The 113,516-nt window shown below is 72.5% G+C and carries 104 protein-coding genes and 1 riboswitch (1 of these 105 running past the window's edge); of the genes, 42 read left to right on the forward strand and 62 right to left on the reverse strand.

Features of this window, described 5'->3' with window-relative positions; all coding sequences use genetic code 11:
* The 3 genes from ABZ930_RS13885 to ptsP form a co-directional block, all read left to right on the forward strand.
* Positions 1-228: hypothetical protein (locus ABZ930_RS13885; protein WP_361546490.1), on the forward strand; the 228-nt coding region annotated here is incomplete at its 5' end.
* A 278-nt stretch (positions 229-506) separates the two neighbouring features.
* Positions 507-956: a PTS glucose transporter subunit IIA gene (locus ABZ930_RS13890; protein WP_111665561.1), complete on the forward strand. Its 450-nt coding sequence runs from the start codon at positions 507-509 to the stop codon at positions 954-956.
* 75 nt (positions 957-1,031) lie between these two features.
* A complete protein-coding gene (gene ptsP, locus ABZ930_RS13895) occupies positions 1,032-2,702 on the forward strand; it encodes a phosphoenolpyruvate--protein phosphotransferase (RefSeq protein ID WP_361546493.1) in 1,671 nt (556 codons plus the stop codon).
* Positions 2,703-2,783: 81 nt separating this feature from the next.
* Here ptsP and ABZ930_RS13900 read toward each other — a convergent pair whose 3' ends face one another.
* Positions 2,784-3,686: a hypothetical protein gene (locus tag ABZ930_RS13900; protein WP_361546496.1), complete on the reverse strand. Its 903-nt coding sequence runs from the start codon at positions 3,684-3,686 to the stop codon at positions 2,784-2,786.
* 79 nt (positions 3,687-3,765) lie between these two features.
* Positions 3,766-5,739, reverse strand: a complete 1,974-nt coding sequence (locus ABZ930_RS13905) for an acetoacetate--CoA ligase (protein ID WP_361546499.1) — start codon at positions 5,737-5,739, stop codon at positions 3,766-3,768.
* A 214-nt stretch (positions 5,740-5,953) separates the two neighbouring features.
* Between ABZ930_RS13905 and ABZ930_RS13910 the strand changes: the two genes are divergently transcribed.
* On the forward strand, positions 5,954-8,323 hold the full coding sequence (locus ABZ930_RS13910; RefSeq protein WP_361546502.1) for a glycoside hydrolase family 31 protein: 2,370 nt from the start codon (positions 5,954-5,956) through the stop codon (positions 8,321-8,323).
* A gap of 8 nt (positions 8,324-8,331) precedes the next feature.
* On the opposite strand, the gene ABZ930_RS13915 is transcribed toward ABZ930_RS13910, so the two are convergent.
* Positions 8,332-8,868, reverse strand: a complete 537-nt coding sequence (locus tag ABZ930_RS13915; RefSeq protein ID WP_361546505.1) for an NUDIX domain-containing protein — start codon at positions 8,866-8,868, stop codon at positions 8,332-8,334.
* A 71-nt stretch (positions 8,869-8,939) separates the two neighbouring features.
* On the opposite strand from ABZ930_RS13915, the gene ABZ930_RS13920 reads away from it, so the two are divergent.
* The 6 genes from ABZ930_RS13920 (at position 8,940) to glpK (ending at position 15,945) form a co-directional block, all read left to right on the forward strand.
* Positions 8,940-9,749: a M15 family metallopeptidase gene (locus ABZ930_RS13920; protein ID WP_361546508.1), complete on the forward strand. Its 810-nt coding sequence runs from the start codon at positions 8,940-8,942 to the stop codon at positions 9,747-9,749.
* 90 nt (positions 9,750-9,839) lie between these two features.
* Positions 9,840-10,298, forward strand: a complete 459-nt coding sequence (locus ABZ930_RS13925) for an OB-fold domain-containing protein (protein ID WP_361546511.1) — start codon at positions 9,840-9,842, stop codon at positions 10,296-10,298.
* On the forward strand, positions 10,295-11,485 hold the full coding sequence (locus tag ABZ930_RS13930) for a lipid-transfer protein (RefSeq protein WP_361546514.1): 1,191 nt from the start codon (positions 10,295-10,297) through the stop codon (positions 11,483-11,485). Before ABZ930_RS13925 ends, ABZ930_RS13930 begins: the two co-directional genes overlap by 4 nt.
* 108 nt (positions 11,486-11,593) lie before the next feature.
* A complete protein-coding gene (locus tag ABZ930_RS13935; protein ID WP_361546517.1) occupies positions 11,594-13,228 on the forward strand; it encodes a GGDEF domain-containing protein in 1,635 nt (544 codons plus the stop codon).
* A gap of 370 nt (positions 13,229-13,598) precedes the next feature.
* The gene (locus ABZ930_RS13940; protein WP_361546520.1) at positions 13,599-14,339 is read left to right on the forward strand and encodes an MIP/aquaporin family protein; all 741 of its coding nucleotides are present in this window, start codon (positions 13,599-13,601) and stop codon (positions 14,337-14,339) included.
* 88 nt (positions 14,340-14,427) lie between these two features.
* Positions 14,428-15,945: a glycerol kinase GlpK gene (gene glpK, locus ABZ930_RS13945; protein WP_361546523.1), complete on the forward strand. Its 1,518-nt coding sequence runs from the start codon at positions 14,428-14,430 to the stop codon at positions 15,943-15,945.
* Between the two features lie 99 nt (positions 15,946-16,044).
* Here the strand turns inward: glpK and ABZ930_RS13950 are convergent, their stop codons facing one another.
* From ABZ930_RS13950 to ABZ930_RS13965, 4 genes are read right to left on the reverse strand one after another with little or no spacing between them, the layout of a single operon-like run.
* The gene (locus tag ABZ930_RS13950; RefSeq protein WP_361546526.1) at positions 16,045-16,650 is read right to left on the reverse strand and encodes an ATP/GTP-binding protein; all 606 of its coding nucleotides are present in this window, start codon (positions 16,648-16,650) and stop codon (positions 16,045-16,047) included.
* 36 nt (positions 16,651-16,686) lie between these two features.
* On the reverse strand, positions 16,687-17,091 hold the full coding sequence (locus ABZ930_RS13955; RefSeq protein ID WP_361546529.1) for a DUF742 domain-containing protein: 405 nt from the start codon (positions 17,089-17,091) through the stop codon (positions 16,687-16,689).
* Positions 17,092-17,100: 9 nt separating this feature from the next.
* The gene (locus ABZ930_RS13960; RefSeq protein ID WP_351460199.1) at positions 17,101-17,538 is read right to left on the reverse strand and encodes a roadblock/LC7 domain-containing protein; all 438 of its coding nucleotides are present in this window, start codon (positions 17,536-17,538) and stop codon (positions 17,101-17,103) included.
* A complete protein-coding gene (locus tag ABZ930_RS13965; protein WP_361546533.1) occupies positions 17,535-20,384 on the reverse strand; it encodes a nitrate- and nitrite sensing domain-containing protein in 2,850 nt (949 codons plus the stop codon). The genes ABZ930_RS13960 and ABZ930_RS13965 overlap by 4 nt, the downstream gene beginning before the upstream one ends.
* 359 nt (positions 20,385-20,743) lie before the next feature.
* On the opposite strand from ABZ930_RS13965, the gene ABZ930_RS13970 reads away from it, so the two are divergent.
* Entirely contained in the window at positions 20,744-21,271 is a 528-nt protein-coding gene (locus ABZ930_RS13970; protein ID WP_361546536.1) for a hypothetical protein, read from the forward strand.
* A gap of 19 nt (positions 21,272-21,290) precedes the next feature.
* Here ABZ930_RS13970 and ABZ930_RS13975 read toward each other — a convergent pair whose 3' ends face one another.
* The 4 genes from ABZ930_RS13975 to ABZ930_RS13990 form a co-directional block, all read right to left on the reverse strand.
* Positions 21,291-25,907, reverse strand: a complete 4,617-nt coding sequence (locus ABZ930_RS13975) for a hypothetical protein (protein ID WP_361546539.1) — start codon at positions 25,905-25,907, stop codon at positions 21,291-21,293.
* Positions 25,908-25,959: 52 nt separating this feature from the next.
* On the reverse strand, positions 25,960-26,853 hold the full coding sequence (locus ABZ930_RS13980) for a hypothetical protein (protein ID WP_361546542.1): 894 nt from the start codon (positions 26,851-26,853) through the stop codon (positions 25,960-25,962).
* Positions 26,854-26,917: 64 nt separating this feature from the next.
* Positions 26,918-28,444: a hypothetical protein gene (locus tag ABZ930_RS13985; protein WP_361546545.1), complete on the reverse strand. Its 1,527-nt coding sequence runs from the start codon at positions 28,442-28,444 to the stop codon at positions 26,918-26,920.
* 69 nt (positions 28,445-28,513) lie between these two features.
* A complete protein-coding gene (locus ABZ930_RS13990) occupies positions 28,514-29,206 on the reverse strand; it encodes a GntR family transcriptional regulator (protein ID WP_361546836.1) in 693 nt (230 codons plus the stop codon).
* A 175-nt stretch (positions 29,207-29,381) separates the two neighbouring features.
* Here ABZ930_RS13990 and ABZ930_RS13995 point away from each other — a divergent pair, with 175 nt between their 5' ends.
* The 4 genes from ABZ930_RS13995 to ABZ930_RS14010 all read left to right on the forward strand — a co-directional run bounded on the left by ABZ930_RS13995 (position 29,382) and on the right by ABZ930_RS14010 (position 32,966).
* Positions 29,382-30,677, forward strand: a complete 1,296-nt coding sequence (locus tag ABZ930_RS13995) for an MFS transporter (protein WP_361546548.1) — start codon at positions 29,382-29,384, stop codon at positions 30,675-30,677.
* Positions 30,674-31,492: a putative hydro-lyase gene (locus ABZ930_RS14000; protein ID WP_361546551.1), complete on the forward strand. Its 819-nt coding sequence runs from the start codon at positions 30,674-30,676 to the stop codon at positions 31,490-31,492. The genes ABZ930_RS13995 and ABZ930_RS14000 overlap by 4 nt, the downstream gene beginning before the upstream one ends.
* A 68-nt stretch (positions 31,493-31,560) precedes the next feature.
* Entirely contained in the window at positions 31,561-31,998 is a 438-nt protein-coding gene (locus ABZ930_RS14005; RefSeq protein ID WP_361546554.1) for a MerR family transcriptional regulator, read from the forward strand.
* Positions 31,995-32,966, forward strand: a complete 972-nt coding sequence (locus ABZ930_RS14010) for an NAD-dependent epimerase/dehydratase family protein (protein ID WP_361546557.1) — start codon at positions 31,995-31,997, stop codon at positions 32,964-32,966. The genes ABZ930_RS14005 and ABZ930_RS14010 overlap by 4 nt, the downstream gene beginning before the upstream one ends.
* Here ABZ930_RS14010 and ABZ930_RS14015 read toward each other — a convergent pair.
* The 5 genes from ABZ930_RS14015 to ABZ930_RS14035 form a co-directional block, all read right to left on the reverse strand.
* Complete coding sequence (locus ABZ930_RS14015; RefSeq protein ID WP_361546560.1) at positions 32,934-33,827, reverse strand: SGNH/GDSL hydrolase family protein; 894 nt, start codon at positions 33,825-33,827, stop codon at positions 32,934-32,936. The genes ABZ930_RS14010 and ABZ930_RS14015 overlap by 33 nt on opposite strands.
* Positions 33,824-34,981 carry a glycosyltransferase gene (locus ABZ930_RS14020; protein WP_361546563.1) on the reverse strand — a complete coding sequence of 386 codons (1,158 nt, stop codon included), beginning with the start codon at positions 34,979-34,981 and terminating at the stop codon, positions 33,824-33,826. Before ABZ930_RS14020 ends, ABZ930_RS14015 begins: the two co-directional genes overlap by 4 nt.
* Positions 34,978-36,102 carry a glycosyltransferase family 1 protein gene (locus ABZ930_RS14025; RefSeq protein ID WP_361546566.1) on the reverse strand — a complete coding sequence of 375 codons (1,125 nt, stop codon included), beginning with the start codon at positions 36,100-36,102 and terminating at the stop codon, positions 34,978-34,980. Before ABZ930_RS14025 ends, ABZ930_RS14020 begins: the two co-directional genes overlap by 4 nt.
* 151 nt (positions 36,103-36,253) lie before the next feature.
* Positions 36,254-37,666, reverse strand: coding sequence for a HEAT repeat domain-containing protein (locus ABZ930_RS14030; RefSeq protein ID WP_361546569.1), 1,413 nt, complete (start codon positions 37,664-37,666; stop codon positions 36,254-36,256).
* Positions 37,667-37,945: 279 nt separating this feature from the next.
* On the reverse strand, positions 37,946-38,338 hold the full coding sequence (locus tag ABZ930_RS14035; protein ID WP_361546572.1) for an ankyrin repeat domain-containing protein: 393 nt from the start codon (positions 38,336-38,338) through the stop codon (positions 37,946-37,948).
* A 280-nt stretch (positions 38,339-38,618) separates the two neighbouring features.
* On the opposite strand from ABZ930_RS14035, the gene ABZ930_RS14040 reads away from it, so the two are divergent.
* Both ABZ930_RS14040 and ABZ930_RS14045 read left to right on the forward strand, forming a co-directional pair.
* The gene (locus tag ABZ930_RS14040) at positions 38,619-38,813 is read left to right on the forward strand and encodes a hypothetical protein (protein ID WP_018534760.1); all 195 of its coding nucleotides are present in this window, start codon (positions 38,619-38,621) and stop codon (positions 38,811-38,813) included.
* Between the two features lie 112 nt (positions 38,814-38,925).
* Positions 38,926-40,443 carry a hypothetical protein gene (locus tag ABZ930_RS14045; protein WP_361546575.1) on the forward strand — a complete coding sequence of 506 codons (1,518 nt, stop codon included), beginning with the start codon at positions 38,926-38,928 and terminating at the stop codon, positions 40,441-40,443.
* Positions 40,444-40,450: 7 nt separating this feature from the next.
* On the opposite strand, the gene ABZ930_RS14050 is transcribed toward ABZ930_RS14045, so the two are convergent.
* Complete coding sequence (locus ABZ930_RS14050) at positions 40,451-41,950, reverse strand: PLP-dependent aminotransferase family protein (protein WP_361546578.1); 1,500 nt, start codon at positions 41,948-41,950, stop codon at positions 40,451-40,453.
* Between the two features lie 99 nt (positions 41,951-42,049).
* On the opposite strand from ABZ930_RS14050, the gene ABZ930_RS14055 reads away from it, so the two are divergent.
* From ABZ930_RS14055 to ABZ930_RS14070, 4 genes are all read left to right on the forward strand, one after another.
* Positions 42,050-42,733 carry a hypothetical protein gene (locus ABZ930_RS14055; protein WP_361546581.1) on the forward strand — a complete coding sequence of 228 codons (684 nt, stop codon included), beginning with the start codon at positions 42,050-42,052 and terminating at the stop codon, positions 42,731-42,733.
* The gene (locus ABZ930_RS14060) at positions 42,730-43,497 is read left to right on the forward strand and encodes a glycerophosphodiester phosphodiesterase (RefSeq protein ID WP_361546584.1); all 768 of its coding nucleotides are present in this window, start codon (positions 42,730-42,732) and stop codon (positions 43,495-43,497) included. Before ABZ930_RS14055 ends, ABZ930_RS14060 begins: the two co-directional genes overlap by 4 nt.
* Positions 43,498-43,556: 59 nt before the next feature.
* Positions 43,557-44,918, forward strand: coding sequence for an MFS transporter (locus tag ABZ930_RS14065; protein WP_361546587.1), 1,362 nt, complete (start codon positions 43,557-43,559; stop codon positions 44,916-44,918).
* Between the two features lie 267 nt (positions 44,919-45,185).
* Entirely contained in the window at positions 45,186-45,560 is a 375-nt protein-coding gene (locus ABZ930_RS14070; RefSeq protein WP_003977404.1) for an RNA polymerase-binding protein RbpA, read from the forward strand.
* Between the two features lie 94 nt (positions 45,561-45,654).
* Here the strand turns inward: ABZ930_RS14070 and fxsA are convergent, their stop codons facing one another.
* From fxsA to ABZ930_RS14090, 4 genes are all read right to left on the reverse strand, one after another.
* On the reverse strand, positions 45,655-46,236 hold the full coding sequence (gene fxsA / locus ABZ930_RS14075; RefSeq protein WP_361546590.1) for an FxsA family membrane protein: 582 nt from the start codon (positions 46,234-46,236) through the stop codon (positions 45,655-45,657).
* Between the two features lie 71 nt (positions 46,237-46,307).
* Positions 46,308-47,081 (reverse strand): polyprenol monophosphomannose synthase, encoded by a 774-nt coding sequence (locus ABZ930_RS14080; RefSeq protein WP_361546593.1) that lies wholly within the window; start codon positions 47,079-47,081, stop codon positions 46,308-46,310.
* 500 nt (positions 47,082-47,581) lie between these two features.
* Positions 47,582-49,195, reverse strand: a complete 1,614-nt coding sequence (locus ABZ930_RS14085; RefSeq protein ID WP_361546596.1) for an amidohydrolase — start codon at positions 49,193-49,195, stop codon at positions 47,582-47,584.
* Positions 49,196-49,357: 162 nt separating this feature from the next.
* On the reverse strand, positions 49,358-49,801 hold the full coding sequence (locus ABZ930_RS14090; RefSeq protein WP_361546599.1) for an Lrp/AsnC family transcriptional regulator: 444 nt from the start codon (positions 49,799-49,801) through the stop codon (positions 49,358-49,360).
* A 223-nt stretch (positions 49,802-50,024) separates the two neighbouring features.
* On the opposite strand from ABZ930_RS14090, the gene ABZ930_RS14095 reads away from it, so the two are divergent.
* Complete coding sequence (locus ABZ930_RS14095; RefSeq protein WP_361546602.1) at positions 50,025-50,474, forward strand: hypothetical protein; 450 nt, start codon at positions 50,025-50,027, stop codon at positions 50,472-50,474.
* Between the two features lies 1 nt (position 50,475).
* Here ABZ930_RS14095 and ABZ930_RS14100 read toward each other — a convergent pair whose 3' ends face one another.
* The 3 genes from ABZ930_RS14100 to ABZ930_RS14110 form a co-directional block, all read right to left on the reverse strand.
* Entirely contained in the window at positions 50,476-51,579 is a 1,104-nt protein-coding gene (locus tag ABZ930_RS14100; protein WP_361546605.1) for a phosphotransferase family protein, read from the reverse strand.
* 28 nt (positions 51,580-51,607) lie between these two features.
* Complete coding sequence (locus ABZ930_RS14105) at positions 51,608-52,744, reverse strand: hypothetical protein (protein ID WP_361546608.1); 1,137 nt, start codon at positions 52,742-52,744, stop codon at positions 51,608-51,610.
* 552 nt (positions 52,745-53,296) lie between these two features.
* Positions 53,297-54,460: an acyl-CoA dehydrogenase family protein gene (locus ABZ930_RS14110; protein ID WP_361546611.1), complete on the reverse strand. Its 1,164-nt coding sequence runs from the start codon at positions 54,458-54,460 to the stop codon at positions 53,297-53,299.
* Between the two features lie 335 nt (positions 54,461-54,795).
* Between ABZ930_RS14110 and ABZ930_RS14115 the strand changes: the two genes are divergently transcribed.
* Positions 54,796-56,037, forward strand: coding sequence for a glycoside hydrolase family 18 protein (locus ABZ930_RS14115; RefSeq protein ID WP_361546614.1), 1,242 nt, complete (start codon positions 54,796-54,798; stop codon positions 56,035-56,037).
* Here the strand turns inward: ABZ930_RS14115 and ABZ930_RS14120 are convergent.
* The 3 genes from ABZ930_RS14120 to ABZ930_RS14130 form a co-directional block, all read right to left on the reverse strand.
* The gene (locus tag ABZ930_RS14120) at positions 56,034-56,720 is read right to left on the reverse strand and encodes a TetR/AcrR family transcriptional regulator (RefSeq protein ID WP_361546617.1); all 687 of its coding nucleotides are present in this window, start codon (positions 56,718-56,720) and stop codon (positions 56,034-56,036) included. The two genes, ABZ930_RS14115 and ABZ930_RS14120, sit on opposite strands and share 4 nt — an antisense overlap.
* A 95-nt stretch (positions 56,721-56,815) precedes the next feature.
* Positions 56,816-56,968 (reverse strand): SCO1431 family membrane protein, encoded by a 153-nt coding sequence (locus tag ABZ930_RS14125; protein WP_361546620.1) that lies wholly within the window; start codon positions 56,966-56,968, stop codon positions 56,816-56,818.
* A gap of 159 nt (positions 56,969-57,127) precedes the next feature.
* The gene (locus ABZ930_RS14130; protein WP_361546623.1) at positions 57,128-58,504 is read right to left on the reverse strand and encodes a peptidase C39 family protein; all 1,377 of its coding nucleotides are present in this window, start codon (positions 58,502-58,504) and stop codon (positions 57,128-57,130) included.
* 210 nt (positions 58,505-58,714) lie between these two features.
* Between ABZ930_RS14130 and ABZ930_RS14135 the strand changes: the two genes are divergently transcribed.
* Both ABZ930_RS14135 and ABZ930_RS14140 read left to right on the forward strand, forming a co-directional pair.
* Positions 58,715-59,356 carry a hypothetical protein gene (locus tag ABZ930_RS14135; RefSeq protein ID WP_361546626.1) on the forward strand — a complete coding sequence of 214 codons (642 nt, stop codon included), beginning with the start codon at positions 58,715-58,717 and terminating at the stop codon, positions 59,354-59,356.
* Between the two features lie 424 nt (positions 59,357-59,780).
* Entirely contained in the window at positions 59,781-61,649 is a 1,869-nt protein-coding gene (locus tag ABZ930_RS14140) for an AAA family ATPase (RefSeq protein ID WP_361546628.1), read from the forward strand.
* Positions 61,650-61,694: 45 nt separating this feature from the next.
* Here ABZ930_RS14140 and ABZ930_RS14145 read toward each other — a convergent pair whose 3' ends face one another.
* The 10 genes from ABZ930_RS14145 to ABZ930_RS14190 all read right to left on the reverse strand — a co-directional run bounded on the left by ABZ930_RS14145 (position 61,695) and on the right by ABZ930_RS14190 (position 70,808).
* Positions 61,695-62,771: a hemolysin family protein gene (locus ABZ930_RS14145; RefSeq protein WP_361546631.1), complete on the reverse strand. Its 1,077-nt coding sequence runs from the start codon at positions 62,769-62,771 to the stop codon at positions 61,695-61,697.
* Complete coding sequence (locus ABZ930_RS14150; RefSeq protein WP_361546634.1) at positions 62,768-64,108, reverse strand: hemolysin family protein; 1,341 nt, start codon at positions 64,106-64,108, stop codon at positions 62,768-62,770. Before ABZ930_RS14150 ends, ABZ930_RS14145 begins: the two co-directional genes overlap by 4 nt.
* A gap of 321 nt (positions 64,109-64,429) precedes the next feature.
* Positions 64,430-64,876, reverse strand: a complete 447-nt coding sequence (locus ABZ930_RS14155; RefSeq protein WP_361546637.1) for a PH domain-containing protein — start codon at positions 64,874-64,876, stop codon at positions 64,430-64,432.
* A 16-nt stretch (positions 64,877-64,892) separates the two neighbouring features.
* Positions 64,893-65,741: an ATP phosphoribosyltransferase gene (gene hisG, locus ABZ930_RS14160; protein ID WP_361546640.1), complete on the reverse strand. Its 849-nt coding sequence runs from the start codon at positions 65,739-65,741 to the stop codon at positions 64,893-64,895.
* Positions 65,742-65,797: 56 nt separating this feature from the next.
* A complete protein-coding gene (locus ABZ930_RS14165) occupies positions 65,798-66,070 on the reverse strand; it encodes a phosphoribosyl-ATP diphosphatase (RefSeq protein WP_361546643.1) in 273 nt (90 codons plus the stop codon).
* A gap of 34 nt (positions 66,071-66,104) precedes the next feature.
* A complete protein-coding gene (gene ribH, locus ABZ930_RS14170) occupies positions 66,105-66,590 on the reverse strand; it encodes a 6,7-dimethyl-8-ribityllumazine synthase (RefSeq protein WP_361546646.1) in 486 nt (161 codons plus the stop codon).
* Positions 66,591-66,630: 40 nt separating this feature from the next.
* The gene (locus tag ABZ930_RS14175) at positions 66,631-67,920 is read right to left on the reverse strand and encodes a bifunctional 3,4-dihydroxy-2-butanone-4-phosphate synthase/GTP cyclohydrolase II (RefSeq protein WP_361546649.1); all 1,290 of its coding nucleotides are present in this window, start codon (positions 67,918-67,920) and stop codon (positions 66,631-66,633) included.
* Positions 67,917-68,558 (reverse strand): nicotinamide mononucleotide transporter family protein, encoded by a 642-nt coding sequence (locus ABZ930_RS14180; protein WP_361546652.1) that lies wholly within the window; start codon positions 68,556-68,558, stop codon positions 67,917-67,919. The genes ABZ930_RS14175 and ABZ930_RS14180 overlap by 4 nt, the downstream gene beginning before the upstream one ends.
* Entirely contained in the window at positions 68,555-69,169 is a 615-nt protein-coding gene (locus ABZ930_RS14185; protein WP_361546655.1) for a riboflavin synthase, read from the reverse strand. The genes ABZ930_RS14180 and ABZ930_RS14185 overlap by 4 nt, the downstream gene beginning before the upstream one ends.
* A 162-nt stretch (positions 69,170-69,331) precedes the next feature.
* Positions 69,332-69,462: riboswitch (FMN riboswitch) on the reverse strand.
* Positions 69,463-69,644: 182 nt separating this feature from the next.
* Positions 69,645-70,808: an ROK family transcriptional regulator gene (locus tag ABZ930_RS14190; RefSeq protein ID WP_361546658.1), complete on the reverse strand. Its 1,164-nt coding sequence runs from the start codon at positions 70,806-70,808 to the stop codon at positions 69,645-69,647.
* Positions 70,809-70,924: 116 nt separating this feature from the next.
* Here ABZ930_RS14190 and ABZ930_RS14195 point away from each other — a divergent pair, with 116 nt between their 5' ends.
* Complete coding sequence (locus ABZ930_RS14195) at positions 70,925-72,145, forward strand: MFS transporter (protein WP_361546661.1); 1,221 nt, start codon at positions 70,925-70,927, stop codon at positions 72,143-72,145.
* Here ABZ930_RS14195 and ABZ930_RS14200 read toward each other — a convergent pair.
* Positions 72,108-72,572, reverse strand: a complete 465-nt coding sequence (locus ABZ930_RS14200; protein WP_361546664.1) for a thioesterase family protein — start codon at positions 72,570-72,572, stop codon at positions 72,108-72,110. The genes ABZ930_RS14195 and ABZ930_RS14200 overlap by 38 nt on opposite strands.
* Before the next feature lie 202 nt (positions 72,573-72,774).
* On the opposite strand from ABZ930_RS14200, the gene ABZ930_RS14205 reads away from it, so the two are divergent.
* From ABZ930_RS14205 to ABZ930_RS14220, 4 genes are all read left to right on the forward strand, one after another.
* Positions 72,775-74,163: a solute carrier family 23 protein gene (locus tag ABZ930_RS14205; protein WP_361546667.1), complete on the forward strand. Its 1,389-nt coding sequence runs from the start codon at positions 72,775-72,777 to the stop codon at positions 74,161-74,163.
* Between the two features lie 91 nt (positions 74,164-74,254).
* A complete protein-coding gene (locus tag ABZ930_RS14210; protein WP_361546670.1) occupies positions 74,255-74,977 on the forward strand; it encodes a DUF5995 family protein in 723 nt (240 codons plus the stop codon).
* A 97-nt stretch (positions 74,978-75,074) separates the two neighbouring features.
* On the forward strand, positions 75,075-76,004 hold the full coding sequence (locus ABZ930_RS14215; protein ID WP_361546673.1) for an LLM class F420-dependent oxidoreductase: 930 nt from the start codon (positions 75,075-75,077) through the stop codon (positions 76,002-76,004).
* 218 nt (positions 76,005-76,222) lie between these two features.
* Positions 76,223-76,891, forward strand: a complete 669-nt coding sequence (locus tag ABZ930_RS14220; protein ID WP_361546676.1) for a DUF4232 domain-containing protein — start codon at positions 76,223-76,225, stop codon at positions 76,889-76,891.
* Between the two features lie 30 nt (positions 76,892-76,921).
* Here the strand turns inward: ABZ930_RS14220 and ABZ930_RS14225 are convergent, their stop codons facing one another.
* From ABZ930_RS14225 to ABZ930_RS14245, 5 genes are all read right to left on the reverse strand, one after another.
* Positions 76,922-78,649, reverse strand: coding sequence for a RecQ family ATP-dependent DNA helicase (locus ABZ930_RS14225; protein WP_361546839.1), 1,728 nt, complete (start codon positions 78,647-78,649; stop codon positions 76,922-76,924).
* Positions 78,650-78,699: 50 nt separating this feature from the next.
* Positions 78,700-78,855 carry a hypothetical protein gene (locus ABZ930_RS14230; RefSeq protein ID WP_229378088.1) on the reverse strand — a complete coding sequence of 52 codons (156 nt, stop codon included), beginning with the start codon at positions 78,853-78,855 and terminating at the stop codon, positions 78,700-78,702.
* Between the two features lie 265 nt (positions 78,856-79,120).
* Positions 79,121-80,815 (reverse strand): NAD(P)/FAD-dependent oxidoreductase, encoded by a 1,695-nt coding sequence (locus tag ABZ930_RS14235; RefSeq protein ID WP_361546679.1) that lies wholly within the window; start codon positions 80,813-80,815, stop codon positions 79,121-79,123.
* A gap of 236 nt (positions 80,816-81,051) precedes the next feature.
* The gene (locus ABZ930_RS14240; protein WP_111665623.1) at positions 81,052-81,504 is read right to left on the reverse strand and encodes an Lrp/AsnC family transcriptional regulator; all 453 of its coding nucleotides are present in this window, start codon (positions 81,502-81,504) and stop codon (positions 81,052-81,054) included.
* Positions 81,505-81,514: 10 nt separating this feature from the next.
* The gene (locus tag ABZ930_RS14245; protein WP_361546682.1) at positions 81,515-82,990 is read right to left on the reverse strand and encodes an amino acid permease; all 1,476 of its coding nucleotides are present in this window, start codon (positions 82,988-82,990) and stop codon (positions 81,515-81,517) included.
* A 428-nt stretch (positions 82,991-83,418) separates the two neighbouring features.
* On the opposite strand from ABZ930_RS14245, the gene ABZ930_RS14250 reads away from it, so the two are divergent.
* The 7 genes from ABZ930_RS14250 to ABZ930_RS14280 are packed head-to-tail and all read left to right on the forward strand — an operon-like array spanning position 83,419 to position 88,137.
* Positions 83,419-84,303 carry an STAS domain-containing protein gene (locus ABZ930_RS14250; protein ID WP_361546684.1) on the forward strand — a complete coding sequence of 295 codons (885 nt, stop codon included), beginning with the start codon at positions 83,419-83,421 and terminating at the stop codon, positions 84,301-84,303.
* Positions 84,300-84,701, forward strand: a complete 402-nt coding sequence (locus ABZ930_RS14255; protein WP_361546687.1) for an STAS domain-containing protein — start codon at positions 84,300-84,302, stop codon at positions 84,699-84,701. The genes ABZ930_RS14250 and ABZ930_RS14255 overlap by 4 nt, the downstream gene beginning before the upstream one ends.
* Entirely contained in the window at positions 84,685-85,143 is a 459-nt protein-coding gene (locus ABZ930_RS14260) for an ATP-binding protein (RefSeq protein WP_361546690.1), read from the forward strand. Before ABZ930_RS14255 ends, ABZ930_RS14260 begins: the two co-directional genes overlap by 17 nt.
* Positions 85,140-86,156, forward strand: a complete 1,017-nt coding sequence (locus ABZ930_RS14265) for a SpoIIE family protein phosphatase (RefSeq protein ID WP_361546693.1) — start codon at positions 85,140-85,142, stop codon at positions 86,154-86,156. Before ABZ930_RS14260 ends, ABZ930_RS14265 begins: the two co-directional genes overlap by 4 nt.
* Positions 86,153-87,370, forward strand: coding sequence for a PP2C family protein-serine/threonine phosphatase (locus tag ABZ930_RS14270; RefSeq protein WP_361546696.1), 1,218 nt, complete (start codon positions 86,153-86,155; stop codon positions 87,368-87,370). The genes ABZ930_RS14265 and ABZ930_RS14270 overlap by 4 nt, the downstream gene beginning before the upstream one ends.
* A complete protein-coding gene (locus ABZ930_RS14275; protein ID WP_361546699.1) occupies positions 87,367-87,759 on the forward strand; it encodes an STAS domain-containing protein in 393 nt (130 codons plus the stop codon). The genes ABZ930_RS14270 and ABZ930_RS14275 overlap by 4 nt, the downstream gene beginning before the upstream one ends.
* Before the next feature lie 21 nt (positions 87,760-87,780).
* Positions 87,781-88,137, forward strand: a complete 357-nt coding sequence (locus ABZ930_RS14280; protein ID WP_361546702.1) for an ATP-binding protein — start codon at positions 87,781-87,783, stop codon at positions 88,135-88,137.
* 24 nt (positions 88,138-88,161) lie between these two features.
* Here ABZ930_RS14280 and ABZ930_RS14285 read toward each other — a convergent pair whose 3' ends face one another.
* The 4 genes from ABZ930_RS14285 to ABZ930_RS14300 form a co-directional block, all read right to left on the reverse strand.
* Positions 88,162-89,604, reverse strand: a complete 1,443-nt coding sequence (locus ABZ930_RS14285) for a GuaB1 family IMP dehydrogenase-related protein (protein ID WP_361546705.1) — start codon at positions 89,602-89,604, stop codon at positions 88,162-88,164.
* Positions 89,605-89,755: 151 nt separating this feature from the next.
* On the reverse strand, positions 89,756-91,162 hold the full coding sequence (locus ABZ930_RS14290) for a DUF1116 domain-containing protein (RefSeq protein WP_361546708.1): 1,407 nt from the start codon (positions 91,160-91,162) through the stop codon (positions 89,756-89,758).
* Positions 91,159-92,703: a transcriptional regulator gene (locus tag ABZ930_RS14295; RefSeq protein ID WP_361546711.1), complete on the reverse strand. Its 1,545-nt coding sequence runs from the start codon at positions 92,701-92,703 to the stop codon at positions 91,159-91,161. Before ABZ930_RS14295 ends, ABZ930_RS14290 begins: the two co-directional genes overlap by 4 nt.
* 100 nt (positions 92,704-92,803) lie before the next feature.
* On the reverse strand, positions 92,804-94,375 hold the full coding sequence (locus ABZ930_RS14300; protein ID WP_361546714.1) for a PucR family transcriptional regulator ligand-binding domain-containing protein: 1,572 nt from the start codon (positions 94,373-94,375) through the stop codon (positions 92,804-92,806).
* Positions 94,376-94,544: 169 nt separating this feature from the next.
* Between ABZ930_RS14300 and arcC the strand changes: the two genes are divergently transcribed.
* The 4 genes from arcC (at position 94,545) to ABZ930_RS14320 (ending at position 98,473) form a co-directional block, all read left to right on the forward strand.
* On the forward strand, positions 94,545-95,570 hold the full coding sequence (gene arcC, locus ABZ930_RS14305) for a carbamate kinase (RefSeq protein ID WP_361546717.1): 1,026 nt from the start codon (positions 94,545-94,547) through the stop codon (positions 95,568-95,570).
* On the forward strand, positions 95,567-96,631 hold the full coding sequence (locus ABZ930_RS14310) for an acetamidase/formamidase family protein (protein ID WP_361546720.1): 1,065 nt from the start codon (positions 95,567-95,569) through the stop codon (positions 96,629-96,631). Before arcC ends, ABZ930_RS14310 begins: the two co-directional genes overlap by 4 nt.
* On the forward strand, positions 96,628-97,878 hold the full coding sequence (locus ABZ930_RS14315) for an amidohydrolase family protein (RefSeq protein ID WP_361546722.1): 1,251 nt from the start codon (positions 96,628-96,630) through the stop codon (positions 97,876-97,878). The genes ABZ930_RS14310 and ABZ930_RS14315 overlap by 4 nt, the downstream gene beginning before the upstream one ends.
* A 64-nt stretch (positions 97,879-97,942) precedes the next feature.
* Positions 97,943-98,473 carry a DUF1097 domain-containing protein gene (locus tag ABZ930_RS14320; RefSeq protein WP_361546724.1) on the forward strand — a complete coding sequence of 177 codons (531 nt, stop codon included), beginning with the start codon at positions 97,943-97,945 and terminating at the stop codon, positions 98,471-98,473.
* Here ABZ930_RS14320 and ABZ930_RS14325 read toward each other — a convergent pair.
* The 6 genes from ABZ930_RS14325 to fmt all read right to left on the reverse strand — a co-directional run bounded on the left by ABZ930_RS14325 (position 98,470) and on the right by fmt (position 103,708).
* Entirely contained in the window at positions 98,470-98,781 is a 312-nt protein-coding gene (locus ABZ930_RS14325; RefSeq protein ID WP_361546727.1) for a barstar family protein, read from the reverse strand. The two genes, ABZ930_RS14320 and ABZ930_RS14325, sit on opposite strands and share 4 nt — an antisense overlap.
* Entirely contained in the window at positions 98,778-99,101 is a 324-nt protein-coding gene (locus ABZ930_RS14330; RefSeq protein WP_361546842.1) for a ribonuclease domain-containing protein, read from the reverse strand. The genes ABZ930_RS14325 and ABZ930_RS14330 overlap by 4 nt, the downstream gene beginning before the upstream one ends.
* Before the next feature lie 102 nt (positions 99,102-99,203).
* Positions 99,204-100,187: a sugar-binding domain-containing protein gene (locus ABZ930_RS14335; RefSeq protein WP_361546845.1), complete on the reverse strand. Its 984-nt coding sequence runs from the start codon at positions 100,185-100,187 to the stop codon at positions 99,204-99,206.
* 206 nt (positions 100,188-100,393) lie between these two features.
* Positions 100,394-101,071 (reverse strand): ribulose-phosphate 3-epimerase, encoded by a 678-nt coding sequence (gene rpe, locus ABZ930_RS14340; protein ID WP_361546730.1) that lies wholly within the window; start codon positions 101,069-101,071, stop codon positions 100,394-100,396.
* 136 nt (positions 101,072-101,207) lie between these two features.
* Positions 101,208-102,674: a transcription antitermination factor NusB gene (locus tag ABZ930_RS14345; protein WP_361546733.1), complete on the reverse strand. Its 1,467-nt coding sequence runs from the start codon at positions 102,672-102,674 to the stop codon at positions 101,208-101,210.
* A 104-nt stretch (positions 102,675-102,778) separates the two neighbouring features.
* A complete protein-coding gene (gene fmt, locus ABZ930_RS14350; protein ID WP_361546736.1) occupies positions 102,779-103,708 on the reverse strand; it encodes a methionyl-tRNA formyltransferase in 930 nt (309 codons plus the stop codon).
* Between the two features lie 276 nt (positions 103,709-103,984).
* On the opposite strand from fmt, the gene ABZ930_RS14355 reads away from it, so the two are divergent.
* Entirely contained in the window at positions 103,985-104,533 is a 549-nt protein-coding gene (locus ABZ930_RS14355; protein WP_361546739.1) for a hypothetical protein, read from the forward strand.
* A gap of 102 nt (positions 104,534-104,635) precedes the next feature.
* On the opposite strand, the gene ABZ930_RS14360 is transcribed toward ABZ930_RS14355, so the two are convergent.
* The 9 genes from ABZ930_RS14360 to carB all read right to left on the reverse strand — a co-directional run.
* Positions 104,636-106,786, reverse strand: coding sequence for a primosomal protein N' (locus tag ABZ930_RS14360; protein ID WP_361546742.1), 2,151 nt, complete (start codon positions 106,784-106,786; stop codon positions 104,636-104,638).
* 102 nt (positions 106,787-106,888) lie between these two features.
* A complete protein-coding gene (gene metK, locus ABZ930_RS14365) occupies positions 106,889-108,097 on the reverse strand; it encodes a methionine adenosyltransferase (RefSeq protein WP_361546745.1) in 1,209 nt (402 codons plus the stop codon).
* A 252-nt stretch (positions 108,098-108,349) separates the two neighbouring features.
* Entirely contained in the window at positions 108,350-109,600 is a 1,251-nt protein-coding gene (gene coaBC / locus ABZ930_RS14370) for a bifunctional phosphopantothenoylcysteine decarboxylase/phosphopantothenate--cysteine ligase CoaBC (RefSeq protein ID WP_361546748.1), read from the reverse strand.
* A 68-nt stretch (positions 109,601-109,668) separates the two neighbouring features.
* Positions 109,669-109,941 carry a DNA-directed RNA polymerase subunit omega gene (gene rpoZ / locus ABZ930_RS14375; protein ID WP_005319902.1) on the reverse strand — a complete coding sequence of 91 codons (273 nt, stop codon included), beginning with the start codon at positions 109,939-109,941 and terminating at the stop codon, positions 109,669-109,671.
* Between the two features lie 53 nt (positions 109,942-109,994).
* Positions 109,995-110,552: a guanylate kinase gene (gene gmk / locus ABZ930_RS14380; RefSeq protein ID WP_111665643.1), complete on the reverse strand. Its 558-nt coding sequence runs from the start codon at positions 110,550-110,552 to the stop codon at positions 109,995-109,997.
* A 62-nt stretch (positions 110,553-110,614) separates the two neighbouring features.
* Positions 110,615-110,938 (reverse strand): integration host factor, encoded by a 324-nt coding sequence (locus tag ABZ930_RS14385; RefSeq protein WP_026246651.1) that lies wholly within the window; start codon positions 110,936-110,938, stop codon positions 110,615-110,617.
* A 275-nt stretch (positions 110,939-111,213) separates the two neighbouring features.
* Positions 111,214-112,062, reverse strand: coding sequence for an orotidine-5'-phosphate decarboxylase (gene pyrF, locus ABZ930_RS14390; protein WP_361546752.1), 849 nt, complete (start codon positions 112,060-112,062; stop codon positions 111,214-111,216).
* Positions 112,059-113,168 (reverse strand): quinone-dependent dihydroorotate dehydrogenase, encoded by a 1,110-nt coding sequence (locus ABZ930_RS14395; RefSeq protein WP_361546755.1) that lies wholly within the window; start codon positions 113,166-113,168, stop codon positions 112,059-112,061. The genes pyrF and ABZ930_RS14395 overlap by 4 nt, the downstream gene beginning before the upstream one ends.
* An 80-nt stretch (positions 113,169-113,248) precedes the next feature.
* Positions 113,249-113,516, reverse strand: the 3' end of a protein-coding gene (gene carB / locus ABZ930_RS14400) for a carbamoyl-phosphate synthase large subunit (protein ID WP_361546758.1). Its footprint extends 3,041 nt past the window's final position; 268 of the gene's 3,309 nt are visible here — the last part of the coding sequence; its start codon lies off the right edge, out of view; its stop codon occupies positions 113,249-113,251.

Here is a 113,516-nt window from a genome sequence, read left to right on the forward strand (position 1 = left end):
GGCGTTGATTTTTGGCACGCTGTTGAGTTCTCAAGGAACGGACGCTTCCTTTGTACTCACCCTCTCGGGCTTTCCTCCGGGCGCTTCCCTTCGGTCTTGCGTTTCCGACTCTATCAGACCGTTTTACTGGCTGATTTCCTCGGGGTCTTGCTTCGCTTTCCAGGATTACGCTTTCGCGCTTTCCTTTCCGGCGGCCGTAACTCTAGCAGTCTTTATTCGCCCTACTGACCACACCCATGCACGCACAGGTCTAGACCACATGTAGGGTTCGACTCTTAGAGGCCGCAGGAGTCGAGTACTCGTTGGCACCTCGTGCTCCCGGGCGGAGGTACGACAGTACATGGGGCCCCGCGCGCGGAGCAAATCGTTTGCGGGGTGCTCTACATCAGCCAACCGGTACCTCTCGTGCGGAACCGGGACTTTTTATGACTTACGCTTCGAAACGGTACGTCGTCCAGGACAGGCAGTGACGACGACCATCAATCTCCACCCCTGGGAGGCTTGCCATGACCGATGTGACGTCCCCGCTTGCCGGACGCGCCATTGGGCTCTCCGCCGTTCCTGACCCGGTCTTCTCCGGTGCGATGGTCGGGCCCGGCACCGCCATCGACCCTGTGCGCGAGCCCTCCGAGGCCGTCGCTCCCGTCAACGGCATCGTCGTTTCCCTGCACCCGCACGCCTTCGTCGTCGTGGACGAAGAGGGACACGGTGTGCTGACGCACCTGGGCATCGACACCGTGCAGCTCAACGGCGAGGGCTTCGAGCTGCTCGTCAACAAGGGGGACACCGTGACGCGCGGCCAGGCCGTGGTGCGGTGGGACCCCGCCGCCGTCGAGGCCGCCGGCAAGTCGCCGGTCTGCCCCGTCGTCGCGCTCGAAGCCACCGCCGAGTCGCTCTCCGACGTCGTCGAGTCCGGCGACCTCACGGCGGGCGCGGCACTGTTCGGCTGGAAGTAACAGTGCGCCGTCACTGACGGCCCGCAGGACAACCATCGCGGCGGCACGGCCGCCGCACTATCGGAGACGGGTGAGATGGAGACAACGCTGCGAGGCGTCGGCGTGAGCCACGGTGTGGCGATCGGCGAGGTTCGGCACATGGGGACGGCGGTGCTCGAGCCGCCGGCCAAGCAGATTGCGGCGGAGGACGCGGAGCGCGAGCAGGGGCGCGCCCGTCAGGCCGTCGAAGCTGTCGCGGCCGACCTGATTGCGCGCGGCAATCTGGCCGGCGGCGAGGCACAGGCGGTGCTCGAGGCTCAGGCCATGATCGCTCAGGACCCCGAGCTGATCGCCGACGTCGACCGCCGTATCGCAGTCGGCAGCACGGCGGAGCGCGGGATCTACGACGCCTTCTCGCACTATCGCGAGCTGCTGGCCGGTGCCGGTGAGTACATGGCCGGACGCGTGGCCGACCTCGACGACGTGCGGAACCGCATCGTCGCGCGGCTGCTCGGTGTTCCGATGCCGGGTGTGCCGGACAGCGACGAGCCGTACGTCCTGATCGCCCGCGACCTGGCGCCCGCGGACACCGCGCTGCTGGACCCCGCGCTCGTGCTCGGCTTCGTCACGGAGGAGGGCGGGCCGACCAGCCACAGCGCGATCCTGGCGCGTGCTCTCGGAGTGCCCGCCGTCGTGGCGCTGCCCGGTGCCGGGGAGCTCGCCGAGGGCACGGTCGTCGCCGTGGACGGCAGCACGGGCGAGATCTTCGTCGATCCGAGCGCCGAGAAGCGGGCCTCTCTCGAGGCCGCGGCCGCCGAGCGCAGGGCCGCGCTGGCCGCTTCGACCGGTCCGGGTGCCACTTCGGACGGGCACAAGGTGCCGCTGCTCGCCAACATCGGCGGCCCGGCTGACGTGCCGGCGGCCGTCGAGGCGGGCGCCGAGGGCGTCGGTCTCTTCCGTACGGAGTTCCTGTTCCTCGACGACAGCGCGCACGCTCCGTCCGAGGAGAAGCAGGTCGAGGCGTACCGCCAGGTGCTCGAGGCGTTCCCCGAGGGACGTGTCGTCGTACGGGTGCTGGACGCCGGTGCCGACAAGCCGCTCGACTTCCTGACGCCCGCCGACGAGCCCAACCCGGCGCTGGGCGTGCGCGGGCTGCGGTCGCTGCTCGACCACCCTGAGGTGCTGCGCACGCAGCTCACCGCGCTGGCGAAGGCGTCGGAGGGGCTGCCCGTCTACCTCGAGGTCATGGCGCCGATGGTGGCCGACCGTGCCGACGCCAAGGCGTTCGCCGACGCCTGCCGCGAGGCCGGGCTGCAGGCCAAATTCGGCGCGATGGTGGAGATCCCGTCCGCCGCGCTGCGGGCCCGGTCCGTGCTGCAGGAGGTCGAGTTCCTGTCGCTGGGCACCAACGACCTCGCGCAGTACACGTTCGCCGCCGACCGGCAGGTCGGTGCCGTGTCGCGTCTGCAGGACCCGTGGCAGCCCGCGCTGCTCGACCTGGTCGCGCTCTCCGCCGAGGCCGCCAAGGCCGAGGGCAAGAGCTGCGGTGTCTGTGGTGAGGCCGCGTCCGACCCGCTGCTGGCCTGTGTGCTGACGGGTCTTGGTGTCACCTCCCTGTCCATGGGTGCCGCGTCGATTCCCTACGTGCGCGCGACGCTCGGCAAGTACACGCTGGCGCAGTGCGAGCGTGCGGCGGCCGCGGCGCGTGCCGCCGACTCCGCCGAAGAGGCCCGCACGGCGGTTCAGGCGGTGCTCTCCGGCGAGTAGGCCGGTGGGCAGGCGTCGGTCTGCCGTTTACCGAAGGGCGCTCCACTTCTGGTGGGGCGCCCTTCGTGCTGTCCCCTCGGATCAGTGCAGGTGCCTGCCCTCCGCGTCGGTGGTGGTCACCTCCGGCGCGGTGCAGTAGTCGACGTCGGGCTCGGGGGCCAGCACGTCTCCGGAGTAGGCGTCGATGCAGTAGGCGTCGAAGACCTGTGCCGCCGTGAGTCCGCGCAGGCTCTCCTCCTTCACCTGCCAGCCGTACACCTGGTCCCTCTCCCCCGACCTGTTGGTGCGCAGGACGAGGGCGCAGGCGCTGCCGGTGGCGAGGGCCAGGGCGAGCACGGTGGTCAGCTCCATCGTCGCGGTCTCTTCGAGCCGGACGGTGTCGGGTGCGGCGGCGTCCACGTGGAGCACCGCCTGGAGGGGATCGCGGCCGGTGGAGGCGCTGCACACCAGGTGGTGGATGCCCTCGCCGATCGTGTCGAGCACGCGGGCGACGAGATAGGAGGCCCGGGCGAAGGCGATGCGGCCGATGTCCTGGTGGCAGATCGCGCAGGGGCCCAGGCGGGCGAGGACGGACGAGGCGTAGGTCCACGTCGCCTGGCGGACCGCCGCCTCGACGAGGTCGGGGACGAGATCGGCCAGTGGCTGGCCCTCGTACGGAAGGGCCGGGCCGATGGAGGCGAGTTCCGCGGTGAAGCGGCCGCGGCTCGTGGCGGTGTCCGGTTCGAGGCCGGCTTCCGCGCAGAATTCCGCGTACTCGTCGGGGTCGAAGAGCGTGACGCTGGTGTGGCTGCCCGAGGCGGCCAGGGATTTGAGGAGTCCTTCCACCTGCCGTAGATAGGTCCGGTGGTCCTCGAAGGTGAAGCTGCGGTAGCGCCGCATCGCCGTGAAGTCCTGCTCGTCCGCCAACAGGCCGAGGGTGCCGGCCACCTCGCGGCGCAGGATCTGCCGCGAGGTGGTGGTCCGGCCGTGCTGTGTGTGCGTCATGGTTCCCCCTGAGCGTGCTCGATCAATGCTCACTCAGAGTAATCAGAGCCACTGACAACGGCTCGGGGTCCGGCGCGGGTCAGGCGCGTTTGCGGGCGATGTCCTCGTAGAACGTGAGCAGGTCGAGGTTGTCGATGGAGCCGGGGTTCACCGCCTTTTCCAGGGGGGTGCCCTGGAGGAGGCGCTTGACCGGGACCTCGATGCGCTTGCCGGTGAGGGTGTGGGGAACGCCGGGGGCTTCGATGATCTCGTCGGGGACGTGGCGGGGGGAGAGCTGTTCGCGGATGGCCTGCTTGATGCGGGCGCGGAGGTCGTCGTCGAGGGCCGCGCCGGGCGCGAGGTGCACGAAGAGCGGCATCCAGTAGCCGCCGTCGGGCTGTTCCAGGCCGATGACGAGGGACTCGCGGATCTCGGGGAGCCGCTCCACGACCTCGTAGATGTCGGCCGATCCCATCCGGACGCCCTGGCGGTTGAGGGTGGAGTCGGAGCGGCCGTGGATGACGACGGAGCCGCGCGAGGTGAGGGTGATCCAGTCGCCGTGCCGCCAGACGCCGGGGTAGGTGTCGAAGTAGCTGTCGTGGTAGCGGCTGCCGTCGGGGTCGTTCCAGAAGCGGATCGGCATGGACGGCATGGGGTTGGTGACGACGAGTTCGCCGACCTCGTCGACGAGCGGGTTGCCCTGGGGGTCCCATGCCTGGAGGTCCGTGCCGAGGGCGGGGGCCTGGAGTTCGCCGATGTGGACGGGGCGGGTGGCGACGGCTCCGGCGAAGCAGGAGCAGACGTCGGTGCCGCCGCTCACCGAGGCGATCCAGAGGTCGTCGCGGACCTCGTCGTGGAGCCAGCGGAAGCCGTCCGGCGGGAGGGGCGAGCCGGTGGTGGCCACGCAGGTGACGCGGGACAGGTCGTGGTCGCGCGAGGGGTGGACGCCGGCTTTGCGGCAGGCCATGACGTAGGCGGCGGAGGTGCCGAAGAGGGTCGCGCCGGTGCGTTCCGCGATGGCCCACTGTGCGCCGGTCTCCGGGTAGCCGGGGCTGCCGTCGTAGGTGACGATCGTGGTGCCGGTGAGCAGCCCGGAGACGAGGAAGTTCCACATCATCCAGCCCGTGGACGTGTACCAGAAGAACCGGTCGTCGGGGCCCAGGTCGCAGTGAAGCCCGAGCTGCTTGAGGTGCTCGACGAGGATGCCGCCCTGCGACTGGACGATGGCCTTCGGCAGGCCGGTCGTGCCCGAGGAGTAGAGCACCCACAGAGGGTGGTCGAACGGCACCGCTTCGAAGACGGGTGCCACGTCGGCGGAGGTGAGGGCGGCCCATTCGAGGGCGTCTTCGGGGGCCTCGGTGCCGAGCAGGGGGATGTGCACCACGGCGCGCAGCGAGGGCAGTGCCGAGCGGAGTTCGGCGACGGTGTCGCGTCGGTCGTGCTCCTTGCCGCCGTAGCGGTAGCCGTCGACGGTGAACAGGACGACCGGTTCGACCTGTTGGAACCGGTCCAGGACGCTGCGGGCTCCGAAGTCGGGCGCGCAGGAGGTCCAGACGGCGCCGACGGCGGCGGTGGCGAGCAGGGCGACGACCGCTTCGGGGATGTTGGGCAGGTAGCCGCTGACGCGGTCGCCGGGGCGGACGCCGAGGGTGCGCAGTTCCGCAGCGAGCGAGCCCACCTGGCGGCGCAGCTCCGTCCAGGTGACGGGGCGGGGTTCCTGTGTCTCGTCGACGTGGAGGATGGCGGGGGTGTCCGCGCGCGCGGGGTCCTCCGCCGCGCGCAGTGCGTGTTCGGCGTAGTTGAGGGTGGCGCCGGGGAACCACTCGGCGCCCGGCATGGAGCGGTTGCCCAGCACGCGCGCGTAGGGGTGGGTGAAGCGCACGTCGAACCAGTCGGTGACGGCTTTCCAGAACGTGTCGAGTTCGGCCACCGACCAGCGGTGCAGTGCTTCGTAGCCGCCGTCGGCGGGTGCTCCGTAGTGGTCGGCCGCCCAGGCCTGGAAGCGGGTGATCTGCGCGTCGGCGATCTGTTCCCGATCGGGCTGCCAGAGCGGCGAGGGGTTCGCAGTGTCCATGGGGCGGCTCCCGGAAGTACGCGGCGTGAGCGTCCTTGGCGCGCACGGGCTGGGGTGTGCGCGTGACGCGGCTGACAGGGACGATGCCACGTGATCGACTGTGGCACCAGGGCGGCCCCCACATAGTCCGTGTCGCGAGGATGTGTCTGCACCACTGGTGAACGGCAGTTGAACGCGGCACGCGCGCGTGGAAGTCAGTGGCAGGGTGAGCAGCATGAACGGTCGTGACCTGGTGCGCTCGGTGAAGGTGGTTTCTCAGGTGGGTGCCGCCCAGGGGCTGCGGGCTGTGCGCGCGTCGTGGCGGCATCGCAGAGCGGACTCGGCGGGGCTGCCGCAGCAGGGTCCCGCGCGGGCGCGGGTTCCGGGGTGTGTGGTCGGGGTGGATCCGGCGCCGGGTGGTGGCCGGGTGCGTTTCGCCCGCTCCGTGCTGCGGATCCTGGTCACGGCGAACGGGGCCGCCTTCTGGGGGTGGGACGGGGCCGATCCCGAACCGTCGTACGCCCTGGCGGGGGTGTGTCCGGAGCCGGACTCCCGGGTGGCGCTGGAGCCGGACAAGGACGGCGGGTGGCGGGTGGTCGCCGAGCGGGCGACGGTGACGGTGTCCCGGCACGGCGCCGTCGAACTGTGCACGCCGGGTGGGGTGCTGCTGCGCCGCGATCTGCCGCCGCGCTGGTGGGAGCCGGAGGGTGGTGGCGAGGCGCGCTGGGCGCAGCGGTCGGAAGTGGCCGCGGACGCGCGGTTCTTCGGTCTGGGAGGGCGTCCTTCGGGGCCGCGGCTGCGTGCGGGGACGTACCGGATGTGGAACACCGCTCGGCACGGTGGGTTCGGTCCTGGGGACGATCCGCTGTCGATCACCATGCCGGTGCAGATGGTGGTCGCCGACGCGGGGACGCACCTGGTGTTCCACGACACGACGTGGGACGGCACGGTGGCCCTTCGCGAGGGGCGTGAGGGCGACGGATCGGGGCACGATCGCGCCGGTTCCTGCGAACTGCGGATGCGGGGCGGTCCGCTGCGGTGCTGGGCCCTGGTGGGCACGCCGGCGCGGGTGGTCCAGGGGTGGGCGCAGCTGACCGGTGGCGCGGTGGTGCCGCCGTCCTGGGCGCTGGGTCATCAGCATGCCGTCCGGGGCTTCGGTGACGCGTCCGGCATCGAGCGGGAGGTGCGCCGTGTGGTGGCGGGCTACCGGGAGCGTGGGCTGCCGTTGGACGCGGTGCATCTGGACATCGCTCAGCACAGGGCCCGGCGGGGTCCGGGCCTTCCTGACGATCCGCCCGGTTCCGTGCGCCGTCTGGCGGACGCGTTGCACGGCGACGGGGTGCGTCTGGTGTCCGTCGTCGAACCCGGGGTCGGTCCGGAGCGCGGCGACGCGGTCTACGACGGCGGACGCGCGATCGACGCCTTCGTGCGCGACACCGCGGGCAGAGCGGTGCGGGGTGTCGCTCCGGGCGGTGAATCGGTGTACCCCGATTTCACCGCGGAGCGGGTGCGGAAGTGGTGGGGCGGCCTGTACGAGGCGCGTCTGGCTCAGGGTTCCTCGGGGTTCTTGCACGACGTGAGCGAGCCCCTGTCGTTCGCCGCGTTCGGGGACCGTTCGCTGCCGCTGTCGGCCCGGCACGATCTCGACGGCCGTGGGGCCGACCATCGGGAGGTGCACAACGTGTACGGGTTGTGCATGGCGCGGGCGGGCTACGAGGGGCTGCGCGAGTTGCAGCCCCAGGAGCGGCCGTTCGTGTGCTCGCGGTCGGGCTGGGCCGGGATGCAGCGCTACGGGGGGAGCTGGTCCGGTGCGGTCACGACGGGCTGGCCCGGGCTGCGGGCGTCGCTCTCGCTGGTCGTGGGGCTCGGTCTGTGCGGGGTGCCGTACGCGGGCGCGGATGTGGGCGGGTCCGAGGCGGAGCCGTCGCCCGAGCTGTTCCTGCGCTGGTTCCAGCTGGGCGCCTACTTGCCGCTGTTCCGGACGCATTCGGCGCTGCGCGCGGGTCGCCGTGAACCGTGGCGGTTCGGCGACGAGGTGCTCGGGCACGCGCGCGTGGCGCTGGATGAGCGGCGGCGTCTGCTGCCCTACTTCATGACGCTCGCTCACTTCGCCCGTCGTACCGGTGCTCCGTACGTCCGTCCCGTGTGGTGGGCGGCGCCCGAGGACCGGGCGCTGCGCGACTGCGAGGACGCCTTCTTGGTGGGTGATTCCTTGCTCGTCGCTCCGGTGTGGGAGGCCGGCGTCAGGCGCAGGGACGTCCTGCTGCCGCGGGGGCGGTGGTACGACACGGTGACCGGTGAGGTGTTCGACGGTCCGGGGCGGGTGACGGTGAGTGCTCCGCTGTCGCGGATTCCCGTCCTCGCGCGCGCGGGCGGCGTGGTTCCGGTGCGGGCCGACGACGGGGGCGTCGCCCTGGACGTCTGGGCTCCGGCTCCGGGGGGCACGGGTGGTGGTTACGTCGCCGTGGGCGCCGGGGACGGCTGGGAAGAGCCGGGGATCGAACGCTACCGGGTGCACCGCGACGGCGACCGGGTCGTCGTCGAGACCGTCGGCGAGGGCGGTGTGTCACAGCCCCCGCACCGGGTGCGGGTACGGGGGTTGTGACGCTCGGGCTACATGTAGCGGCCTTCGAACCAGGCCCGGACCGCCACCGTGTGCAGCGGGAAGGCGAGTTCGGCCGGGCGGCGCAGCAGGTGCCATCCGTCGGTCTCGTCCGTGGGGGCGCTCGCCGGCAGTTGCGCGGCGGGGCGTTCCGGCAGCAGGCCGAAGAGGAGGAGGTGGCCGTCCGGGGCGCTCATGGCGTCCACGAGGCGTACGTCGCGGGTCGCCGTGTCGATGCCCGTCTCTTCCCTCAGTTCCCGGACGACGGCGTGGCGCCAGTCCTCCCGGTCGTCGATGAAGCCGCCGGGAAGCGCGATCTCGCCGCGCGCGGGCGCGATGGTGCGGGTGATCACGACGAGGGCGGTGCCCGTCGTGTCGTACACGGGCTGCAGGGCGATCGCCACGGGCAGCGGGTTGCGATAGGCGACGGAGGCACAGGCGGGGCAGGTGCGCGGCCAGCCGCGTACGTCGGTCCCGTAGGCGGCCCCGCAGCTGGAACAGTGCGAATCCGGGACGGGGTTGACCGTGGAGTGGGTTGATGCGGACACGGCGCGGACTGTATCCGATCACCGGAGTGCGGTCTTCCCCCGCGGGTCCGCCGCCTGATAGACGCAGGGCCATGACTCGAACTGCCGCCGCTCTGCGGAAACTCGCTGTCCTCACGGCTGCCGCGCTGCTCGGTACCGCCGCCGCTCCGTCGGTCGCCCGTGCGACCCCCGATCCCAAGGCTCCCCGGGCGTTCGTGGCGCTCGCCGACGTCGATCCCACGATCGTCCAGGAGATCCGCTACTTCACCGCGCACAACTTCGTGGGCGAGCCGGTCGACGGCTACAGGAAGCCGATGTGCATCCTGACGAGACCGGCCGCCGAGGCGCTCCACAAGGCGCAGACCGGGCTGTTGAAGCGCGGGTACTCCCTGAAGGTCTACGACTGTTACCGGCCGCAGCGGGCGGTCGATCACTTCGTGCGGTGGGCGAAGGATCTCGACGACCAGAAGATGAAGGCGGAGTTCTATCCGCGGGTGGACAAGACGCGGCTGTTCGCGGACGGTTACATCGCCGAGAAGTCCGGTCACAGCCGTGGCTCCACCGTCGATCTGACGGTCGTGAAGCTGCCGGTGCGACCCACGCGCCCGTACCTGCCGGGTGAGCCGCTCAAGGCCTGTTACGGGCCGCAGAAGGAGCGCTTCCCCGACAACTCCGTGGACATGGGCACGGGGTTCGACTGCTTCGACACGCTGGCCCACACGGATGATCCGCGCATTCAGGGCGTCCAGCGAACCCATCGGGACCTGCTGCGCGACGCGCTCTCGGGTCAGGGGTTCGTCAACCTGCCGGAGGAGTGGTGGCACTTCACCTACAAGCCCGAGCTGTTCCCGGACACGTACTTCGACTTCCCCGTCGCCAGGAGGTCGCTGGCCGGGCGCTGAGCCGCACGTGGTTCCGCGGGACCCCTGACGGCGGGCGGTTGCCCGTGGCACACTTCTGACGTTCCGTCAGATTCGGTGTCGGGAGGATTCGTGACGCGTACGCGCACACCGGTCGTGGCCGGTTGGTTCACCGGCGAGGGTGAGGACTTCCGCCTGTTGGGGACGCGCTGTTCGGGATGCGCGTCCGTGTACTTCCCGCGCCAGGACGCGGCCTGCCGCAATCCCGGGTGCGCGGGCGGCGACCTGGTCGAGGTGCCACTGTCCCGGCGTGGGCGGATCTGGTCGTACACCGACGCGCGCTACCGGCCGCCGGAACCGTACGTCTCCGACCGGGAACTTCCCTGGGAGCCCTACACGTTGATCGCTGTGGAACTGGACGCAGAGCGATTGGTGGTGCTCGGGCAGGGGGTTCCCGGGGTGTCCGTGGCCGATCTGGAGATCGGCATGGAGGTGGAGGTCGTACCGGGGCTGCTCGACGAGGACGGGGACGAGGCGAGCGGTACCGCCTGGACGACATGGCACTGGCGGCCGACGGGGGTGACGGCATGACGGGGGACGTGGCGGTGCTCGGCGCGGGCATGCACCCCTGGGGCAAGTGGGGGCGCAGCTTCGTCGAGTACGGGACGGCCGCGGCGCGGGCGGCGCTCGCCGACGCGGGCATCGGCTGGCGCGACGTGCAGTCGGTGGTCGGCGCCGACACCGTGCGCGGCGGATATCCCGGATATGTGGCGGGGGCGACGTTCGCCAAGGCGCTGGGCTGGCAGGGAGCCCGCGTGACCAGCGTGTACGCGGCGTGCGCGTCGGGGGCCCAGGCCATCGCCACCGCGCGGGCGCAGATTCTCGCGGGGCTCGCGGACGTCGTGCTCGTCGTCGGCGCCGATGCCGCGCCCAAGGGCTTCTTCCGGCCTGCCGGGGGTGATCGGCCGGACGATCCCGACTGGTTGCGGTTCCGGGTGCTCGGCGCCACCAATCCGACGTACTTCGGCCTGTACGCGCGCCGGCGGATGGCCGTGCACGGGGACACCCTGGAGGACTTCGCCCAGGTCAAGGTGAAGAACGCGGCCTGCGGGGCGCTCAATCCGCATGCCCGCTACCGCACGGCCGTGTCGGCCGACGAGGTGGCCGCCTCCGCCGTCGTCGCCGATCCGCTGCGGCTCCTGGACATCTGCGCCACGTCGGACGGCGGCGCGTCGCTGGTGCTGTCCAGCATGGAGTTCGCGCGACGCCACGGAACCCCCGATCCCGTACGGATCCGGGCGGTGTCGACGGTGACACCGACCTATCCGAACACGGTGCTCGACCTGCCGGACATCGCCACAGACTCGGCCGCGGGAGTCGAGCCGGACGGCCCCTCCTTCCGCTCCTCCATAGCCCGCGCCGCCTATGAGGAGGCCGGCGTCGGGCCCGAGGAGCTGTCGCTCGCCGAGGTCTACGACCTGTCCACCGCACTGGAGTTGCAGTGGTACGAGGACCTGGGGCTGTGCGCCGAGGGAGCGGCGGCCAAGCTGCTGCGCGAGGGCGCGACGGCACCCGGAGGCCGCATACCCGTGAACGTCAGCGGCGGGCTCGCGTCCTTCGGGGAGGCGGTACCCGCCCAGGCCATCGCCCAGGTGTGCGAGCTGACCTGGCAGTTGCGGGGCACGGCGGGGGCGCGGCAGGTGGCCGGGGCCCGGGTGGGGATCACGGCCAACCAGGGGCTCTTCGGACACGGTTCATCGGTCGTCGCGGTGCGCTGACCGAAGGCTTGATCAGCGGGTTCGCACGCTCTGTGATCGCCCGGGAATGCTGCGTGAACAGCGTGTGAACTGGGCCTGGAGGTGCGCCGGGGGCACCATCATGCTCCCGTGCGCTCCTGGACGGACAGTCTTCGCTTCGCCTTCCAGCCCGTGGTCAATCTGACCACGGGGACCGTGGCAGCGCTGGAGATACTGGCCCGTCCCGAGCACGGTGACGTACTGGCCCGGGCCCGGCGCGAGCCCGAACTCGACGGGCGGCTCGCGGCGTTGGCGGTCGGCGACGCCGCGCGCAGGGAGACGCTGCTGCCCCTGCATGTGAACGTGTTCGCGGGCACGCTCGCCGACCTCGGTGGGCTCTGGGCGCTGCGGGACGCGGTGCGGGCGGCGGGACGGCTGCCGTGGGAGGTCACCGTCGACGTGGGGCCGCCGTTCACGCACGTACCGCACCGGGCGCTGCTCGAGGGGGTCGCGGCGCTGCGGGACGAGGGGTTCCGGATCTGTGCGGACGGGGTCGGCGACGGTGATCTGCCGCTGCGGCTGCTCGACGATCTGGCGCCCGATCTGGTCAAGCTGGACGCCTCCCTGCTGGCGCGCGCGGCGTCGGTGCGGGCGATGCGGACCCTGTGCGAGGAGTCGGGGGCACTGCTCGCGGTCGAGGGGGTGGAGTCGGAGTCGCAGTGCGTCGCGGCCCGGGACGCCGGGGCGCAGCTCGCTCAGGGCGATCTGTTCGCCCCGCCGTCCCGGCTGCCGACGTCGGACGTCTACCTGCCCCGACTGCCGGCCGCAGGAGGGGAGTTCAGGCCTTCCGGGCCGTCGGTGCGGGAGTTCGTTCGGCCCGCCGCGCTGCTGCCGCAGGGGGCCTCGGCGGAGCGGGTGCGCAAGCTGCTGACGGGGGCGCCGGAGGTGTCGGGCGTGCTGCTCGTGGACGCGTCCGGGGTGCCGGTGCGGTCGGTGCAGCGGGACCGGTTCCTGCTGTCGCTGTCCGCGCGGTACGGGCACGCGCTCTACGCGGACCGGCCGGCGGCGCGGCTCGGTGATCCGCCGCGCACCGTGGGCGTCGCGGCGACCGCCTGGGAGGTGCTGGACGTCGTCGCGGACGGCGAGCGCAGCCGCACCGCCGACGATGTCGCCGTGGTCGACGACAAGGGGCGGTGCGTCGGCGTCGTACGCCTCGCCGACCTCGTACGGGCCCTCGCGGAGAGCCGGGTGGAGGAGGCGGCCGGTCTCAATCCGCTGACCCGGCTGCCCGGTTCGGACGCGGTCACCGGCGAGGTCGACCGCTGGCTCGCGCAGGGCCGGGGCTTCGCCCTGACCTGGCTGGACATCGACGGGTTCAAACAGGTCAACGACGGAGCGGGGTTCGCCGCGGGGGACGAACTGATCCGCGCGGTGGGGCGGGCACTGGCGCGTACGGAGTCGGAGGAGTTGCGCGTCGGTCACATCGGGGGTGACGACTTCCTGGTCCTGGCCGCACCGGAGCGGCTGGATCCACTCGCCGCCGCGATGCTCGACGCCCCTTGGACGGCGGGCGGCCGCGCGGTCACGCTGTCGCTGGCGACGCTGGTGTGCCCGCCGGGCAGCGTGCCCGACCACCGTGGGGCGGCGGCTTCGCTGGCTCCGCTCAAGCGGGCCGCGAAGGCGCTGCCCGGGGCGAGTTGGGTGTGCGGGCAGGCGGGCCGTGCGGGATACGTGGTGCGGCGCGGGACGGCGGCGGACGGGACCGCCGTCGTGCCGGCGCCCTGAAGGGTGTGGCGCACGAAGGCTTCGCGCACGTCACGGCCGTGCCGCCGAACACCGTTCACCAGAGGGCGCTCCGGGGTGTGTCCGGCCCCGGCCAACCGGTGCGGTCGGCGACCTTGACGCTCCAGTACGGCCGGTGAACACTTCCGGGTGTCAGTCGGCATCGCCGCATGACGGCCCACCTCTGATCGTGGCAGGTCAGGGCCGCTCCCCCACGCGCGGTTCCGGCTGTGCGGGCACGCTCGTCACGGACGCCGGGCAGGGCACGGGATCTCCCCCCGCCTCGGCGGAAGTAGCCAGAACCAGCCAGGGGAAACGCCCCCTGCGCGGAGGACCGGGGCGCTCCGCCCCGGGCGAGGGGCTAGGAGCCGCTATGCACAGCAACGGAGACATCTTCGTCGGTGAGGTCATCGGCACCGCCATTCTGATCCTGTTCGGCGCGGGCGTCTGCGCCGCCGTCACCCTGAAACACTCCAAGGCGAGAGCCTCGGGCTGGATCGTCATCGCGTTCGGCTGGGGGTTCGGCGTGCTGGCCGGCGCGTACACGGCCGCGCCCCTGTCGGGCGGTCATCTCAATCCCGCCGTCACCCTCGGCATCGCCATCGACACCGGGGACTGGGACCAGGTCTGGGTCTATCTGTGCGGCCAGATGGTCGGCGCGATGCTGGGCGCCGCCCTCGCGTACCTGGTGTATCTCGCGCAGTTCAACGCCAATGTGGGTTCCGCCGCCGACGACGACGGTCCCCTGCCCACGCTCGGCATCTTCTCGACGATTCCCGAGATCCGGAATCCGGTGGCGAACCTGCTCACCGAGGTCATCGCGACGATCGCGCTCGTGCTGCCCATCCTGGCGTTCGGGCTCACCAAGGGCCTGGGCGAGTCGGGTACGACGGCGCTGATCGTGGCGCTGCTGGTCGTCGGCATCGGCCTGTCGCTGGGCGGGCCGACGGGCTACGCCATCAACCCCGCACGCGACCTGGGCCCGCGCATCGTGCACCAGTTGCTGCCCATCCCCAACAAGGGCACCTCCGACTGGGGTTACGCGCTCGTCCCGGTCGTCGGGCCGCTGATCGGCGGCGCGCTGGCGGGGGTCATCTACAACGCAGCGTTCTGAAGCGCGGTCCGCGGAACCGTGCCGGACCGGTTCCGCGGCGTTCCGACACCCGATCCACGTACGACCGTCTTCTCACGAAGGGGTAGCCATGCCCGAGACTTCCGTGAAGTACGTAGCCGCGATCGATCAGGGCACCACGTCGAGCCGTTGCATCATCTTCAACCAGGACGGCGAGATCGTCGCCGTCGACCAGCGCGAACACCGTCAGATCTTCCCGAAGCCCGGCTGGGTGGAGCACGACGCCACGGAGATCTGGTCCAAGGTCCAGGCGGTCGTGGCCGGTGCGATCGCCAAGGCGGGTCTGCGCCCCGACCAGCTCAGCGCCCTCGGCATCACCAACCAGCGCGAGACCACGGTGCTCTGGGACCGCTCGACCGGTAAGCCGGTGCACAACGCCATCGTGTGGCAGGACACCCGGACCTCGGCGCTCTGCACCGAACTGGGCGGCTCCGACGGGCAGGACCGGTTCCGCGAGCAGACCGGTCTGCCGCTCGCGAGCTACTTCTCCGGGCCCAAGGCGGCCTGGCTGCTGGACAACGTGCCGGGGCTGCGGGCGCGCGCCGAACGCGGTGAGATCGCCTTCGGGACCATCGACTCGTGGCTGATCTGGAACCTGACCGGCGGCACCGACGGCGGTGTGCACGTCACGGACGTGACCAATGCCGGGCGCACCATGCTGATGAATCTGGAGACCCTTCAGTGGGACGCCTCGATCCTCTCCGCGATGCGGGTGCCCGAGGCGGTCCTGCCGGAGATCCGCTCGTCGGCCGAGGTGTACGGCACCGCGGTCGGGCAGCTGTCCGGGGTGCCCGTCGCGTCGGCGCTCGGTGACCAGCAGGCCGCCGTGTTCGGGCAGGCCTGCTACGACACCGGCACGGCGAAGAACACGTACGGGACGGGCAGCTTCCTGCTGCTCAACACCGGTAACCGGCCGGTTCCTTCGAAGAACGGCCTGCTCACCACCATGGGGTACAAGATCGGCTCCGAGGCGCCGGTGTACTGCCTCGAAGGGTCGATCGCGATCACCGGGGCGCTCGTCCAGTGGTTCCGCGACCAGCTCGGCATCATCAAGACCGCCGACGAGATCGAGACGCTGGCCGCGAGCGTGGACGACAACGGCGGGGCGTACATCGTGCCCGCGTTCTCCGGGCTGTTCGCGCCGTACTGGCGCTCCGACGCGCGCGGTGTGGTCACGGGGCTGACCAGGTACGTCACCAAGGCGCATCTCGCGCGGGCCGTCCTGGAGGCGACGAGCTGGCAGACCCGTGAGGTCGTCGACGCCATGTACCAGGACTCGGGGGTGCGGATCACGACCCTGAAGGTCGACGGTGGCATGACGAAGAACAATCTGCTGATGCAGCACCAGGCGGACGTGCTCGACGTGCCGGTGATCCGGCCCAAGGTGTCGGAGACGACGTGCCTGGGCGCCGCCTACGCGGCCGGGCTCGCCACGGGAGTCTGGAACGACCTGGACGAGCTGAAGGCGCACTGGCGGCGCGACGTCGAGTGGACGCCGTCGATGGACGCGGGGACCAGGGACCGTGAGTACCACAACTGGCACAAGGCGGTGGAGAAGAGCCTCGGCTGGCACGAGGACGGCGTGTAGCCCCGGCCCGTCAGGGACACGGAGGGCCGGACGGGAAGCCCCGGTACGCGCGCGTAGAGGCGAAAAACGCTCTACGCGCGCGTGGCCGCGCAGAGCGCCTCAGGTGACGGCCGGCTCGCGGCGCTGCGCGGACACGGCCGCGGCGTGCTCGACGACCCCGATGAGCACGTTCTTCACGGATTCCTTTTCGCGCGCGTCGCACAGCACCACGGGGACCGCGGGGTCGAGGTCCAGGGCCTCGCGCACCGTGTCGGCCGGGTAACGGGCCGCGCCCTCGAAGCAGTTGACGCCGACGACGAACGGGATGTCACGCCGCTCGAAGTAGTCGATGGCCGCGAAGCAGTCCTCGAGCCGCCGGGTGTCGGCGAGGACGACGGCGCCCAGCGCTCCGGTCGCGAGCTCGTCCCACAGGAACCAGAAGCGGTCCTGGCCCGGTGTGCCGAAGAGGTACAGGACCAGGTTCTCGCGGACGGTGATCCTGCCGAAGTCCATGGCCACGGTGGTGGTGTGCTTGCCCTCGACGCCCTGGGTGTCGTCGACCGGGCGGCCCGCTTCGCTGAGCAGCTCCTCCGTGCGCAGGGGCCGGATCTCGCTGACCGCGCCGACGAGGGTGGTCTTGCCCACGCCGAATCCGCCGGCCACCAGGATCTTGAGCGTGACGGGCTCGACGGGGGCCCTGCCGCGCTCGGAACGCCCGAAGATCATGGGTTGTCTCTCCTGACTCGCTGGTCGTTCTGTCGTTCAGAGGGCTCTCAGGCCGTCGATCACATCGCGCAGAATGCTCTCGTCGGGCAGTTCCGCCGGCGGGACCGGGCGGGTCACGTGGACCAGCTCGTCGTCGACGAGATCACCTATCAGGACGCGGACGACCCCGACGGGCAGGTCGAGTTCCGCGGCGAGCTCCGCCACCGACTGCGGGCCGTCACGGCACAGTTCGACGATGTCGACGTGTTCCGGTGACAGCGTCTGGTCGGCGACCGGGTCGCCGCCGCGGTGCTGCGCGACGACGACCGCGATCAGGTCGAGACGGTGTTGGCCCGCACTGGTGGTGCGGCCTCGTGTCATGGCGTACGGACGCACGACGGGCCCGGCGTCGTCGTCGAACCAGTGGTGCGTCCCTTGCGTCCCCTGACCGTCTGCGCTCATGCCAGCCCACTACCCTCCGGCGGGTGGATCCGTGCGCGGTGCCGTCGCCAGATGTGCGCCGACCCGCTTGACGAGCAAGGTCATCTCGTAGGCCACGAGGCCGACATCGGAGTCCGCGTCCGACAGGACGGCGAGACAGCTGCCGTCGCCCGCCGCGGTGACGAACAGGAAGGCGTCGTCGAGTTCGACCACCGTCTGCCGGACGCCGCCCGCGTCGAAGTGCCGGCCCACGCCCTTGGCGAGGCTGTGGAAGCCGGAGGCGACGGCGGCGAGGTGCTCGCTGTCCTCTCGGGTGAGGTCCTGGGAGACCCCGGTCGGCAGTCCGTCCCCGGACAGCACGAGCGCCTTGCGGATGCTGGCCACACGTTCCACCAGATCGTCCAGAAGCCAGTTCAGCTCACCCGAACCCCCCGGGGTGGTGTGCGCGCTGGCCTTCGGTGCGGTCATCGACCGTCCCCCTCAGATGTCGTTCCCTGTGCTGTGCCGTCGGCGCTCTCGTCGCTCGTGGCGCGCTCGTCGCTCTCGGCGTTGCGGTCGGTCGTGGCGGTCGCCTCGGTCGTGGCGGCTCCGTCGGCTCCGTCGGCCTCGGAGTTCTCCTCGCGGCCGCGTCGCCAGCCGCTCTGCAGCGAGGCCATGCGGCTGCGCACCTCGTCGGCGTCCCGCTCGGCGGGCTCCGCGGAGGTCGTCTCGTCCGGGCCCGCGGTCCGGTCGCCGCGCAGGTCGGGGCCTGCCTTCAGCTGCGGGGCCAGGCTCGCCTGCCGTACGCGGCGGGGCAGGCCGCCCGGGCCGGCGGAGGTGTCCGGCCGTCCGGTGCCGGCGGGCTGGGGCGGTACCGGGGTGGCGGCGGTTTCGGTGGCGCGGGCGCGGCGCCTGGGCAGGTCGGCCGGCGGCGAGGGCGCGACGGTGTTCCGCAGCCGGTTCTCGCCGTCGCGGTCGTGCCGCTCCCCGGCTGCCGCGCCCGTACGGTCGTTCTCCCCCGGCCGGGTGTGCGTGACGGGCCTGCCGTGCGAGCTGACCAGCTTGGGGGTGCGCCGGCGGGGCAGCGGCACGAGACCGCCCGGGGCCTTGTCGTGGTCGCCGTCGCTGTCCCGGCGGGGGCCGAAGACGCCGTCGCGGTCGGCCTCCTCGGCCTGCTGGTGCTGTTCGCCGGGGATGCCGGCCACGGGGCGGCGGGGGCGGAAGAGGGCGCCGCGCTCGCTGTCGTCGTCGCCCAGGGCCCCGGGGAACGGGGTCATGTCGGAGGTGGCCAGGGGCGCTTCCAGCTCCACCGGTCCGTCGAGCAGCGACGACGGCAGACCCGGCAGGCCTTCGGAGGCGGGGAGGCTGCGGCCGCGCAGGCCGTCCGGTGTGCGGCGCACCGCCTCGGGCCGGTCCAGGCGGAACCCGGCGCCCTCGGTGTCCGTCGCGTCCGTGAGCAGGGAGTCCGGGATGAAGACGACCGCGGTCGTGCCGCCGTAGGGCGAGGGCTGGAGCGAGACGCGTACGTTCTGCCGCTGGGCGAGCCGGCTGACCACGAACAGGCCGAGCCGGTCGGTGTCGGAGAGTTCGAACTCGGGGGTCTCGGCGAGCCGCAGGTTGGCGTCGAGCAGCGCGTCGGCGGCCATGCCGAGGCCGCGGTCGTGGATCTCCAGGGTGAAGCCGTTGGCCACGCTCTCGCCGAGCACCTGCACGGCGGTGTGCGGGGGCGAGAACACCGTGGCGTTCTCCAGGAGTTCGGCCACGAGGTGGGTGAGGTCGGCGACGGCGGGCCCGGTCACCGCGATCCGCGGCAGCCTGCGCACCTCGATCCGCTCGTAGTCCTCCACCTCGGCGACGGCGGCGCGCACGATGTCCATCAGCTGGACGGGCTTGCGCCACTGCCGGGACGGGGCGGCGCCGGAGAGGATCACCAGTCCCTCCGCGTGCCGGCGCATACGGGTCGTGAGGTGGTCGAGGCGGAACAGATCGGCGAGTTCGTCGGTGTCCTCGGTTCTGCGCTCCATGGCGTCGAGGAGGGTCAACTGCTTGTGGAGCAGGACCTGGCTGCGGCGGGCGAGATTGACGAAGACCTCGGAGACGCCGCGGCGCAGTTCGGCCTGTTTCACGGCCGCTTCGACGGCGGACCGTTGCAGGGTGTTGAGGGCCTGGCCGACCTGACCGATCTCGTCCTTGTCGTACGAGAGGCGGGGCGCCTCGGTCTCCACGTCGACCGTCTCCCCCGCCGCGAGCCGGCGCATCACGCTCGGCAGCCGCACGCCGGACGCCTCGTGCGCCTCCAGGCGCAGCCGTCGCAGGTCGCGGACGAGGCCGCGGCCGATGCGGAGCGACAGGAAGAGGGAGAAGAGCAGCGCGAGCAGGCCGAGTACGCCGGCGATCCCGGCCCGGACGAAGACCTGGACGGCGACGGGCCGGGCCCGGTCCTCGTAGTGCTCGGCGGCGTGGGTGTTGCGGGTCTCCAGGCCGTGCAGCACGTGGCCCGACGCCTTGTCCCAGCTCTCGGCGGTGACGCCCTTCGGTGTTCCGGGCCTGCCGTTCACGACGGCTTCCTCGGCGTTGCGCAGCGGGGCGGTGTCGGCGCTTTTCCAGTACCGCTGGAAGCGCGAGCGTTCGTCATCGGAGAGGAGGGCGAGGTTGGTCTCGTAGAGGAGGGTGCGCTGGGCCATGAGGTCGGAGACCTGGCGCAGTTCCTCCTGGGTGAGGCGGCGGGCGACGAGCCCGGAGCCGATCAACGCGTCCTCCCGCGCGAGCAGTTCGCGTGCCTGGACCACGCCGACGACGGCCCGTCCCTCGCGCTCCACCTGGGCGTCGTCGAAGGAGACGATGCCGAGCAGGAAGTCGTGCGTCGGTTCGATGAGGCGGTTGTAGAAGGTGAGGGCCTGGCCGCGGGTGACGGTTCCCTCGTCGACGTTGCGGCGCAGGGACGCGATGCCGTCGAAGCCCTCGACGGCCGCGTCCAGTGTGGCGCGCGCGCCACCGTCCATCTCGTCGCGGAGGTCGGCGTCGCGGGCCTTCTCCTTGATGCTGCCCATGGCCTCGTCGGAGGCGCCGCGCTTGGCCCGCAGGGCGGACTGGGCGTCGGAGGCGCGGGGGTCGGCGAGGTAGACGAGCGTCTGGCGGCGCTCTTCCTGGAGAAGGCGGCCGGTCTCGGCCAGCGGGTAGCCGATGCCGTCGACGACCCTGCCCGCCGAGAACATCTGCAGGGCGGCGCGTCCCGTGATGACGGAGGCGAAGGCCCAGATGGCTGTCAGGGACAGCAGCGGCACCATCAGCAGCGCCACGATCTTCCGGCGGATGGACTTCCCGCGAAAGCGCATGGCCTCCCCCAGATCGGCCCCCTGCGGTCGGTCAGGGGCACACATGTGCGTCAACGAGCGGCGCGAGCCTACTACTGACACAGGAACAACTCGAAGGCCTGTCCGGATGCTTTCCGACACGTCTTCGGTGTTGTCGTCCTGAGTTGTCCGGTCATTGGGTGAGATTGCGGCACGAGATTCAATCAATCTTCGGCGATCATCATCAGCCACGCTTCACGCAGAGTTGGCCGGAATGATGCGCTTGTCGTCCGAACTCGGCCGACACGCCGAGATGGTGGTGCGGCCGACGATCTTTCGGTTCTGGATCGGGAATCTTCGGACCGCGCCGTTCGTCGTACATCACAGGGCGGTACGGGGGCATGCGCAGAGAGCCGGACACGCGGCACCGACGGCGTAAAGGTGATCAAACCGGGCAGTCAATGTGCAGGCCGATGCGGGGGCATCGGGCCCGGAGCCCGGGAGCGGCGGGGAGTGATGCAGTGATGAGTACGGCAGGGCAGCGCGAACTGTGGGTCGAGGAGCCGGCGAAGCGGCGCCGGATGCCCGATCCCGTGCGGACGGCGGCGGTGCGAGCGGTGCTCATCGCCTCCCTCACCCTGATCCAGGCGATGGTCGCGACGCTGTGCACACTGGCGGACTCCTGGCTCGCCTTCCCCATGGTGCTCAGCAGTGTGGCCAGCACGGTGGTGGCGACCTGGGGCGTCCTGGACGTCTGGGTGACGCGCCAGGTGTGGAACCAGCGCCACGGCGTCATCTCGGTGCCGGCCAGCACGGCCCGGCGGCTGCGCAGAGAGCGCCGCCACGCACGCAGGGCGGCACGCACCGGCGGCCGCGGCGCGGAGAACATACGGGCTCGGGGCGGGGCCGGGCAGTTGACGCACACCTGACGCCCGCCCCCGCGCGCCGTCAGCCCGAATGAGGCTGCGGCTGCATGTCCGGGCGCTTGAACATCCGGGTGGCCGTGATCTTGCCGTGCACCGTCTCCCCCTCCGGATCCTCCTGCGGCAGGCCCGGGCGCAGATGCTCCTCCACGCTGATGTACTTCAGACCCGCCCTGAGGTCCGCGTCGTTGCGCAGCCGGATCACGAGGGGGAACTCGGCGAGCGCCGTCGTGTCGAACAGGCCGGTGGTGTAGAGGAGTTGGACGCCCAGCGCGTCCGAGACGGCGCGCTGGAGCTCCAGGAGGTACGTGGCGTTGGCGCGGCCGATGGGGTTGTCGAGGAACAGCGTGCCCGCGTGGCGGTGCTTGTCGCGGCCCCGGTCGTTCGAGCGGAGCGCGGCCATCGTGCAGTACAGGGCGATGGCGGCGGTGAGCAGTTGTCCGCCGGAGAACACGTCGCCCATCTGTCCGACGGGGACGCGCTCGGCGCGCAGCACGGCGTCCGGCTTGAGGATCTCGACAGCCACGCCCTTCGGCTGGAGTGCGGCGCTGACTCCGCGCAGCAGCAGGGACATGCCATCGCGGCGCAGGTCGGAATTCTTCTTGACGGCGGCGCGGGTCGCCTCGTCGATGACCTCGCCGAGGCGCTCGGTGAGCGTGGCCTGGTCGGGCTCCTCGAAGCGGATCCTCAGGAACTCCTGGCCGGACCACTCGCCGAGCCCTTCCGGCAGCCGGGACAGCCGCTGGGCCGAGCGCAGGGTGGCGAGCGACGACTCGACCAGTCCGCGCAGGCGGTCGACGATCGAGTCGCGGTTCCGCTCCAGCTGCGCCAGCTCGTCGGTCAGGACCCGCAGCCGGGGGGCGAAGGCGTCCGCCCACTTCTGCGCGTGCTCCGGCAGCGCGGCGGCCGGCAGCTCCCGGATCTGCTGACGGGCGGGGGTGCGCACGGCCTCGTACCGTGTCGCGTTCGCATGCCGTACGAGGATGTCGCTCGCCTCGCGGACCGCGGCCTCGGCGGCGGACAGGTCGGCGGCGCAGCCGCGCAGGGAGCGCCGGGTCTCGCCGGCGGCGGTGCGGGCCTCCTCCAGGCTGCCCGGGTACGGCTCGGGCTCCTCCTGCTCGTCGGTGTCGGCGGTGTGGTCGCGCAGCAGGTCGCGCAGGAGCGCGGCCGTCTCGTCGAAACCGCCGGCCCCGTCCTCGGCGGCGCGGTGCGCGTCGAGCAGTTCGGTGTGGGCGGCGCGGGCGGTCGCCAGCGCGTCGGTGCGCACGGCCAGTTCGGTCGTGGCGGTGCGCAGCAGCGACTGGGCCTGCTCGGTGTCGGCCGGGACCTGCTCGTCGGGCAGCTCGGTGTGGGCGGTGCCGTCCTCGGGCGCGTGCCGCTCGGCCTCACCGCGCAGCCGGCCCAGCTGCTCGCTGGCGGTGGAGGCGCGGGTCTCCAGGAGCTGGACGTGCTCGTCGGCGCGGGCCGCGGCGGCCTGCCGGGAGGGCCCGTCGGAGCCCTCGGGTGATTCGAGGAGGGCGGCGGCGCGGGTGCGCACCTTGTTGCTGAGCCGGTTCAGCTCGGCGAGCGCGGCGCTCTCGTCGCTCTCGGCGCGCGCCTGCTCCGCCCGCAGATCCGCGCCGACGCCGACCTTCTCGTACACCTGGGACGCGGCCCGGTACGCCTCGCGGAGGGCGGGCAGCGACGCCTTGGGGGCTTCGCCCTCGGGTACGTCGTCGGGGGCGCCGGCGATCTCGGCGCGCTCGGCGCGCAGCGTGCGGGCGGTGCGGTGGGCGTCGTCGGCGGAGCGCTGGGCGGCGCGCCGGTCCTCGTCCGCGGCGCGGGCGCCTTCCAGGCAGGTCTGGGCGCGGGCCTCGAACTCGACCGCTTCGTCGGCGAGTTCGCGGACCTTGGCCTGCCAGGCGGCGCGCTCGCGCAGCCGGTAGGCGAGTCCGGCGAGCGCGTCGGCGGCGCGGCGGGCCTTCTGGGCGGCTTCCTGTCGCTCGTCGCGGACCCGGGTGGCCTCGGCGGCGACCTCGTCGGCCTCGGCGCGCGCGGTGCGGGCCTCGGCGAGCTCGGCCTCGGCCTCCTCGGCGAACGCCCGGGCTTCCCGTGCGACGTCGGCCAGCTCGGTGAGGTAGCCGGCCGGGCAGCCGGAGCGCCAGGAGCCGAGCCGGGCGGCCAGCTCGCGGTCCTTGGCGAGGCGGGCGGCGAGGGCGCGGATGTCCTCGTCGCGGCGGGCGGCGCGCTCGCGCAGCGCCTGCCGCTCCTCGTCGGCGGCGTGCTCGTCGTGCATGGCCGGGTTCGGCGGGACGAGGAAGACGTTCTCGTCGGAGGCGTTCTCCGCCGGGGTCGGGGCGAGGAGGGCGGCGGCGGTACCGACGGCGACGGCGGACCGCGGCAGCAGCGCGGCGCCCGCGAGCGCCTCCCTGGCCCGGAGGTGGGAGTTGGGGTCGGTGATGATGACGCCGTCGACCAGCTCGGGCCGGGCGGCGAGGACGCGCGCGTGGTCGGCCGGGTCGACGGACTGGGCGAGGTAGCGCCAGCCGGGCAGGGCCGGGATGCCGTGCTCGCCGAGGAACTCGACGGTGGCGAGGACGTCCGGGCCCGGCGGCAGCAGGCCGCCGTCGCCGAGGGCGCCCAGGATGCGGGAGTCGTCGGCCGCGGCGGTGCGCAGGTCGAACAGCTGCCGCTCCGCGGAGGCCACGGAGTCGTCGAGGAGGGTCTTGAGGTCGTCGGCGGCGCGGTCGAGGTCCGCGGCGGTCAGGGCCGCGTCGGCGGATCCGGTGGCTCCGGTTACCCCGGTCGTCCCCGACGGCCCGTTCACCCCGAGCAGTTCGGCCAGGCGCTCCTCCGCGGCGAGGGACGCGGCGGCGCGGTCCTCGGCGCGGTGGGCGGTCTCGGCGGCGCTCGCGGCGTCGGCGGCGCGGGCCGCGGTCAGTTCGGCGCGGGCCTCGGCGGAGGCGGTCTCGCGGGCGTGCTCGGCGGCGCGGCGGGCGGCCTCGCGGGCGGTGTCCCACGCGGCGACGGTGGTCTTCTCCGCGTCGGCCGCGGCGAGCGCGGCGCGGGCGGGGTCGGCGTCGGGCGCGCTGTCGTCGAGCCAGCCGGCCCGGACGGCCTCGGCGGTCTCCTGCTCGACCTCGCTGAGCCGCTGTCGCAGGTGGCCGAGCTCGCTGCGGGCGCGCTGGGCGTCGGTGGCGGCGGCGGTCGCGTCGCGGTGCGCGGTCTCGCCCGCCTCCTGGAGGACGGCGGAGCGCTCCTCCTCCTCGTTCGCGTGGCTCTCGGCCCGCTCGGCGGCGCTGTGCAGGGCGCGGACGAGGTCGTAGGCGGCCTTGGCGCGGGCGGCGAGCGCGGGGGCCGCGTCCCGCTCGGCCTCGCGGATGGCGACGGCGACGCGCGCGGAGCGGTCGGACGCGGCGCGATGGCGCAGGACGGCCTCGGCGGCCTGCCAGGCGGAGTGCAGCGTGCGGGCGTCGGCCAGCTCGCGCTTCTGCGCGGCGGCGGCCTTCTCGGCTCCGGCGAGCGCCAGCGAGGCGTGCCGGTAGGCGAGTTCGGCGGCGATCAGAGCGCTGCGCTCGCGCGCGGACTCGGCCTCGGTGACGGTGTGCGCGGCGGCGGTGACCTGCTGGGCGAGGTCACCGGCGCGGCCGCGCTCGACGGCGGCGCGGGCGGACAGGCGCCGGGCCAGCGTGCGCGTACGGCGCTCGGCTCCGGCGTGGATGTCCCGTGCGCGGGCCCGGGTGTCGGCGGCTTCCACGATCCGGGTCAGGAGGTCCACGGAGCCGGCGGTGAAGTCGCGCTCGGCCATCAGCTCGGAGCGCCGGCCCAGCTTGTTGCCGAAGCCGCTGACCAGGTCGGCGAGGCCGTCGGTGTCCCGGGTGTCGGTGACGGCGCGCAGCAGCAGGTCGGTGAAGTCGGAGTCCTTCTTGACGGCGAATAGGCCGGCGGCCTCGCCCTCGTCCGCGTTCATCTCGCGCTGGTAGCGGAAGAGTTCGGGGTCGAGGCCGAGGTCGCCCAGGTGCTCGTTCCACCGGTCGTGGATCTCTTCCCAGTGCACTTCGAGGTGCGGATAGGCCTTGCCCGCCTCGACGAGCGCGTCGCGGAAGCCCTTCATGGTGCGGCGGCGGCCCTGTGCGCCGGAAGCGCCCTCGACGACGGGCCGTACCGCGCTGGACTCCGCCACCGGCAGGGCGTCCAGGCTCATTCCGGGGCCGGGCCGGAAGGAGTACCAGGCCTCGGCGAACTTCCGCGGGTCGTTGGAGACCTGGCGGCCCCGCCATTCGCTGACCTTGCCGACGACGACGCACTCGCCGGTGAGGGTGTGCTGCCATTCCAGGGCGACGTGTCCGCAGTCGTCGGCGAGCAGGAACTTGCGCAGCACGCCGGAGCTGGCGCCGCCGAGGGTGTTGCGGTGGCCCGGCAGCATCACCGAGAAGATCAGCTTGAGCAGGACCGACTTGCCGCCGCCGTTCTCCAGGAAGAGCACGCCGGCCGGCGCGGGGCGGCGCGGCGGACCGACGGGCTCGTCCTCGAAGAACTCCGCCTGGGTGGGCGCGGGGTCGGGCACGGGCGCTCCGACGCCCCGCAGGTCGAGCACGGTGTCGGCGTAGCGCGCGCCGGCAGGCCCGATGGAGTAGAGGCGAACCCGGGACAGCTCGTACATGGCGGACTCTCGTGGTAGGTGCGGAAGTTCAGGAGATGCGGCAGGTTCGCGGTCAGGAGTGGAACGGCAGGCCCGCGTCGGCGACGAGGTCGCCCGCGTCCTCGTCCATCGGCGGCACCAGGCTCGCCGAGCCGTCGGTGACGGCCACGACGCCCAGGTCGAGCAGCTCGGCCATGGCGGCGGTGCCCGCCATGTCGCGGACCTGCAGCTGGTAGCGGGCCGTGGTGCGGTAGGTGCCGCCGCCGTCGTCGCCGGTTCTCTGCAGGAATCCGGAGTCGGTGAGGAAGGCGACCGCCTTGGCGACGATGCCGGTCGTCGAGTTGGCCAGGCGGCGGGTGTCCTTGGTGGCGCCGGTGGAGCTGCGCCGGGCCCAGATCCGCCAGGCGGCCTCCAGGCCGGGGGCGTCGGTCGCCGGGTCGGTGTTCTCGCCCTGCTCCTCGGCCCGCTCCTCCAGCTTGCGGCAGGCCTGCCGGACGAACGCGTCCACGCCGTTGACGCTCACGCGTCCGATGTAGCCGTCGTCGGAGAGGTCCTCCGGGCGCGGGAACGCGAGCGCGGCGACGGCGAGATGGGCGAGGCCGTGCAGGAAGCGGTCGGTGGAGTCGGCGGCGGTCCGGCGGGCGTAGTCGCCCATCCGCACCGCGAACACGGAGTCCTCGGCGGCGGTCACGGCCATGCCCGCGCGCGGGGACACCTCCAGGACGACGAGCCCGAGTCCGGAGGCGACGGCGTCGGCGAGGCGGGCGAACGCCGGGTCCTCGCGGTAGCGGCGCAGCAGCTCCTGGTACTCCTGGTCGCGGGAGGGCTGGAGCTTGGGCTGCAGGCCGAACGCGACGAGCCGCGCGGCGTCGGCGGCGTCGGCCGGGGTGATCGGGGCAGCGACCCTGACCGGGCCGGACGCCTCGGGCTCGCCCCGTTCGGCGTGCTCTTCGGGGTGCTCGGTCACGGGCGGTGCTCCTTGATCGTTCCTACGTACTTCCGGCGCCCGTACCTCCGGCGCGGTCCGTGGATCACGCTGCCTCCGTCCGGTCCGCGGCCATGCCGGCCGCGTCGAGCAGCGCGGTGCCCACGATGAGATCGGCGCCGCCGAACTCGTCGTCGTCGAGCTGGGTGCCGTCGTCCACGGCGAACAGCAGCTTCTCCTCGCCCTGCCGATAGGCGGTGCCGACGGCCGGGCTCGCCGCGTGCACCGCCAACAGGGCGACCAGGTAGGGCAGTTCGGGGTCGCGGCGGCGGGCCTCGGCGAGCAGCCCGGACAGGCGACGCGGCGCGTCCGCGGGGAGGTCGAGGAGCTGCTTGGCGCTCGCGAGCTGCTCCTCGCTGAACCGGCTGTCGTCCGGGGTCTCGATGAGGTCGGGCTCGGGCATCTCCGCGCCGAGGTGCTCCCGCTCCAGGGGCGGGGTCAGCAGTATGTCGACGAGGTCACCGACCCGTACGGAGACGGGGGTGCGCAGCCCCGTGCCGCGCGCGAAGAAGGCGTCCGTCACCTTGCGCGCGTCCTGGACCGGCAGCGGCAGCAGCGGCGCGACGAGCTGTCCGTACAGGTCGAGGCCCGCGCGCGCGGAGGGGGTGGCGAAGGCCTGCCGGTCCTGCTCGGCGCGGAAGAGCGGTCCGGCCTCCAGGAGCCGGGACTGGAGCTGGGTGTGGCGACGGATGCAGTCCTTGACGATGTCCACGAGTTCGGCGGCGCGGCGCTTCTGCTCGGGGTCCTCGGACTCGTCGCGCGCCTTGCGGATGTTCGTCAGGATCGCGTTCTCGTGGCGGTAGCGGTCCGCCACGTGGTCCAGGGCCTCGGCGATCATGTCGGGAACGGTCCGCAGCCAGTCGACGGCGCGCACATTGCGGCGGGTGGCGTCGAGCGCCTTGCGCAGGGTCTCCGAGTACTGCACGGTCCGGTACCGGGCCTGCTCGGCGGCGAGCTGGGCGTCGGCGAGGCGGCCGCGGCTGATCAGGACGTCGAGCTTCACCTCCGCGGCGATCTGGGCGCTGGTGACATCGGTGTCGAGGGCTCCGACGAGGACGTTCACCGCTTCGTCCGTGGTGCGGAGGTAGACGCTGCCCCCGTAGCCCGGCACTTCCTCGATCAGCTTGAAGTCGTAGTCGCGGCGCACGTACGAGCCGTCCGTCGCGAACGTGCCGTAGACGGCGCGGAAGCCGCGGTCCACGCTTCCCACGTTGATCAGGTTCTCCAGGACCCAGCGGGCCACCCGCTCGTGCTCGGCGGCCGGCCGCCGCGGGGCCTGGGCGGCGATGCGGGGCATCAGACGAGCCACTATCTGCTCGTGGTCGGCGCCCGTGTCGAAGTCCATGTTCAGCGTGACGAGGTCGATCGTGGAGAGGGCGACCTCGGCCATGCCGTACGTCGAGTACTCGCCCGCGAGGTTCGCCTTGCGCACGTCCAGGTCGTGCAGGGGCGCGGTGCAGGCGAGCGCGCGCAGCCGCCGCGCGAGCCCCTCGTCGGCGGCCGGGCCCGGTGCGGGGCGCGGCCCCGCGCTGAGCTGGGGCGGAACGGATTCCGTGGTGGCAGGCGAAGTCACGGAGCACAGACTAGGCGCTGGGTCTGACAACGGTCGAAACGACGCAGATGCCACGGCGCGCGCAGGACGCTACGCCTCGCGCGCCACACGCTGCCCGTACGCCTCGACGAGCCCGTCGCGGGAGTCGTCGAGGTAGTCGGCGAGCAGCGCTTCGGCCTCGTCGCGCCGGCCGTCCTCGAGGGTACGGACGATCTGCACGTTGCGGGCGAGGTAGGGCTCGTGCAGGCGGCGCGGGTCGTCCACGACGTGGAAGGCGAGCCGGAGTTCGGCGAGGACGCTGCGCATCAGTTCGTCGGTGCGCTCGCTGCCGGCGAGGGCGACGAGTTCGCGGTGGAAGTGGATGTTGGCGGTGGAGACGCCCTTCCAGTCCCGCGCCTTGGCGGCGCGCCGACCGCCCTCGACGGCGGCGGCCACCCGGTCGAGGACGAAGGGCGGTTCGCCGAGCGAGCGGACGACGGAGCACTCGATCATGCGCCGGGTGCGGTAGATGTCCTCGACGTCGTCGATGCTCAGGACCCGTACGAAGACGCCCTTGTTGAGCCGGTGCTCCAGCAGGCGTTCGTGCGTGAGCAGCCGGAACGACTCGCGCAGGGTGTTGCGGGAGACGCCGAGCGCGCTGCCGATGCTGTCCTCGGACAGGCGGGTTCCGGGCGGGAAGAAGCCCTCCGCGATCCGGGTCCTGAGGATGTCCGCGACGCGTTCCGCGGTGCTGGTGCGTCCCAGCAGCGCCCGGTCGTCGGCGAGTGCGTTCTGTTCTTCCATGGCCACGGCCGAATTCAAGCGCAGATACAAGAACGAGACAACGTGGGTATTGAGGGATCGTTCAACGATCCTCTACCTTGACGGTCAGGCACTGCTCTGCCCCACGCACCACCACGCACGCTCATCAGCTCGCTCCCCTCCCCGTGAGTTCCCGAGTTCTTCTGCGAGGTGCTTCATGAGCACGACCTCACCGACGCCGGGCACCACCGTCCCCGCACCGCACGCCCCGCTCCCCCGCTCCGACGGCGCCCTGGGCTGGCTGCGGGCGCTCGGCCCGCGCGGCCGGCGCGCGTTCGCGGGCGCCTTCGGCGGCTACGCCCTCGACTCCTACGACTACTTCACGCTGCCGCTGAGCATGGTCGCGCTGGCCGCCTACTTCGGGCTGAACAGCGGCCAGACCGGCCTGATCACCACGGTCACCCTGGTCGTCTCGGCCGTCGGCGGCGCCGCCGCGGGCATGCTCGCCGACCGGTTCGGACGGGTCAGGGCCCTGATGCTCACCGTGGCCACGTACGCCGTGTTCACCGTGGCCTGCGGATTCGCCCCCACCTACGAGACGCTGCTCGTCTTCCGCGCCCTCCAGGGACTCGGTTTCGGCGGCGAGTGGGCGGTCGGCGCGATCCTGGTCGCCGAGTACGCCTCGGCCCGGCACCGGGGCCGCACGCTCGGCGCCGTGCAGAGCGCCTGGGCGGCGGGCTGGGGCCTGGCCGTCGTCGTCTACACCCTGGTGTTCCAGCTCCTCGACGACGATCTGGCCTGGCGCGTCATGTTCTGGACCGGCGCGCTGCCGGCCCTGCTGGTGCTCTGGGTGCGCCGCCGGGTGCAGGACGCCCCGAAGGCGGTGGAGAAGCTCGAAGTCAGCGAGCGCAAAGGGTCGTTCGCCGAGATCTTCCGGCCGGGTCTGCTGCGCACGACACTCTTCGCGGTCCTGCTGTCGACCGGTGTGCAGGGCGGCTACTACACGCTCGCCACCTGGGTGCCCACCTACCTGAAGTCGGAGCGCGGCCTCACGGTGGTCAACACCGGCGGCTACCTGACGTTCCTCATCTCCGGTGCGTTCATCGGGTACTTGACGGGCGGATACCTCACCGACCGGCTCGGCCGGAAGCGCAACATCGTCCTGTTCGCGGTCCTGTCCGCGGTGAGCATCCTGGTGTACACACACATCCCGGACGGCGCCAACACCCTCCTCCTGGTGCTCGGTTTCCCGCTCGGCTTCTGCATGTCGGCCATCTTCAGCGGCTTCGGCTCGTACCTGAGCGAGCTGTACCCGACCGCCGTACGCGGCACGGGTCAGGGCTTCACGTACAACACGGGCCGCGCGATCGGCGCCGTCTTCCCGACCCTGGTCGGCTTCCTCGCCGACAGCTGGGGCGTGGGCGGCGCGCTCGTCTTCGGCGCCATCGGATACGCCCTGGCCGTCGTGGCGCTGCTCGGACTGCCGGAGACCCGCGGGAGGGAACTGCTGTGAACCTCGTCGACGACCTCACGGGCGGCCGCACCGCCACCTGGAGCCCCCGGCGGGCCCGCGCCCACTTCCGCGCGGGCGCGAGCGCCCCCACCGCCGGCTGGGCCCGCGGCCACACCCAGGCCAATCTGATCGCCGTACCGGCCGACTGGGCCTACGACATGCTGCTGTTCTGCCAGCGCAACCCGAAGCCGTGCCCGGTCCTCGACGTCACGGACCCGGGCGGGTGGACCACCGTCCTGGCTCCCGGCGCCGATCTGCGCACGGATCTGCCCCGCTACCGGGTGTGGGAGCACGGGGAGTTGACGGCCGAGCCGACCGACGTGGCCGACCACTGGCGCGGCGACCTGGTCTCCTTCCTGATCGGCTGCAGCTTCACCTTCGAGTGGGCGCTCGCGGCGGCCGGGGTGCCGCTGCGTCACGTCGAGCAGAACAAGAACGTGCCGATGTACGTGACCACGCGCGCGTGCCGCGCTGCCGGCCGGCTGCACGGCCCCATGGTCGTGTCGATGCGGCCGGTCCCGCCGCAGGCCCTGGAGGCGGCGATCCGGGAGAGCTCCCTGATGCCGGCGGTGCACGGCGGCCCGGTGCACATCGGCGACCCCGGGGTCCTCGGCATCACGGACCTCGACGCGCCGGACTTCGGCGACCCGGTGGACCGGGCGCCCGGCGACATCCCGGTCTTCTGGGCCTGCGGGGTGACGCCGCAGGCGGCCGTGACGGCGTCCCGGCCCCCGTTCGCGATCACCCACGCGCCGGGGCACATGTTCGTCGCGGACACCCGGGACGAGCAGTACCGGATCGAGCCCCCGTACTGACTCAGCGCGAGCGCCACGGTGGGTTCGCACTTGCCTTCAAGCGCTTGAAGTGTGTTCTGCTGCCGGACATGTCGAGCTACACGATTCAGGACGTATCGCGGCGCAGTGGACTGAGCGAGCCCACTCTGCGCTACTACGAGGAGGTGGGGCTGATCGGCCCGGTCGGCCGCGACGAGCGCAGCGGGCACCGCCGCTACGCCGAGGAGGACCTGGATCTCCTCCAGGCGCTGGCCTGTCTGCGCGCGGTCGGCATGAGCATCGAGGACATGCGCGCCTACCAGGCCAACCGGGCGCGCGGCCGGACGGCCGCCGCCGAGCAGCGCGATCTTCTGCTGCGCCACGCGGCGCGCATCGAGGAGGAGATCGCCGCGCAGCGCGCCCGGCTCGGCTATCTGCGGGAGAAGGCCGCGTTGTGGGACGCGCGTGAGCGCGGCGACGAAGCGGCGGAGGCCGCGGCGACGCAGCGGTCCCTCGACGCCGCGCGCCGTCTGGAGGTGCTGCGATGAGCCGGGTTCTGGTGACCGGCGGCTCCGGCTATCTGGGCACGCAGCTGATCGCCGCCCTGCTGCGCTCCGGGCGCGAGGTGCGGGCCACGGTGCGCTCGACGGCCCGCGAGGCCGAGGTGCGCGCGGCGGTGCGGCGCGGGGGCGCCGACGACGCCGGGCTCCAGGTCGTCGCGGCGGATCTGATGAGCGACGACGGCTGGCCCGCCGCGGTGGCCGGCTGCGCGGAGGTGCACCACGTGGCCTCCCCGATCCCGGCCGTCCAGCCCGACGACCCGGACGAGCTGATCGTCCCGGCCCGCGAGGGCACCCTGCGGGTGCTGCGGGCGGCACGCGCCGCGGGCGTCCGGCGCACCGTGCTGACCTCGTCGTTCGCGGCGGTCGGCTACACGCCCAAGCCCGGCGCCGAGTTCGACGAGGAGGACTGGACCGACCCCGACACCCCGGGGCTCGCGCCCTATCCGCGGTCCAAGGCGATCGCCGAGCGGGCCGCGTGGGAGCTGATGGAGGAGTCGGGCGGCGGCACCGAGCTCGTCGTGGTCAACCCGACGGGCATCTTCGGGCCCACCCTGACGGCCACGCTCGGCTCCTCCATGCAGTTGGTGAAGGCAATGCTCGACGGCGCGATGCCGGTGGCCCCACGGGCCCGCTTCGGCGTCGTGGACGTCCGCGACGTGGCGGACCTGCATCTGCGGGCGATGGCCGCTCCCGAGGCGGCGGGCCGGCGCTTCCTGGCCGTCGCGAACGGTCCGACGCTCAGCTTCGTCGAACTGGCGGCCGTCCTGCGCGACCGGCTCGGCCCGCTCGCCGCGCGCGTACCGGCCGAGGAGGCGCCGGGCGCCCCGCTGCCCCGCCCGGTCATCCACAACGACCGGGCCCGCACGGAGCTCGGCTGGCAGCCGCGCGACGTGGCGACGACGCTCGTGGACTCGACGGCGTCACTGCGCGCCCTCGGGCTGCTCGAGGACTGACCGGCGCGGCACGCACCGCTCGGCGGCGACGGAGGTCGCGGAGAGGGCCGCCGCCACCCCCGCCGACGCGCGCAGGTCGAGCCGTGCGCCGGTCCCGCGCAGCCCGTGCCGCACCTCGTCCGCGGCCAGGGCGACGAGTTGGGGCAGCAGGTCGGTGCAGCGCCGGGCGACCCAGCCGGTGCCCGCGGTGGCCAGCCACCACCAGCCGGCGGTGCGGGACGGCGCGGGCCCGTCGGGTTCGGTGCCGGGAGCCGGGCCGTGCGCCACCCCCGACGCGGTGAGCAGGGCGTGGAAACGGGCGGCGAGGAGGCGGTGTCCGCGCTCCCCGGGGTGCAGCCGGTCCGCGCTCCACAGGGCGCGGTCGGCCACCCCGGCGCCCTCGGCGGCGTGCAGATGGACCGCGCCGTGGCGTTCGGAAAGGACGTGGACGACGGAGTTCACCGCGCGCTGCCGACGGGCGAGCGGGCGGGCCAGGGCCCCGGGCAGCCCGAGCAGCGCGCCCGGGTCGGGCAGGCAGGCGGTGAGGAGCACCGCGCCCCGGTCGCCGAACGCGCCGTAGACGGTGTCGAGCCGGGCGGCCACCGCCTGGATGTCGAAGGTGTGGCGCAGGGTGTCGTTGACGCCGACGACGACCGAGACGACGTCGGGGGCGAAGGCCAGCGCGGCGGGCAGTTGCCGCTCCAGGACGTCACCCGTCTGCGCCCCGCTCACCGCGAGGTTCCGGAACTCCACGGGGACGTGGGCGGGCGCGAGCCCGGCCGCGAGCAGCGCGGCCCAGCCCCGCCACCGGCCGCCGCCGACGGGGTCGCCGATGCCTTCGGTGAGGGAGTCGCCGAGCGCGGCGAACCGCAGCGGTTTCATCGCGGCTCCCGCACCGCGGGGACCCCGGCCCTCAGGGGTGCCGCGTCGTGGGCCGCGAGGAAGGCGTCCACCGCGGCACCCCATCCGAAACACTCCGCACGCGCGCGTGCGGCCTCCCGGCGCTGTCGCTCGGGCCGCGCGAGCACCTCGCGTACGGCACGGGCGAAGGCGGCTCCGTCGTCGGCGGCCACGGCGCCGGCCGCGCCGACGACCTCCGGCAGCGCGGAGGACGCGCTGACGACGACCGGTGTCCCGCAGGCCAGTGCCTCCAGGGCGGCGAGGCCGAACGTCTCGGCGGGGCCGGGCGCCAGGCACACATCGGCCGTGGCCTGGAGCGCGGCGAGTGCCGCCCGGTCGGCGACGTGCCCGAGGAACGTCACCGGCAGCCCCTGCGCCCGCTGCCGGAGCCGTGCCCGCAGCGGGCCGTCCCCGGCGACCACCAGCCGCGCGGGGACGCCCGTCGCGCGCAGTGCCGCCAGCGCGGCGATCCCCGTACCGGGCCGCTTCTCCACGGACAGCCGGGTGCACATGACGAGCAGGATCTCGTCCTCGCGCGCGTGGCGCGCCCGTACGCCCGCGTCCCGTGCCTGCGGCCGGCAGCCGACGAGGTCGACGCCGAGCGGGGCCCGCACCACATTGCGGGCACCGAGCCGGACGAACTCCCGCTCGGCCCATTCGGTGGTGCACACCACGCGCGCGTAGGCGTGCGCCGTACGGGCGTTGAGGGCGTCGGCGGCCCGTCGTGCCGCCGCCTCGGGCAGGCCCCAGGCGCGCAGGACGCCGTGGGCGGTCTCGTGGGAGACCATCGCGGCGGGCACCCGCGCCCGCCGCGCCCACTCGCCGGTCCAGCGCAGGGTCGTGCGGTCCGAGACCTCCAGGCGGTCGGGGCGCAGCCGCTCCAGCAGCCGTGTGACGCACTGCCGGTCGGCGAGCACGCGGTAGCCGCCGGTGCCCGGCAGCGGCCGCCCGGGCAGGGTGATGACGCGTCCCTGGTCGCTCTCCTCGTCGGCCGTCCGCTCCCCGGGCACGATCAGCACGGGCTCGTGTCCGGCGGCCGCGTATCCCGCGCCCAGTTCGCGCAGGGCGGTGCGCAGGCCGCCCGAGGCGGGCGTGACGAAGTTGGCGAGCCGCACGATGCGCAGTGCCCCGCTCATGCCGCCACCGCCGTCCGGGCGTGCAGCACCTCGTCGTAGTGGTCGATCAGCTGGTCCCCCACCGCCGACCAGGTCCGGTCGGCGACCGCCGCCCGGCCCGCGGCGCCGTAGGCCGCCCGCAGCCCGGGATCGGCGGCCAGCCTCGCCACCGCGTCGTGCACGGCGCCGGCGTCGCCGGGCGGCACGAGCAGTCCGGTCGTGCCGTGGGCCACGAGGTCGAGCGGGCCGCCGGCCGCGGGCGCGATCACCGGTACGCCGCTCGCCATGGCCTCCTGCACGGTCTGGCAGAACGTCTCGAAGGGGCCGGTGTGCACGAACACGTCCAGGGAGGCGTAGATCCGGGCGAGTTCGTCGCCGGTGCGCCGGCCGAGGAAGCGGGCGCCGGGGAGCACGCTGCGCAGCGACGCCTCGCTCGGTCCGTCGCCGACGATCACGACCCGTACCCCGGGCCGCCCGCAGACCCGCGCCAGGAGCTCCACCTGCTTCTCGGGCGCGAGCCGTCCCACGTATCCGACGAGCAGTTCGCCGCCCGGCGCGAGGTCGGCCCGCAGCCGCTCGTCGCGGAGTTCGGGGCGGAACCGTACGGCGTCCACACCGCGGGGCCACAGCCGCACCCGTGGCACCCCGTGCGCCTCCAGGTCGCGCCGGGCCGCCGTGGACGGGGCGAGGGTGCGGTCGGCGGCGCCGTGCACCCCGCGGATTCGTCGCCAGGCCGTGGCCTCCCCGGTCCCCATGTACGTACGGGCGTAGCCGGCAAGATCGGTCTGGTAGACGGCGACGGCGGGGATCCGCAGCCGTGCCGCGGCCGCCATGCCCCGCACGCCGAGCACGAACGGGCTGGCCAGATGGACGAGTTCGGCGCCGTGCGCGGCCAGGGTCTGGGTGACGCGGCGGCTGGGCAGGGCGACCCGGACCTGCGGATAGCCGGGCAGCGGGAGGGAGGGGACGCGGACCACCGGGCAGGGCGCGGCCGCGTCCGCGTCGGGGCCGGCCGCGGTGGCGGGTGCGATGACAAGGGGGTCGTGACCGCGGGCGGCGAGATGCCGGGCGGTCTGCAGGGCGCAGTGCGCCACTCCGTTGATGTCGGGCGGGAAGGACTCGGTCACGATGACGACTCGCATACGGGTGTTCTCGCCCCGTCCGGCGTGCCCACGTCAAAGTGGATCTTTCCCGCCGTGGAACGTCCCGTGAGCGTTGCGTCACCCTGCGACACCTGGGGGAACGGCGGGAGGCGGCCCCTCGTCCAGGGGCCGCCTCCCGTCCATCAGGGCGTCACAGGGCCGTCGCGTCCGGCCCGATCCTGCTGCGTACGGCGGTCTGCACCTCGGCCTCCTCGGCCGGGTCGGCGGCGAGCCTGCGCAACTGGTCCACGACCCGGGCGTCACCGGTCTCGGCGTGCCGTGCGGCGATCTCGCGGGTGGACTCCTCGCAGTCCCACAGGCATTCGACGGCGAATCCGGCGGCGAAGGAGGGGTCGGTGGCGGCGAGGGCCCGGGCGGCCTGCCCGCGTCCGTGGGACGAGGCGGTCTCGCGGTAGATGTGCCGCAGGACGGGGGCCGCGCAGACGATGCCGAGGCGGCCCGCTCCGTCGACGAGCGGCCAGAGGGTCGGGGCGTCGGGGCCGTCGCCGCGGACGGCCTCCCTGAGGGCGGTCAGGACCAGCTCGCCGTCCTGGGTGCCGCCCCGGCACGCGAGCATCCGTCCGGCGGCGGCGCCGAGCACGTCGGGCCGGGGCGCCCAGCGGCGGGCGCGCTCCACGGCGGCGACGGACCGCATCCGCTCGAAGCAGTCCACGGCCGCGTCCACCACCACTCGGGAGGGGGCGGCCACGGCGGCCTCGACGAGATCCAGTACGTCGGGATCGTGGGTGTCGGTGAGGTAGCGCAGGGCGGTGCAGCGGGCTCCGTCGGAGCCCTCGCGGGCGGCCCGCAGGATCTCGGCGCGGTCGGTGGGGCCCGCGACGGCGGTCAGGCAGCGGGCGGCCGGCACGTACAGCGCCGCGCCGCGCTCGAAGCCCTGCTGCGCCCAGTCGAAGACCGCCTGCACGCTCCATTCGGGGCGCGGTCCCGAGGGCCGCATCTGCCGCTGCCAGCGGTCGAAGGAGCCGGATTCCCGGGCGGCACGCACGCGTGCCCCGATATGGGGTCGCGGGTCCTCGGCCCACAGCCGCCACGGGCGGGGCTCGAAGGCGTCGCGGACGGCCGCGACCAGGTCGGCCTCGGCGTCCAGCGGGAAGCGTGCGAGGACCGGCTCGGCGAGGGCGCGCAGCCCCGCGTCGTCGTCGCGCAGGGCCAGCTCGTCGAGCGCCCAGGCCCAGTTCCCGCCGAGGGCGGCGTACCTGCGCAGCAGCTCCAGGGCGTCCCGCCTGCCGTAGGAGGCGAGGTGCCCGAGCACGGACAGGGCGAGCCCGGTCCGGCACTCGTCGGTGTCGAGCAGGTCGTCGGGGTCGAAGAGGTGCCGCTCGATCTCCCCGAGCTCGCCGTGGAGATCGAGGTAGAGACGGGCGTAGTACAGCGAGCGGTTCTCCACCTGCCAGTCGTGGCGGGGGTCGCTCAGCACACAGTGATTGAGAGCCGCGAGCGCCTCGTCCCGCGGCGCCGTCAGCGCGTGCAGCGTGCCGTCACCGCGGCCTCGCTGCAGCAGGCCGAGCAGCGTACCGCTGGGCGCTATGACCGGTTCGAACATGGGAAACAGCCTCACATCAAGCGTCGACGCAACCGGGAATCCGCAACTACCTGGCCACGCGACAACACGTCGGAGCGCCCGCCGTCTCTTGCTTGCTGTAAGCCATCTCTCTGCCTCTCGTCCAAGGCCCGATCAGGGCCACTTACGGCCCGCGTGGCACGTGGGCAGCACCTGCCCCGCCATCACGTCCGTAAATCACGCCGTCATCATGACCCAGCGGTTCCGCCCGCCGCGACCACATTTCCTGCACCCCCGTTTTTCCTGGTCAGCGCCTGTGTGTCAGGAGGCGCCGAAGAGCTCCAGGAGCTCCGCCTTGCCGAACATCCGGGCGGTGTCGACCGCCGACGGCGTCCCCGCGGCCGGATCGGCCTCGCCCGCGAGCAGTGCCCTGATCACGGCTTCCTCGCCCTTGAAGACGGCGCCCGCGAGCGGGGTCTGTCCCTTGTCGTTGGCACGGTTGGCGTCGGCGCCGCGCTCCAGGAGCGCGGTCACGGTCGGCGCGTGGCCGTGGTACGCGGCGAGCATGACGAGCGTGTCCCCCCGGTCGTTCGTGAGGTTCGCGGGCACGCCCGCGTCCACGTACCCGGTGAGTGCCTCCGTCTCGCCGCGGCGCGCGAGGTCGAAGATCTTGGTGGCCAGCTCCACGACCTCCTGGTCGGGGGCTTCGCTCATCGGCCGAACCGCCTTTCACATCCGTGCTGGTACAGCCGTGCGGCCGTACGAGTGAATCGCCAGGGTACTGCCCGCCGGGGCACATGAGCCGACCCCGGTGAGGCAAAGATCACGGGCAGTACGGACGACCGTCCGGCAGCCCGCCCGGGCACCCCATCAGCATCTGCCGACCGGGTGAAACATGGGAAAAAACACCCATTTGCACCTTTTGTCGTATAGATACATGCTGTGAGCCTGGAAGAACTCATGGTGACTGTCCCCACCAACCAGGAGAACCCTCATGATCCTGTCCATCTCGGGCGTCGTGCTGCTCGGCATCATCGTCTTCCTCTTCTTCCGCAAGGACGGACTGAAGGCCTCGCACGCACTGGTATGCGCCCTCTTCGGCTTCTACCTGGCGGGCACGGCCATCGCCCCGAGCATCAAGGCGGGCGGCGCGAGCCTCGCCAGCCTGCTCGGCGGGATCAAGTTCTGACGGCCCATCCACCCGCACACACCTTCAGGAGACCGACGTGGTCAGGCGTCCCAACTCCCCGTTGCCCCGGATTCTGAGCACCGGCAGCGCCTCCATCGCCCGGAGCCGGGAAATGGCACGGACGGCCGCCGACGGCGCCACCGACGTCCTCCACCCGCTCATCACGATCACCCGTGGACTGCGTCGTCTGGCTGCCGCCGGACGACGCAAGTGGACGGACACCCCCAAGGACCGGCGCGGACCGCTGCTGTTCCTGGTGGCCGCCGTGGTCCTGGTCGTGGTGTTCATTCCCTACGGGCCGCTGCTCGCGATCATCACGGTCATGGCGGCGGCCGCGTGGAAGGGCCGCGACCCCAAGCAGCCCGAAGCGCCGGCCGGACCCGACGAATCGCAGGTCAAGCGCCTCTCCTCGCTCTACGAGGCGCTCGTCCCGTACTTCTCGGTGGCCGAGGACCCGAACCCGCTCTACGCCCACGGCGGCGAGTGGGAGAAGGCCTTCGAGACGTACGACTTCGACGGCGACGGCCGCTTCGACCGGCTCACGATCAGCTATCCGGCCTACTTCGCCGACGGCGAGGCGGAGTCGCGGGCCCGGATCGAGCAGCTGCTCGGCGCCAAGCTGGGCCGCGGCCGTGAGTACCACTTCGCCTGGGACGAGGAGGGCAACCACCTCACCGTGACGGTGCTCGCCCCGCTCCCCACCCACATCGCCGCCCAGCGCTTCGTGACCGCCCCCGCGGAGACGCTCCTCGGCTTCACCGACGAGACCGGGGTGCAGCGCACGCTGCCGGTGCGGGACGGTGAGGAACAGCGGGACGTGCCGCCGGTCGTCTGGCGCACCGGCGTCCGTTCCACGGAGCCCCACCTGCTGGCCGTGGGTCAGCCCGGCAGCGGCACGACGTCCCTCGTGCGCTCGATCGCGCTGCAGGCCCTCCAGCACGGCGACGTACTGATCATCGAGGGCAGCGGCACCGGCGACTACGCCTGTCTGGTCGGCCGGGACGGTGTCCTCGCCGTCGAGTGCGGCCTCGCGGGCGCGCTCGCCAGCCTCGAATGGGCGGCGCACGAGACCGAGCGCCGACTGATCGCGGCCAACCGGGCGCGGCAGGCCGGCCACCCCACGCCGGACGACATCAAGCGCCCGCTGTGGATCCTGCTCGACCGGCCCGGCGCGCTGGGCCACCTCGCCGCGGCGGACGGCCGGAAGGATCCGCAGAGCCTGCTCCAGGTGCCGCTGCGGCACGGGCGCGCGGCCGGGGTGACGGTCGTCGTGGCCGAGCAGTTCGACAGCCTCGACGCCCTGACCGAGCCGGTGCTCCAGCACACCCGCGCGCGCGTGGTGCTCGGTCCGGCCACCTCGCAGGAGTTGGAGGACGTCCTCGGCATCCAGCCGCCGACCACCCCCACCTCCGACGTTCCGCCCGGCCGCGGCTACGCCCGGCTCGGGACGGGTGCGGTCCACCGGCTCCAGGTGCCGGCCACGCCCGACCCGTACGACGACGCGACCAGCGAGGCACAGCGGCAGGCCGTGATGGCGCTGCTGCCGGACCGGATCACGCCGGCGGAGACCGCTTCCGAGACCGCTGTCGAGGCGGTTCCGGACGAGGCCGAGGCGCTCGCGGAGCGCTGACGGAGGATCAGGCGATCAGGGTGCGCGGCACGTCCCCGCCCGCACCCCGACCGTCCGTCACGAGCCGGGCCGCCGCCGCGAGCCGCGCGGCGGCCTCGTCGGCCACGGCGCCGCTCACGGTGAACGGCAGCCGCACATAGCCCTCGAAGGCGCCGTCGACGCCGAACCGCGGCCCGGACGGCACCCGCACCCCGACCCGCTCCCCCACGGCGGCGAGGCGCGAGCCGGAGAGCCCGCCCGCCTTGACCCACAGGGTCAGGCCGCCCTCGGGCACCTCGAACTCCCAGTCGGGCAGCTCCCGGCGCAGCGCGGCGACGAGGGCGTCCCGGTTCTCCCGCGCCTGGCCGCGGCGCAGCTCCACGGCCTCCTCCCAGCCCCCGGTGTTCAGCAGCCAGTTCACGGCCAGCTGCTCCAGGACCGGAGTGCCCAGATCCGCGTAGGCGCGTGCGGCGACCAGACTGCGGATCACGTCCGGCGCGGCCCGCACCCAGCCGATCCGCATGCCGGCCCAGAACGCCTTGCTGGCCGAGCCCACCGTGACGACCGTCGAACCGGCCGGGTCGAACGCGCAGACCCGGCGGGGCATGGCCCGGTCGCGGTCGAAGTACAGCTCGGTCATGGTCTCGTCGACCACGAGCACGGTGCCCGCCGAGCGGGCGGCGTCGACCAGTGAGCGGCGCTGCTCCTCGTCGGCGAGCGCGCCGGTCGGGTTGTGGAAGTCGGCGACCACGTAGGCGAGTCGCGGCGCGGCGTCCCGCAGGACCTGCCGCCAGCGGTCGAGGTCCCAGCCGGTGAGCCGGTCGGCCATGGCGACGGGGACGAGCCGCAGACCGGCCTCCCGCATCAGCTGGAGGATGTTCGCGTAGCTGGGCGACTCGACGGCGACCCGCTCCCCGTGGCCCGCGAAGAGGTGGCAGATCGCGTCGATGGCGCCCATGGCGCCGGTCGTGACCATGATCTGCTCGGGCATGGTCGGGACGCCCTGCGCGGTGTATCGCTCGGCGATCATCGTGCGCAGCGCGGGCAGGCCCGCCGGGTAGTCGCCGTGCGTGTGGGCGTAGGGCGGCAGCTCGTCGAGGGCGCCCCGCACGGCGCGGGTCAGCCAGGGCTCCGGGGCGGGCAGCGCGGCCGTGCCGAGGTCGATCATCGAGCCCAGGTCCTCGGGCGGCAGGGGTTCGAGTCCGCGCGCGGGGAGCGGGTTCCCGGCCGGACCCGCCGTCCAACTGCCCGCTCCCCTGCGGGACTCCAGGTACCCCTCGCCGCGCAGCGCCTCGTAGGCGGCCGCGACGGTGGTGCGGCTGACCGAGAGCGCCTGGGCCAGTTCGCGCTCGGCGGGCAGCCGGGTGGCCACCGGGACGCGGCCCTCCAGGACGAGCAGCCGGATGCCGTCGGCGAGCGCCCGGTAGGCGGGCGGGCGGCGGGTGCCGGGGCCGGCCGGGCGCTCCTGCTGCGAGGTGAGCAGCCGGGCGAGCTGGGCCGAGCCGATCGCCGAAGTCCACTGAGCCATGCGGTCCAGTCCACCTTCCAGGAATTGGCCATGGTTGACGACTGTTTCCAGGCCACAGAGTGTCATGAGTCGGTCCACTACCACCACAGGGGGCATCTCTTGTCAGCGCCAGAGCCGTCATCGCCGGCCGCACCGGGCGGCGGCCCGCTCGTCCGCCGTCTCCTCCAGCTCTACGTGGGTCTCGCTCTGTACGGCGCCAGTTCGGCGCTCCTGGTGGAGGCGGGGCTCGGCCTGGAGCCGTGGAACGTGCTGCACCAGGGTCTCTCCGAGCTGACCGGCGTCTCGATCGGCGTCGTGTCGATCGGCGTGGGCGCGGTCGTGCTGCTCCTGTGGATCCCGCTGCGCCAGCGGCCCGGCCTCGGCACGGTGTCGAACGTGTTCGTCGTCGGCCTCGCCATGGACGGCACCCTCGCCGTGGTCCCCGATGTCCACTCCTACGGGGTGCGCGTTCCGCTGATGATCTTCGCGATCGTGCTCAACGGCGCGGCGACCGGTCTCTACATCGCGGCGAAGTTCGGACCCGGCCCGCGCGACGGCCTGATGACGGGGCTGCACCTGCGTACGGGCCGCTCGATCCGTCTGATGCGCACCGCCGTCGAGGTCGCCGTCGTGGTGACCGGGTTCCTGCTGGGCGGCACGATCGGGGTGGGCACCGTGCTGTACGCGGTGGCGATCGGCCCGCTGGCCCAGTTCTTCCTGCGCGTGTTCGCCGCCCCCGCGCCGGCGGCCGGATCCACCGTGGCCGCCGGGGCGTCACCGCGGCGGGCGATACTGCGACGGTGACCGACCCCGTACGCCACCCCTATCTCGACCATCCCGGACCGCTCGCCCTCGCCCACCGCGGCGGGGCGGCGGGCGGTCTGGAGAACACGCTCGCCGCGTTCCGGCGCGCCGTGGACCTCGGCTACCGCTACGTCGAGACCGATGTGCACGCGACGGGCGACGGCCGTCTCGTCGCGTTCCACGACGCCACCCTCGACCGGGTCACGGACGCGCGGGGCCGGATCGCCGACCTGCCGTGGAGCGAGATCCGCCACGCGCGCGTGGCGGGCGCGGAACCGGTCCCCCTCCTCGAGGATCTGCTGGAGGAGTTCCCGGACGTCCGCTGGAACGTGGACGTGAAGGCCGAGCCGGCCCTCGTCCCCCTGCTGGACCTGCTCCGCCGTACGCGCGCGTGGGACCGGGTCTGCGTCGGCTCCTTCTCGGAGCGCCGGGTCGCCCGTGCGCAGGACATCGCCGGGCCGCGCCTCGCCACCTCGTACGGCACCAAGGGCGTGCTCGGCCTGCGCCTGAAGTCGTACGGCCTCCCGGCGGGGCTGCGCCGCTCGGCCGTCTGCGCCCAGGTCCCGGTCGCCCACGGGCGGATCCGGGTGGTCGACGAGCGTTTCGTGCGGGCCGCCCACGCGCGCGGGCTCCAGGTCCATGTCTGGACGGTCAACGACGAGTCCGAGATGCGGCGGCTTCTCGACCTCGGGGTCGATGGCATAGTTTCCGATCACATCGAGACGCTGCGGGACGTCCTGAAGGACCGGGGAAGCTGGGTCTGAGGACCACCGCCCGCGGTGCGCCGGACATACGGGGACGACAAGACAACAAGGGGACACGGGTGGGCACCGACACCGCGCAGGGGACGGCGACGGGCGCGACCGCCCTGGCCGACCGCAAGCGCGAACAACGCGGCTGGTACTTCTACGACTGGGCGTGCTCGGTCTACTCGACGAGCGTCCTGACCGTGTTCCTGGGCCCGTACCTCACCTCGGTCGCCAAGGCCGCGGCGGACGCGGACGGCTATGTGCACCCGCTGGGCATCCCGGTGCGCGCCGGGTCCTTCTTCGCGTACACGGTCTCCCTGTCGGTGATCGTCGCGATCTTCGTGATGCCGCTCGCGGGGGCGGCCGCCGACCGGTCGGGCCGCAAGAAGCCGCTGCTCGCGCTCTCCGCGTACACCGGCGCGGCGGCCACGACGGCCATGTTCTTCCTCGGCGGCGACCGCTATCTGCTCGGCGGGCTGCTCCTGGTGGTGGCGAACGCCGCGCTGGCCGTGTCGATGGTGCTCTACAACTCCTTCCTGCCGCAGATCGCCCCTCCCGAGGAGCGCGACGCCGTGTCGTCGCGCGGCTGGGCCTTCGGCTACGCGGCCGGCTCGCTCGTCCTCGTGGTGAACCTGGTGCTGTATCTGGCGCACGACTCCTTCGGTCTCACGGAGTCGACGGCCGTGCGCATCTGTCTCGCCTCCGCCGGGCTCTGGTGGGGCGCGTTCACCCTGATCCCGCTACGCCGTCTGCGTGAGCGGCGCTCGGTCCCGGCCCAGGGCGGTGCCCGGACGGGGACCGGGCTGCGTCAGCTGGTCGCCACTTTGAAGGACATGCGCCGCCATCCGTTGACGCTCTCCTTCCTGCTGGCCTATCTCGTCTACAACGACGGCGTGCAGACCGTGATCTCCCAGGCGTCCGTGTACGGCTCCGAGGAACTGCGCCTCGATCAGGCGTCGCTGATCACGGCCGTTCTCCTGGTGCAGGTCCTGGCGGTGGCCGGGGCGCTCGGGATGGGCCGCCTCGCGCGCGCGTACGGCGCGAAGCGCACGATCCTCGGGTCCCTGGTGGCGTGGACGGTGACCATCGGGGCGGGCTATTTCCTGCCGAAGGACTCGCCCGGATGGTTCTACGCCCTGGCGGTCGGCATCGGGCTCGTCCTCGGCGGTACCCAGGCCCTGTCCCGCTCGCTGTTCTCGCACCTCGTCCCGGCCGGCAAGGAGGCCGAGTACTTCTCCGCGTACGAGATGAGCGACCGGGGCATGAGCTGGGTGGGGCCGCTGGTGTTCGGCCTCGCGTTCCAGCTGACCGGCAGCTACCGGGACGCGATCGTGTCCCTGGTGGCTTTCTTCCTGATCGGTTTCGTCCTGCTGGCGCGGGTACCTGTCCGGCAGGCGATCCGCGACGCGGGGAATCCTGTACCGACCCGGATTTAGCACCAGAAGGCAAAGGCCGGTAGTGTACGCGGTTGGCCTGCCAGGCGTACCGTTACTGCACGTCAAGAATTTGAGACGCTGGGTGACATCTGGTGTCGGATGTGACAAACCGGGCACTGGTGGGTAGGGCAATTTCTGATCAGGCTGCGGCTACGACGGCGACGCATGACCCGGGGACCGGGAATCTTTACCGCCGACCGGACGTTGACCGGATGACGACGACAGCGACACCTGTCCTGTGGGCGACAAGCCCGGGAGGCACGATTCATGAGTGAGCGAGCTCTTCGCGGCACGCGCCTCGTAGTGACCAGCTACGAGACGGACCGCGGCATCGACTTGGCTCCGCGCCAGGCCGTGGAGTACGCATGCGAGAAGGGACATCGTTTTGAGATGCCCTTCTCGGTGGAGGCCGAGATTCCGCCGGAGTGGGAGTGCAAGGTCTGCGGGGCCCAGGCACTTCTCGTGGACGGTGACGGCCCTGAGGAGAAGAAGGCGAAGCCCGCCCGTACGCATTGGGACATGCTGATGGAGCGGCGCACCCGTGAGGAGCTCGAAGAGGTCCTCGAGGAGCGCCTGGCGGTGCTGCGCTCGGGCGCGATGAACATCGCGGTCCACCCGAGGGACAGCCGCAAGTCCGCGTAACCCCTGCGGGGCTTGGCAAGGACAACGCACGGCCGGAGGCCGGACACACCTCGTGTGTCCGGCCTCCGGCCTTGTCGTGTGCGCCCGCGCCGTCTCAGGGCGTGAGCGGCGGGCGCGGATCGGCGTCGTCCCGGCTCGGGCCCGGGTACTCGTCCTCGCGGACGACCTCGCCCTGGATGACCGTGGAGCCGGGCTGACGCATGCGCGCCTGCTGGAACGCGTTCCCCAGCGAACCGGGCGCCGCCGCGCTCATCCTCTTCTCCAGCGAGCGCTCCGTGTAGCGGCTCAGGGCCGTGCGCAGCGGCGGGAGGAGCAGCAGGAGGCCGAAGGCGTCCGTGATCAGTCCGGGGATCATCAGCAGGAGGCCGGCGAGCAGCAGCAGCCCATTGCCCGGCCTGCGCTGCTCCCCCGCCTCAACGACGCCCTGCTGCTGGCGCCGGAGCGTCTCGTTCAGGCTCTGGAAGGCACGGCGGCCCGCCGCCTTGATCACGACGGCGCCGAGCACGAAGCCGGCGACCATCACCAGGAAGTACGGGAATCCGCCGATCGCCCCCGCCACCACGGTCCCCAGCCAGATCTCCAGGACCACCCACGCGGCGACGCCGATCGGCAGGAGCGTACGGGCCCGGGAGCGCCGGGCCCCCGTGGGCTTGCGGGGCGGAGTACCAGTGGTCATGGCTCAAGTGTGCCCGGTGCCGCGTCCAAGTGGCGTAAGCGGAGGATCAGGAAGCGCCCGTCACAAGGGGCTCAGCGGGCGTCGGGCCCGCGACCGAACACCTTGCCCACCCGCTCCCCCACGCCCCACGTGGTGACCCGCCACAGGGCCTCCACGACGATGTCCTTGCTCATCTTGGAGTCGCCCAGCTCGCGCTCGACGAAGGTGATCGGCACCTCGACGACGTGGTAGCCGGCCTTGACGGCCCGGCGGGCGAGGTCGACCTGGAAGCAGTAGCCCTGCGAGGCGACCTCGTCGAGGCCGAGGCCTTCGAGGGTCTCGCGGCGGAAGGCGCGGAAGCCGCCGGTGACATCGCGGATCGGGACGTCGAGCAGGAGGCGGGAGTACGTGGAGCCGCCGCGGGAGAGGAACTCACGGGACTTGGGCCAGTTGACGACCCGGCCGCCCGGCATCCAGCGCGAGCCGAGCACGAGGTCGGCGCCCTTGAGCGCGGTGAGCAGCCGGGGCAGTTCCTCCGGCTGGTGCGAGCCGTCGGCGTCCATCTCGATCAGCACGCCGTAGTCGTGCTCGATGCCCCAGGCGAACCCGGCCAGATAGGCGGCGCCCAGGCCCTCCTTGCCGGTGCGGTGCAGGACGTGCACCTGGTCGTCGTCGGCGGCCAGCTCGTCGGCCAGCTTGCCGGTGCCGTCCGGACTGTTGTCGTCGGCGACCAGGACGTGCGCCGCGGGCACCGCTGCCCGGACGCGGCCCACGATGGACGTGATGTTCTCCGCCTCGTTGAAGGTCGGAATGATCACCAAGGCCGTACCCAGAGGGCCGAACTTACGCCCACCGCCGTCGCTCACAGCTTCCCCTTAAAACATCCGTGCACAAGGGGACCACCATAGCGAGCAGGAATGATCACTCCGACCAGACGCCCTGAGGCGGGTGAACGGGAACTGCGGATCGGGGCCGGGCGTCCTTCGGGCCGACCTGGGGCCCGCTGGCTGCGGGTCGACCTAAAGCCGTTGTCTACTGAACGCCCGGGCCCCACCCGGGTCGCACCTGGCTCGACCGGCCGGAACGTTCCAGCGCCCCGTGGCGCGGGCGCTGGGCCTGGCTCCCAGTGGTGGTGCGCCGGTGCGGCGCACCACCCCCTGACCCAGCTGCGTTCGACGACTGCGTGGACTTCCCCGGTCGTGCCTGGAAGGTGGTGGACCCGGCCGAACCTACCCGCCCCCCGCCGCGTTCTGTCAACAGCCGTTTGACCTGGGGCTCTTCGGAAAGACGCCTGGTCAGGGCGGAGGACACGCAGGTCGTACGGGACGGTGCGGACCCGCGATCGGATGCACGCCGCCCCGGTACATCACTCGTCCGGCCGTACGAAGACCGTCTGTCCGAACACGACGGTCCGCAGACAGACCGGGAGCGCGGCGCCCGGGGTCAGGTCCGGCAGCCCCGGGGTGCCCGAGCGCGGGTCGGTCGACCAGCGGGACACGCGGTCGTCCGGGGCCTGCACGATCAGTTCGTCGGTGCGCCAGACGGCGTAGTCGGCGGGGGCGCCCGGGACGAGGACGCCGGCGTCGTCGCGGCCGACGGCGCGCCAGCCGCCGCGCGTGTGGGCGGTGAACGCGGCCCGCACGGAGACGCGGTGCTCGGGGGTGCGGTGGAAGGCCGCGGCGCGGATCGTGCCCCACGGGTCCAGCGGGGTGACCGGGCTGTCCGAGCCGAAGGCGAGCGGGACGCCGGCCTTCAGCAGGGCCGCGTACGGGTTGAGGGTGCGGGCCCGCTCGGCGCCGAGGCGGTCGGCGTACATGCCGTCGTCGCCGCCCCACAGGGCGTCGAAGGCGGGCTGTACGGACGCGGTGAGGCCGAACTCCGCGAAGGCGGCGACGGTCTCGGGGGTGAGCATCTCGGCGTGCTCGACCCGGTGCCGCGCGGCACGCACGCGCGCGAGGCCGACCTTCTCCGCGGCCGCGCGCATCCCGTCGACCACGGCGGTGCAGGCGGCGTCGCCGATGGCGTGGAAACCGGCCTGGAGGCCCGCCTCCGTGCAGGCGGCCACATGGGCGGCGACGTCGTCCGCCGTGAGATAGGCGGTACCGGTGTGGGGCGTGTCCGCGTACGGCTCGTGCAGGCAGGCCGTGTGCGAACCGAGTGAGCCGTCCACGAAGAGGTCGCCGGCGGCGCCGAGCGCGCCCAGGCTCCGGGCCCGCTCGATGTCGCGGTCCGCCCAGTAGCCGGCCACGCGGGGGCCCGGCTCGGAGCGGGCGACGTCGAGCAGGCCCGTGAAGTCGTCCTCGGAGGAGATGTCGGGGCCGCCGCACTCGTGCACCGATCCGATGCCGAGCGAGGCGGCGTGCCGGAGCGCGGCGCGCTGGGCCTCGGTGCGCTGCTGCGGGCCGACCGCGCCGAGGGCCGCGGCGCGCACGGCGTGGTGGGCGTCGCGGGTGAGGGGGCCCTCGGGGTCGTACCCGGCGCGGTCCGTGACGCCCGGGACGAGGTCGAGCAGGGCCGTGCTCACGACGGCCGAGTGCACGTCGATGCGGGTGAGGTAGACGGGGCGGCCGCCGGTGGCCTCGTCGAGTTCGGCGCGGGTGGGCGGGAGGCGGTCCGGCCAGCGGGCGGCGTCCCAGCCGTGGCCGAGCAGGACCCGGTCGGTGGGGCGGGCCGCGGCGTGGTCCCGGACGAGGGCGAGGGCTTCGGCGCGGGAGCGGGCGGCGGTGAGGTCGAGCCCGGTGAGGGCCAGGCCGGTCGACGTGGTGTGCACATGGGCGTCGGTGAACGCCGGGGTGACCAGGGCGCCGTCGAGGTCGACGATCTCGTCCACGCCGTCCGCGAACGCGTCCGCCGCGCCTTCCGAACCGACCCAGGCGACATGGCCCGCCTCCACGACCATGGCGGTCGCGAAGGGGTCGGCGGGGCTGTGGACCTCGCCGCGGCGCAGGAGGACGGTGCGGGTGCTGGGGGGCGTGCTCATGGGGACAGTTTCGCGTGTCGTGCGGGGGGCTGCGGTCGCGGGGTGCTGTTCCGAGGCCGTGCTGGGGTGCGGGCGCGAAGAACGCTTGCCCCGCGCCGGGGGCCGCCTTGCCCACCCTGCCGCCCATGGCGGCAGATTGCCCAAGGCGGCGGGGGCGACCTTCTACTGGATACGCGGAGGGCGGGCCTCGTACGGGGTGGAGAGGACCACCGTCGTGCGGGTCGAGACGCCGGCCAGCGAGCGGACCCGGGCGAGGAGGTTCTCCAGCTCGTGCGGGGTCTCCACCCGAACCTTCAGGATGTAGTTCTCGTCGCCGGCCACGCTGTGGCACGCCTCGATCTCCGGTACGCCCGCGAGGCGTTCGGCGATGTCGTCGGGGGCGCTCGGGTCGAAGGGTTTCACCGAGATGAAGGCCGTCATCGGCAGGCCGACCGCCTCGGGGTCGACGACCGCCGCGTAGCCGCGGATCACTCCGCGCTGTTCGAGGCGGCGCACCCGCTGGTGCACCGCGGACGTGGACAGGCCCGTGGCCTTGCCCAGGTCGGTGTAGCTCATCCGCCCGTCCTTGACGAGCAGCTGCACAATCTGTCGGTCGAGCTCCTCCATGGCGATGAACCTACCCGTCCCTTGATCCCCCCGGTACCGCGAAGGCCCTCTCGTCTACCGCGTCCCGGGCACCTGCAATCGGCATGTGACGAAGACCACACCGTTCGGACCGTGTCCTGGGGCATCGCGCGGTTACCTCGCGCACGGGACGGGAAGTGCTTGCTGTGGCCGAGGCCGCGACTCATGGACATCCGCGGCCGGCCCACCCGAGGGGGAGAATCCCATGCAGAGTGTGAAGCGTCCCGGACGCCCTGCCGTGCGCGGCAACCGCAAGCAGGCGGTCGTCGAGCCCCAGCCGGAGGGTGTCGAACCCGGCTTCGACGAAGGCGTCGGCGACGAGCTCGACGCGTACGACACGTTCGAGATGTACCGGGTGATCTGCCCGGACTGTGCCCAGCCCATCGCCCTCCTCGCGGACGAGGAAGAACTGCCCGAGCACGCCCATGTGACCTCGCCCTGGAACCCGTTCGGCCTCTCCGTGTGCGCGGGCACCGGCCGCGCGGCCGCCGCGGCGCGCCCCGCCGACGACGTGACGGGCGCTCAGGAACAGGACACCGCACTGCTGTTGACGCTCCCTCAGGGACTCGACTGGCGCACCCAGCCGTTCTCGCACGTCGGCGGGCCCGGCTCGCGCCCGATCCGGGTGCCCCGGCAGCGCAGCAGCGCCGCCTGACCTATCCCCGCTCACTCCAGTAACTGCCCTGCACCATGGCGCGCAGACTGTCGTGGTGCAGGATCAGTGTGTCCGGATCCGCGGGCACGGCGACCTCGCCGAAGTGGGCCTGCCGGTAGGCGACCCTGAGCATCACCACCGCGTGCCGCAGGGCGGCGTAGAGCGTGTAGAAGTCCATGTCGCGCGGGGTGTGGCCGGTGCGGCGCGCATAGCCCTCCTCGATCCGGTCGCGGCGCAGGAACGCGGGCAGTCCCGGCTGGCCGAAACTCACGGTGAGGTCCTGGAAGAAGCGGTGGAGATAGACGGTCCAGCCGAGGTCGACCTCGCGCGGGGCCAGCGCCGCCATCTCCCAGTCGAGCACGGCGGCCGGCGCGAAGCCGTCGTAGATGATGTTGCCGATCCGGGCGTCGCCCCAGTTGAGGACCGCGGCGCCCTCCTCGTGCGGCCACAGCTCTTCCAGTCGGTCGAAGGCGCGCTCGATCAACGGTGACGGGGCGAGTCCGGCCACCACCCAGGCGTAGTAGGCCCGTTGGGCGGTGACGTGCCGACGCAGCGGGCTGCCCTCGCCGGGCAGCGCCAGGAACTCCGCCTCGGCCGCCGGTACGCCGTCGTGCAGCCGGGCGATGACGTCGAGGCTCGCCTCTTCGAGACGGGTGCGCTCGGCGTCCGTCGCCGCGTGCAGCCAGTTGCCCTCGTAGGTGTAGGGCATCACGTCGGGCGGCACCCGCCCCGCGACCCGCTCCATGACGAAGAAGGGCGCGCCGAGCGGTCCCGGGTCCTCCTCCAGCCACAGCACGCGCGGCACCGGGATCCCGGCGCGCTCGGCGGCGAGCCGCATCGTGCGGTACTGGCGCGGCATGTCGTACACCGGGAAGATCGTGTACGCGGACGGATCGGCCGCGAGCCGCAACGCGCAGGCTCGCACCGGGGGTTCGGGGTGCTCGATGTCGAACAGGAGCGTCTCGCTGGACATGCCGTTGGACCCGGGGACGGAGACGTTCACCGCCTCGGCCCCCGGCAGCCTGCGATCGAGCCACGCGGTGAGGCGGCGGGCGAGCTCTTCGGGTTCGCGGGTGGAGGTGCGCGGGCGCGGCGCTGTCGCCATCGTCGAACTCCCTCTGCCTGAAGGTGGGTTACGAGCGACGCGGGGCCACGGAGTCGAAGCCGGTGAAGCCGCTCGGGTCGTGCCGGCCGAAGCTGCCGTGCTCGAAGATGCCGTGGCCGACCTGCCCGTCGAGGGTGAAGCGGGCCGCGTGGTCGGTCACCCCGTAGCCGGCCAGCGGGTGCGCGGACGGGTCGGAGAGGTCGTAGCCGCGCCGGTCGGTCCAGCCGCGGCCCTGCCAGGTTCCGTGCTGCCAGTCGTCGGCGGGCGGATAGCCGGCGCCGAGCGCGAGCGGCGAGGAGGTGAGGATCTCCACGCCGAGTTCGAGGGGCTTGCCGGTGAGCGGATCGGTGAGGTGGACGACCGCGCTCTCGGGGTGGCGGGTACCGGGACGGTAGGCGATGTCCGTCCGGGGCCAGCCGAGTTGGCGGTCGCGGTGCCCCTCGCGGACGAGGGTGGCGTCCGTGAGGGTGCGGTACCCGTCGGCGTCCTCCTGGGTGACGACCATGAGGAAGCGGTCGTCGAAGCGGACCGGCGCCCAGATCCAGTGGAAGCCCTCGGTGGGATGGTCCTGGGCGAGCCGCCCGCCCTCCTCGCCGGGCACCGGGCGCACTCCCCAGCTGCGGTCGCGGGTGCCGGTCCAGTCGCGTACGTCGATCTCCCGGCCGCCGATGCGCAGCCGTCCGTCGACCCGGCCCGCCTGCACGAACCGCTTGCCCTCCAGGGTGAGCCGTCCGCCCCTGCGCTGGAGGTGGTGCGGCTCCCACAGGGCCGGGAAGGCGGCCTGCCAGTTCAGCTCGTACGAGAGTCCGGCCGGGTCGTCGGGGTCGGCGACGCAGGTGAGGACGAAATCCTTGAGGGGGCGCTCGACCTGGATGCGCAGCGGGCCGACCGCCATCCGCATCCGGTCCTCCTCGTCCAGCGCGTCCGAGGCGCGGACGGCGTGCAGGGTGTCACCGGCGCGGAGGGTGGCGTAGGCGTCGATGATTCCGAGGTTGGGGTAGACGCCGAGGCCGAGGATGAGCAGGAAGTGCCCCTCGGGGTCGACGAGGTGGAAGATGCAGCGGTCGTAGGCGTTGCGGTCCCCGGTCGCCACGTGCTTCATCGACAGGGGCACCTGGTGGACGGGGTACTCGTCGAGCGGCACGGGACGTTCGTCGTCGGCCACGGGCATCCTCCCTGCGTGCGGACCGGTTGACGTCGCCCGGAGGGGTACGGCCTGCCCGGCGGCGGAGTTGACGGTACGTCAGCTCCGCCGCACTGAGAAGACGTTCGACCGTGGCGGTGCCCGGCGCACGGTTATGCCGCGAACGGACGCTCGATACCGTCAACACGTGACCTGGCCCGTCGCCCGAACGTTGACCTGGCATGACCCCGACGGAGATCCCGGCCTCTGCGCCCACCGGACGACGCAGGCGCATCCTCGTCCCTGTTGCCGCAGAATCGGTTCATCATCAGCAACAGCAGGCGCCCCAGACACACGCGGCACCTTCGTCGCACCCGGCGCAGCTGTCACACGCGACCCCGCAGCCCCCGCGCCCCGCGCCGCCGCACGCCCATCAGCGGGTCGCCGCGCCCCCTCCGGCGAACCCCTCGCACCCGGACCCGCCCATCTACCGGGCGCTGATCGCGAGCTGGGCCGACCGCGGCAGGACGCTGCCGGGCCGGCACGACCCCGAGTGGGTGCGGCTCGTCGCGCCGACCGTGCGCACCGGGCAGTTCAGCGGGATTCAGGTCCCGCGAGGTGACGGGCGATGACCATGCGCTGGATCTGATTGGTGCCCTCGACGATCTGCAGCACCTTGGCCTCGCGCATCAGGCGCTCGACCGGGAAGTCCGCGGTGTAGCCGTACCCGCCGAGGACCTGCACGGCGTCCGTGGTGACCTTCATCGCCGCGTCGGTGCACAGCAGCTTCGCCATGGCCGCCTGCTTGGAGAACGGCCGGCCCGCGTCCCGCAGCCGGGCCGCCGACAGGTACAGGGCGCGGCCCGCCTCTATCTGCGTCGCCATGTCGGCGAGCATGAAGCGCAGGCCCTGGAAGTCGGCGATGGGGTGGCCGAACTGGGACCGGTCCTTCGCGTACGACACCGCCTCGCTCAGCGCCGCCTGCGCCACGCCGATCGCGCAGGCCGCGATGCCGAGCCGGCCGGAGTCGAGGGCGGACAGGGCGATCTGGAAGCCCTGCCCCTCGTCCCCGATGCGCCGCGCGTCGCCGATCCGGACGCCGTCGAAGTGGACCTGCGCGGTGGGCGAGCCCTTCATCCCCATCTTCTTCTCGGGCACGGCGGCGCTCAGTCCGGGCGCGTCCCCGGGGACCAGGAACGCCGTGATGCCGCGGGCCCCCTCGCCGCCCGTGCGGGCCAGCACCGTGTAGAAGTCGGCGACGCCGCCGTGGGTGATCCAGGCCTTCGTGCCGGTCAGCACCCAGTCGTCGCCGTCGCGCACCGCCTTCGTCCGCAGGGAGGCGGCGTCGGAGCCGGACGAGGGCTCGGAGAGGCAGTACGCGCCGAGCAGCCCGCCGCCGAGCATGTCGGGCAGGTGCTCGGAGCGCTGCTGCTTGGTGCCGAAGTTGGCCAGCGCGTGACAGGCGAGCGAGTGGACGCTGACGCCGAGCCCGACCGTCAGGCGCGCGGCCGCCAGCTCCTCCAGGGCCTGGAGGTACACCTCGTAGGGCTGGTCGCCGCCGCCGAACTCGGAGTCGTAGGGCAGTCCGAGCAGTCCCGACGAGGACAGCAGCGCGAACGTCTCGCGCGGGAAGCGGCCGGCGTCCTCCTCCTCGGCCGCACGCGGGGCGATCTCCCGCTCCGCGATGTCACGGACCAGTTGCATCAGGTCCTGAGCTTCGTCCGTCGGCAGTTGACGCTCGACTCCTGGCTCCGGCATGGCGACGCTCTCCTCCCTGGGGGGCGCTGCGGCGGGGCCGCGGGGTGAGGCGGCGCCACCGGTTGGTCACTACCGAACCGATGCTGCCCTTCCGGGTCTCGGAAGCGGCTGACCAGCGGCTGCGGCGTGTTGAGTATTCCCGATCCGGAGGCCCGCGTCACTAGTTAACGACCGCTTACTCCAAGTTTTTCGCGGGGCTCCGTGACGTGTGCGGAAGCTGAGGAGATTGGTCCGGACCATTGACCGCACTGGTCTAGTCCTCCTACTGTTCCGTCCGCAGGTCCAGCACGGAATTCCCCACATCCCCCTGTCCCCCTCCCCCACGAGGAGACAAGATGCTCAGACCGCACCTCCCCCGCATGCGCCTCAAGGCGCTGGCCGCCGCGGCCTGCGGCGTCGTCCTCAGCGCCGGACTGCTCGCCTCCGCGGGCAGCGCGACGGCGCAGACCGAGGTCGACTCCGGTACCAAGGCCGCCGGTTCGAAGGTCGTCGGATACTTCACCGAATGGGGTGTCTACGACCGGAACTACCACGTCAAGAACGTCGAGACGTCCGGTTCCGCCGACAAGCTGACACACATCAACTACGCCTTCGGCAACGTCCAGGGCGGCAAGTGCACGATGGGCGACTCCTACGCCGCGACCGACAAGGCGTACACCGCCGACCAGTCCGTGGACGGCGTCGCCGACACCTGGGACCAGCCGCTGCGCGGCAACTTCAACCAGCTGCTCAAGCTGAAGAAGCTGCACCCGGACCTCAAGATCCTCTGGTCGTTCGGCGGCTGGACCTGGTCCGGCGGGTTCGGCGAGGCGGCGAAGGACCCGGCGGCGTTCGCCCAGTCCTGCTACGACCTCGTCGAGAACTCCAAGTGGGCCGATGTCTTCGACGGCATCGACATCGACTGGGAGTACCCGAACGCCTGCGGCCTGACCTGCGACACCAGCGGTCCGGACGCGTACAAGAACCTGATGGCCGCGCTGCGTTCGAAGTTCGGCGGCGACTATCTGATCACCTCGGCCATCGCGGCCGACGCGGAGGACGGCGGCAAGCTGGACGCCACCGACTACGCGGGCGCCGCCCAGTACGTCGACTGGTACAACCCGATGACGTACGACTACTTCGGTGCCTGGGACGCGCAGGGTCCGACGGCCCCGCACTCGCCGCTGACCAAGTACGACGGGATCCCGAAGGAGAGCTGGAACTCCTCGGCCACCATCGACAAGCTCACGGCTAAGGGCGTCCCGGCCTCCAAGCTGCTGCTCGGCATCGGCTTCTACGGGCGCGGCTGGACCGGCGTCACCCAGGATGCCCCCGGCGGCACGGCGACCGGCCCCGCGGCCGGCAAGTACGAGCAGGGCATCGACGACTACAAGGAGCTGAAGACCAAGTGCCCCGCGACGGGCACGGTCGGCGGCACCGCGTACGCGCACTGCGGCTCGGACTGGTGGAGCTACGACACCCCGCAGACCATCGCGGGGAAGATGGACTACAAGAACCAGCAGGGTCTGGGCGGCACCTTCGTGTGGGAGCTGTCCGGTGACACCTCGAACGGCGAGCTGATCAAGGCGATCGACTAGTCGCGCGCGAACGACCGCGGAGGGCGGGGCCGGATTCCGGCCCCGCCCTCTTCGTCCGTGGTCACCGGCGCCGGGCACCCGGGCTCGAACTCCGCGATCACGCCCAGGGTTTCGACGAGGGTGCGCACCAACAGGGCCCGCAAGGTGTCCCGTTCGACCTCCCGGCGGCCGATCCAGTCCAGCGTGACGCCCTCGACGCTGCACAGCCAGCCGAGCAGCGCGATCCGCGCCAGCTCCGGCACGTCGGGCTTTCCGTAGGCGCCCCGGGCGATGGTCGCGATCATCTCCTCGCGCACCCCGTTCCGGATGGCCTGCACCTCGGCGTCGAAGCCGACCCCGCCGGTGATGATCGTGCGGTACGCGGCCTGATGGTGCTCGGCGTAGCGCAGATAGCCGTCGATGGTGCGGTGGACGCGGTCGACCGGGGGCAGATCGCCGGCGCCGCTCGCCAGGTCGAGGAGGTCGCCGACGGAGTCCTCGATGATCGCGAGGTAGTAGCCGCGCTTGGACGTGAAGTAGTAGTAGATCAGCCCCTTGGCGACCCCGGCGTGCTGGGCGATGTCGTCCATCGACAGCGCGTCGTAGGACGTGTCGGCGAACAACTTCCGCCCGATGGCGATGAGTTCGGCACGGCGCGCGACAGAGCGGTCGGTGCCGCGTGCCCGCTGTTCACTGTTCTTCAATTCCAGCCCTGGTGTCCGACTCCTGCGGATTCCGCAGTATGGCACCTCACGGGCGGGCGGTGACGCGGATCACCTCACGCCGGGTGGCGGGGCCGTCACATCAGGCCGAGCTGCGTGACGAACATCGCCACGACCACGACCAGGGTCCAGCCCAGGACATGCTCGAGGATCTTGGGCCCGGAGTCCTGGGGGCCGCCGGTGCGGGCGCGGCCGGCCGGGGTGGGGGCGGTGGTGGAACTGGCGGTCATGGGCGTCTCGCTCGGCTCGTGATCAGGGGCCTGATCGGGGCAGGAACTCCCCCCGAAGGCGCCCGGCTCCCCTCCGGCGCCTTCTCCACCATGCCATCACGCGGGCCCGTTGCGACCGAGACCTTCCTCACGCGCCCCGCCCCGGAACCCCGGCGGGTGTCAGCGGACGCCGACGGCCGCCAGCGCCTTGCGCTGCCTCGGGGTCGGATGCGCCGGGAAGTACAGGTAGCAGACGCCACCGGTGCCGGAGGAGACACCGCCGGAGGCGTTGTACCGCTTCGTGCGCAGCCAGATGTTCTCCCACTCGCGCCGCCGGTAGACGTGCCGGACCGCGGGGTCGTCCGGCGAGGCCGGGTCGTTGGCGATCACATCGCCGTCGGCGGTGAACCCGATGACCGTCATCAGGTGCCCGGACGTGCCGTAGCCGGCGCCGGTCAGCTCGGTCTTCAGGAACGACTGGGACGTTATGGCCGGGATGCCGGCCGCGATCAGCGTCTCCAGGTCGGTGAGGGAGCCGAGCCGGGTGACGACGCCCTGGAGGTCCTTGTACGTGGCCGCGTACGCGGCGTTGAACGGCCAGTTGCCGCACCCCTCGTACTGGTAGTCGTACGTGGAGCGGGCCGCGAGGCAGACCTGCGGGTCGGCGTAGGACGCGTCGACCCATTCCAGCTGCGCCGTGCTCGGCTTGCGCCCCCAGGACTCGATGATCATCTGCGAGGAGGTGGGGCTGCACCACGCCTCGCCGCCGCCGTCGTACTCGGGGTACTGGCCGGCGTGCACGTCCTGCGAGTAGCGCGGCACCGTCAGCTCCCCGGCGAAGCCGGGAACGGAGGCCGGGACGGTGAAGCGGTCGGGGACGTCCGAGCCCATCGCGCCGAGCCGCCAGACGGTGGGCGCGGCCTTGCTGCCGGGGGCGCGCAGCAGCGTCAGCCGCAGGCTGTAGGAGACGAGGCGCAGGCCGGACGCCGCGTCGTCGATGGAGAAGGTGTCGGTCCAGATGCTGGAGCGGCCGTCGCTCTGGTCGTCGACCGAGGTGCGGCGGATGTCGACCTTCTCGTCGTCGCCCGAGGTCCAGCGCCCCATGACGTACCAGGGGGTCGCGGTGCCGTCGGTGTACGTGCCCCGCAGCTCGATCTGGATCCAGGTGCCGGCCGGGGTGTGCGCGTTCCAGGAGGCGATGACCTCGGTGGCGGGCACGGCGAGCGCGTGGACGGGGGAGGTCCAGGTCGCGTACTCCCAGTCGGCCGTCCGCTTCAGGTGCGGGTCGGTGTAGCTCATCGTGCCGGCGGCCGTGGCGAGGGTGACGCCCGGCCGGGCGCCGGCGAGGGCGCGGGTGCCGTGGCCGGTGCCGGAGCGCCAGTCGGTGTACGTCGTCCAGGTGCGGTTGTCCACGAGTCGGGCGGAGGCCTTCCGCTGTGCGGGGGACGAGGCGTGCGCGGTGGTGGCCGCGGTCGCGGCGAGCGCGACGCCCGCGGCCGCCGCCAGCACGGTTCTGCGGGACGGGGTCGAGGAGGTCTGCTGGTCGGGGCGGGTCATCGGGAGGATCCCCCTGTCGACGGTTCGGGCGGACGGGACGGGCGCGCGGGATGTGCTCCGGGTGGAACAGTGCGCCAACTATGGCTCCCGGAACGGGATTTCCACCAGCGTTTCGAGGGTGCTCCACGCGACCAATATTGGTCTTCACCACTGGCATGACCTGCGACGGCGCCGATGAAACCGATCCACGCGCGACATACCCTTGCGGGTGTGGACCATCAGCACGCACCACTCGCCCCGTACGCCGAACGGCTGCGCCGGCTGCCGCCCTCCTGCGGCCCGGTCCGGCTCGTCGGCGTCGACGGGCACGCCGGGTCCGGCAAGTCGACCTTCGCCGGCCGGCTCGCGCGGGCCCTCGGCGACGCGCCCGTGCTGCACCTCGACGACCTCGCGAGCCACGACGCCCTCTTCGACTGGACCGGGCGGCTGCGCACCCAGGTCCTCGAACCGCTCTCCCGGGGCAGGGCCGCGCGCTACGGGACGTACGACTGGAACACCCGGCGCTTCGACGGGGCGCGGGTGCTGCCGCCCGCCGAGGTGGTCCTCATCGAGGGCGTGGGGGCCGGGCGACGGGCGGTGCGGCCGTTTCTCACGGAGTTGCTGTGGATGGATCTGCCGGGTGAGGCGGCGTGGGAGCGGGGGCGCGCACGGGACGGAAAGGCGCAGCGGGAATTCTGGGACGGCTGGATTCCAGCGGAGCGGGAGCATTTCGCACAGGACCCGTCGCGGCCGTTCGCCAAGAAATTGGTAAGAGAGTGCCCCGAGGGATACGAGATGCACGAAGGCCCTGCTGGGACCACACAGACTTCCCGGTCCGTCACTCACCGTAAGGGTCCGCCAGCGGTGCGCTGAACGGTCGGAAAGCGCCTTCCGCCAGTTTCGGCGAGTGCCCCAACTCGGCTTGACCCAGGGGCCGTACAGGACTTACGTTCTCAATGTGCGGCCTTTCGGGACCGCCCGCAGTCGCGAAGCCCCCGGTTGTTCCCCCGTGATCGGGGGCTTCGTTCTGCCCGCAATGCCCCTTCACCGGCGCTCCGGTGCGCTCTTCGTTCACCCAGAGTCACCCTGCGGTACCGCGCTCACCTGCACCGAATCCCCCACTGTCGCACCGATCCGACCCCGTTGCGCCCTTCGGCCCACCCTGTGCCCGCAGGTACGATGCCTCTCGGTGCGGCCTCTGGACGGCTCGCTGTCCGCATCGTGACAACTCCCGTCCATGACAGCTTGGTTCAAGGGCGGTTCAGGTTCATCGGGGGCACGGCGTGTGGGGGACGTGATGAGCTTCGGCACTGGGGCACCACCGACGGGCCCGGCCGACCTCGCCTGGCTGCGGGGCGTCGACGCCTACACGATGGGCGCGTATCCGCAGGCGGAGGAGGAGTTCCGGACCGCCGTGCGGATGGATCCGGGGATGGCGGACGGCTGGCTCGGGCTGCACGCCCTGCGCATCGACACGACGACGGCCCTGCTGCGGATGTTCCGCCACCGCGACCGGTTCGGCGAGCAGCGCACCCGGCACCGGCGCACCCTCAACTCCTGGTACTGGCTGGGCTGGTGGGTGCAGCCGGTGCTCGAGCATCCGCGCGACCTGCTGCTCGCGCACGCCTCGCACTGGCTGGACGGCCGCCATGTCCCGGACCTGGACCGGGCGTTGGCCACGCTGCCGCCGGTCGACGCGGACCGGCAGGTGCGGTTCCTGCACGCGTGCCGGGCCTATCTGGTCAAGGACTGGGAGCAGTTGGTCCGGCACACGGACCCGCTGGTCGACGACCCCATGCTCGGCATCGAGGCGGGGCTCTTCGGCGGGATGGCGCGGGTGCGCCTCGACATGTACGGCCACGCCGAACCGCTGCTCTCCTCGGCGCTGATGCGCTGCCGCAGCGAGCAGCCGCAGCGCAAGGAGCTGCGGTACTGGCTGGCGCGCGCCCACGAGGGCACCGGCCGTTCGGCCGCCGCGCTGCCGCTGTACCGGGCCGTGCACCGGGTCGATCCCGCGTTCATGGACACCGCGGCGCGCCTCGCGGCGATCACCGAGGGGGACGGGTACGCGGACTTCGGGGACGGCACCGACCTGGCCCCGATGTCCCTGACGGGCTTTCAGGACGGGCTCGACGGCGGAGAGTCCGTCGATCCGCTGTTCGCCAGCGACGGCCGCGACCTGAAGGTGTCCGAGCCGGATCTGCCGCCGCCGGGCGGCGCCGGTGACGAGGCCGACATGGTCAGGGAGAAGGCGGTGGTGCCGGTGACTCCGGCGCCGATGCCGCCCGGTCCCGCCGATCCGACGCTGCTCGACGAGGCTCTTGCGGAGCTGGAGTCGATGGTGGGCCTGGAGCCGGTGAAGCGGCAGGTCAAGGCGCTGTCGGCGCAGCTGAACATGGCGCGGCTGCGGGCCGGGCAGGGCCTGCCGGTGCAGCCGCCCAAGCGGCACTTCGTCTTCTCCGGCCCCTCGGGCACCGGGAAGACGACGGTCGCCCGCATTCTCGGCCGGGTGTTCTACGCGCTCGGGCTGCTCGGCGGCGACCATCTGGTGGAGGCGCAGCGGGCCGACCTGGTCGGCGAGTACCTGGGCCAGACCGCCGTGAAGGCGAACGAGCTGATCGACTCGGCCATGGGCGGGGTGCTCTTCGTCGACGAGGCGTACGCGCTGTCCAACTCGGGGTACGGCAAGGGCGACGCGTACGGCGACGAGGCCCTTCAGGTGCTGCTGAAGCGCGCGGAGGACAACCGGGACCACCTCGTGGTGATCCTCGCCGGGTACCCGGAGGGCATGGACCGGCTGCTCGCCGCCAACCCGGGGCTGTCCTCCCGCTTCACGACACGGGTCGACTTCCCCTCGTACCGCCCCCTGGAGCTGACCTCGATCGGAGAGGTGCTTGCCGGGGAGAACGGGGACGTGTGGGACGAGGAGGCCCTGGACGAGCTGCGTTCCATCGCCGGGCACGTGGTCGACCAGGGATGGATCGACGAACTGGGCAACGGACGGTTCCTGCGGACCCTGTACGAGAAGTCCTGCGCCTACCGCGATCTGCGGCTGACCGGCTATCTGACGGAGCCGTCCCGGGACGACCTGGCCACGCTGCGGCTGCCGGACCTCATGCAGGCGTACGGCGAGGTGCTGTCGGGGCGGGGGCCCGGCGGTCTGTGACGATGCCGTGCGGGACGCGCCGGGCGGCGCGCCCCGCACGACGGGTCAGGCCGGTACGCCCTGCCGGGTGCGCGCCGGCGGTACCACCGGCTCGTCCCGGTGGGCCGGGTCCCTGACCTCGCCGACCAGGAGTTCCAGGACGTCCTCCAGCGCGACGAGCCCGAGGACCCGGCCGGAGGCGTCCGCGACCTGCGCCAGGTGGGTGGCCGCGCGGCGCATCACCGTGAGCGCGTCGTCCAGGGGCAGCTCCGCGCGCAGGGTCGTCATGGGACGCCACACGTGCTGCGGGACGGCCCGGTCGGTGTCGGGGCCCTCGATCAGGTCGAGGACGTCCTTCACGTGCAGGTAGCCCATGAACGCGCCGGTGTCCGCGCAGATCGGGAAGCGGGAGTAGCCGGTGCGGGCGGTGAGGGCGATGACCTCGGCCGGGGTGACCGACGGGCCGACCGTCACCAGCGACGCCTTGGGGAGCAGGACGTCCATGACCGGGCGCGAGCCCAGCTCCAGGGCGTCCTCGAGGCGCTCCTGCTCCTCGGGGTCGAGGAGACCGGCCTGCCCGGAGTCCTCCACGAGACGGTTGAGCTGCTCGCTGGTGAAGACCGCCTCGACCTCGTCCTTGGGCTCGACCCGGAAGAGCTTGAGGATCAGCCGGGCGCAGGCGCCGAGCGCCACCGTGATCGGCTTGCACAGGCGGGCGAAGGCGACGAGACCCGGGCTGAACCACAGCGCGGTCTTCTCGGGCGCCGCCATCGCCAGGTTCTTCGGGACCATCTCGCCGATGACGAGGTGGAAGAAGACCACCGCGGCGAGCGCGATGACGTAGCCCAGCGGGTGGATGACGCCGTGCGGCAGGTGGATCGCCTCGAAGAGGGGTTCCAGGAGCTTGGCGACGGTGGGCTCGGCGACCGCGCCGAGCGTCAGCGAGCAGACCGTGATGCCGAACTGGGCCGCCGCCATCATCTGCGGCAGGTGTTCGAGCCCGTACAGGACCTGGCGGGCGCGGTTTCCGGGGAGGGGTTCGATCTGGCTGCGGCGGACCGAGACCAGGGCGAACTCGGCTCCCACGAAGAAGCCGTTGGCCAGGACCAGGAGGGCGGCGAAGAAGAGTTGCAGGGCGCTCATCGGGCCGCCTCCAGGACTGCGGACGGCGCGGCGTCGGCGGTGCGGACGATGCGGACCCGCTCGGCACGGTAGTGGTCGACCTGGCGGACCGAGAGCTTCCAGCCCGGGAGTTCGGCCTTGTCGCCGGGGGCGGGGATGCGGCCGAGGAGGTCGGCCACGAGTCCGGCGACCGTCTCGTAGGGGCCCTCGGGGACGTCGAGGCCTATGCGGCGCAGGATGTCGACGCGGCATCCGCCGTCGGCGTCCCAGGCGGGCCGGCCGTCCTCGGGCGGCGCGGTGGCCAGCTCGGGGAGGTCGAGGCCGTCGTGCTCGTCCCGGACCTCGCCGACGAGCTCCTCCACGATGTCCTCCAGGGTGACGACTCCGGCGGTGCCGCCGTACTCGTCGACGACCACGGCCATCGGCTGCTCGCTGCGCAGCTGGGCGAGGAGCGGCTGGACCGGGAGGGTCTCAGGGATCAGCAGCGGGGCCTGGGCGATCCGGCTCACCGGGGTGCGCAGGCGTTCGTGCGCGGGCACGGCGAGGGCGTCCTTGAGGTGGACGACGCCGATGACCTCGTCGATCCGCTCCCGGTAGACGGGGAAGCGGGACAGGCCGGTGGCGCGGGTCAGGTTGACCACGTCCTCGGCGGTCGCGGAGGACTGGAGCGCGCTGACCTTCACCCGCGGCGTCATGACGTGCTGGGCGGTCAGCTCGCCGAGCGAGAGGGTGCGCACGAACAGGTCGGCGGTGTCCTGCTCCAGGGCACCGGCCTGCGCGGAGTGGCGGGCCAGGGACACCAGTTCGCCGGGGGTGCGGGCGGAGGCCAGTTCGTCGGCGGGTTCGACGCCGAGCGCCCGGACGAGCCGGTTGGCGACCGTGTTGAGCAGGGCGATCACCGGGCGGAACAGCCGGGCGAAGACCGCCTGCGGACCGGCCACGAAGCGGGCCACCTGGAGCGGCTTGGACACCGCCCAGTTCTTGGGCACGAGTTCGCCGATCACCATCTGCACGGCCGAGGCCAGCAGCATGCCGACGACGACGGAGACGCCGCCGACCGCGCCGTCGGGCACGCCGACGGCGGTGAACGGGCCGCGCAGCAGCTCGGCGAGGGCCGGCTCGGCGAGCATGCCGACGACCAGGGAGGTGATGGTGATGCCGAGCTGGGTGCCGGAGAGCTGGAAGGAGAGTTCCTTCAGGGCGCTCACGACGGTGCGGGCGCGCTTGTCGCCCGCGGCCGCGGCCTGTTCGGCGTCGGGGCGTTCCACGGTGACGAGGCCGAATTCGGCCGCCACGAAGAAGCCGTTGGCGAGGATCAGAAGAAAGGCGGCCGCGAGAAGCAGCAACGGGATGGTCATGCCGCCGCCTCCGGGGACGTACGCGAGCGGGTCGCGCTATGTCGGGAGGGGGCGGCGCAGGTACTACCGGACGATCCGTCCATCGCTGGAGGGAGTCACTCCTCGGTTAGCAGGAACCCCGGACGATCGGGCCGGGGCGGGGCGGCACTCGACGCACGCCCTGCCAACAGATTAATCAGTACTGGGGGCGGGGCGTCAGGGGCGGGGCCCGTGATCCGGACGCGCGCAGCCCCCGCCCGTCCGGCCGGGGGTACGGGGGTCGCCCCCGGACGACAGCAGCATCAGTAGTGGGGGCGGGGCGTCAGGGGCCGGGCGGCCGTGTCAGTTCTGCGGCTGTGCGTGGGCCGCGTCGGCCAGGGCGCGCAGGGTTCTGGCGTCGCGGATCGCGGTCTTCTTGGCGAGGCCGGGCTGGATGCCCATGGCCGCCATGCTGGTGCCGTCGGTGAGGTCGAGGAACACCCACGGGTCGCCGGGGCGCAGATTGACCTGGACGATCTCCGCCCACGCCAGGCGGCGGCCGCGTGCGATGTTGACGACGGTGACGCCCTCGCCGTCGGCGACCACCTTGGGGCGGGCCAGTAGGCCGAGCACGCCCCAGAACAGCGCCGCCGTGAAGACGAAGCTGGTCTTCTCCGCCGGGCTCATCTCGCCCAGGACGAGCGCGACGACGGTGATCGTGACGAAGGAGGCGGCGCCGAGCGTGTGCAGGATCACGCGGGTGCGCCCCGGCCTGAAGGTGACGGGCAGGCTGGGCAGGGCTTCGGACATGGTGGTCTCGGTGTCCTCAGAGGCGGCAGGCGTGGATGGCCGTCGTCAGGATGGCCCGCGCGCCCAGGGCGTACAGGTCGTCCATGATCCGCTGCGCGTCCTTGGCGGGGACCATGGCGCGCACGGCGACCCAGCCCTCGTTGTGCAGCGGCGAGACGGTCGGCGACTCCAGGCCCGGGGTGAGGGCGACGGCCTTCTCCAGGTGCTCGGCGCGGCAGTCGTAGTCCATCATCACGTAGGTGCGGGCGACGAGGACGCCCTGCAGCCGGCGCAGGAACTGCTGCGCCTTGGTGTTGTCGGTGTCGGCGCCGGTCCGGCGGATGACGCACGCCTCGGACTTCATGATCGGCTCGCCGAAGACCTCCAGGCCCGCGTTGCGCAGCGAGGTGCCGGTCTCGACGACGTCGGCGATGGCGTCGGCGACGCCCAGCTCGATGGCGGTCTCGACCGCGCCGTCCAGGTGGACGACGGACGCGTCGACGCCGTGGTCGGCGAGGTACTGGCCGACGATGCCCTCGTACGTGGTGGCGATCGTCTTGCCTGCGAGGTCGGCGAGGTCCTTGACGGCGCCGGGCCGGGAGGCGAAGCGGAAGGTGGAGCGGGCGAAGCCGAGCGGCAGGATGGTCTCCGCGTCGGCGCCGGAGTCGATCAGCAGGTCCTGTCCGGTGATGCCGATGTCCAGCTTGCCGGAGGACACGTAGATCGCGATGTCCTTGGGGCGGAGGTAGAAGAACTCCACCTCGTTGTCCGGGTCGACCGTGACGAGTTCCTTGGACTCCTTGCGCTGGCGGTATCCGGCCTCATGCAGCATCGCCGACGCAGGTCCCGACAGTGAACCCTTGTTGGGGACGGCGATGCGCAGCATGAGACAGGATTCCTTTGCGTGATCAGGGAGTTGAACGAACGGGCTGAGGGCGTGACTCAGAGATGGGAGTACACGTCGTCGAGGGAGATGCCGCGGGCGACCATCATCACCTGGACGTGGTAGAGCAGCTGCGAGATCTCCTCGGCGGCGGCGTCCTTGCCCTCGTACTCGGCGGCCATCCAGACTTCGGCGGCCTCCTCGACGACCTTCTTGCCGATGGCATGGACACCCTTGCCGACCAGCTCAGCGGTGCGGGAAGTGGCGGGGTCGCCGGTGGCGGCCTTCTGCTGGAGCTCGGTGAAGAGCTCCTCGAACGTCTTATTGGACATGGTGGTGCCTACTTTACGCGGCTCTCCCGTGCCCCTAACGCCAGGGCTCGGCGATGGTACGCAGCGTGGTCGCGGTGGCGACGGCGGCGGTGACGGCCTCGTGCCCCTTGTCCTCGTTGGAACCCTCGATGCCCGCCCGGTCCAGGGCCTGCTCCTCGGTGTCGACGGTCAGCACGCCGAAGCCGACGGGGACGCCGGTGTCGACGGAGACCTGGGTCAGGCCCTGGGTGACGCCCTGGCACACGTACTCGAAGTGCGGGGTGCCGCCGCGGATCACGACGCCGAGCGCCACGATCGCGTCGTAGCCGCGGTCGGCGAGGCGCTTGGCGACGACCGGCAGCTCGAAGCTGCCGGGGACGCGGAGCACGGTGGGCTCGCTGATGCCCAGCTCGTTCAGGGCCCGCAGGGCGCCGTCGACCAGGCCGTCCATGACCTTCTCGTGCCACTGGGCGGCGATGACGGCCACCCGCAGGTCGCCACAGTTCTCCACGGTCAGTTCGGGTGCACCCTTGCCGCTCACGCGCTTCTCCTCGTGTGTACGTAAATGGTTCGACGGTCGATCACTGGTTGTTGCAGGCGGACGTGCGGGGCGCGTCCAGCCAGGGCAGGTCGTGGCCCATCCGGTCCCGCTTGGTGCGCAGGTAGCGGAGGTTGTGCTCGCCGGCCGTGACGGGCATCGGCTCGCGGGCGGTGACCTTGAGACCGTGCCGGGTCAGGGCGTCGGTCTTGTCGGGGTTGTTGGTCATCAGGCGCAGGCTGCGCACGCCGAGGTCGTGGAGGATCTGGGCGCCGGCGGCGTAGTCGCGGGCGTCGGCGGGCAGGCCGAGCTCCAGGTTGGCGTCGAGGGTGTCGCGGCCCTGCTCCTGGAGTTCGTAGGCGCGCAGCTTGGAGAGCAGGCCGATGCCGCGGCCCTCGTGGCCGCGCAGGTAGACGACGACACCGCGGCCCGCCTCGACGACGCGGCGCATGGACTCCTCCAGCTGGGGGCCGCAGTCGCAGCGCAACGAGTGGAAGATGTCGCCGGTCAGGCATTCGGAGTGGATGCGCACGAGCAGATCGTCGCCCTCTCCGACCTCACCGTGGACGAGCGCCACGTGCTCGACGCCGTCGACCGTGGAGCGGTAGCCGTACGCGGTGAACTCGCCGAACGCGGTCGGGAGCTGGACGGTCGCCTCGCGCTTGACGGTCGGCTCGGCGCTCTTGCGGTACGCGATCAGGTCCTCGATGGAGATGATCGTCAGGCCGTGCCGGCGGGCGAACGGGACCAGTTCGGGCAGCCGCAGCATGACGCCGTCCTCGCCGGCGATCTCCACGATGGCGCCGGCCGGGCGCAGGCCCGCGAGCCGGGCCAGGTCGACGGCGGCCTCGGTGTGGCCGTTGCGGACGAGGACGCCGCCCTCCTTGGCGCGCAGCGGGAAGATGTGTCCGGGCCGGACGAAGTCGCCCGCGCGGGCCGTGCCGGAGGCGAGCAGCCGGAGCGTGGTGGCGCGGTCGGCGGCCGAGATGCCGGTGGTGACGCCGTGCGTGCCGGAGGCGTCGACGGAGACGGTGAACGCGGTCTTCATCGACTCGGTGTTGTTGCCGACCATCTGCGGCAGGTCGAGCCGGTCCAGTTCGGCGCCCTCCATGGGGGCGCAGATCAGGCCGCGGCACTCGCTCATCATGAAGGCGACGATCTCGGGCGTGATCTTCTCGGCGGCGACGATCAGGTCGCCCTCGTTCTCCCGGTCCTCGTCGTCGACGACCACGACGGGGCGGCCCGCCGCGATGTCGCGGATCGCCATCTCGACCGGGTCGAGGGAGAGGTCGGCGTCCGGGCCGACCTCGTACAGGTGGGGTGCCGTGCTCATGCGTGCGCTCCTTCCAGAGCGGGGGCGGCGGCGGTCCGGGACCGCTGCCACCAGTCGCGCATGCCCCACAGGACGAGCGCGCCGTAGATGACGTAGACGAAGCCGGAGAAGGCGTAGCCGTTGGCGAAGTTCAGCGGGACGCCGACGGCGTCGACCAGCAGCCAGGCGAACCAGAACTCGACCATGCCGCGCGCCTGGGCGTACATGGCGACGACGGTGCCGACGAAGATGTACGCGTCCGGCCACGGGTCCCACGACAGGCTCGGGTAGGCCTTGAAGAGCAGCGCGACGGCCACCGTGCCGGCGGCGCCGGCGAGGACCATCAGGCCGCGCTCCTTCCAGGTGGCGAAGCGCACGGCGATGGTGCCGTCCTGCGCCTGCTTCCGGCCGCGGACCCAGGCGGCCCAGCCCATGGCGGCGACGACCATGACCACGACCTGCTTGCCGGCGCTGCCGGTCAGGTGGCCGGCGAAGGCGCCGAAGAGGATCAGGCCGGAGACGAACTGCACGGGCCAGGTCCATATGGAGCGCTTCCAGCCGAGCGCGAGCGCGATCAGGCCGAAGGTGTTGCCGATCATGTCGGACCACAGGATGTGCTGCCCGAAGGCCGTGAACGCCTCGGTGTTGAGCCAGTTCACTTGGTGCCCCCGTTGAAGCTCCGGTCCGCGCCGAGCAGGCGCTCGACGTACTTGGCGATGACGTCGACCTCGAGGTTGACCGGGTCGCCGGGCTGCTTGATGCCGAGCGTGGTCAGCGCGAGCGTGGTGGGGATGAGGCTGATGGTGAAGTAGTCGGCGGCCGCCTCGACGACGGTGAGGCTGACGCCGTCGACCGTGATCGAGCCCTTCTCGACGACGTACCGGGACAGCTCCGCGGGAAGCGAGATCTTGACGATCTCCCAGTGCTCGGAGGGGGTGCGCTCGACGACGGTGCCGACCCCGTCCACGTGGCCCTGCACGATGTGCCCGCCGAAGCGGCCGTCGGCCACCATCGGACGTTCGAGGTTGACGCGGGAGCCGACGGCGAGGTCGCCGAGGCTGGAGCGCTTGAGGGTCTCGGCCATGACGTCGGCGGTGAAGGCGCCGTCGCCGTGCTCCACGACCGTGAGGCACACGCCGTTGACGGCGATGGAGTCTCCGTGCTGGGCGCCTTCGGTGACGACGGGGCCTCGGACACGGAAGCGACAGGCGTCATCGAGCATCTCGACGGCGGCGATCTCGCCCAGCTCTTCGACGATTCCGGTGAACACTTCCCGGGTCCTCCCTCTTGGGGCCTGGACTCCGGGGCACTGTCGTACGACGACGACAGAACGTACGGACAGCGACACCGGGAACGGCGACGCCGTGTTCGACACCGGTCCCTTGCGGGAACGGTGAAACAGCCGGCGACGCGCACCTGTGGTGCCCGCCCGCCGCGCACTGCCTCCCATCCGGACTTTAACCGTCGGTCCAGGAATTTCACCTGGTCAACCGGCCACTGGAAGTGACCGGGTCGCGGACTGTAACCGCCGGTTCGGACTTTCACCGACCCCGGAGTGCGCTGCTTCTGGTACACGCCCAGTCTGCCACGTCCTGTCGATGTGCATGCATACGGTTGCTGTGGGCTGTTTCACAGCCCGGCGAGATGGTTAGCCGCGGCGATCGGGAATACAACGGCTGGTTCTCCGCCTGCGGGCCGGTGCGGCCAGCCACGACGCACCCGCAGCCGTCGAACCGTCGAAGGCCCTACGGCGCGAACACGACCTCCTGCGCAGCCTCCCGCGCCATCAGCAGCGCCCCGCGCAACACGGCCCCGCCCCCCAGTTCACCGGCCCGCACCTCGGTGGCCAGCGGAGACATCACCGCAAGCCGCGCGGCGACGCGCTCGGCGAGCACGTCACCGCCCGCCCGCCCGACCTCCCCGGCGAGCACCACACAGCCCGGATCGAGCACCGCCACGACGGCGGCGGCCCCGAGCACCACCCGGTCGGCCAGCACGTCGAGGAACGCGTCCGCGCCGGAGGCGACGGCCGCGCGGACCACGTCAGCGGCCCGCCCCACGGGCTCCCCCGGCGCCACGAGCCCGTGCCCGGCGGCGAGTTCGAGGATCGCGGCCGAGCCGGCCAGCGAGTGGAAGCCCCCGTCGCAGTTGACGGCGGACGGCACCCCGCCGGTGCCGGGCACCGGCAGGAACCCGACCTCCCCGGTGCCGCCGGAGGCCCCGCGGCGCAGCCTGCCGTCCAGGACGACGGCCGCGCCGATGCCGAGGCCGAGCCACAGCAGTACGAACGTGTCGCGGTCCCGGGTGGCGCCGTCGCGCTGTTCGGCGAGAGCGGCGAGGTTCGTCTCGTTCTCCACGAGGACGCGCGCGGGCAGCCGTTCCTGGAGCGCCGCGATCAGCCGGCGGTGCCAAAGGGGCAGGCCGGAGGAGTCGCGCAGTTCACCGGTCGCGGGGTCGATGAGGCCGGGGGCGCCGACGCCGACGGTGTGCAGGGGCCCGGCGCCGACCTCCTTGGCGGTGCGTTCCAGGAGGGCGACGGCGCGCTCGACGGCGGCCCCGGTCTCCTCCCCCGCCGCGACGGGCGCGGCGGCCTCCGCCAGGACGGTGCCGAGCAGGTCGGAGACGACCAGGCGGACCCCCTCGGTGCGTACGTCGAGGGCGGCGAGATGGGCGCGGTCGGCGACGATCCCGTACAGCTTGGCGTTCGGGCCGCGGCGCTGCGCTCCGGCCTCCCCGACGACCGCGACGAGGCCGGAGGCCGTGAGGCGTTCGACGAGGTCGGCGACGGTGGGCCGGGACAGTCCGGTGCGCTCCTTCAACTGGCCCGCGGTGAGCGGCCCCTCCTCCTGGAGGAAGCGCAGCGCGAGCCGGTCGTTGATGGCTCGGGCGGTCCTCGGCGATGCGGGCATGGCGGGATCCTACGGCTCGGCGACGGAAACAGGTTAACTATCAGGCAGGGTTCCTGATAGTTTACGGCGGCACTGTGAGGGACGAGCATGGGGACACACCGGGAGGGGCCCGCGCAATGAGTGAAGTCATATACGCGACAGGGGAGTTGAAGCGGGCGCGGTACGCCGTCGCGACCGTCTTCTGCGTCCATGGGGCCGTGACGGGTTCGTTCGCGACCCGGGTGCCCTGGATCCAGGACCACGCGGGCGTCAGCGCGGGCCAGCTCGGCCTCGCGCTCGCCTTCCCGGCGATCGGCGCCTCCGTGGCGATGCCGCTGGCCGGCAGCATCAGCCACCGGTTCGGGGCCAGGACCGCGCTGCGCGGACTGCTCGCGCTGTGGACGCTGGCGCTGACCCTGCCCTCCCTGGCGCCGAATCTGCTCACGCTCTGCGCGGCCCTGTTCGTCTACGGGGCGACGGCCGGCATGTCGGACGTGGCGATGAACGCGCTCGGCGTGGAGGTCGAGACCCGGCTGGACAAGTCGATCATGTCGGGGCTGCACGGCATGTGGAGCGCGGGCGCCCTGATCGGTTCGGCGGGCGGCACCCTCGCCGCGCACCTGGGCGCGGACGCGCGGCTGCACCATGTGCTCGCCGCCGCCGTCCTGACCGTCACCGGTTTCGCCGCCTGCCAGTGGGTCCTCGACCTGCGCCCGACGGAGGACGAGGAGCCGCCGCCGCGCTTCGCTCTGCCGCCGAAGTCCGCGCTGCTGATCGGCGCGGTCGGGTTCTGCGCGGTCTTCGCCGAGGGCGCCAGCCTGGACTGGTCGGCGGTCTATCTGCGGGACGTGCTCGACACGTCGGCGGGGCTCGCGGCCGCCTGCACCACCGGCTTCACCCTGACCATGGCGGTCGCGCGGATCGCGGGCGACCGGGTCGTGGACCGGTTCGGGGCGGTGCGCACCGTGCGGATCAGCGGAGTCGGCGCCGCGGTCGGCGCCCTGATGGTGGTCGTCGCGCCGAACCCGGCCGTCGCCATGGCCGGATTCGGGCTGCTCGGTCTCGGCATCGCGGTGGTCGTGCCGCTCGCCTTCGCGGCGGCCGGGCGCAGCGGGCCGAACCCGAGCCTGGCCATCGCCGGCGTCGCCACGATCACGTACACGTCGGGGCTCGTCGCGCCGTCCGCGATCGGCACGATCGCCGAGGCGACGAGCCTGGTGGTGTCGTTCGGTCTGGTCACCGTGCTCGCGTGCGGTCTCGCGGTGTTCGCGGGGGTGCTGCGGGCCGGTGACCGGAAGCGGACGGCGGTGCCGGAGCAGGTCAGCCCTGCGGCAGCAGATCCTGCGCGCAAGCCCTGAACGCGTCGCTCCAGCGGGTGGGGCGCAGCGTCCCCGGGTCGAGGCGGACCAGGACGCGCGTCCCGCGCGCGTAGGTGGTCGCGCCGTCGGCCGAGCAGAAGCGGAAGCCGTAGGTCAGGCCGGTGTTGCCGAGCCGTTCGATCCACAGGTGCACGGCGTACGCGCCCGGGCGCAGGACCGGGGCCTCGTAGCTGACGGTGAGTTCCTTGACCGCGTTGCAGAAGTCGCCGGCCGCGCCCCAGTCGCCCTCGAAGACGAGGCCGCGCTCGTTCCACAGGGCCGTCCAGGCGCGCTCGACGAGGACCGGGTAGCGGGCGTTGTGCAGCATGCCGAGCGCGTCGAGGTCGTCGAAGTGGACGTCCACCGAGACGAGACGGCCGGGGCCGCCGGTGGTACCGGGCTGGAGGTCGGGGGTGACGGCGGTCACGGATGGGGCTCCTGGTGCGGTGCGGATGGGAGCGTCATCGTACGGCGACGAACTAAGCAAACGCTCAGCAGACCGGCGTGACCTGCACCTCAACCCACTCCTCGGCGACTCCCGGACCGGGCGACGGGCACGACAAGAACTCGTACTTACGTCGCATTAACATGAGGCGATCGTTTCAGGCCACAGAAAGCAGAGTGCGCACATGGACCTCGGCGTCCGCTGGAAACTGCACGGGGACGGCAAAGTCCCGGCCCCCGGTGCCGTGGTCCGGCCCGACGAGCGGCTGACGTGGCCGCGCACGATCGGGCTCGGCGCGCAGCACGTGGTGGCCATGTTCGGCGCGTCGTTCGTGGCTCCGGTCCTCATGGGTCTCGACCCGAACCTCGCGATCATGATGTCCGGTGTCGCGACGGTCATCTTCCTGCTGGCCACGCGCGGCCGGGTCCCCAGCTACCTGGGCTGTTCGCTCTCCTTCGTCGGCGTCGCAGCCGTGATCCGGGCCTCGGGCGGCTCCAGCGCCACGGTCACCGGCGCGGTCTTCGTCGTCGGTGTGCTGCTCTTCTTCGTCGGTCTGGCGGTGCAGAAGTTCGGGGCGCGGATCATCCACGCCGCGATGCCGCCGATCGTGACCGGCGCGGTCGTCATGCTGATCGGCTTCAACCTGGCGCCGGTCACCGCCTCCACGTACTGGCCGACCGACCAGTGGACGGCGCTGCTGGTGATGCTGTTCACCGGTTTGGCCGTGGTGTGTCTGCGCGGGTTCTGGTCCCGGATCGCGATCTTCCTCGGCCTGATCTTCGGCTACGCCATCTCCTGGCTGTTCGACCAGATCTTCGGCAAGATCCACTCGACGAACGGCGGCACGGCTGCCGTGGACCACTGGCGCCTGGACCTGTCCGGCGTCGGCAAGGCCGACTGGATCGGACTGCCCTCCTTCCACGCCCCGTCGTTCGAGTGGTCGGCGATCCTCGTCGCGCTGCCGGTGATCATCGCGCTGATCGCGGAGAACGCCGGGCACGTGAAGGCGGTCGGCGAGATGACCGGCGACAACCTCGACGGCAAGCTGGGCACCGCGATCTCCGCGGACGGCGTCGCGTCGATGCTCTCCACCGCCGTGGGCGGCCCGCCCAACACCACGTACTCCGAGAACATCGGCGTGATGGCCGCGACCCGCGTCTACTCGACGGCGGCCTACTGGGCGGCGGCCGGCTTCGCGCTGCTCTTCGGCGTGTGCCCGAAGTTCGGCGCGATCGTCGCCGCGATCCCGGGCGGGGTGCTCGGCGGCATCACCGTCATCCTCTACGGCATGATCGGCCTGCTCGGCGCGCAGATCTGGATCAACGCCAAGGTCGACCTGCGCAATCCGCTGAACCTGGTGCCGGCCGCCGCGGGCATCATCATCGGCGTCGGCAACGTGTCCCTGAAGTTCACCGACAACTTCTCGCTGAGCGGCATCGCCCTCGGCACGATCGTGGTCATCACCGGCTACCACGCGCTGCGGGCGATGGCCCCCGCGCACCTCAAGCAGCAGGAGCCGCTGCTCGACCAGGGCACGTCCACGTACGACGAGAAGACCGCCGACCGGCGGTAGGGCGGGGCGGCGACGGCCGCCGTTCCCTCGTTTCGGGGAAGACCCCGGCCAGCCGACGCCCGCGTCGGCCCAGGGCTGGGACGCTTCGTGCATGGCGCAGTTGGAACGCATCACAGGGCCGCGCATCCCGGCCCAAGGAGTCGACTCGGTGATCGCACGGATGCGCGTGGTCGCCGCGCATCTGCCGCCGCAGGACGGCGTGGCGGTCTTCAACCGGATCTATCTGTCCGTCACGGAAGCCGTGGATCACGCCATCGATCTGGGGTCCCGCGGCGGGTTTCCGGACCGCGGGGCCGCGGTCGCGCTGGACGTCCGGTTCGCCGAGCGGTATCTGACGGCGGTCGACGCGGCGGCCGTCGGGGTGCGGCCCCCGGCCTGCTGGCGGCCGCTGCTGCAGTTCCGCAGCCATCCCGGGGTGCGCCCCCTGCAGTTCGCGCTCGCGGGCATCAACGCGCACATCGGCCACGATCTCGCCCTGGCCGTCGTGGACACCTGCCGTGCCCTCGGCTGCGAACCGACCACCCTGGAGGACGAGTTCGACCGCGTCGGCGATCTCCTCGTCTCGCTGGAGGAGCGCATCCGCGAGGAGCTGGTGCCGGGCCCCGATCTCCTCCAGGTCGCCGACCCGATCACCCACCTGCTCGGCTCCTGGAGTCTGGACCGGGCCCGCGACGGGGCGTGGGCGGCGGCCCGCGCCCTGTGGGCCCTGCGCGAACTGCCACAACTCCAGGCCGAGTTCGCACAGCGCCTCGACGCATCCGCGGGCCTGGTCGGGCGCATGCTGCTCACCCCGCTGCCCGCCTTCCCCGGCTGAAACCGGCCGCTTCCCCTCCGGAACTCCCCCGGCGCGTGGATACGTTGACGGTGCGACATCCGTTGCACCGGACACGTACGCGACGAAGGAGACCTGTATGACGACCCGACTCGGCCTCGGACTCCCGCAGATGCGGCAGTACGCCATCGGCCGCGACATCCCCGATGTGGCGCGCGCCGCCGAGGCGACCGGTTACGAGAGCCTGTGGGTCTTCGAGCGGATCCTCTACCCCGAGCCGGCCCGGCAGGGGCTGTACGGGATACCCGGGATGCCGTGGCCCGACGGATACCGCTCGGTCGCCGACCCGCTCGTCTCGCTCACGCTCGCGGCCGCGGCCACCTCCACCGCCCGTCTCGGCACGAGTGTGCTGGTGGCGCCGCTGCACGTCCCGTTCCAGCTGGCGCGCTCGCTGGCCTCGCTCGACGCGGCGAGCGGCGGCCGGGTGGTGGCGGGGCTCGGCACGGGCTGGTCGCACGACGAGTACGCGGCGGCGGGCGTGGCCCCCTTCGACCGGCGCGGCCAGGTCCTCGACGAGCTGATCGAGGTGTGCCGCGCGGTGTGGGGCCCGGACCCGGTCGCGTACGAGGGGGAGCTGACGACGATCGCCCCGTCCGTGGTCGGTCCCAAGCCGGTCCGGCCGGTACCGATCCTGCTCCCGGCGAGCAGCCCGAAGGCGCGGCGCCGTCTCGTCGACCGGGCGGACGGCTGGATGCCGGTGGGGATGGGGGCCGAGGCCCTGAAGAAGGAGTGGGCGCAACTGCGGGAGCTGGCCGAGGAGCGTGGTCGTACGGATCCGCTGCAGAGCGTGCTGCGGGTGAACACGGTGCGCACGCCCGAGCCGTACACGGGCGACGACCGCCGCCCCTTCCAGGGCAGCGTCGACCAGATCGTCGAGGACCTGGTGACGCACTCCGAGGTGGGTCTGGAGGAGATCCTGATCGAGCTCCAGGGTCCGCTGCGCGACGCCGAGGAGCTGAAGGACGTGGCGGCGGAGGTCTACGAGAAGGCGCGGGCCGCGGGCGTCTGAGCGTATCCACGGGTCAAGGGCGACCGTGTCACGAAACAGTGCCGGTGGTCCGCACGGGGATTCGAGGGAGACCCGTTCCACCACCGCCTTCCCGTATCGCGTGTAACAGGCATGTAGAGGGAAGGCGGAGAGGGGAACGGGCCGCGCGGCCGGTGAGTCTTCATGATCAGTGAGCCGCTCACCCCGGGCGGCCGCCACCGATCGCGAAGGAAGCAACGATGCGCGCCCAGAAGTTCACCCTCGCCGCCGTCGCCCTCACCGCCGGCCTCGCCCTCACCGCCTGCCAGGACGACGGGGACGCGGCGTCGGCCTCGAACGACTCCGCCGCAGCGTCGTCGTCCTCGTCGTCGTCCTCGTCGTCGGCCTCGTCGTCGACCGGGTCGTCCGGGTCGTCGGACTCGGCCTCGACGGGCGGCTCGACGTCCTCCAAGGGCAGCGGCTCGTCGGCCGACGACGACGCCCCGGGCAGCGGCGGCGGCCAGATCAACACCGGGCCCTGCAAGACCGCGAACCTCAGCTTCAGCACCGCCCACGGCATGGGCGAGGGCGACTTCATGGTCGCCCTGAAGAACACCAGCGACGCCTGCTCCCTCAAGGGCTTCCCCGGCGTCGACCTCCAGGCGGACAACGGCGGGGGCAGCATCAGCGCCGGGCGCACCGGTGTCGCCCCGGTGTCGGTCGTCCTCAAGAACGGCGAGGAGACCCGCTTCCACCTGCACTACACGCCGAACACCTCGGGCGGCTCCGGCGTCACGATCACCAGCCTCCTCGTGACGCCCCCGAACGAGACCCACTCCAAGAAGGTGCCGGTCTCCCTGAACCTGCCGGTCTCCGACAAGCCCTCCGGCGGCGTCACCGTGGACCCCATCGGCACCGGCAAGCAGTGAGGCGCGCTCGCCCCGCCCCGGCCGGACCCGTCACGCCGGAGTCTTCTCGCCGCCTCCCGCGGCCAATGTCAGCAGGCCGCGCTCGGTGATCGCGGTGAGCGAGAGCGTGCGGTATCCCGCGTCGGCGAACAGCACCGTGACGTGGTCCCCCTCCTGGCTCATGACCTCACCCTCGCCCCAGGACGTGTGGCGCACCCGCTGCCCCGGCGGGAACACGTCGTCCCGCGGTACGTCCCGGCGGGGTGTCACGCCGCCGGTGCCGGCCAGCACGCCGGGCTGCCGCGCGCCGGACACGCGTTCCGGGCGTGCGGGGACGCATGCGTCGCAGCCCCCGCAGTTCGTCTTTCCGGGACGCTCGCCGAAGTAGCCCAGCAGCTGGCGCCGCCGGCAGCCGTCGGTCTCCGCGTACGACCGCATCATCTCCAGGCGGGAACGCTCCAGTTGGACACGGGCGCCCGCGATGCGCAGCGCCTCCTCGGTGCAGGTGTCGCGCCGGGCACGAGGAACCGCGTGGACGACGCCCGCGGCGGCGAACCGGACGCCGCCCGCCTCCTCAAGGAGGTGCAGCAGCGAGGTCAGCGCCGTCTGTGACAGGTCCGTCTCGTCACGCAGCGCCGTGCCGGAGACGCCGTCCGCGTGGGAGCGCACGGCGTCCATCACCCGCAAAAGCGTGTCCGCCTCGGGGCGCCCGCCCGCGCGATAGCGCTGGGCCGAGAGATCTTCGGGCCGGTACGCGAGGATCGCGGCCGCCGGATCACCGTCGCGGCCCGCACGCCCTATCTCCTGATAGTAGGCGTCCAGCGATCCGGGAACGGTGGCGTGCAGCACAAAGCGGATATCCGGCTTGTCGATTCCCATTCCGAAAGCGGATGTCGCGACGACGACATCGAGGGTGCCGTCGCGGAAATTCTCATGGGTACGGGTGCGCTCCGCCGCGGAAAGTCCGGCGTGATAGGCGGAACTGTCGAATCCGAGATCGGACAGTTCCGCGGCGTACCGTTCGGCCTCTCGACGCGTCCCGGTGTAGATGATGCCGGGTTTCGCCTCGGCGCAGGCACGTTCCACGACCCAGCGGCGCTTTTCCGCGTCCTTTTGGTGACGGACGACTTCCAAGTGAAGGTTGGGGCGGTCGAAACCGGCGATCACCTGATGGGCGTCGCGCATTCCGAGGCGCTCGATGATGTCGGTGCGCACCGGTGCCGCGGCGCTCGCCGTCAGGGCCAACAGGGGCGGGCCGCCGATACGTTCGCGGACCCGGCCCAGCGCGAGATAGTCGGGCCGGAAGTCGTAGCCCCACGCCGAGACGCAGTGGGCCTCGTCGACCACCAGCAACGCGGGGCGGGCGGCGGCGATCTCGGCCGCGACGTCGTCCTTGGCCAATTGCTCGGGCGAGACGAACAGGAAGTCCAGGTCGCCTTCGCGCATCCGCTCCCAGGCGGCCTCGTTGGCCCGGTCGCCCTGCGCGGAGTTGACGGCCCGCGCACCGGGGCGCCCGCGCGCCCCGGTGAGTGCGGCCACCTGATCGCGCTGCAGCGCGATCAGCGGTGAGACGACCACGACGGGTCCGCTCAAGAGGACACCGGGCACCTGGTAGACGGCCGACTTCCCGGCGCCCGTGGGCATCACGACCATCGTGTCCCGCCCCGACATCACGGCGCTCATCGCGTCGAGCTGTGCCGGCCTCAGTTGTTTCCAGCCGAACACGTCACGCGCGCTGCGCCGTAGACGTCGTCGCAGGGACAGGGTCTTGAGCGGCATGTTTCTCCAGAGAAAGAAGGGGCGGCTGCGCCGCGATCCACCGCTGGAGACTAGAAGTAATGCTTTCGCCCGCCGACGGCCCGACCGGTGGCCCCGAGAATCCACAGGATCGCGCCGACCAGGATCAGGATTCCGCCTATGGTCGTCAGGAGGCCCATGCCCACGAGCAGCCCGATGATCAGCAGGATCAGTCCAATAACAATCATCACGAATCCATTCGTTCGAGTCGATTTCTACGAGCTGACTCCGAGTACCCCGACCGGAACCGCATATGCGGCCGAGAAGGAGAATTGCGGCGGGTGGCGAAGCGAAGAGAAATGGTGACCGGAGACTCGTCCGTCGCCGCCATTGCCCCTCTCACCCGCCACCCCGTGCACTCGTACCGAGGTCTTCCGCAGGCACGGTTGCCCCACAACCACCCGTGCACGCATACAACCTTCATGAAATCGCACAGGATCCGCGCAAGCGGCCCTAGTCCTCCGGCAGTTCGACCGGAGCGATGGACTCGTACACGTCGCCCGGCCCCGGGTTGGCCGCGTCGGTCTCCCCGCCCAGGTGGTGCATGACGCCCCAGACGGCGTTCAGCGCGGTCTGCACCGCGCCCTCGGCCCAGCCGGCCGTCCAGGAGATGTCGTCGCCGGCGAGGAAGAGCCCGCGCCGGTCGGCCGGCAGCGCGTCCTGCATGAAGTGGGTGAAGAGGCGGCGCTGGTAGCGGTAGTGGCCGGGCAGGTTCGCCTTGAACGCGCCCATGAAGTAGGGCTCGTTCTCCCAGGACACGGTCACCGGGTTGCCGATGATGTGCTTGCGGATGTCGACGTTCGGATAGATCTCGCCCAGCGACTTCAGCATCACCTCGAGCCGCTCGTTCGCGGACAGCGGCAGCCACTTGAGGCTGTCGTCGCACCACGTGTAGGAGAGGCAGATGACGGCCGGCCGGTCGGGCCCGTCGTCCAGGAGGTAAGTGCCGCGCGTCATGCGGTCGGTGAGCGTCATCGACATGACGTCCCGGCCGGTGGTCTCGTCCTTGTCCAGCCAGAACGGCCGGTCCACGGGGACGAACAGTTTGCTGGACTCCATGTAGTGGGTGCGCTCGATGGCGGTCCAGTGGTCGATCGGGAAGAGCGCGTCGTCGCACGCCACCTTCGACAGCAGCATCCACGACTGGGCGGTGAAGATCGCGGCCTTGTACGTGCGGATGTCGCCCTCGGCGTCGGTCACCGTGACGCGGTTGCCCGCGGTGCGCGACAGCCGGGTCACGGCGGGGCGCGGGTCGCCGCCCGGGTGCAGTGCGGCGAGGGACGTGCCCGGCGCCCAGTGCACCAGCTTCCGCGGCTCGCGCTCCCACAGCCGCAGCGGCAGCTGCTGGGAGCCGCCGACGATGCCGCGGTGGTGGTCGTCGGCCTCGGTGTAGACGACGCGCAGGATCTCCAGGATGGAGTTGGGGAAGTCGGTGTCCCACCCGCCGGTGCCGAAGCCGACCTGGCCGAAGATCTCCCGGTGCCGGAAGGAGGTGAACGCCTCGGAGTCGCACAGGAAGCCGTAGAAGGTCTGGTTGTCCAGCTTCTCGACCAGCTTCGCCCAGATCTCCCGGATGCGCGGCACGTCCCGCTCGCGCATCGCCTGGTTCATGTCGGAGAAGTCGGCGCCCTCCTCCAGGCAGGCGTTCCACGCGGCGGCGACATCGCGGTAGACCTGCGGCAGGTCGTCGACGGTCTCGGCGTAGTGGCTCTCGCCCTTGAGGTCGACGACGGTCGACGGGGTCGTCTCGGCGAGCGGGTTGGGGAACGGCCGGGTCTCCAGGTCCACCAGGTCGATGTAGTGCTGCAGCGCCGTCGAGGACGGCGGGAAGCGCATCGCGCCCATCTCGGCGGTCAGCGCCGGGTCACAGCCGTCGAACCCCACGGTCCGCAGCCGCCCGCCGATCCGGTCGGCCTCGTACACGACGGGCTTGAGGCCCATCTTCATCAGCTCGTACGCGGCGACGATGCCCGAGAGGCCGCCGCCGATGACGGCGACCTCGGTGCCGTGCTCGGTCGCCGGTATCTGTCCCAGGCCCGCCGGGTGCGCGAGGAAGTCGTCGTACGCGTACGGGAAGTCCGGCCCGAACATGGTGATCGGCGGCTGGGCGTCGGTGTGCTGGACGGCGGTGGGCACCGTGGACGTCATGGGGTGCGGACTCCTTGCGGACGCGGTCGCGGGCAGGAGAGGGCCCGGCCCGGGCGAGCTGAGGGTGGGCCCACGACAGATCGGCAGGCCCCGAAAACGGTACGTTTTCGCTGGTCAGCGGGACAAGACGGGACTGTTGCGTCTGCGTGTGCGATCTGTTGCGTGCGGGGCGCCCCGGGCGGCGATTCGTTGCGCGCCCGGGGGCCTGCGCGGCGTTCTGCGTACCTGGACGCGCGTCAGGCGGGCGAGCCGGAGGTGAAGCGGCGCATCAGCGGCGACAGGACGAGCACGGACTTGGTCCGCTCGACGAACGGCTCGCCCGCGATCCGCTCCAGGACCCGCTCGAAGTGCCGCATGTCGGAGGCGAAGACCTGCACCAGCGCGTCCGCGTCCCCGGTGACGGTGGACGCGGCCACGATCTCCGGATACCGCTCCAGGCCCCGCCGGATCGCGTCCGGCGAGGTGTTGCGGCGGCAGTAGACCTCGATGAATCCCTCGGTCTCCCAGCCGAGCGCGGCCGGGTCGACCCGTACGGTGAAGCCGGTGATGGCGCCGGTGGCCCGCAGCCGGTCCACGCGGCGCTTCACGGCGGGCGCGGACAGCCCGACCAGCTGGCCGATGTCGGCGTAGGAGCGGCGGGCGTCCTCGGCGAGGGCGTGCACGATGCGTTCGTCGAGATCGTTCAGCAAGGCAGGAGGTTCACTTCTGGGCTGCGGGGTCAGCGGTGACTTCCGGGGCGGCGAGACGGGAGCGACGCATCCCGTAGCAGAAGTAGAACACGAGGCCGACGGCCATCCAGACACCGAAGACGATCCAGGTGATCGTGGACAAGCTGCCCATCATCCACACGCAGAAGCCGAAGCCGAGGACCGGCAGGACCGGGAAGAGCGGCACCCGGAAGGTGCGGTCCATCTCGGGGCGGGTCCGGCGCAGCAGCACCACGGCGACGTTGACCAGGGCGAACGCGAAGAGCGTGCCGATGCTGGTGGCGTCGGCGAGCTGGCCGAGCGGGATCGCGGCGGCGAGCACCCCGCAGAACAGGGAGACGATGACGGTGTTGACGCGCGGCGCCCCGGTCTTGGGGTGGACCTTGGCGAACGCCTTCGGCACCAGCCCGTCCCGCGCCATCGCGAACAGGATGCGGGTCTGGCCGTAGAGGACGGTCAGCACGACCGACGCGATCGCGATGACGGCGCCCGCGGCGAGCAGCGTCGCCCAGAACGACTGGCCGGTGACGTCCTGCATGATCCCGGCGAGGGTGGCCTCGGTGTCGTCGAACTGCTTCCAGGGCCGGGCGCCGACGGCGACCGCGGCGACGAGCACGTACAGCGCGGTGACGATGACCAGCGAGAGCATGATCGCGCGGGGCAGGTCGCGCTGGGCGTTCTTCGCCTCCTCGCCCGCGGTGGAGGCGGCGTCGAATCCGATGTAGGAGAAGAAGAGGGTGGCGCCGGCCGCGCTGACCCCGGCCATGCCGAGCGGCATGAAGTGCTCGTAGTTGCCGGACTCGAAGCCCTTCAGGCCGATGGCGCAGAAGAGCAGCAGCGAGACGATCTTCACGACGACCATGATCGTGTTGGCGCGGGCGGACTCGCGGGCGCCGCCGAGCAGGAAGACCATCGCGAGCAGGACGACGATGAGGGCCGGCAGGTTGAAGATGCCGCCGTCCCCGGGCGGCGCGGAGAGCGCGTCCGGGATGGTGACGCCGATCGTGCCGTCGAGCAGTTCGTTGAGGTACTCGCCCCAGCCGACGGCGACGGCGGCGACCGAGACCCCGTACTCCAGGATCAGACACCAGCCGCAGATCCAGGCGACGAGCTCGCCCATCGTTGCGTATGCGTACGAGTAGGAGGAGCCCGCGACCGGGATGGTCCCGGCCAGTTCGGCGTAGGAGAGGGCCGAGAAGAGCGCGGTGAGACCGGCGATCACGAAGGAGAGGGTGACCGCGGGGCCGGCCTTCGGAACCGCCTCGCCGAGGACGACGAAGATGCCGGTGCCGAGCGTGGCGCCGATGCTGATCATGGTCAGCTGCCAGAGGCCGAGGGAGCGCCGCAGGGTGCCGCCCTCGCCCTGGCCGCCCTCCGCGACCAGGCGTTCCACGGGTTTGCGCCGCATGAGACGGGCGCCGAGCCCTGCGGGGGTTCCTGCTGAGGGTGGGGTTCCCTGGTCGAGCACGCGCTGGCTCCTTGATCGCTGCCGGTTTCAGTCGGCCGTGACGACAAGGAGACGTGACGGTCCTCACCCTGGCCGGGGACCGCCGAGCAGGCCGTCCCCCGCCATGCCACGTACAGCGGATGACTCTAGAGGACGTCTGTTCCCGTCTGTAATGCAGCAACCTTGCGCGCACCCGCAAGATCGTTGCGCGTAGGGTCGCCCCACACGTGTTCGTTGCGTGGCCCGGCTTCCCCCGGCGCGCGAGGTGTGTTCGAGACCACACGTCACGCAGGGGAGTGAAAGCTCCGGACCGGGGTAGTCGGCATGGCCGCCCCTGCCGTTGGCCGGGAAGATGACCTGACATCAACCCGGGCTTCGGCAGGGGCGGTTCGGGAAAGGCATCATGTGCTCGACGCACATGTCCGGCAGAAGCGATGTGAGAGAGGCTTGTGAGTACCAGCGACACCGACATCCGCACCCTGTTGCTCGAGGCGCTGAGGGATCAGGAGGAACAGATCGCCGCCCGCTGGACCACGCTCCAGCTGGAACAGGCCGCACTCGGCACCGACATGACCGAGGGCGAACTGCGCGAGGAGGCCCGCACCCTCATCGACGCGCTCAGCGACGCACTCGCCGGCGACGTGCCGATCGAGCGCGTGGTGGCCGCGCACCACGGTCTGCGCACGGCGGTCACGGAGCTGTCGCTGCGCCGGGTCCGCGCGGGTGCCACCCCCACCGACACCTCCCTCGCGGTGCTCTCCCTCAAGGAGGCGCTGCTGGCGGCCGTGCAGCACACCACGCGGGACATGGGCGAGCTGTTCTCGGCGGCGATCCTGGTGAACCGGATGCTGGACGCGGCCGGAGCGCTCTCCTTCGAGACCTACGTCGAGGGCCGCGAGGAGATCATCCGGCGGCAGAGCCGGCAGCTCCTCGAGCTGTCCACGCCGGTGGTGCGGCTGTGGAAGCACGTGCTCGCGGTGCCGCTGATCGGCACGCTGGACACGGCGCGCACCCAGATCGTCATGGAGTCGCTGCTCCAGGCCATTCAGGACGACGAGGCGAAGGTCGCCATCATCGACATCACCGGGGTGCTGACCGTCGACACGGCGGTCGCCCAGCACCTCATGCACACGGTCAACGCGGTCCGGCTGATGGGCGCCGACTGTGTCATCAGCGGGATCCGGCCGCCCATCGCCCAGACCATCGCCCAGTTGGGAATCGACCTGTCCACCATCCTGACCCGTGCCACCCTGGCCGACGCCCTGTCGGCCGCGGTCAGACTCACGGACCAGCCCGCCGTGGGTCTGGCCGTCGCCGAATCGGCAGCACGGTGACCACCCCGCGCCCGCAGGGCGTTCCCATTCTCCGGCTGGGCGACGTCCTGGTGACGGGCCTGCTGAACGAGCTGGACGACAAGTCCGCCGTCCTGTTCACGGACGAACTGACCGAGCGGATCGTGTCGGACTCGGCCCGCGGGGTGCTCATCGACATCTCCCGGCTGGAGATCATCGACTCGTTCGTGGCCCGGACGCTCATGGAACTGACCACGATGTCGCGGCTGCTCGGCGCCCGGGTGATCGTCGCCGGGATGCGTCCCGCGGTCGCCATCACGCTGGTCGAACTCGGTATCCGGCTGACGGGCGTGGAGACCGCGCTCAACGCGGAGCAGGGCCTGACCGCGCTCGGCTGGCAGCGGACCCTGGAGGCTCCCGGCCATGACCTTGTCGGATGAGCACACGGCACCCGCGGCCCATCCCCCGGGCCCGCAGGTGACGGTGCAGCGTGCGTACGAAGTCCGTTCCGACGACGACCTGCTGACGGCACGTCATGCCGTGCGGGCGGCCACGATCGAGTGCGGATTCGGTCTGGTCGACCAGACCCGGGTGGTGACCGCGGCCAGCGAACTCGCCCGCAACGCCTACGTCCACGGCAAGGGCGGCACCCTCACGGTGGAGCTGCTGGCCCGGCCGGGCGGCACCGGCATCCGGCTGGTCATAGGGGACGACGGTCCCGGCATCGCGGACGTCGGCGCCGCGCTCCAGGACGGCTTCACCACCGGTGGCGGCCTCGGCCACGGCCTGGGCGGCGCCCGGCGGCTGATGGACGAGTTCCACGTCGACACCCGGCCCGGCGCGGGCACGACGGTGACCGCGGTGCGCTGGACGCCACGATGACCGGACGGACCCACGACCCCGCGGTCACCGCGCACGTCGTCGTCGACCACGCCAGCGCCGTGCACCACGCGGCGACGCTGGCCCGGCGGGCCGCACGGCACGGCGGTCTGGACGGCACCGCCGCCGAGCGCGCCGCGGTGCTCACCACCGAACTCGCCGGGAACCTGCTGCTCCACGCGGTGGGCGGCGCCGTGTACGTGCAGTGCCATCCGCTGGGCGGCGGCATCGACGTGGTCGCCGTGGACCGGGGGCCGGGCATGGCGAGCCCGGACCGGGCCATGGTCGACGGCTTCAGCACCACCGGCACCCTCGGCTCGGGCATGGGCGCGGCCCGCCGGCTCGCCGACGAGCTGACGCTGCGCACCCTGCCCGGCGTCGGCACCCTGATCTGCGCCCGCTTCCACGCCCCCGGCACCCGCCCGCCCCTGTCCGACCTGGGTCTGCTGTGCCTGCCGGTGCGCGGCGAGGAGGAGTGCGGGGACAGCGCGGCCGTGGTCGACGCGCCCGGCGGGCGTACGGCGGTCGTCGTGGACGGGCTCGGGCACGGGCCGGAGGCGGCCGAGGCGAGCGCCGCCGCCGTGGCCGCGTTCCGGGCGGCGCCCGAGCGCCCGCTGCCGGAGATCCTCACGGCGATGGACGGCGCGCTGCGCTCCGGCCGCGGCGCCGCCGTCGGCCTGATGCGGCTGCGGCCCGGCTCGGTGGAGCACTGCGGCATCGGCAACGTACGGCTGCTGCTGGTCGCCCCGGACGGGGTGCGCTCCCGGGCGCTCGGCCAGCCGGGTGTGGTCGGCTGGAACATGCCGCGACCGCAGACCCGCACGCTGCCCATGCCCGAGGAGTGCGCCGCGGTCGTGCACAGCGACGGCATCACGGCCCGCTGGCCCGACAGCGCCACCCCCTTCCTGCTCGGCATGCCGCCCCGGCTGCTCGCCGCCGCCCTGGGGCACGGTCACCGCAGCGCACGCGACGACGCGACCGCTCTGGTCTCCGGGGCGGCAAGGAGGAGTTCATGACCGACCAGGCGGCCGCGCACCAGCGCACGACGCACCGGTCGCTGCCCGAACTGCGCTCGGCGGTAAGGGCGTTGGCGGCCCGCGTGCACCTGCCGGCCGAGCTGCGCACCCGCCTCGCGCAGTCCGTGTCCCGGGTGGCCGAGAGCGAACTGCGGGCGGGCCGGCTGGTCACCCTGGAGGCCGCGCCGGACCGGGCGGCGGACGACCGGGAGCTGACGCTGCGGCTGCGGGCGCCGTCCGCGTCCGCCGTGGAGAACCTGCCGCTGCCGGCCCAGCGCGAGGCGGACACCACGGTGTGGCGCATCCCGCTGCCCGCGCGGCCCCCGGCCGGCGCCCGGCCGGGCTCTCCCGTGGAGCTCCTCGAGGAGGAGCTGCGCGCCGCGGTGCACCGGGCCGAGACCCTGGAGGCCGACCGGCGCAGCCTCACCCACGAACTGGACGAGACCAACAGCGGCGTCCTCGCCCTCTACGTACAGCTGGAGGAGCGCGACGAGCAACTGCGGCGCGCGCACGGCCAGATGCTGCGCGAGCTGGAGGACGCGCTGCGCCCGGCGCCGATAAAGGTCGACGGCCTGGAACTGGCCATCCACTACGCGCCGGCCGAGACCGACGCCCCGACGGGCGGCGACCTCTACGACTGGTTCGAGCTGCCCGACGGCACCGTGCACATCACGGTCGTCGACGCCCTCGGACACGGTGTCGCCAGTACCCGCAGCGCCCTGAACGTCACCCACGCCGTGCGCACCCTCACCCTGGAGGGCCACTCGCTGGAGTCGATCGTGGGGCGCACCGACGAGATCCTGCTCCCCTACGACCGGGAGCTGATGGCGACGGTCCAGCTGGTCCGCATCGACCCGGTCTCCGGCCGCGTCGCTCTCGCCAACGGCAGCCATCCGCCGCCCCTGCTGGTGAGCGGCGACGGCAGCGCCCGCTTCCTGGAGGTGCGCGGCCGCGGCATCGGCTATCCGATGGCGGGCAGCGAGGGCCTGCGCCACGAACAGCTCGCCCCCGACGACCTCCTGGTCCTGTACACGGACGGCCTGACCGAGAGCCGCCGCGACCCCTACGAGGGGGAACGGCGGCTGACCGCGGCGGCCGTCCGCCACCGGCACCGACCCACCGAAGAGATCCCCGGCGCCCTCGCACAGGAGATGCACACCGTGATCCTGCACCCGGACGACACGCTCGCCCTCACCGTACGGAGAAGCCGATGACCCACGCCGCGCCCGGGGCGATACCCGGGGATCCGTCCCATGTGCTGCGGCTGGCCACCGTGCCCGGTCCGGACGGCCCGGTCGTCGCGCTCACCGGCGACCTGGACTACGAGAGCGCGCCTCGGCTGCTCGACGCCCTCAACCGGGTCACGGTGCCGGACGGGGCCACGCTCACCCTCGACCTGTCGGACGTGCGGTTCTTCGACTCGGGCGGCATCAACGCCCTGCTGCGGGCGCGGACCGCGCTCCAGGAGCGGGGCGCCGAGCTCGCGGTGTGCAGGCTGTCCCCGGTCGTCGAGCGGATCTTCCGGATCACCGGACTGGACACGGTGCTGAGTCCCGGTGGACCGGCCGGAACCGGTACCGGTACCGGCCCGTCGGCGGGGTAGCCGTTACAGATGGAGATCGTGATGGACGGTCCCCTGACGGGGACACAGGCCCGGCACACAGCTGCCCGGTTTCTCGCCGAGCACTGCCCCTGGGCCGACACGGACGCGGTGCTCCTGGTCGTGTCGGAGCTGGTCACCAACGCGTCCCGGCACACGGGCGCGCTGGGCCGGCTGCGCCTGCGCGCGGACGCGGGCGGGCTCGCGGTGGAGGTGGAGGACGCCGATCCGCGCGCCCCGGTGCCGCGGGCGCCGGATCTGGGCGGCGGGGGCGGCTTCGGCTGGCACATGGTGGAGCGGCTCGCCGAGCAGCTCTCGGTGCGTCCGGCGGCGGACGGCAAGTGCATCGCGGCCGCGTGGGCGGCGCCGACGGCGGTGTGAGCCGGGGCGCCGCCCACGGCTCGGCTAGCTCCAGCTGGCGTGCAGCGGCTTGCCCTCGGCGTAGCCGGCGGCGGACTGGATGCCGACGGTGGCCCGCTCCTCGAACTCGGCCAGCGAGTTGGCGCCCGCGTAGGTGCAGGAGGAGCGGACGCCCGCGATGATCGAGTCGATCAGGTCCTCGACGCCCGGACGCTGCGGGTCGAGGAACATGCGGGAGGTGGAGATGCCCTCCTCGAAGAGCGCCTTGCGGGCGCGGTCGTACGCCGACTCGTCCGAGGTGCGGTTCTTGACGGCGCGGGCGGAGGCCATGCCGAAGGACTCCTTGTAGGCGCGGCCCTTGGCGTCGTGCTGGAGGTCGCCCGGGGACTCGTACGTCCCGGCGAACCAGGAGCCGATCATCACGTTCGACGCGCCGGCCGCGAGGGCCATGGCGACGTCGCGCGGGTGCCGGACTCCGCCGTCGGCCCAGACGTGCTTGCCGTACTTCTTGGCCTCGGCGGCGCACTCCAGGACGGCGGAGAACTGCGGGCGGCCGACGCCGGTCATCATGCGGGTGGTGCACATGGCGCCGGGGCCGACACCGACCTTGATGATGTCCGCTCCGGCCTCGATGAGGTCCTTGACGCCCTCGGCCGCGACGATGTTGCCCGCCACGATCGGGACCTCGGGGTCGAGCGCGCGCACGGTCCGGATCGCGGAGATCATCGACTCCTGGTGCCCGTGGGCGGTGTCGATGACGAGCGTGTCGACGCCCGCGTCGAGCAGCTGCTTGGCCTTTCCGGCCACGTCGCCGTTGATGCCGACGGCCGCGGCGATGCGCAGCTTGCCGTCCGCGTCGGTGGCCGGGGAGTAGAGGGTGGCGCGCAGGGCGCCGGTGCGGGTGAGGATGCCCGCCAGCTTGCCGTCCTTGTCGACGGCCGGGGCGTAGCGGCGGTTGGCGCCGTCCAGCTTGTTGAAGGCGTCGCGCGGGTCGATGTCCGCGTCGAGCAGCAGCAGGTCGCGGGACATGACCTCGGACAGCTGGGTGAAGCGGTCCACGCCGGTCAGGTCCTCGTCGGTGACGACACCGAGGGGCCGCAGCTCGTCGTCGACGACCACGCCGGCGTTGTGCGCGCGCTTGGGCAGCAGGGCCAGGGCGTCGGCGACGGTCTGGGTCGGGGCGAGCACGATCGGGGTGTCGAGCACCAGGTGACGCGTCTTGACCCAGGAGATGACGTCGGTGACGACCTCGATCGGGATGTCCTGCGGGATGACGACGATGCCGCCGCGGCGGGCCACGGTCTCGGCCATCCGGCGGCCGGCGATCGCCGTCATGTTGGCGACGACCAGCGGGATCGTGGTGCCCGTGCCGTCCGGGGACGAGAGGTCCACGGCCTGACGGGAGCCGACGGCGCTGCGGCGCGGCACCATGAAGACGTCGTCGTACGTCAGGTCGTACGCGGGCTGGATGTCATTGAGGAAACGCACGTGCGCAGGTCCCGATCGCTAGAAGGGAGCCCCGGAAGGATGCCGCCGGGGCACAAAGCACGTACTTCATTTTCCCACGTGGGCCATGGTCACGTCTTCGGGCCGAACGTCCCAAGGCGGCAGAACCGGCTTGGATGATCATCCGAGAGGGTCATTCGGGGAAGGCGTCCAGCGCGCCGGTGAAGCAGCTCAGGGGCGCATGGGTGAGTCCGGCGCCGATCTGGCCGATGCCGGGTTCGCGGTGGGCGATGCCGGTGGTGACGACGGGTTCGAGTCCGGTGTCGACGACCTTGCGTACGTCGATGCCGACCGGGCTGCCCTGGAAGTCGAGCCCGGAGAGCCGGTAGTCCCGGTGCCGGCCGAGGGTGATGGCCGCCATCTCCTCGCTGACGCGGCGGGCGCGCTCGGGGGTGCCGCCGACGAAGCCGACGATCGCCGGGGCCGCCGCGAGGGCGAAGCCGCCGAGGCCGTGGGTCTCGGTGATGGCGCTGTCGCCGATGTCGGGGTTGGCGTCCTGTGGCCCGTACCCGGCGAAGTACAGACCCTCGACGGGCGCCGCGGGCGCCGTGAACCAGGCGTCGCCGAGGCCGCTGACGCGGATGCCGACGTCGACGCCGTTGCGGGCGAAGGCGGTGACGAGGGTGGAGTGCTCCACGCCGTGCCCGGCCATGAGCGCCAGTTTGCTGGCCGCCATGGAGAAGTTGAGGAACCAGTAGTTGTTGTCGCGCAGGAAGTCGAGCGCCTCGATGCCGCCGAGGTCGGCGTGGCGGGCGAGGGCGGCGGCGAGTTCCCGGGTGAGCAGGGCGCTGGCGGCGGTGTTGCGGCTGTGGCACTCGTCGCCCATCTGGAGCGCCTGCGCGGTGACGGTCCGCAGGTTGACCGGTTCGGGCAGGGAGCGCAGGGCCGCGCGCAGGGCGGGTCCAAGGCGCTCCCCCATCCAGCGCAGCCGGTCCAGCACGTCGTCGCCGAGCGCGCCGTAGCGCAGGCACCGGCCCTGGCCCTCGTTGAGGTTGGAGTACGCGCGCAGTCCGCTCGCCCGGTCCTCCACGACCATCAGCGGCATGGACGCGGAGACGATGCCCGCCATCGGGCCGACCGCGTCGTGGTGGTGGCAGGGCGCGAAGCCGATGGCGCCGGATCCGGCGAGCCGCAGCGCCTCGTCCTCGGTGGCGGCCCAGCCCTCCAGGAGGGCCGCGCCGACGACGGCGGCCCGCATCGGGCCGCACATCCGCTCCCAGGCGACGGGCGGCCCGGCGTGCAGCAGCAGCCGCTCTTCGGCGAGTCGCGGGATCAGTTCGCCGGCCGGGCGGACGTCGGTCCACAGCGGCTGTACGTCGAGGACGCGCGCCAGCGCGGTCGTGTTGGCGGCCTCGATGTCGGGGCGGGCGGTGAGCCGGGCGAGTTTGGCGGCGAGCCGGGCGTCCCCGGCGGCGGGCGGCCGCCAGTCGAGCTGGGTGACGGTCGCCCCGGCGGCGCGCGGCGCGGCGGCGAACTCCTCGACGCCCACGTTCACGACGTGCGGCGGGGCGGCGAGCAGCGGGCGGGCGGACGGGGTCATGCGGGGCCTCCGATCGTGGCGGGGCGTGGCGCGGACGCCCGGGTCGCCCGGTCGCCGCCCAGCAGCCGGGCGCAGGCGAGGGCCGCCTGCGTACTGCTGCCGACGACCTCGGCGCCCGCCTCGCGCAGCACGCGGCGCTGGGCGCTCGCCCCTTGCGGGTCCTCGTCGGTGCCGACGACGAAGCAGAGCACGGCGGGCCGGTCGGCGTCGGCCCCGGCCAGCGTCGCGGCGATCGCGGAGGCCGGGTCGGGGGCGGCGCCGTGGCCGATGACGAGGTCGAGCACGATCACGGCCGCGGCCGGATCGGCGAGCGCCGCCCGCAGCCAGGCGTCGCGCACGGCCGGGTCGATCATCGGGTGCGGGCGGCCCGCGGTGTAGGCGTCGTCGCCGAGGTCGAGGACGAGGTGGCGGGGCGGCAGCGCGGGCGGCGCGCCGGGGCGCCCGGCGGTGCGGTCGAGCGGCCCGAGCGCGGGGCCGAGCAGCAGGTCGGCCTCGTGGGCGAAGGTGCCGCCCGTGTACAGGGCGCGCAGCAGGCGGCGGTCGGGCGGCGGCTCGGGCAGCGACGGTACGGGTTCGGCGGGGACGGGGTGTCCCAGGGCCTGTTCGGCGGCGGCGCGCGCGGCCTCGTACAGGGTCGGGGCGAGGGTGACGCCGGGCGGGACCGGCACGCCCTCGGGGTCCCAGCCGAGGAAGCAGACGACGGCGGGTTTGCCCAGCTCGCCGATCCGGGCGAGCAGCCGCTCGGCCACCTGGGGCGCGGGCGGCTTGGAGACGAGGACGAGGGAGTCGGTGGCCGGGTCGGCGGCGAGGGCGTCGAGGGCGGCCCGGGTGGTCAGCCCGCCGACGGCGTCGCTCACGTCGCGGCTGCCGGTGCCGATGATGTGGCTGACGCCCGCGCCCAGGTCGTGCAGGAGCGTCGACACCTGTTGCAGACCGGTGCCGGAGGCGCCGGTGAGGCCGACGGTGCCGGGCCGGACGGCGTTGGCGAAGCCCAGGGGGACGCCGCCGATCACGGCGGTGCCGCAGTCAGGGCCCATGACGAGCAGACCGCTGCGGGCGGCCTCCTGTTTGAGCGCCACCTCGTCGTCGAGCGGCACGTGGTCGCTGAAGACGAAGGCGTGCAGGCCGCGGCGGAGCGCCTTGCGGGCCTCGGCGGCGGCGTAGGCGCCGGGCGTGGAGATCAGGGCCAGGTCGGCGTCGGCGGGCGCGGCGGCGAGGGAGCGCGGCGGCGGCGCGGCCGGGGCTCCCGGAGTGCCGTCGGGCGGGGCGCCGGTGTCGCGCAGCGCGGTGACGGCGTCGGCCAGCGCGCGCTCGACGGCGGCGGGCGTGCCGCGCACGGCGACGATCAGGTCGTTGGGGGCGGCGGAGCGCCCTTCCTCGGCCAACAGCTCGGCGTCGGCGAGGACTTCGCGGTTGGCGGGGGTTGCCATGACGAGGCTGACGGCGTCCACGCCGGGCGATCCGGCGAGGCGCGCGGCCACTCTCATCAGGGCGACGGAGTCGGCGTACAGGTCGTTGTGCACGGCGTTTCGCAGCACCATGGGGCGACTGTAGGCAGGGCGCGCGACCTGGGGACATGGCTCCCGTTGCCAGGGCGCCCGCGGGTTTACCGGCACCGGATGACAAGACCCGTCGTGATGCTCAGCCGCTCTCCCGCACCGTCAGCAACCGCTGTGCGTAGACGGCGAGTTCGGTCTGGAGGCGGGCCATGGCGTGCCGCTCCAGGCCGCCGGTGAGGCGTTCGATCTGGCGCAGCCGGTAGCGCAGGGTGTTGTAGTGGATGTGCAGCCGGGCCGCGGCGGCGACGCCGTTGCGGTCCTGGAGCAGATAGGCGCCGAGGGTCTCGACGAGGGCGCCGTCGGTGCGGGCGTCGTGGTCGATGAGCGGGCCGAGCGCGTCGTCGACCATGCGGCGCAGCTCGACGCTGGGCACCTGGCCGAGCAGCCGGTAGACGCCCATGTCGGCGTAGGTGCGCACGAAGTCGTCGCCGTGCACCTCGCGGCCGAGCCCGAGGGTCTGCACGGCCTCCTCGTAGCTGCGGTGGTAGGCGGCGAAGTCGCTCTGTTCGGTACCGGCGGCGACGACCACGTTCCAGTCGGGGTGGGCGGCGGTGACGGCCGTGTGCAGGGCCTGGCAGCGGGCGGGGAGCGAGTCGCCGGGTTCGAGGAGGCCCGCGAGGCCGGTCTGGTTGCCCCACAGCAGCGCCTGCGGCCCGGCGGCGCCGCGCACCAGGCTCAGCAGGCGTTCCTCGAAGAGCGGTCCGGGCAGGGGCGCGGAGCCGTCGGCGGCCGTCGCCTCCAGCAGCACGGCGGCGCGCGGCAGCCGCAGGTTCCAGCCGAGCGCGGCGGCCCGGCTCAGGGTGTCGGAGCGGTCGCGGGGCGCGCGGGACACCAGGTCCGTCAACAGCGTGGTCCGGTAGTGCTGTTGGCGGCTGGCGGCGGCCTGCTCCTGGGCGGCGATCATGCAGGCGACGGTGGTGGCGTGGTCGAGCGCCATCCGCTGGTGCGGGGTGAGCCGGGCCCCGCCGTCGGCCCACAGCGCGACGGCGCCGCCGCGCCGCAGGCCGGTGTCGAGGGGCCGGGTGGCGGTGGCGGGCACGTCGCGCGGCGGGGCGCCGGCCGAGGCGAGGACGCCGCCCTGCCGGTCGTGGACGGCGACGGCGCAGCCGGACAGTTCCAGGAGTACGTTCATGAGCTCCTGGTAGGAGCCGCCCTCGACGGCGACCGCGGTGAGCCGCTCGTGCAGGGCGCGGGACTGCTCCAGTTCCAGGGCGTGCCGGTTCAGGACGGTGCCGAGGACCTCGGAGAGGATGTCGTTGAACATGACGTCGCCGGGCAGCGCGATCACCGGGAAGCCGAGCCGGTCCCCCAACGCCAGCATCTGCGGCGGAAGTTCGGGCAGGTAGGGGCCGATCTTGACGCCGAGCGCGGCGAGCCCGCGGCCGGCGAGGGTGGGGACGAGGGCGGTGAGCGCCGCCTCGTCGTCGCGCACCGCGTAGGCGGTGGTGAGCAGCAGTTCGCCGCCGCGCATCCAGCGCACGATGTCGGGCACTTCCATGATGTTGACGACGCGGATGCGCCGGGCCCCGCCGCGGGCTCCGGCGACGAGCCGGGCGCCGCCCAGGCACGGCAGGTCGAGCGCCTCGCGCACGGTGAGACCCGCGGAGAGGTCGTAGCCGCGGGCCTGGCCGGTACCGGTGCCGATGCCTGTCATGTCCAGTCACTATGCGACCGCCCGATGCCATCCGTAAGACACCGCGCGTTACTTCCGTGTGTCCCGGCCGGGCATGTCGGAAGCGTTGTCATCCGGTGTCAGCGCGGGGTCCGTCTTCCTGGCGTCCGCTGCCCATGACGCCCCGCAGCGCCGCGCCTACCTTGACGGCATGATCTCGCCAACCGCTCACCGGACCGTGGTCGTCGCCGTCGGCGGCAACGCCCTGCTGCGCGGCGGGCCGCACGCCACCATCGCCGAGCAGATGGCGGCGGCCCGCACGCTCGCGGTGCCCGTGACCGGGCTGCTCGACGCCGGGTGGCGGGTCGTGGTGACCCATGGCAACGGCCCGCAGGTCGGTTTCATCCAGCGCCGCGCCGACCTCGTACGGGAGCTGGCGCCCGAACTGCCCGCCCTGGAACTGGACATGTGCGTGGCCGATGCGCAGGGCAGTCTCGGCTACATCCTGGCGGTGGCGATCGCGGGCCGGCTGCGGGCGCTCGGCCGTGATCCCGGCCGGGTGGCGGCGCTGCTCACGCACACCCTGGTGGACGCGGACGACCCGGCGTTCGGGCGTCCGACGAAGCCGATCGGCGCCCACTACGACGAGGCGACGGCCCACCGGCTGGCCGCGGAGCACGGCTGGTCGGTGGCGCCCGAACCGGGCCGCGGCTGGCGACGCGTGGTCCCCTCGCCCCGGCCGCGCCGGATCCTGGAGGCCTCCTCCGTGCGCACGCTGTCCGACGCCGGGTGCACGGTGATCGCGGGCGGGGGCGGTGGCATCCCGCTGGTGGAAACGGCCGACGGCGGACTGCGGGGTGTGGCGGCCGTCATCGACAAGGACCTCACCTCGGCCCTGCTCGCCGCCGACCTCGACGCCGGGCTCCTGGTGATCACCACGGGCGTGGAGCGCGTCGCCGTCGACTTCGGCGGGCCGGGCCAACGCTTCCTGGACCGACTGACGCCGACCGAGTCCCAACTCCTGCTCGATCAGGGCGAGTTCCCCGAGGGGAGCATGGGCCCGAAGATCCGGGCGGCGCTCGACTTCGTCTCCGGGGCGCCGCACCGCCGGGCCCTGATCACGTCGCCGGGCGCGCTGCCCGCGGCCCTCGAAGGACAGGGCGGTACCTGGCTGGAGCACGGGCCGGCCGCCCCCGCACACCGCGAAGGACCGCTCACGGCTGGGAGGCCGCAGTGACTCTGGAATCCGGGCAGGGCCCGATCGACGGCGAACACTATCTGGAGGCCACCCCGGAGAACGTGCTGTGGGGACGGCTCCCCTGCGGCGCCACCCCCGCCGCCCGCACCGTCGCCTCGGGCGCGACGGTCACCTTCGACACGGTGTCCCACGAGGGCATCCTGGAGGACCAGGGCAGCGACCCGGTGGAGTTCTTCGGCCGGTACGGCGTCGCCGCCGCCGACGTCCTGTCCGACGCCCGGCTGCTCGCCAAGACCCCGCACCTGCGCGCCGCGGACCGCGACGGCCCGCACGTCGTGTCCGCTCCGGTGCACGTGCGCGGCGCCGAACCCGGCGACCTGCTGCGCGTCGACGTCCTCGCACTGCACCGCCGCGCCGACTACGGCCTGGTCTCCAGCCGCCACGGGCGCGGCGCACTGCCGGAGCGATTCGCCCTCGACGGGCCGGAGTTCACGTTCTGCGCGGTGGAGCGCGGAGCCGGTGTCATCCGCTACGGCGCCGACCGGGCCGCCCGCTTCCCGCTCCACCCCTTCCTGGGCATCATGGGCGTCGCCACGGACACCGCCGAGCCCGCGCACAGCGTTCCGCCGGGCCGGCACGGCGGCAACATCGACGTGAAGCACCTCGGCACCGGCGCCACCGTCTATCTGCCGGTGCAGACCGAGGGCGCCGGCTTCCACACGGGCGATCCGCACTACTCCCAGGGCAACGGCGAGGTCGCGCTCACCGCGTTCGAGGCGCCGCTGCGCGCGACGTTCCGGCTGACCGTCCTCAAGGGCCCGCGGGCCCGCGCCGCCGCGGCGACCCTCCGGGAACCCTTCGGTGAGACCGACCAGCACTGGATCCCCCTCGGCCTGCACGAGGACCTGAACCTGGCGATGCGGGCGGCCGTGCGCTCCGCCCTCGCCTTCCTCACCGACCGCTTCGGCATGGAACCGCACGCCGCCTACGCCTACTTGAGCGCCGCGGCCGACTTCGAGGTCTCGCAGGTCGTCGACCAGGTACAGGGCGTGCACTGCCTGATCCGCAAGGCCGACTTCCGCTCCGGAGGCGCCCGGTGAATCCGCTGATCCTGCGCCGCGCCCGCGTCGAGAACGCGGCGGACCCCTGCGACCTCCTCCTCGCCGACGGCCTCGTCCACACGGTGGGCGACGTCCCCGCGTCGACGGCCGGCGAGACCATCGACTGCGCGGGCCGCATCGTCCTGCCCGGCTTCGTCGAGCCCCATCTGCACCTGGACAAGGCCCTGTTGGACGCCGTCCGCCCGAACCCCGACGGCACCCTGGCCGGCGCCATCGCGGTGACCGGCGAGCTGAAGCGGTCCTTCACCCGCGCCGACGTGTACGACCGGGCCCGTACGGTCCTGGAGACGGCGGTCCGCAACGGCACGACCCTGATCCGCGCCCACCCCGACGTCGACCCGCTCGCGGGACTGCTCGGCGTCGAGGTGCTGCTCGAACTCCGCGAGCGGTACCGGCGGTTGGTGGACCTCCAGATCGTGGCGTTCCCGCAGGAGGGCATCTTCCGCTCCCCGGGGACGGAGAAGCTCCTCACGGCCGCGCTCACCGCGGGCGCGGACGTCGTCGGCGGCTGCCCGTACAACGAGGACTCCCTCGCCGACGCCCGCCGCCATGTCGAACTCGTCCTGGATCTCGCAGTGGAGCACGGTCTGCCGGCTGATCTGCACGCGGACTTCGCGGACGACGCGAGCGATCCCCGCTACGCGCTCGCCGAGTTCATCGCGGAGGAGACCGCGCGCCGCGGCCTGGCCGGGCGGGTCGCGCTCGGCCACGCCACCTCCCTCGCGGGCCGCCCGCCCGCCGACCGCGCCCGCGCGCTGGCCGCGCTCGCCGACGCGGGCGTCGCCGTGGTCCCGCTCCCCGCCACGGATCTGCACCTGAGCGGCCGCCACGACAGCACGGCCGTCCGTCGCGGCGTCGCCCCGGTGCGCGAGCTGTGGGACGCGGGCGTGCTCACGGCCTGCTCCTCGAACAACATCCGCAACGCCTTCACCCCGTACGGCAGCGCCGACGCCCTGGACACGGCCCTGCTGCTCGCCCAGACCGGCCATCTGTCGGGCCCCGCCGACCTGGCCCGCGTCCTGCGCATGGTCACGTACGACGCGGCCCGGGTGACCGGCACCGCCGACACCTACGGCGTCCGCCCGGGCGCCCGCGCCGATCTGGTGGTCCTGGACTCGACCACGTACGACGACATCGTCCTGGACCGCCCCGACCGCTCCCACGTCATCAAGGCGGGCCGGGTCGTGGCCCGCACCACCCGTACGTCCGAACTGCTGACCCCCTGAGTCCGTACACCCGCACGGCACCCGCGCACGCATCCCACCCTTCCCCCTCCACCGAGGAGTCCCCATGCGCGAACGCCTCCCGCACGAAATCGTCGCCTCCGTGCTCGCCGGCCTCACGGCGTTCATCGGCGGCAACGCGCTCCATCTGCCGCCCTGGGCGATCTTCATCTCGTGGGCAGGGACCTTCCTGCTGGGCGGCCCGAGCCTCGCGAACGCCAGGAAGCTGTGGTTCGCGATGCCCGCGGGCTCGACGTTCGCCCTGGTCATCGTGGTGATCGAGAACCACGCGGGCACGGCGTTCGGTGACGGCCAGTGGGCCCGCAACACCTTCCAGGCGCTGGTCATCCTGGTCGTCAACAGTGCCCTGATGTACGCGGGCCGGCTCAAGGCCCTCGCGCTGATCCCCGGCATGTTCTTCGGCTTCGCCAGCTATTTCGCGACGTACTTCGGCGGCTTCGGCCACGACCCGGGGAACGTGTGGGTGGCCTGGCTCAGCGTCGTCGCCATGAACGCCCTGGGACCGGTCTTCGCATACCTGTCGACGAAGCTGACCTTCGCGACGGCCCTGGAGAGCCGGCCCGCGGAGCGGGTCTAGAGAGCGCCCAGCGCCAGGGCCACGCGCACCGCGCCGGCCTGCTCGAAGATCTCCTGGGCGATCCCCCACTGGCCGGGCTCCTGGCGCGCGAACCCCCGCCATCCGGTGACGACGAGCAGCAGCCCGCGCTCGGCGGCCGCCTCCGGCAGCTGCCCGGGGTCGCCGAGCGCGTCGGCCAGCGCGTCCCAGTTCCGCCCGAACCACCCGGGCAGGTCGAGGGCGACGGCGCAGCGGTCCATGAAGGCGGCCTTGTCCTCGACCCCGTCGAGGTCGAGGACGCGGACCGTCCAGTCACCGCTCGCGTTCATCGCAGCACTTCCTTGAACGACTCGTAGTGGTCATCGGTGTAGTACGTCTCCCGCTCCGCACCGGTGACGAGACGGCGGGCGCCGCGGTCGCGCGAGCCCGGCGTGGGCACGGTGTACTCGTGGTAGTAGCCGCGCCGGTGCTCGGGCAGTTCGTGCTCGTAGTTCCCGAAGACGCTGCCGTCCTTCTCGTACGGGAAGGGCCCGCCCCGGTCGATGAGGGTGAGCGTGCGCCGCGCCTCGACGGGCAGCCGGCTCTCCCGGACGGTGGCCATCCCGGTGTCGGCGCATCCGACGAGCAGAGCGCAACAGGCCGCTAGCAGACAGAGAAGACGACGAGCCACGTTCAAGCCTCTTGAGGGTCCCCCCGGACGGAGTCCGGGGGGTGGATTGAGGAGCGGGCCCCGGGGCGGAGCCCCGCGACCTCACACTCCGTCGGGATCGGCCCGCTGCAACGCGGGCTTCGGCGTCGGCCCGGCGGTCAACAAGAAATCAGCCGCGGACGTGTCGGTGACCAGACTGGTCACGAGCCCGGACCGCAGCACCGCGTCGATGGCGCCGGCCTTGCGCTGCCCGCCGGCGATGGCGACGACCTCAGGTATGCGGCGCAGCCGGTCCGCCTCGACCGTGATGCAGCGCTCGCCGAGGTCCCGGCCGACCCGACGCCCCTGGGCGTCGAACAGGTGGGCCGACATCTCGGCCGCGACACCCAGCGACGCGTAGTGCGCGCGCTCCTCGTCGCTGAGCATGTCGTGCACGGTGGAGATGCCCGGCTCCCAGGAGCCGATGGACACGCACGCCACGGTGACCTTGTCGAAGTACTCGAAGGCGCGGGCGATCCCGGTCTGGTTGCGCAGCGCCGCCGCGGTGGCGGCGTCCGGCAGCAGCATCGGCGCGTAGATCGGGTGCGCGTCGCCGCCCGAGACCTGCGCGGCCCGCCGTACGGCCTCGACGGAGCCGCGCTCGGCGGTCCCGGCGTCGTACACACCGGTCAGCTGCACGACGGTGCACGGCGGGAGCCGGTCGAGGGCCGCGGCCATGTGAATGGTGGAGCGGCCCCACGCGAGACCCAGGACATCGCCCTCGGTGACGAGCTCGCCCAGGAGATCGGCGGCGACCTCTCCCAGGTTCTCGGGGTCGGGCGACTCCTCGGCCTCGGCCGGGGACTCGACGACCACCACGTGCCGCAGTCCGTACCGCGCGCGCAGCGCGTCGGAACGATCGGCGTCCAGCTCGGCCGGGACCCGGATCTCGATGCGTACGAGATCCCGCTCGAGGGCGGTCTCCAGGACCCGGGCCACCTTGAACCGGCTGACGCCGAACTCCTCGGCGATCTGGATCTTGGACTTGCCCTCCAGATAGAAGCGACGGGCCATGGCCGCCGCCTGCATCAGCTCCGCGGGTCCCATCCGCAGGGCTGCGCGTCCCGCCGATGATGCGGACACGGCGATCTCCTCACTGCTCTTCTTCACGACTCACACGACAACTGTGGACACAGGCACTGATACCGCGCCCACCGCACGCTCTTCTGTTCACAACCTGGATACGCCGTTCATCCTTGCAGATCCGGCCGACTTGATCAGCCCCGAAGGAACGTCGTTCACGTAACCGTGGCTCAGTGGCCGCACGCCCAGGTCGACGACGCCGCCGCCTGCTCGCGCAGACCTCGGACCGCCTCGGCCGGGTCGCTCGCCCCGTATACGGCCGAACCGGCGACGAACACGTCCGCCCCCGCCTCCGCGCACCGCTCGATGGTCGACGCGGAGACCCCGCCGTCGACCTGCAGCCACAGCTCGAGCCCGTGCTTGGAGATCAGCTCACGCGTCCGGCGGATCTTCGGCAGCATGATGTCCAGGAACGCCTGCCCGCCGAACCCGGGCTCAACCGTCATGATCAGCAGCATGTCGAGCTCGCCGAGCAGATCCTCGTACGGCTCGATGGGCGTCGCCGGCTTGAGCGCCATGGAGGCGCGGGCGCCCTTGGCGCGGATCTCGCGGGCGAGCCGGACGGGCGCGTGGGCGGCCTCGGCGTGGAAGGTGACGGATCCGGCCCCCGCTTCGACGTACTGGGGAGCCCAGCGATCGGGGTTCTCGATCATCAGATGGCAGTCCAGGGGGGTGTCCGTCGCCCGTGCCAGCGACTCTACGACCGGCACCCCGAGGGTGAGGTTCGGGACGAAGTGGTTGTCCATGACGTCGACGTGCAGCCAGTCGGCGCCCGCCACCGCACGTGCCTCGTCGGCAAGGTGCGCGAAGTCCGCGGAGAGGATGCTGGGGTTGATCTGAACGGCCATGCCCCAAGACTGCCATGCCGACGCCCGCTTTCCCTCCCCGGTCCGGACCAGCCCCCAGATCAAGCCCGTCCGGCGATTGAGGACCGGGGCCTGGGGCAGAGCCCCAGAACCTCAGCCACAACCCACCCGCACCGCCCTACGAGGTCCGCCGGATCAACGCCAGATACATCGCGTCGGTACCGTGCAGATGCGGCCACAACTGCACATCCGGCCCGTCCCCCAGCCCCGGCACACCCTCCAACAACGGCCGCGCGTCGATGAGTTCGGCCCCGCCGACCGACTTCAGCACGTCGTCCACGACGGCCCGCGTCTCGGCGAGGTGCGGCGAGCACGTCGCGTACCCCACGACTCCCCCGACCCGCACGGAGTCGAGCGCGGTCCGCAGCAGACTCCGCTGCAACGGCCCGAACCCGTCGAGGTCCTCGGGCCGCCGGCGCCACCGCGCCTCGGGCCGCCGCCGCAGGGCGCCGAGTCCCGTACAGGGCACGTCCATGAGGACGCGGTCGAACGAACCGGACCGCCACGGCGGCCGCGTCCCGTCCGCCGCGATCACCTGGTACGGCCCCGGATTGCCGTTCAGCGCCTTGGCGACGAGTCCGGCCCGGTGCGGCTGCTTCTCGGAGGCGAGGAGCACGGCGCCGCGCTCGGCGGCCAGACCGGCGAGCATGGCGGCCTTGCCGCCCGGCCCGGCGCACCCGTCGAGCCACTTGGTGTCGGAGCCCTCGACCGGAGCGTTCGCGAGCGCGAGCGCGACCAGCTGGCTGCCCTCGTCCTGCACTCCGGCGCGCCCGGCCTTGACGACGTCGAACGCCCCCGGCTCACCGCCCTCGGCGAGCCGCACGGCATACGGCGACCAGCGTCCGGGCAGCCCCGAATCCTCGCCGACCTCGGCGAGCACGGCCTCGGCGGTGGTCCGCCCGGGCCGCGCCACGAGCGTCACCTCGGGCCGCTCGTTGTCCGCCTCCAGCAGGTCCTCGATCCCGGCGCGGCCGCCGCCCAGCGAGTCCCACAGCGCCGACACCACCCATCGCGGATGCGAATGGACGACGGCGAGATGGTCCTCGGGGTCCTCGTCGTACGGGGGCGCGACGCGCTCCATCCAGGCGTCGAGATCGTGCTGCGAGACCTTGCGCAGCACCGCGTTGACGAACTTGGCCCGTCCGTCGCCGAGCACGACCCGCGCCAGCTCCACCGACGCGGAGACGGCGGCGTGCGTCGGGATCCGCGTCCCGAGCAGCTGGTGCACGCCCAGGTTCAGCACGTCCAGGACGGGCGGATCGACCTCCCTGAGCGGCCGGTCGATGCAGGCCGCCACGATCGCGTCGTACGTGCCCTGCCGCCGCAGCGTCCCGTAGACCAGCTCGGTCGCGAGCGCCGCGTCCCGCCCGTCGAACGTGTCGGGGCCCTCCTTCTCGCGCGCCTTGCGCAGCAGCGGCGGCAGCACGAGATTCGCGTACGCGTCCCGCTCGTCGACCGCGCGCAGCACCTCGAAGGCGAGGATGCGCACCGGGTCCTTCTTGGGACGGCGGTGGGGCTTACCAGGCTTACTGGGCTTGCCGGACTTGCCGGGGCCACGGTTCGACGAGGTCGGCTGGTCGTTCAAAGGTGCTCCGCTGCTGGATTCGTACGGGCGTCAGGCACAGGGGCGTACGCCGATGTCAACCCTCCAAGACTACGGCCCGGCCCCCGTCCGGACCTCTCCGGGCCTCAGCCCAGCCGCTCCCCCGTCGCGATCCGCACCCCGCGCGCCCAGTCCGCCGCCGCCATCGGCTTCTTGCCCTGGGCCTGCACCCACAGCAGCTCGACGGCACAGCTGCCGGTGCCGACGTACAGATTCTTCTTGCCGACGGCCAGCTCGCCCGGCGCCAGGTCCGTGCGGTCCGGGACCGGCACGGCGGAGCGGACCTTGAGCCGCTCCCCGCGGAACTCGGTCCAGGCGCCGGGCGCGGGCGTGCAGCCGCGCACGACACGGTCGACGCGGAGCGCGGGCGCGGCCCAGTCGAGCCGGGCGTCCTCGACGGTGATCTTCGGGGCGAGGGAGACGCCGTCGGCGGGCTGCGGCACGGCGTGCACGGAGCCGTCCTCGATCCCGTCCATGGTCGCGACGAGCAGCCCGGCACCGGCGAACGCGAGCCGCGTCAGCATGTCCCCGCTGGTGTCCGTGGACCGGACCGCCTCGGTCACCGTGCCGTACACGGGCCCGGAGTCGAGGCCCTCCTCGATGAGGAAGGTCGACGCGCCGGTGATCTCGTCGCCCGCCATGATCGAGTGCTGCACGGGCGCCGCGCCGCGCCAGGCGGGCAGCAGCGAGAAGTGCAGATTGACCCAGCCGCGGGCGGGCACGTCGAGCGCGATCTTCGGCAGCAGCGCGCCGTAGGCGACGACGGGGCAGCAGTCCGGGCCGATCTCGCGCAGCCGGGCCAGGAACTCCTCGTCGCGCGGCTTGGCGGGCTTGAGCACCTCGATGCCCGCCTCCTCGGCGCGCTCGGCGACCGGGCTCGCGATCAGGCGGCGGCCGCGCCCGGCGGGGGCGTCGGGCCGGGTGACGACCGCGGCGACCTCGTGCCGGTCGGAGGCGATCAGGGCGTCCAGGGCGGGAACGGCGACCTCGGGGGTGCCGGCGAAGACGAGCTTCATCGGTGGATCGTGGCCTCTCGGGCGGGGTGACGGGCAGCGCACCAGTCTATGGGGGCCCGGTCGCACACACGCATGGGGCGCACGCCAGAACGTGCGCCCTGCGCATATGCGGATACGCCCGAACAGCGTGACCCCTCACCGCATGGCGCGTTGGTCAAGAAAGAGTTGACCAGTCTTCGGGCCGCCATCACTCGTTCGTCGTCGGACGCCGTCGTCGTTCGGTGCGTGACCGGCCCACCATTCTCATCTTTCATCGCCGGTTCGAGAGGCTTGTAAATGGCCGACCACGCAACCCACGACGCCCAGGCACGGGCCAGCCTGCACCTGCTGGTGCGGGACATCGAGCGGGTCCGACGGCAGGTGGACGCACTGCGCACCCTCACCGCACAGCTCGGCAATGTCTACCGCCCGCGTCGCTCAGGCCCCTCCGCGGGCTTCGTCGTCTACGGCAGGGCACCCGCCCCGACCGTCCGTCTCGCCCAGGAGCTGCGGGACAGCGTCGAGACCCTGGTGACAGCCGCCGTGGACTTCGACCGCTCGCTGGGCTTCTCGTGGGACGCGGTGGGCTCCGCGCTCGGAGTCACCAAGCAGGCGGTGCACCGTCGCTACGGGGCGCGCAGGGCCGCGACCCAGGCCGCCGCCGAGGCCGAGCGGGCCACCGACACCCCGACGACCACCGCGCCCCGGCCGCCGGTTCCGCTGGCCACGGGCCCGCTGCCCTCGGTGCCCGCCGCCCGGTCGATGCCGACCCAGCCGACCGCGGGCAGTTCGGGCCTACGCGAGGAAGCGCGGCCGACCGCCTTCCCGGGTCCGCGCAACGGCTGACGCAGGACCGGTCGATCCCTGTTCGACGCAGCCTCCCCGCCCTCATGGCCGGGGAGGCCTCGCCATGTTGACGCTCCGGCGGCAACCGGGCCTGACGCCGGGTCACCCGATGTCGAGCGGGTCCACCCGTACGCGCACCGGCTCGATCCCGCCGCGCGCCATCCGTGTCGCCTGGGCGTGCTTGAGGGCGGCCGCGAGGGCGGCGCCGCTGCCCGGCGGGACCCGCACGAGGGCCCGCTCCCAGTGCTCGCCGGGCGGGGGCGCCCCCGGCCTGCGCGTCCCGCCGCCCCCGCTCTCGGGCACCGGCACGGGCCCCAGCACCTCGGCGTCCGCGGGCAGTTCGACCGCGCCGAGGAAACCGGCCAGCGCGTCCGGCACCCCGCTCACCGCGGCCATCCGGGACACCGGCGGGAACCCCAGCTCGGCGCGGTCGGCGAGCTCCCGCACCGCGTGACCCACGGGGTCCCAGCGCACCAGCGCCTGCACGGGCCGCAGCGTCGGCTCGGCCACGACGACGACGGTGCCGCCCGCGTCCTGCGGCCGGACCAGCGCGGACGCCGCGATCCAGCGCCGCAGCGCCTCCTCGCCGGCCCGCAGGTCGGGCCGCCCGAGCATGGCCCAGCCGTCGAGCAGCAGGGCCGCCGCGTAGCCTCCTTCGGCCACCGGCTCGGCGCCGGGCGTGCTCACCACGAGCGCCGGCTCCCCGGACACGGTGTCGAGCACCTGCTCACGCCCGGACGTCCGCACCGGCACGGCGGCGAACGCCCGGCCCAACTCCTCGGCGGTCCGCCGGGCGCCGACGACCTGGGCCCGCAGCCGGGTGCCCCCGCACTCGGCGCAGCTCCAGCCGGGCTCCTCGCGTCCGCACCAGCCACAGGCGAGCACACCGGTCGCCTCCCGCGCCTCCAGCGGCCCGGCACACGCCCGGCAGCGGGCGGGCTCGCGGCAGCGCTGACAGGCGAGCCGGGGCACGTAGCCGCGCCGGGGCACCTGGACGAGCACGGGCCCCTCGCGCAGCGCCTTCCGTGCGACCTCCCACGCGATGCTGGGCAGCCGGGCGGCCCGCGCCGCCTCGTCCCGCGCGAGATCGAGATCGCCGACGGTCCGCACGAGCGGCGCGGCCCGTCGGACCTCGGCCCGCGGGGCGGCGACGGCGGCGGCCCACCCGCTGCGCACCAGCTGCGCGGCCTCGACGGTGCAGCTCCAACTCCCGGCCAGGAAGGCGCACTTGTCCCGGGCGGCCCGCAGTTCGAGGACCTCCCGCACATGCGGGAACGGCGCGTGGTCGTCGCTGTGGTGTGCGTCCCCGTCGTCCCACAGCACCACGAGCCCCAGCCGCCGTACGGGAGCGAACATGGCGGCCCGGGTCCCCACCACGGCCCGCACCGCGCCGCGCCGCACGGCGAGCCACTCCGAGTACCGCCGCTGCTGCCCTGCCTCGGCGGTGAGCACGGCGTGCTGTCCCGGCCCGAGCAGATCCCGCAGCGCCTGATCGACACGGGCCGCGAGCCGCACGGTCGGTACGACGACCAGGGCCCCGCGCCCCGAGGCGAGGGTCGCCTGCACGGCGCGGGCGATCTCCTCGGCCCACTCGGGACCGGGCAGCGCGGTCCACACGGCCCGCGGCGCGCCCCCCGCGGCGAGCGAGGCGACGAAGTCGGCCCCTCTCTCGTACCGCTGCCACGAACCCGGCTCGGGCGCGGCGGGCGGCGCCGGCGGCTCGGGGAACTCGCGCGCCTCCGCCTTGGCGTGCCGGGGCGGGATCGCCAGCTGGAGCACGTCGGCGAGGCTCCCGGCGTACCGGTCGGCCACCGCCCGGGTCAGTCCGAGCAGCTCCGGGTCGAGCACCTGCTCGGGCGACACGACCTGGGCGAGCGCGGCGAGGGGCCCCTGGTACTCGGCCTCGGCGACCCGCTCGACGAGAAACCCGTCGATGAGCCCGCCGCCCTCGCGCCGCCCGTCCCGCACGTTCTTCGACCCGGCACCGAACCGCACCCGGACCCGCACCCCCGGCTGCGCGACGGCGTCCAGCTCCTCGGGCACCGCGTACTCGAAGTACCGGTCGAGGTGCAGCACCCCCTTGTCGACGAGCACCCGCGCGACGGGCAGCTCCTTCGCCAGCGCGGCTCCCCGCCACGTCCGCGGCTTGGCCTTCGGCGCCTTGGCCCGCCGCACGCTCTCCCGGATCAACGCAAGCTGCTCGGGCTCCCCTCCCCCGCCACCCTGCTCCGGCCTGTCGTTCTCGCTGCTCACACGTGCATTCCTACCAGAGCGCAGTGACAGCGGGCCGCGCCCGGAAAGCGGTGGGCCCGGCCCTCCGAAGGAGAACCGGGCCCACCGGGCACGACGCGGGACCTACAGGCCCGCGGCCTTGCGCAGCGCGTCGACGCGGTCGGTCTTCTCCCACGTGAAGTCGGGCAGCGCGCGCCCGAAGTGGCCGTAGGCGGCCGTCTGGGAGTAGATCGGGCGGAGCAGGTCGAGGTCGCGGATGATCGCGGCCGGGCGGAGGTCGAAGACCTCGGAGATCGCCGACTCGATCTTGTCGGTGTCGACCGTGGCGGTGCCGAAGGTCTCCACGAAGAGACCGACCGGCTCGGCCTTGCCGATCGCGTACGCGACCTGGACCTCGCAGCGCGCGGCGAGACCGGCGGCCACGACGTTCTTGGCGACCCAGCGCATCGCGTACGCGGCCGAGCGGTCCACCTTGGACGGGTCCTTGCCGGAGAAGGCGCCGCCGCCGTGCCGGGCGTAGCCGCCGTAGGTGTCGATGATGATCTTGCGGCCGGTCAGGCCGGCGTCGCCCATCGGGCCGCCGATCTCGAAGCGGCCGGTCGGGTTGACCAGCAGGCGGTAGCCCTCGGTCTCCAGCTTGATGCCGTCGTCGAGGAGGGCCTTCAGCTCCGGCTCCACGACGAACTCGCGGATGTCGGGGGCGAGCAGCGACTCCAGGTCGATGTCGGAGGCGTGCTGCGAGGAGACCACGACCGTGTCGAGGCGGACGGCCTTGTCGCCGTCGTACTCGATGGTGACCTGCGTCTTGCCGTCGGGGCGCAGGTAGGGGATCGTCCCGTTCTTGCGGACCTCGGACAGGCGGCGCGACAGGCGGTGCGCGAGGTGGATCGGGAGCGGCATCAGCTCCGGGGTCTCGTCGCACGCGTAGCCGAACATCAGGCCCTGGTCGCCCGCGCCCTGCTTGTCGAGCTCGTCGTCATCGCCCTCGACCCGCTTCTCGTAGGCGGTGTCGACACCCTGCGCGATGTCCGGCGACTGCGAGCCGATCGAGACCGAGACACCGCACGACGCGCCGTCGAAGCCCTTCTTCGACGAGTCGTAGCCGATCTCCAGGATCTTCTCGCGCACGAGCTGCGCGATCGGCGCGTACGCCTTGGTGGTGACCTCGCCGGCCACGTGCACGAGGCCCGTGGTGATCAGCGTCTCGACGGCCACGCGGGACGTGGGGTCCTCGCGCAGCAGCGCGTCGAGAATGGTGTCGCTGATCTGGTCAGCGATCTTGTCGGGGTGGCCCTCGGTCACGGACTCCGAGGTGAACAGGCGACGGGACACAACGCTCCCTGTGGTTGCAGCGGCTGCTGGCTGATCATTTGCGGACGGGTACGGGGGCTGCGCCCGACGACATCCGGAAACAGTTTATCGGTCGTGCTCGCTCGCCGGACCACGCGTCTCGCCTACTGGGAGTGCTGTGACCTGCGACACCGCATTCTCCGATACGACGATCGGTCTTAGGAAGAGCGGGGGACGCCCGAAATTCCGGTGTTTTCAGGGTATCGGTGCGTCCGAAGGAGCGAATGCGGTTTTTCACTCCCCCTGCGGCAGTCGGGAGAGAACCGCGTCCCAGATCCGGTCCGCGAGTGCCTCCTTCGGGCCGTACGGGACCGGGTCCTCGCTGCCGTCGGAGCCGAGGAGGACGGCCTCGTTCTCCTCCGCGCCGAAGGTCTTGCGCTCCCCCACCTCGTTGACGACGAGCAGGTCGCAGCCCTTGCGGGCCAGCTTCGCGCGGCCGTTGGCGAGGACGTCGTCGGTCTCGGCGGCGAAGCCGACGACCACCTGCCCGGGGCGCGGCCGCCCGGCGGAGATCTCGGCCAGGATGTCGGGGTTGCGGACGAGGGTGATCGGCGCGGGCTCCTCGCCGTCCTTCTTCTTGATCTTGCCGGTGGCGTAGGCCTGCGGGCGGAAGTCGGCGACGGCCGCCGCCATGACGACCGCGTCGGCGTCGGCGGCCGCCTTCAGGACCGCCTCGCGCAGCTGGACGGCGGTGCCCACGTGGACGACGTCGACGCCGGCCGGGTCGGGCAGCGTCGCGTTCGCGGACAGCAGGGTGACGCGGGCGCCGCGCGCGGCGGCGGTGCGGGCCAGCGCGTAGCCCTGCTTGCCGGAGGAGCGGTTACCGAGGAAGCGGACCGGGTCGAGGGGCTCGCGGGTGCCGCCGGCGCTGACGACGACGTGCCGTCCGGAGAGGTCCGGGGTCTCGGGACCGCGGGCGAGCACCCGGCGTACGTACTCGAAGATCTCCACGGGGTCGGGGAAGCGCCCCTTGCCGGTGTCCACGCCGGTCAGCCGGCCGACGGCGGGCTCGATGACGAGGGCGCCGCGGCGGCGCAGCGTGGCGACGTTCTCCTGGGTGGCCGGGTGCTCCCACATCTCGGTGTGCATGGCGGGCGCGAAGACGACCGGACAGCGGGCGGTCAGCAGGGTGTTCGTGAGGAGGTCGTCGGCGAGGCCGTGGGCGGCCTTCGCGAGCATGTCCGCGGTGGCCGGGGCGACGACGACCACGTCCGCGTGCTGGCCGATGCGCACGTGCGGGACCTCGTGGACGGAGTCCCAGACCTCGGTGGAGACCGGGTTGCCCGACAGGGCCGACCAGGTGGCGGCGCCGACGAAGTGGAGCGCCGAGTCGGTGGGCACGACGCGTACGTCGTGGCCGGACTCCGTCAGGCGGCGCAGCAGCTCGCACGCCTTGTAGGCGGCGATCCCGCCACTGACCCCCAGGACGACCTTGGGCTTGTCCACTGTCCGTGCCTCCCCGCACTCGAAAACGTACGACTCCATGACACACCACAGGCCCGGCAGTCGCGCTGCCGGGCCTGTGGTGACGTGAATACCGCGAGAAGCGGGTGCTACTGCGCCGGGCCCTCGATGGCCTCGGACGTCAGCAGGCCCGCGTTGATCTCGCGGAGGGCGATCGAGAGCGGCTTCTCGTGGACGTGGGTGTCCACCAGCGGGCCGACGTACTCGAGCAGGCCCTCACCGAGCTGCGAGTAGTACGCGTTGATCTGACGCGCGCGCTTGGCGGCGTAGATGACCAGGCTGTACTTCGAGTCGGTTGCTTCGAGCAGCTCATCAATCGGCGGGTTGATGATGCCCTCGGGCGCGGTGATGGAAGAGGACACTCTCTGCCTTCCGATGGGGGCCGGGACCGGAGGGGTCCCGACTGGGGTAAAGATCAAAGAACTTTCATCAAGGCTAGCAGCTCGCGCGCCACGTCCTCGACGGAGGTATTGACAAGGCTCGTGTCGAACTCCGTCTCGGCGGCCAGCTCCACCTTGGCGGCCTCGAGCCTGCGCTCGATGACCTCCGGCGCCTCGGTACCGCGCCCGGTGAGCCTACGCACCAGCTCGTCCCAGCTCGGCGGGGCGAGGAAGACCAGCTGCGCCTCGGGCATCGACTCACGGACCAGCCGGGCGCCCTGGAGGTCGATCTCGAGGAGCACCGGCTCGCCCGCCTCGAGGCGGTCGAGGACGGCACGCCGCGGGGTGCCGTAGCGGTTCCCCGCGAACTCGGCCCACTCGAGGAGCTCGCCGTTGGCGATCAGCTTGTCCATTTCCTCGTCGGTGACGAAGAAGTACTGGACTCCGTGCTTCTCGCCCGGGCGCGGCTTGCGGGTCGTCGCCGACACCGAGAGCCAGACCTCGGGGTGTTCCTTGCGCATATGGGCGACGACCGTGCTCTTGCCGACCCCGGAGGGGCCGGAGAGCACGGTCAGCCGCGGACGTTCACTCATGCAGCGATTATTCCAGTTGTTCCGGAGTGCCCGGACCAGCCCCGGGGCCGGTCCGGAGTCACTCAGGCCCCGGTGCTGCCGAACTCGCGCTCCAGGGAGGCGATCTGGTTGGAACCGAGACCGCGGACCCGGCGGGATTCGGAGATCCCGAGGCGCTCCATGATCTGCTTGGCGCGGACCTTGCCCACGCCCGGCAGGGACTCGAGCAGGGCGGAGACCTTCATCTTGCCGATGACGTCGTTCTCCTGGCCCTGCTTGATGACCTCGTGCAGGGAGGCGCCGGAGTGCTTGAGTCGATTCTTGACCTCGGCCCGCTCCCGGCGAGCCGCGGCGGCCTTTTCGAGCGCGGCTGCGCGCTGTTCAGGGGTAAGGGGCGGAAGAGCCACGCCTACGTCACCTCGGATGTCGAACTGTCGGATACGGACCGGTGAGGAACCTAGTCGCCCCACACCTGGTGAGCAACGAGCAACGCGCTTGCCTGCGTTCGCCTGTTCGCTCTCGTCGGAGACTAGCGGCCACGGCGGTCAGAGTCAGCGAGAACAGAGGAAAAGTCCTGGTCAGCCTTGCCCAGGCCGCGCATTTCGGGCAAATCGTCTGCTAAATCGGTCAGGATTCGGACGCTCGGCCAAAGGTCGGCACGCAGTGCCACCCCTGAGCAGCCTCAATTCGCGGTCCCGACCGCCTCACGCACCTCGTCCGCGAACCGCACGGCCGCGTCCCGCAGCGCGGTCACGGAGGGTCCTTCCTTGAGGACGCCCCGGCTCACGTTCGGTACGACGTTGTGGACCGCGGAGCCGAAGACGGCCGGAAGATCGGCCGCCGTGGCGCCCTGCGCGCCGATGCCGGGCGCGAGGAGCGGGCCGTTGATGTCGAGCGCGTACGAGGACAGGTCGCCCAGGGTCGCGCCGACGACCGCGCCGAAGGAGCCCATGGGGGCCGCGCCGGCGTTCTCCTCGGTGAGGTGGGCGAGCATCGTGGCGCCCACGTTCTTCCCGTCGGCCCGCACGGCGTGCTGGACCTCGCCGCCCTCCGGGTTGGAGGTCAGCGCGAGCACGAAGAGGCCGGCGCCGGATTCGCGCGCGAGGTCGACGGCGGGCTTCAGCGAGCCGTAGCCGAGGTAGGGCGACACGGTCAGGGCGTCCACGAACAGCGGGGAGTCCTGGTGCAGGTAGGTCTGCGCGTACGCGGCCATGGTGGAGCCGATGTCGCCGCGCTTGGCGTCCATGACGACGAGGGTGCCCGCGGCCCGCAGGTCGGCGACGGCCCGCTCCAGCACGGCGACGCCGCGCGAGCCGAACCGCTCGAAGAAGGCCATCTGCGGCTTGACCACGGCGACCGTCTCCGCCAGCGCCTCGACGGTGGTCCGGGTGAAGGTCTCCAGGCCGGCGATGTCGTCCTTCAGGCCCCAGGAGGCGAGCAGGGCGGCGTGCGGGTCGATGCCGACGCAGAGCGGGCCGCGCTCGTCCATGACGCGGCGCAGGCGGGTGCCGAAGGGTTCCGGAGCGGTCATGCGGCGTTGGCCTTCTTCCTGACATCGGCGCCGATCGCGTCGGCGAGGGTGGCGTACGGGCTGGTACGGAGGCGGGCGGCGAGGCCCTTGTGGATGGCTCGGGCGTAGAACGGGCCCTCGTAGATGAAGGCCGAGTAGCCCTGGATGAGCGTGGCGCCGGCGAGGATGCGCTGCCAGGCGTCCTCGGCGTTCTCGATGCCGCCGACGCCCACGAGGGTGATCTTGTCCCCCACGCGCGCGTAGAGGCGCCTGAGGACCTCCAGGGAGCGTTCCTTGAGGGGAGCGCCGGACAGGCCGCCCGTCTCGTTCACGACGTCGCCCTTGGTCCGCAGACCCTCGCGGGAGATCGTCGTGTTCGTGGCGATGATGCCGTCCAGGCCGAGTTCGACCGCCAGGTCGGCGACGGCGTCGACGTCCTCGTCGGCGAGGTCGGGCGCGATCTTCACCAGGAGGGGCACGCGGCGTGCGCGCACCGTGCGGTCGGCGGCCTCGCGCACGGCCGTCAGCAGGGGGCGCAGCGCCTCGGTGGCCTGGAGGTTGCGCAGGCCGGGCGTGTTCGGCGAGGAGACGTTGACCACGAGGTAGTCGGCGAAGGCGGCCAGGCGCTCGGTGGACTTCACGTAGTCGGCGACGGCCTCGGCCTCGGGGACGACCTTGGTCTTGCCGATGTTCACGCCGACCGTGGTCCTGAAGACCGGGTTGCGGGAGGCCAGGCGGGCGGCGACGGCGAGGGAGCCCTCGTTGTTGAAGCCCATGCGGTTGATGAGGGCGCGGTCCTGCACGAGGCGGAAGAGGCGCTTCTTGGGGTTGCCGGGCTGCGGCTCGCCGGTGACGGTGCCGATCTCGATGTGGTCGAAGCCGAGCATCGACATGCCGTCGATGGCGATGGCGTTCTTGTCGAAGCCGGCGGCGAGCCCGAAGGGGCCGTGCATGCGCAGGCCGAGGGCCTCGGTGCGCAGCTCCTCGTGGCGGGGCGCGAGGGCGGCGGCGACGAAGGTGCGCAGGACCGGGGTGCGGGCCGCGAGGCGGATCCAGCGGAAGGCCAGGTAGTGGGCCTTCTCGGGGTCCATGCGCTTGAAGACGAGGTTGAAGAACAGCTTGTACATGACTCAAGTCCTAGAGGTGCTCACGAGGCGGTGGGCTCATGAAGAGGGGGACACCGTTTCGGTGTCCCCCTCTTGGGCTGCTAGTCGCGGGCCGCGGTCAGGTGTTCCGCGTGTTCCTGCAGTGAGCTGACGCCCACGTCGCCGTGGTTGAGCGCGTCGATGCCCTGGACGGCGGCCGCGAGGGCCTGGACCGTGGTGAGGCAGGGCACGGAGCGGGCCACGGCGGCCGTCCGGATCTCGTAGCCGTCGAGGCGGCCACCGGTGCCGTACGGCGTGTTGACGATCAGGTCGACGTCACCGTCGTGGATGAGCTGGACGATCGTCTTCTCGCCGTTCGGGCCCTCGCCC

The sequence above is a fragment of the Streptomyces sp. NPDC046716 genome (genome assembly GCF_040645755.1).
GTDB lineage: Bacteria > Actinomycetota > Actinomycetes > Streptomycetales > Streptomycetaceae > Streptomyces.

Bases quoted from the DNA above. Each gene is read 5' to 3' on its own strand.
- ABZ930_RS14085 (WP_361546596.1), bottom strand. From the start codon at position 49,195: ATGAGCACGCCCCCCAGCACCCGCACCGTCCTCCTGCGCCGCGGCGAG.
- ABZ930_RS14175 (WP_361546649.1), bottom strand. From the start codon at position 67,920: ATGAGCACGGCACCCCACCTGTACGAGGTCGGCCCGGACGCCGACCTC.
- ABZ930_RS14130 (WP_361546623.1), bottom strand. From the start codon at position 58,504: ATGACCCGCCCCGACCAGCAGACCTCCTCGACCCCGTCCCGCAGAACC.
- ABZ930_RS14275 (WP_361546699.1), top strand. From the start codon at position 87,367: ATGACCCACGCCGCGCCCGGGGCGATACCCGGGGATCCGTCCCATGTG.
- fmt (WP_361546736.1), bottom strand. From the start codon at position 103,708: ATGAAGCTCGTCTTCGCCGGCACCCCCGAGGTCGCCGTTCCCGCCCTG.
- ABZ930_RS13975 (WP_361546539.1), bottom strand. From the start codon at position 25,907: ATGTACGAGCTGTCCCGGGTTCGCCTCTACTCCATCGGGCCTGCCGGC.
- ABZ930_RS14040 (WP_018534760.1), top strand. From the start codon at position 38,619: ATGATCCTGTCCATCTCGGGCGTCGTGCTGCTCGGCATCATCGTCTTC.
- ABZ930_RS14145 (WP_361546631.1), bottom strand. From the start codon at position 62,771: ATGAGCGCCCTGCAACTCTTCTTCGCCGCCCTCCTGGTCCTGGCCAAC.
- ABZ930_RS14155 (WP_361546637.1), bottom strand. From the start codon at position 64,876: ATGTCCGAAGCCCTGCCCAGCCTGCCCGTCACCTTCAGGCCGGGGCGC.
- ABZ930_RS13910 (WP_361546502.1), top strand. From the start codon at position 5,954: ATGAACGGTCGTGACCTGGTGCGCTCGGTGAAGGTGGTTTCTCAGGTG.
- ABZ930_RS14215 (WP_361546673.1), top strand. From the start codon at position 75,075: ATGACGACCCGACTCGGCCTCGGACTCCCGCAGATGCGGCAGTACGCC.
- rpe (WP_361546730.1), bottom strand. From the start codon at position 101,071: ATGGCCGTTCAGATCAACCCCAGCATCCTCTCCGCGGACTTCGCGCAC.
- ABZ930_RS14270 (WP_361546696.1), top strand. From the start codon at position 86,153: ATGACCGACCAGGCGGCCGCGCACCAGCGCACGACGCACCGGTCGCTG.
- ABZ930_RS13970 (WP_361546536.1), top strand. From the start codon at position 20,744: ATGCGCAGAGAGCCGGACACGCGGCACCGACGGCGTAAAGGTGATCAA.
- ABZ930_RS14010 (WP_361546557.1), top strand. From the start codon at position 31,995: ATGAGCCGGGTTCTGGTGACCGGCGGCTCCGGCTATCTGGGCACGCAG.
- ABZ930_RS14150 (WP_361546634.1), bottom strand. From the start codon at position 64,108: ATGACCATCCCGTTGCTGCTTCTCGCGGCCGCCTTTCTTCTGATCCTC.
- ABZ930_RS13920 (WP_361546508.1), top strand. From the start codon at position 8,940: ATGACTCGAACTGCCGCCGCTCTGCGGAAACTCGCTGTCCTCACGGCT.
- ABZ930_RS14205 (WP_361546667.1), top strand. From the start codon at position 72,775: ATGGACCTCGGCGTCCGCTGGAAACTGCACGGGGACGGCAAAGTCCCG.
- glpK (WP_361546523.1), top strand. From the start codon at position 14,428: ATGCCCGAGACTTCCGTGAAGTACGTAGCCGCGATCGATCAGGGCACC.
- ABZ930_RS14225 (WP_361546839.1), bottom strand. From the start codon at position 78,649: ATGCCGCTCAAGACCCTGTCCCTGCGACGACGTCTACGGCGCAGCGCG.
- ABZ930_RS13930 (WP_361546514.1), top strand. From the start codon at position 10,295: ATGACGGGGGACGTGGCGGTGCTCGGCGCGGGCATGCACCCCTGGGGC.
- ABZ930_RS14110 (WP_361546611.1), bottom strand. From the start codon at position 54,460: ATGCCGGAGCCAGGAGTCGAGCGTCAACTGCCGACGGACGAAGCTCAG.
- ABZ930_RS14125 (WP_361546620.1), bottom strand. From the start codon at position 56,968: ATGACCGCCAGTTCCACCACCGCCCCCACCCCGGCCGGCCGCGCCCGC.
- ABZ930_RS14230 (WP_229378088.1), bottom strand. From the start codon at position 78,855: ATGATTGTTATTGGACTGATCCTGCTGATCATCGGGCTGCTCGTGGGC.
- ABZ930_RS14030 (WP_361546569.1), bottom strand. From the start codon at position 37,666: ATGTTCGAACCGGTCATAGCGCCCAGCGGTACGCTGCTCGGCCTGCTG.
- ABZ930_RS13905 (WP_361546499.1), bottom strand. From the start codon at position 5,739: ATGGACACTGCGAACCCCTCGCCGCTCTGGCAGCCCGATCGGGAACAG.
- ABZ930_RS13990 (WP_361546836.1), bottom strand. From the start codon at position 29,206: ATGGAAGAACAGAACGCACTCGCCGACGACCGGGCGCTGCTGGGACGC.
- arcC (WP_361546717.1), top strand. From the start codon at position 94,545: ATGATCTCGCCAACCGCTCACCGGACCGTGGTCGTCGCCGTCGGCGGC.
- ABZ930_RS14020 (WP_361546563.1), bottom strand. From the start codon at position 34,981: ATGAGCGGGGCACTGCGCATCGTGCGGCTCGCCAACTTCGTCACGCCC.
- ABZ930_RS13940 (WP_361546520.1), top strand. From the start codon at position 13,599: ATGCACAGCAACGGAGACATCTTCGTCGGTGAGGTCATCGGCACCGCC.
- pyrF (WP_361546752.1), bottom strand. From the start codon at position 112,062: ATGACCGCTCCGGAACCCTTCGGCACCCGCCTGCGCCGCGTCATGGAC.
- ABZ930_RS14190 (WP_361546658.1), bottom strand. From the start codon at position 70,808: ATGCCCGCATCGCCGAGGACCGCCCGAGCCATCAACGACCGGCTCGCG.
- ABZ930_RS13950 (WP_361546526.1), bottom strand. From the start codon at position 16,650: ATGATCTTCGGGCGTTCCGAGCGCGGCAGGGCCCCCGTCGAGCCCGTC.
- ABZ930_RS14235 (WP_361546679.1), bottom strand. From the start codon at position 80,815: ATGACGTCCACGGTGCCCACCGCCGTCCAGCACACCGACGCCCAGCCG.
- ABZ930_RS14195 (WP_361546661.1), top strand. From the start codon at position 70,925: ATGAGTGAAGTCATATACGCGACAGGGGAGTTGAAGCGGGCGCGGTAC.
- ptsP (WP_361546493.1), top strand. From the start codon at position 1,032: ATGGAGACAACGCTGCGAGGCGTCGGCGTGAGCCACGGTGTGGCGATC.
- ABZ930_RS14260 (WP_361546690.1), top strand. From the start codon at position 84,685: ATGACCTTGTCGGATGAGCACACGGCACCCGCGGCCCATCCCCCGGGC.
- ABZ930_RS14355 (WP_361546739.1), top strand. From the start codon at position 103,985: ATGGCCGACCACGCAACCCACGACGCCCAGGCACGGGCCAGCCTGCAC.
- ABZ930_RS14295 (WP_361546711.1), bottom strand. From the start codon at position 92,703: ATGGTGCTGCGAAACGCCGTGCACAACGACCTGTACGCCGACTCCGTC.
- ABZ930_RS14035 (WP_361546572.1), bottom strand. From the start codon at position 38,338: ATGAGCGAAGCCCCCGACCAGGAGGTCGTGGAGCTGGCCACCAAGATC.
- ABZ930_RS13890 (WP_111665561.1), top strand. From the start codon at position 507: ATGACCGATGTGACGTCCCCGCTTGCCGGACGCGCCATTGGGCTCTCC.
- ABZ930_RS13960 (WP_351460199.1), bottom strand. From the start codon at position 17,538: ATGACCGCACCGAAGGCCAGCGCGCACACCACCCCGGGGGGTTCGGGT.
- ABZ930_RS14140 (WP_361546628.1), top strand. From the start codon at position 59,781: ATGAGCTTCGGCACTGGGGCACCACCGACGGGCCCGGCCGACCTCGCC.
- ABZ930_RS14015 (WP_361546560.1), bottom strand. From the start codon at position 33,827: ATGAAACCGCTGCGGTTCGCCGCGCTCGGCGACTCCCTCACCGAAGGC.
- ABZ930_RS14025 (WP_361546566.1), bottom strand. From the start codon at position 36,102: ATGCGAGTCGTCATCGTGACCGAGTCCTTCCCGCCCGACATCAACGGA.
- ABZ930_RS14265 (WP_361546693.1), top strand. From the start codon at position 85,140: ATGACCGGACGGACCCACGACCCCGCGGTCACCGCGCACGTCGTCGTC.
- ABZ930_RS14095 (WP_361546602.1), top strand. From the start codon at position 50,025: ATGCAGAGTGTGAAGCGTCCCGGACGCCCTGCCGTGCGCGGCAACCGC.
- ABZ930_RS14005 (WP_361546554.1), top strand. From the start codon at position 31,561: ATGTCGAGCTACACGATTCAGGACGTATCGCGGCGCAGTGGACTGAGC.
- ABZ930_RS13955 (WP_361546529.1), bottom strand. From the start codon at position 17,091: ATGAGCGCAGACGGTCAGGGGACGCAAGGGACGCACCACTGGTTCGAC.
- ABZ930_RS13995 (WP_361546548.1), top strand. From the start codon at position 29,382: ATGAGCACGACCTCACCGACGCCGGGCACCACCGTCCCCGCACCGCAC.
- coaBC (WP_361546748.1), bottom strand. From the start codon at position 109,600: ATGGAGTCGTACGTTTTCGAGTGCGGGGAGGCACGGACAGTGGACAAG.
- ABZ930_RS14210 (WP_361546670.1), top strand. From the start codon at position 74,255: ATGGCGCAGTTGGAACGCATCACAGGGCCGCGCATCCCGGCCCAAGGA.
- ABZ930_RS14395 (WP_361546755.1), bottom strand. From the start codon at position 113,168: ATGTACAAGCTGTTCTTCAACCTCGTCTTCAAGCGCATGGACCCCGAG.
- ABZ930_RS13900 (WP_361546496.1), bottom strand. From the start codon at position 3,686: ATGACGCACACACAGCACGGCCGGACCACCACCTCGCGGCAGATCCTG.
- fxsA (WP_361546590.1), bottom strand. From the start codon at position 46,236: ATGACCACTGGTACTCCGCCCCGCAAGCCCACGGGGGCCCGGCGCTCC.
- ABZ930_RS14280 (WP_361546702.1), top strand. From the start codon at position 87,781: ATGGACGGTCCCCTGACGGGGACACAGGCCCGGCACACAGCTGCCCGG.
- ABZ930_RS13965 (WP_361546533.1), bottom strand. From the start codon at position 20,384: ATGCGCTTTCGCGGGAAGTCCATCCGCCGGAAGATCGTGGCGCTGCTG.
- hisG (WP_361546640.1), bottom strand. From the start codon at position 65,741: ATGCTGCGCATCGCCGTCCCCAACAAGGGTTCACTGTCGGGACCTGCG.
- ABZ930_RS14335 (WP_361546845.1), bottom strand. From the start codon at position 100,187: ATGGGACCCGCGGAGCTGATGCAGGCGGCGGCCATGGCCCGTCGCTTC.
- ABZ930_RS14045 (WP_361546575.1), top strand. From the start codon at position 38,926: ATGGCACGGACGGCCGCCGACGGCGCCACCGACGTCCTCCACCCGCTC.
- ABZ930_RS14165 (WP_361546643.1), bottom strand. From the start codon at position 66,070: ATGTCCAATAAGACGTTCGAGGAGCTCTTCACCGAGCTCCAGCAGAAG.
- ABZ930_RS14050 (WP_361546578.1), bottom strand. From the start codon at position 41,950: ATGGCTCAGTGGACTTCGGCGATCGGCTCGGCCCAGCTCGCCCGGCTG.
- ABZ930_RS14070 (WP_003977404.1), top strand. From the start codon at position 45,186: ATGAGTGAGCGAGCTCTTCGCGGCACGCGCCTCGTAGTGACCAGCTAC.
- ABZ930_RS14290 (WP_361546708.1), bottom strand. From the start codon at position 91,162: ATGACCCCGTCCGCCCGCCCGCTGCTCGCCGCCCCGCCGCACGTCGTG.
- ABZ930_RS14300 (WP_361546714.1), bottom strand. From the start codon at position 94,375: ATGACAGGCATCGGCACCGGTACCGGCCAGGCCCGCGGCTACGACCTC.
- ABZ930_RS14220 (WP_361546676.1), top strand. From the start codon at position 76,223: ATGCGCGCCCAGAAGTTCACCCTCGCCGCCGTCGCCCTCACCGCCGGC.
- ABZ930_RS14115 (WP_361546614.1), top strand. From the start codon at position 54,796: ATGCTCAGACCGCACCTCCCCCGCATGCGCCTCAAGGCGCTGGCCGCC.
- gmk (WP_111665643.1), bottom strand. From the start codon at position 110,552: ATGAGTGAACGTCCGCGGCTGACCGTGCTCTCCGGCCCCTCCGGGGTC.
- ABZ930_RS14090 (WP_361546599.1), bottom strand. From the start codon at position 49,801: ATGGAGGAGCTCGACCGACAGATTGTGCAGCTGCTCGTCAAGGACGGG.
- ABZ930_RS14325 (WP_361546727.1), bottom strand. From the start codon at position 98,781: ATGAACGCGAGCGGTGACTGGACGGTCCGCGTCCTCGACCTCGACGGG.
- ABZ930_RS14100 (WP_361546605.1), bottom strand. From the start codon at position 51,579: ATGGCGACAGCGCCGCGCCCGCGCACCTCCACCCGCGAACCCGAAGAG.
- ABZ930_RS14320 (WP_361546724.1), top strand. From the start codon at position 97,943: ATGCGCGAACGCCTCCCGCACGAAATCGTCGCCTCCGTGCTCGCCGGC.